The organism is Flammeovirga sp. SubArs3 (assembly GCF_947387565.1).
Taxonomy (GTDB): domain Bacteria; phylum Bacteroidota; class Bacteroidia; order Cytophagales; family Flammeovirgaceae; genus Flammeovirga; species Flammeovirga agarivorans.
In genome coordinates, this window is sequence record NZ_CANDOA010000007.1 from 1 (window position 1) to 115,343 (window position 115,343).

Consider the following 115,343-nt stretch of genomic DNA (forward strand, 5'->3'; position numbering starts at 1 on the left):
GACGATTCCGTAGCTCAGTTGGTAGAGCATCTCCCTTTTAAGGAGAGGGTCCTGGGTTCGAGCCCCAGCGGGATCACAAAGCCAATACAGCAATGTGTTGGCTTTTTTTGTTTGAAAACTGCGAGTTTTTTCAGATATTAAAGATCAACATCAAAGAAATCTGCCTATACAACACTTTTACGCTTTAATTACTATGAAATCACATGAAAGTTACTTTTTCAAAACACGTAACATCGTAAAATACTACATGTGGATATTTCTTTTTGGAATCTTCTCATTGCATCAAGCAAATGCAAGCAACTTAGATTTACCTCAAAAAAATATTTATGTAGAAGACAACCAACCTCTTTCTTTTGAAATTCTTCCCAACCCTGTTGTTTTAGAGAATAACAATATCGATGTGGATATGGAAATCAAAGGTATTGACAGAGGATATTCAGTTCAGATTCTATTATACAATACAATTGGAAATTTAGTTTATCGCATGGACTTATCTGTAGACTCACACCAAGTACACTTTAAGTTTAAGCCGAAAACAAATGTTTCTGAAGGGTTATATTTTATTTCAGTGTTGAATGGCACAAATAGAGTTACAAGAAGAATGGTTGTGAATTCACATTAAGATGAACTACACAACCATTTATATTTTCTAGTCATTTGACCCTCTCAATCTATCCAACAAATCGCTTAATTGCTCTGCTTCCCCTGCGGAGATATTTTTAAACGAACTCATCACCTCTTCTTCATGTGGATCAAGTTCTGCGAGCTTATCAAGGCCAGATTGCGTGATAATCACATCTACCTTCCTCCTATTGCTTCCACAAGTCTCTCTTTGAACAAAACCTTTCTCGATAAGACGATCGATCAATCTCGTCAAATCTGGGCTTTTATCAATCATCACATCCTTTATACTTCCAGGGTTCATACAACTTGGATGTGCTCCTCTTAGAATACGTAATACATTATATTGTTGGTGGGTAATACCTTGCTTCTTAAACCAAGTCTTTGACTGATTTAACAGCCAGTTGTTGGTAAACATCAGATTTATGTATGCCTTTTGAAAAGGATCTCTGAATGATTTTTGGTTGATATCTGTTTCGATCGACATAGCTGTTTGTACTATAGTATTTGTTTAAACAAAATATGTTAATCACGCAATAAGCTATAATTTCAATAATAAAACAAGTTTTCCGAATTTTGTTTGAACAAAACATCAAAAAAACTACCATTAGTACACAAAAAAGGTCATTCTAATTGCTTAGAATGACCTTTATATCTTTTATGATTTTCCAATCACTATACTTCTTCTTTTGGTGTATCTGGAGTTTCTTTTGAATCTTCTCCAGTAGAAGTTTCACTTTTCACCTCTGAAGTTTGTTCCGCTTTCACTTCAGTTGCTTCTACTTCTACAACTTTTGCTTCTTCAGTTCCTTCAGTAAACTCTTGGTATACTGTCTTCTTATCAAAAGGACGCTCACCAATTAACTTCACAAGATCAGATTGATATAATACCTCTTTCTCAAGAAGTTGTTGTGCTAAAGACTCTAAGGCATCTGAATGCTCTCTTAACAATGCCAATGTACGTTTATACATCGCATCAATAAGATTCTTCACTTCCTCATCAATCTTTTCAGCTAAGGCTTCTGAGTAAGGTCTAGAGCTAAATTCACTTCTATTTGGGTCATAGAAAGACAGGTGACCAATTTTATCGTTCATACCATAAATAGACACCATACTGTATGCCATTTTAGTGGTACGCTCTAAATCACTTAATGCACCTGTTGAGATACGACCAAAGATAATTTCTTCAGCTGCACGACCACCTAAAGTCATACAGATTTCATCCATCATCTCTTCAGTAGTATTTAAGTATTGCTCTTTTGGTAAGTACTGAGCATAACCTAACGCAGCAACACCACGAGGTACGATACTTACTTTCACTAATGGGTTGGCATGCTCTAGGAACCATCCTGTTACTGCATGACCTGCTTCGTGATAAGCTACAATACGCTTCTCTTCTTTAGAGATTATTTTATTTTTCTTCTCAAGACCACCAATTACTCTGTCGATGGCTGCCATAAAGTCATCCATCTCCACAGCTGGTTTGTTATTTCTTGCTGCAATTAATGCGGCTTCATTACAAACGTTGGCTAATTCTGCACCTGCAAAACCTGGAGTCTGTGTCGCTAATTCTTTTGCATTCACATCTTTGCTCACTTTAATAGGCTTAAGATGTACATTAAAGATTTGCTCACGACCATTAATATCTGGCTTATCTACTGAAATCTGACGATCAAAACGACCCGCTCTCATCAATGCACTATCCAATACATCCGGACGGTTAGTCGCAGCAAGGATAATTACACCTGAATCAGTTCCGAAACCATCCATTTCAACTAATAATGAGTTCAAGGTATTCTCTCTCTCATCATTAGAACCTGGCATAGATCCTTTACCTCTTGAACGACCAATTGCATCAATCTCATCGATAAAGATAATACAAGGGGCTTTTTCTTTAGCTTGTTTGAAAAGGTCTCTAACTCTTGCAGCACCTACACCAACAAACATTTCAACAAAGTCAGAACCTGACATAGAGAAGAAAGGAACACCTGCTTCACCTGCTACTGCTTTTGCTAATAACGTTTTACCGGTACCGGGAGGGCCTACAAGTAAAACACCTTTAGGAATCTTACCACCTAGGTCAGTATATTTTTTAGAATTTTTCAAGAAATCAACGATTTCCTCTACTTCTTCTTTTGCCTCATCAAGACCTGCAACATCTTTGAATGTTACTTTTACATGATTAGCATCGAACATTTGCGCTTTAGATTTTCCAATATTAAAAATCTGTCCGCCTGCTCCTCCGCCTGCCATACGTCTCATTAAGAACCAGAAACCAAAAAGTAGTACGAATAAGAAACCTGTACTCATAAACCAAGTACCAAAACTTTCTCTTGATTCTACTTTATAAGGCACTTTATCCTTTTCAGGGATATCGCTTTGAGTATCATCAAATTCTTTAAGAAAGTGGTCTGCTGAAGCGATTTGGAAACGATAGTTCGGCTCCTTAGTCACTACAGAAAACGGACTACGTTCCTGCTGGATTTTACTATATTTTGACTTTTGAAGGGCTTTGTTATTTAATACAACTTCTACCCATCTATTATTTACGATAGTGATTTCTTCTACATCACCATCTTTCAACATCGTCTTGAATTCATGAAGTGTTGTTGTCTCAGTAGTACTGCTCTTACTGAAGTATGCCAAACCCACAACTACAAGAATAAGTGCCACAAGCATCCATACTTGATAGTTATTTTTAGGCATTGGATTCTTAGGAATATTCCTTTTGTTCTGATCCATTCTAAAATACTGATATTAAAATGTTAATTATTCTTTTTATTCAGTTGGTAGTTTAAACACTTTCGCATCTCCCCAAAGCTCTTCTAGAGCATAAAATTCTCTTTTCTTAGGAAGGAAAACGTGAGCCACTACATTCACATAATCTAAAAGTGCCCAACCTTGAGAACCTGTACCTTCAGTAGCCCAAGGCTTTTCTCCGTTAGCATCTTTTACTTCTTTTTCAATGCTATCAACAATAGCATCTACTTGTGTATCCGATGAAGCTGTACAGATTACAAAGAAATCTGTCACTCCGTTCTTAACTTTTCTTAAATCTAATATTTCAATATTTTGTGCTTTCTTCTCCTGCATCCCTTTAGCAACGATATGTGCTAACTCCTCTACATTTATTGTTTTACTCATATTTTTATAATGGGCTACCCCCAATAAAATCTTTTCTGATAATGGTGGATTTGCCGATTTGTTATTTTAATTTCTAATCTTGTATTATTGCACTGCAAATTCAGTACTCAAATTTAATAAGGCTGAATTACATGTCATTTCTAAACAAAAGTAATAAATAGTTGTATAAAATTTCTGCCAATACGTCTATTATCGGTAAAAGTGTCATATATGTGCCGTCTTGTCATTCTACAAATGACTACCTCAACCAATTGATTTCTAATAAGGTCATAGAAGAAGGAACAACTGTCGTTACTTCTGATCAGACAAAAGGTAGAGGTCAAAGAGGCAATGCTTGGGAATGTCAAGCAGATAGTAATATTACTTTATCATGTTTTCTTCAGCCTCATTTCATTGAAGCCAAGGACCAATTTACTATGAATATAGCAGTTTCTCTTGGTGTTTATGACACTATAACATCTCTTTACTCAAGCAATGTCAAAATAAAATGGCCGAACGACATTTTAATTGACAATAAAAAGATATGTGGAATTTTGATAGAAAACTATTTGAGTGGTAGAAAAATTTCAAATTCTATCGTTGGAATAGGTTTAAATATAAATCAGACCTCTTTTAATGGAAACTTCCCTGCCACTTCATTGTTTATAGAAACTGGTAAAAAGATGAATCTGAACTATGCTTCACAGCTACTTTTGGAGAATCTGGACAAACGCTATCATCAATTAAAAAATGGAGAGATTGATAGGTTAAAAAGAGAGTATTACGATAATATGTTTTGGTTCCAAGAGGAAGGATTATTCGAAGAAGTTAATCCTGATGGAACTCGAGAAAGATTCAATGGAGTAATTCTTGGCGTGAATGATTATGGCTGTATTTCTATTGCAAAAGAAAACAAAGAAGTAAAACACTATGCTTTCAAAGAAGTAAAGCACATCTACTAGGCTATTTGAAAGGATCTTCTAACGTTAATGTATACTCTTTATAACTGCCTGATTTGTCTTCGATCTCTAAAGATAATTTTCTACCATCTTTACCTCTAAACAATGTTCTAACTTCATCCACAGACATTAATGATATCGCTTGTCCATTCACTTGCACCAATCGATCTCCTTTCTTTATTCCTGCTTTAAACGCCGGGGATAATTCTCTAATCTGAGAAACTTCAAAATAAGGTAATCCAGGATATGGATTATTAAATTCAAGCCCTAAATGATTGTAAGAAAACTCATCTCTAAAATCATTATTTTTCTTTAATAGGATTTCCTTGTTATGATAATCAAAAACTACAGTAAATCTTCTTAAGACCTCTGAACCAATACTTCCATGCCTGCTTTTATCGAACAGGTTCTGATTAAGGCTGTTAAATTCAGGGTATTTCACAATTGGGTTTTCAAGAAGGAAATCTCCTATTTTTAATTGATCCAATCGATTTACCTTACCATAAAGATCTCCATTAATCCCCACACCAAGGTGATCTCGAATTGCTTTTAAAGATGCTTTTAATGGAGTATTTTCCGATTCAAAAACTGACAAAGCATGACTTGCTCCAGTATCTACTAATAAATTTAGATTTTCAAACGAATTTGTTTCTGAAGAGAATATTGTCGTTGTCATATAACATCTATTCCTTTTTATCTCTACAGGAAAACACTCATATCGCTTTTTGTATTTTAGTCTTTTCTTGGATGCATAATAATCTTGTTTGTAAAGTGTTATTACCTTTTTTTGATAATCCACTTGTACAACGAAGTGATTAAAAATTGTAGCCCCAATCAATCCATGTACTTTTACACCCATGTTTTTAGAAAGCAACAACACATCCTTACTCGCATATATGATATCTTGATTAAGCCCTTCTACCCCTTTTATTTCTATCGTATTACCCCAAGTATGATATGCATGTACATCTTCACCAGTACCCCAACCTTTAATATCAACCTCTCTAATTTTTCGGGGTTCAAAATTTAATTCATCAATAATCGTAGGGTCACTAACGATAGGATAAGTAACTCCCGAATCAAAAATAAAATTAAGGGAATCTGAATGGTTAATACTTACTTGAATAACCATAAGATTATTAACCATAGTAAAAGGAATTTGCACATACTTTTTATTCTCATTCTGAAATACAAGATTTTTCAAATGAGGATGTGCTTGTTGGGCGAAAAGGTCGATTGGTGAGAAAATAGAGAATAGCAAATTCACCAACAGACACCTGATTAAAGAGTGATTTCTCATAGTAAATAGTAGTAGTTGGCTTGTTGATTTCCCTTTTAAGATAGTGATTTAAAAGCTCTTAAACAAAAAAGGAGACCATCAAATGGTCTCCTAGTTTCTTTTGTTTACGTTAGTGATAGTAATTACGTTATAAATCAAAAAATAATCTGTTAGCTAAAAAAATTATACACATTAGTAACATTGGCATTTTTGCCTTTCCTAGTTGTGGAAAAACAATTAAGGGTAAAGAACCTTCCTGCACTACAAAAGTACTGTTAACAGATTTTGACAACAATAACCATTTATAGGTATTTTCTATTTGAGGATTCAAACTTTTTTAACAATACACTATCGTCTAGTACATCCATCTTAATTAAGTTATATTTCAATCGCTAAAAATTGAATATTACTAAGATTTATCCTTTTAATTACTAATGAATATTTATAGAAAACACATAAACTGAAAATGAATGATTACTTTTGTCTCTTTATTATAAACATAAGGCTTTTAGAATCAGAAAATAGAATGGAAACTCCTTTTATCATTGGTATCACAGGCGGTAGCGGATCTGGCAAAACTACTTTTATCAATAATCTAGTGGACATGATTGGCGAAGAGAACATCTGTACAGTTTCTCAAGACAATTACTACATCGAAAAAGAAAAGCAGCCTGAAGATGCAAAAGGGATCAAAAATTTTGACACACCCTATTCTATTGATTTAGAGAAGTTCTACCAAGATTTACAGCGCTTAAAGAAAGGTGAAGAAGTTCATATCAAAGAATATACTTTCAACAACGCAGAGGCAGAACCTAAAATGCTTACTTTCATTCCTAAAAGAGTAATCATCTTGGAAGGTATTTTTGTATTCCATGATCCAAGAGTTTTAGAAATGATCGACCTAAAGCTTTTTATTGAAGCTAAAGCTCACCTAAAACTAAGTAGACGTATCAAAAGAGACAATGTGGAAAGAGGATACGATATCAATGATGTATTGTACCGTTATGAAAACCACGTAATGCCTGCTTATGAGAACTATATCAAACCTCATAAAGAAAATGTCGATTTAATTGTTAGAAATGACAGAAACTTCGATGTAGCCTTAGAAGTTGTTAAAACATTTTTGCTTGGTAAGATATAAGGTCATAATTTTCCGTTAGAATTCAGTTTTCAATAAGAAGGAAATATGGCAGACGGAAAATATGCAATCATTGGTTTAGGTCAGTTCGGCTCTTCAGTTGCTAGAAACTTAGCATCATTAGGAGCCGAAGTGATGGCCATTGATAGAGAAATTGAACTGGTTGATCTTATCAAAGACGATGTAGCTTATGCTGTTGCTTTAGACTCAACTGACGTAAAAGCGTTAAAATCTCAATCAATCACAGAAATGGATGCTGTTTTGGTAGCCATCGGTGAAAACGTTGAAGGTTTATTACTAACTACTGTACTTCTATTAGAATTAAAAGTAAAACGTATTATCGCAAGAGCTGTAAGTGATCAACAGAAGATTATTTTACAAAAGCTTGGGGTAACAGAAATTCTCCTCCCGGAGGACGAGGTCGGTAAAATGACCGCAGAAATGATTCTAAATCCAGAGATTCAATCTTTCATGAAATTACCCGATGACTATGAAGTTGTCGAAGTTATTGTACCAAAACGTACAATTGGTAAGTTTATTGATGATTTAGATTTAGAAGGCACTTATGGAGCTGATGTTATTGCCTTGAGAAGAACACATGAAGAGGTCAATGCATTAGGTTTTGTCGAATACAGAGATCACTTAATTCGTAATCCAAAAGAAGTTAACTCTACATTACAAAAAGGTGATAAACTAGTACTCTTGGCAACCAAAGATGCTATCAAGAAATTCATTGAAATAAATAGCTAAGCACATTAAGCTCATAATAATATACTAGAGGCTTCTTTAAGCTAAGAGTCTCACATTATCATCATTCATATGAGAAAATTTTTAATCACAGGTGGAGCTGGTTTTGTTCCAAGTTCACTAGCAGATAAACTCCTTGAAAACCCAGATAATTTTGTTGTCTGTGTTGACAACTTCCTTACTGGCGAGGCTTGGAAAGTACCAAAACATCCTAACTGCAAATTCATTAAATGTGATGTCAATCGTTACGAAGAAATTGCAGCGATTATGACTTCGTATAAATTTGATTACGTATTTCATTACGCTGCGGTAGTAGGCGTAAAACGTACTTTGGAAAACCCTGTACTTGTACTGGAAGATATCCAAGGCATCGAAAACGTATTAAGATTATGCAAGAATACAGGAGTGAAAAGGGTCTTCTATTCTTCTTCATCTGAGGTTTACGGCGAACCTGTTCATTTACCACAACATGAGCATACTACACCATTAAACTCAAGACTTCCTTATGCAATTGTTAAGAACTTAGGAGAAGCATATTGCAGATCTTTCAAGCAAGAGTTTGATTTAGATTATACTATTCTTCGTTTCTTCAATACTTATGGCCCCAAACAAAGTACTGACTTTGTAATGTCGAAGTTTATTGATGCAGCCCTTAAAAACGAACCAATTACAATTTATGGTGATGGTTCTCAAACGAGGACATTCTGCTTTATTGAAGACAACATCGAAGTGACCATACAACTTCTTGAGAATGGCATGTGTATAAATGATGTCATGAATGTGGGTAATGATCGAATTACCACAATTAAAGAACTAGCAGAAAAAATCATTCAAACTACAGGTTCTGCTTCTGAAATTGTATACCTAGATCCTTTAAAAGAAGGTGATATGTCTAGAAGACAACCAGATATCGAAAAGATGAAAGAAGTACTTCAACGTCCTCTTACATTACTAGAAGATGGTTTAGAAAAAGTTATTGAAGCTAGAACTGAAATGTCGAAAGCATAAGTTCACTTATATATAAACAAAAAGAGCTGAAACTTTGTCGTAACAAGATTTCAGCTCTTTTTTTATCTGATTAGACCGGTTATACGATCTCTTTTTCTTTTTTTGGTGCTGATAAACCTCCAAAAGCTTGTCCCATTTTCTCTGTTAATAATAACATCACTGGTACAATTACTAATGTAAGGAAAGTAGCAAACGTTAATCCATAGATTACTGTCCAAGCCATTGGTCCCCATGTATCTGCATTTGGACCACCGAAATAGATATCTGGGTCGAAGTGTGCAAACATACCAAAGAAGTCAATGTTCATACCTGTAGCTAAAGGAATAAGACCTAATACAGTCGTAATCGCAGTTAACAATACAGGACGCAAACGAGTGAAACCTGCTTGCTGAATACATTCTATATAATCTTTAATAGGTAAACGTTCATCCTCTAATAACCCAAGTTGATCCTTTTTCTTTTCTACCAATTGATCTGCACAGTCTATCAATACAATAGCATTGTTTACTACAATACCTGCTAATGAGATGATACCAATACCTGTCATGATAATCACAAATGGATCATTGAAAATAATTAATCCTAATAGTACACCAATCAAACTTAATACTACAGAAATAATGATAATAAAAGGCTTCACAAAAGAGTTAAATTGCGATACTAAGATTAAGAAGATAGCACAAACCGCAATCATCATTGCTCTTGATAAGAATGCCATTGATTCTGCTTGATCTTCCTGCTCTCCACCAAATTTGTAGCTGTATTGAGAAGGCATTTTATATTCTGCCAATAAACCTTTTACCTCACCTACAACTTTCTGTGCATTGTATCCTTCTGTAATATTAGAACTCAAAGTAACTACTCTATCTAAATCTTTACGTTTGATTTCTCCTACTGTTGTACTGTAATCCAATGATGCCACAGATGAAACAGGTACCTGATGGAATGCTCCCTTATTATCTCTGAAAGTAATTCTTTGATCATTTAAAGTTGATAAATCATATCTATATTCATCTTTTAAGCGAAGTTGAATAGGATAATCATCTTCACCATCTTTAAATTTAGAAACTTCCTGACCGTAGATAGCTGTACGCATGTTGTTTGCTAGCATACCTGTTGATACACCAAAACGACGAGCCTTATTTCTATCAATATTAACTAATAATTCAGGCTTACTCACACTGATATCTACAGATAATTTATCTACACCTTCAATGTCAGATTGCTCGATTAAAGATTTCATTTTATTTGCCTCTTCAATCAAGACAATGTAATCTTCTCCTTTCAGCTCAATACTAATTGGCTTACCTGTTGGAGGTCCATTCTGGTCTTTAGAAGTAACAATTTCTACACCTGGAATATCTTTAGCAATACGCTCACAAAGTGCTTTTACTTCTTTAGAGCTTACTCCACCTCTCTCTTCGTAAGGAACAAAACCTACAGCGATTCTAGCTCTGTTAGGTGTTACAGAATTACCAGCATTATCTTGTGGGTCATTCGTATTTTCACCTACATTACTTACAATAGATTCAATGATGTCTTTATACGGAAGTAATTCTTTGTATAGACGCTTTTCTAAATCTAAGGCAATCTTATTCGTTTCTTCTACATCTGTACCTTGAGGAGCCTCAACATACATGTAAACATAACGTGGGTCGGAATCAGGGAAAAACTCAATCGGTACATTACCTGAACCTAAACGGGCACCAAACCAAGCAATCGCAAAGAATAAGAAAAATGTATTACCAACAATCAAAGCATATGGAGTTTTACCTTTTAAGGCAAATTCTAATGTTGATAAATACACAGACTCCAATCTTGTTAAAATATTGTGTTGGAAGAAATGTGCAGCTCTTTTTAGTACAATACCATCTAATAATGCGATAAATGCACCCAACATTAGTAGGTTTCCTAAAGCATAAGTATCGCGAAGAATATAAGCAGGAATTGATAATCCTATTAGGATTAAACCAACTGTCACTTTCTTTTTGTTTACTGTTCTGTAAGCAGCTTCATCGTCCACTTTCATGTAACGATAAGCGATCACTGGGTTAATCACTAAACCTACGAATAATGACGAGGCCAATACAGTAATTAGAGTAATCGGTAAATATTTCATAAACTCACCCATAATACCTCCCCAGAATGCCAATGGAACGAAAGCTGCTAAAGTTGTTGCTGTAGATGAAATAATCGCTAATGCTACCTCACCAGTACCTTGTTTTGCTGCTTCTTTCTTAGAAAGTCCTTGTTCCCTCAAACGGTAGATATTCTCGATCACAACAATGGCATTATCCACCAACATACCGAGAGCTAGAATCAGTGCGAATAAAACTACCATGTTAATTGTCACTCCTAATACACTCAAGATTAAGAAAGACAAGAACATCGACATCGGAATAGCAATACCAACAAATAAGGCATTCCTTAATCCCATAAAGAATAATAATACAACTACCACTAGAATCATACCTGAGATAATTGAGTTCTCAAGGTTGTTTAGCGAAGTCTTCATTTCTTTAGATTGAGACTCAGTAATTACGATATCCAAGTTTGGCGGTAAATATGTAGCTCTTGCTTCATCAAGTAGAACATTGATCTTATCTGTTGCATCGATAAGGTTTTCTCCACCTCTTTTAACCACTTTTAATGATACTACTGGGTATGCACCTTTATCGTTAAAAGAGTTCGTTGCTAAACGGGCATATGACTTACGCTCTACATAGCTATCTTCTACATCAGCAAGGTCTTTGAGGTAAATTGTGTTTTGATCTTCAGACTTCACAATTACATTACGAATCTCTGACACTTCTTTAAATTCACCATCAACACGTAATGATCTACGGAAACCATTACCCATTTTTACATCACCACCAGACATTGTTACGTTCTCACGAGAAATTGCATCAGAAATATCTGAGAACGCAATTTGCATCGCATCCATTGTATATAAATCTGCATTAATCTGAATTTCTCTTTCTACAGAACCTGTAATATCAACTCTTGATACTTCTCTAAATTCTTCAAGATCATCTGCTAAATCTTCAGCATAATCTTTTAATTTTTGAATTTCGAAATCACCAGAAAGGTTAATTACCATAATTGGAATCTCAGAGAAATCCATTTCTTGAACGTCTGGATCTTGATCCAAATCTGTTGGTAATTCACTTTTGGCTTTATCTACAGCATCTTTTGTGTCTTGAAGTGCTTTAGAAGTCTCTATATCTTCATTAAACTCTACAGTAATAACTGAAAAGTCTTGAGCTGATGTAGAAATAATTTCTTTTACACCTTTTACCGATTTCAATTCTTTTTCAATCGGACGAGTAATTAGTGATTCGATATCCACAGGTGAGTTACCTGGGTGCATTGTGTTAATATACACCATCGGAATACGAATCTCAGGGAATTGCTCTTTCGGCATACCCACGTACGCCAAAATTCCAAACAGTGCAATGATGACTGTAAGAATAAAAATGGACGTACTATTATTGATCGAGAGGCTACTTAAACCAAATTCCTTGATTTTTTCCTCTTTCGTCTCGTTACTGTTTTTGTTAAAATTTGACTCCATATCTTTTGTCAAAATTAGATTTGATAATCTACAACTCGAACTTCTTCTCCAACAACTACCTCAGAGTAACCTTTATCAATTACTCTCATACCTGGTTCAATACCTGTAGTAATCATTGTTTTTCCTTTATAAGATTTACCTGTCTGAACAGTAATCTTTTTCACTACATCTTTCTTAGCTCCATCTTTTGCCAAGATATATGTAAATGTTTCTCCTTTCGTATTCTTTTGAACTAAATTAGAAGGGATAGCTACAGCATGATCTTTAGAGTAGTCATTAATAGTAACTACAGCCATTGTATTTGGTTTAAGATTCAAACCTCTTTCTGTTACCTTCATTCTAATTTTGAAAGTTCTGTTCACCTGGTTAATCGTCTGTCCGACCATACTCACTTTCATATCTTTTTCGATATCAAGCATAGGGAACTTCACAGATACATGGTCTCCTTTTTTAACATCACGGCTGTACTTTTCAGAAACTTCAGCTACAACTTCAATATTATTTAAATCAACTACTCTAGCGTAAGGCTGACCTGCTGGGGCCATTTCACCTTCTTTCATGTAGATTTCATCGATTTTACCTGCAATTGGAGCCAAGATATATCCTTTTCCTTCTTGCTCTTTTAAACTCGCTAATTTTGCCTCTAAGCTTTCTTTATTATTCTTCGCTTGTAAATATTGAACTTCAGACCCAATATTTTGCTCCCATAAAGAACTTTGCTTTTCATACATAATGTTAGCAAGCTCCAAAGAAGTTTCAACTTCTTCGATTTGTTTCTGTAAGATCTCTACATCTAGCTTGGCAATTCTTTGTCCTCGCTTAACATAGTTACCTTCCTCAACATATCTTTTTACTAATCGTCCAGTAGTCTCTGGAGCAACCACTACGTTTCTATTTGAGATAACATCACCTGGAACATCAACAAAGTGACTGAATGTCATTTCTTGAACATCAAAAATAGTAACCGGTTTTAATGAAACTTTTACTTCTTTTGGACCTTCAATAGTCTCTATTTCTTTCTCTAGGTTATCTATTTTAATTTCTAAGTCAGCTAACTCCGTTTGGTAGTCTTTTAACTCTTGCTTTTTTGATTCTAAATCATCGCCACCACAAGATGATAAAATGCTGGCCGCAGATAAAAGAGCAATAAATTTATATCTATGTTTCATGATTTTATTCTTCGATTATTTTTTTTCGTTATTCATTTTCAAAACTTCCTCGTCTTTGCTATGATCTTCTTCATCAACATAGCTCAACAAACGACCATTTGCTTTTTCAAAGGCTAATTTCGCTACTAATACATCATATAAAGAAGTATAGAAACTATTAGCAGCAGTCTGATAATCTTGAGACGAAGTTGTAATTTCTAATGACGATCCAACACCATTTTTAAACTTCACTTGAGTATTTGTGTATACCTTATCAGCAACATTCATATTCTTCTCCTGTAAGTTTAATGTAGACAAGTTTGTTTCGTAAGTGATTCTAGATTGTTCCTGTTCAATAGAAATCTGACGCTCTAAATCAGTTTTTGTGTTTTGTAACTGCTGTCCTTTCAGTTTCTTCTGCTCAATTCTTTTTGATCTATTAAAACCATCAAACAGTTTCCAAGAGAGCGACACACCTACTGATAAGAAATCTCCAGCTGTTCCATATAAGTCAGAAAACTGAGTACTCGCTGTGTTGACACCGTAGTTACCAAAAGCATACAATTTAGGCCAGTATTCCGCTTTTGTGGCTTTAATATCATAGTTATTCAATTTGATATTAGTCATCATGATTGAATACTCAATTCTTCTTGATGATTCAGCTAGATCTGTTGGAGTAACGATAAAATCTCTAAAATCCTCTAGTGATTGTGACAATTGCAACGGTTCATTTATATCCATTCCCATCTGGAATTTCAATAACTTCTTTGCAATAATTTGAATCTGTTCCAATTGAGTTTGTTGGATCAAGATACTGTTATAAGTTACCTCAATTCTGTTGAATTCAATCTCTTCGACCATACCAGCTTCGTAAGTGGCTTTAGTCTCGTTATATAAAGATTCAAGAATTTCCTTATTTCTATTAATCAACTCTAAGTACTCTTGTTGTACTAGAACATAATAATAGGCTTGTGTTACTGCTTCAACAACATCAATTTTCGATCTAATCAATTCTTTTGCTGATAACTCATTGTAAACTTTAGCGGCTTTCACACCAATAAAGAAAGTACCATCAAATAATAGCTGATTTGCTGATAATTGAACATTTGATAAAAACGGTGTACCGAATTCTAATCCAATGGTTTCATTAGGATCACCATCTGGATCAAACGTATTCCCCGGTACATACGATTTTTGGATTTTTGCATTGTTAATCAACTGACCTTCCATATCAATTTGAGGAAGACCCATTGAAATAATTTCACCTACTTTAGCTTGAGAGATACCCTGTTCGATTACTGCATTTTTGATGGTTCCTGTATTTGCAAAAGCATAATCGATACAGTCTTGCAAGTCCATCAAATCTCCATTCTGGTCAGGATTTGTTTGTGCAATTAATTGAGTTGTACTAAAGAGTAGACTTAGTACAGTGACCCATTTTAAGGCCGTTGTTTTCATATGTTTGTTGATTGAGTTTCTTTAATAAAACTTGATAGGTACTGATTTAGTAATTTGACACCTTCGACAGTAGCTATTCCTCTAATAAAATGCTTGAAGAATTCCATTTGTATTGTCGCTAAAGAATACTTGGAATGATCGTACAAGTTAGAATCAAAAGCAGATTCCAACTGCCAGACACGCATACTTACTAATAGTGGAATGTTCATGTCATCAAGGAATAGTTCTTCATCTACACCTTGTTCTATAATACTGATCATTGATTGATCGAAGCATCCTTTTTTATGACATTCGAATTTATTCCAGATTTCAGGGTAGAATTTTTTTAAGTCTAACAAAGTCATCGGATTAATCGACTTCATCCTCGTGTAGAAGTAAAAGAAGATTCTTGCCAACTTGTACACACCGTCTTTATCTTCTTTCCATACGGCATCAACAAAAGCAATATCTTCGTTGATATGATGTTCTAAAGTGAAATCGATGAGTTCTTTCTTGTCCTTAAATACATTATAGAGTGTTTTTTTAGACACTCCCAACTGTTGGGAAATGTCTGACATTGTAACTCTCTTAATACCTGAAGTTTGGAATTGTTTGCGTGCTTCTTCAATGATTCGGATACGTAATTGATCGTTCACCATTGTTTTAAATGAGTTAGATAATGATTATTAAAAATGAGATAATTTATTATTTCGTATCAGATAAAAAGAAAAAATGATAGCGAACCAACAGATTTGTAGATAAGTATAACTAGTTCTCTAAAAGGTATTTCTTTTTCTAATGCAAACATATGGAAACCACAAACAATAAAAAAGTTTCCAAGGTTTATTTTTCCGAAAATTTAAAAAATAAACCCTATTCCGTTAAATATGTTTCACAATCCAATCATTATTATTTTTAAGAGAGCAAAAGACTGTTGAATTACATATTTATACTTTTCAACATTGCTGATACTTCATCTTTAGGAATCTCTTCTACAGAAACCCACATTTTAACACTTTCAACTGGTCTTTTTTGTCTATTCACCTGTTTATTAGCTATTTGATCTATCACTTCAAAGCCTTCTACTACTTGACCAAACACAGTATATTTTCCATCTAAGAAGGGAGTTCCTCCCACTGTAGTATATGCTTTAATCTCATCTCTTTTTAATCGATCCAATAATACAACATCGTATTTCTTTTCAATCATTGGAATACATTTCTTCATCAGTCTTTTCTGTCCTTCTATATCACCATTGGCACCTAATGAAGAGTAAGATGATGCTATTTTAGAGTATTCAGGATCTTCAATCATACTATTAAAATATTTGTTCAATTTCGTATAATCTAGTCGAGCATCTATCAAATTTCTTTTCGAATAAGTTCTGCCATCAACAATATAAAACTGACAACCGCTAGATTCTAAGTCAGGGTTTACTTCCTCACCTTTCCTAGCCATGGCTAGTGCTCCTTTTCTATGGTAATGATTGTCTTTTATTTCAGCGGGTATGGTGTAACCAATTTCGCCTCTACCTAAACCTTGATTGGGAGAAGCAAATCTAGAATCAGGGTCACCACCTTGAATCATGAAGTTTTTGATCACTCTATGGAAAAGCAAGCTATCATAATAATGTTGTCTAGTTAGTTTGATAAAATTCTCTCTATGAAGAGGTGTATCATTGAATAAAACAGCCTTCATTTCACCATATTCCGTGTGTATCGTGACTAAGAAATCATGGTCGTTATTTGCTACCACAACAGGTACCTCTTTATCCTTTTCCCAAGTACCATCACCTTTTGGGCCGCAAGATGTTGATAAGATTGATAACCCACTAATAATCAACAAATAATAAATTACACTTTTATTTAATTTTTTTATGATACTCATATATTATTTTGGTATGTTTTTTCGTTATTAAAAGTAAGCGATTAGATTTTTTTAGGACCAATACTCAATTATATATGACGATGGCGTTAGCAAACGGCCTAGACAAGCCAGTTATACAAAGAGCAATTGTGGTTGATAATAATATTATTAACGCACATTATTTAAAGAAAATGCTCGCAGATGAAGGGATGGAAATTACTATTGTATCGGATACTATCCAACTTTATCAGTTTATTCAGGAGGAAGAAGTTAAAATGGTTTTCCTTGATAGTGAAACATTGGGGTCACATTTAGAGGATACTATTTTCCAGCTTAAACAAAGAATCTCCTATCCTGTGACTATAGTGGGTACGACACCTTATAGTTTAGCAGGTGCAAGAAAGAAACTTATAGGTATGGGCGTTGAATTTGCGCTAAGTACACCTATTTATAAAAAGCACCTACGCGAAATTATAAAATCTGCGACTATAGCATAAATCCTTTCCACTTACTAGCGAAAAGGATTTATACAAATATTACTTTCGATACTAATTCACCTTTTTATAAAGATGATACTGGCATCTTACGATCTACTTTTTTAACTAGTCCTGATAATACTTTTCCTGGACCACACTCAATAAATTCTGTAGCACCGTCAGCAATCATTGCTTGAACTGTCTGTGTCCAACGTACAGGTGCAGTTAATTGAGCAATTAAGTTCTCCTTAATTACTTCAGGATCTGTTTGCGGTTTAGCATTTACATTTTGATAAATTGGGCAAGTTGGTTGGCTTAATTGAGTTTCCTCGATCGCCTTTTGTAACTCTTCTCTTGCCGGCTCCATAAATGGAGAGTGGAATGCACCACCTACAGGTAGAGGTAAAGCACGTTTTGCTCCAGCTTCTTTAGCTACTTCACAAGCTTTCTCGATACCTTCCTTGCTACCTGAAATTACTAATTGACCTGGACAGTTATAGTTTGCAGCAACTACACCTTCTACGCCATCACATACTTTCTCTACATCTTCGTCAGAAAGACCTAAGATAGCAGCCATAGTCGATGGGTTCAATTCACATGCTTTTTGCATTGCATCAGCTCTTTTAGCTACTAAAGATAAAGCATCTTCAAAGTTTAAGGCTCCACAAGCTACTAAAGCAGAAAATTCACCTAATGAGTGACCTGCAACCATATCCGGAGTAAACTCATCTGCACATAATGCTGTAATTACTGAATGTAAAAATACTGCAGGCTGAGTTACGTTTGTTTGCTTAAGTTCTTCAGCAGTTCCTTCAAACATTACGTCAGTGATACGGAAACCTAAGATTTCGTTTGCCTTTTCGAAAAGCTCTTTTGCTTTTGGATTAGAATCGTATAGGTCCTTACCCATACCTGTAAACTGAGCTCCTTGCCCAGGAAATACATATGCTTTCATAAAAATATATATTCAAATATTGTTATTTCTTCAATTTTGCGGAGGCAAAGATAATGAATAAAGTAAGGAGTAAGAAGTAAGATGTAAGGAGTTTTCTGAGGATCTCTTTAGAATTGACTATTATCATTTAGCAAGGTTGATTTTTATTGATTTCAGCATATTATTAGCACCAATTGAAGATAAAAAGTGAATTTTTTATTGTATTAACGATCCTTATCGTACTTCTAAACAAGAACTTATTATTTATTCCTTCGTACTTCATTACCTTTGTGAATCACAAAAATTTTAATGAGTTTATGAAAATCAAAGAGGCCGTTTTTGTTGTAAGTAATAGTGATGCTTCTAAATGTCCAGCTCCTGATAGACCAGAGTATGCTTTTATTGGTAGATCCAATGTAGGGAAATCATCACTTATAAATGCATTGACAAAACAGAACAAACTTGCAAAAACATCTTCTACTCCAGGAAAAACACAGCTAATCAATCATTTTTTAATTAATGATGAATGGTACTTATGTGATTTACCAGGGTATGGATATGCTCAGGTGAGCAAAACAGAACGAGCTAAGTTTATGGGAATGGTAAAAAACTACATTTCCACAAGACAAAACTTATTAAATACTTTTGTTTTAGTAGATATCAGACATGAGCCTCTACAAAATGATTTATCGTTTATGCAATGGATGGGAGAAAATGGACTTCCTTTCTGTATTGTATTTACAAAAGCAGATAAATTAGGACAAGGAAAGGCTTCAAAGATGATTGCTCAATACAAAAGAGTATTAAAACAAACTTGGGAAGAATTCCCTCCTATGTTAATTACTTCTTCGGAAACCCGACAAGGCTGTAAAGATTTGCTTGATTATATTCAGCAGATTAATGAATTCTACTTTGAACAAGAAAAATAGCAGTTTTTTTTAGACTGATTTTCAATAACATTTAATTTAATTTGCAATTTATTTTTGAAATGATTTTGCAAATTAAATTTCTCACATTACTTTTGCATCGCTTTTAAGGAAAAACACTCCTAAAAAGTAGAGTTTGAAATATCTTCCTCTTTAGCTCAGTTGGTTAGAGCATCTGACTGTTAATCAGAGGGTCCTTGGTTCGAGTCCAAGAAGAGGAGCAAAAGCTTATTTTCAAATTCATTCTCCTTTAGCTCAGTTGGTTAGAGCATCTGACTGTTAATCAGAGGGTCCTTGGTTCGAGTCCAAGAAGGAGAGCAACAAATTATATATTTGGAAGAATATCTTCCTCTTTAGCTCAGTTGGTTAGAGCATCTGACTGTTAATCAGAGGGTCCTTGGTTCGAGTCCAAGAAGAGGAGCAAAAGCTTATTTTCAAATTCATTCTCCTTTAGCTCAGTTGGTTAGAGCATCTGACTGTTAATCAGAGGGTCCTTGGTTCGAGTCCAAGAAGGAGAGCAACAAATTATATATTTGGAAGAATATCTTCCTCTTTAGCTCAGTTGGTTAGAGCATCTGACTGTTAATCAGAGGGTCCTTGGTTCGAGTCCAAGAAGAGGAGCAATAAGCCTTAGCAGAAATGTTAAGGCTTTTTTGTGTTCTATTATTTGGATCACTAGAGCTTATTTCATTGAAATCATCCCTTAGCTCACCTTATGAATGTTCTTTATTCCACATCTCTTGTAATTATTTCCTAATTATCTCTACGAATTACTAGATCCTAATTTCTAATTACTAATTTTGCACTCAGCGTACGCCGCTCTGTCGCTTCAGCTTGACTGAAGAGGAAAGTCCGAGCATCAGAGAGCATCACACTTCCTAACGGGAAGGCATCCTTTTTTGGATGACAGAAAGTGCAACAGAAAGTATACCGCCTTCGGGTAAGGGTGAAATGGTGAGGTAAGAGCTCACCGCGTTTATGGTGACATAAATGGCATGGTAAACCTTGTGAGATGAAAGACCAAATAGGTCTTACTTTCCTTCGGGAGTGAAGTTGCTCGCTTTATAGTTTTTCGAAACAAGTAAGATGGGTAGGTCGATGGAACCTGTGAGTGATTGCAGGTCTAGATAAATGACAGGGATCACATCACTTTCTTTTTTAGATAGTGATGGAGATACAGAACTCGGCTTATAGGCGTACGCTTTTCTTTTATTTCCCTTATTGAATTATTCATTATCAAAACCAATATCGTGAAACGTTCCATTATCATTATCACATTATTATTTGGTGCATTTCAACTTCAAGCACAAAAATTAAATTTCAAATCCATTGAAGACCTATACCAATTCTTAGATTATAAGAAAAACCCGAAAGAATTGGTCAGTGCACACAGAGGTGGACCTTACCCTGGATATCCAGAAAACTGCATTCCTACATTTAAACATCTTGTTAAAAGTATTTACGCTCCTGTTATTGAATTAGATGTTGAGATGAGTAAAGACAGCGTAATGTTTTTAATGCATGACAACGAGCTAGGACGTACAACTACAGGAAGTGGCTCTGTAAGAGATTATACTTGGAAAGAGTTACAAGATATTCGTCTAAAAGATGATGATGGGAATCTGACAAAGTTCAAGTTTGATTCCTTCGAAAAAGTATTAAAATGGACTTCTAAAGGTTATGCCGTACTTACCGTTGATGTAAAAAAAGGTGTTCCTTTTGAAATGGTTGTTGAGGCTATTAAAAAGGCAAAAGTAGAAAAGTACGCGGCAGTAATTACTTACAATTGGGAAGATGCAAAACTTGTACATCAACTCGCTCCTGATTTAATGATTAGTGTAACTATTATGAACGATGAACATTGGGAGAAAGCAAAAGCATCAGGTATTCCTTTCAATAGAATGATTGCTTTTACAGGAACTCGCCTCAATGATAAAACACTATATGAAAAGTTACACAAGGAAGGCATATTCTGTATCAACGCGACTTTCCATACGACCGATAAAGAAAAAAATATCGAAAAAAGAACGTCAGAATACAGAGCTGCTTGGGATTTAGGTGTTGATATTATTGCTACCGACCTCCCTATTGAAGCTTGGAAAAGTAAAGAATAAAATAGAAGCATCACTGATAATAAATCGGTGATGCTTTTTTATAACAGTTATTCTAAAACTATTTTATTTCTAGAAATATTTCGACCTGACTTTACCACAACAAAATACATCCCTGTAGGTAAATGAGGTGGCAAGTCAAATGGTTGAAGAACTACTTCTGCATTAGTATTCTCTATCTGGTTTCTATCAATTAACAATCCTTGCTGATTAAATATTTCGATGGATATATTACTTCCTTTTAAGGCACCTACTATAGAGATCTGAGAAGATTCGTTACGTCTTATTTTATTAGGGAAAATTTTCGATTCTAACTTTGTAAAGGTTTGTGAGAATTGCATTTGAATAGGACCAAAAGATTCATTTTGACCATCAAAATCATATTGAACTAATCGATAATAAGCACTGGCTAGTGGCGAATCATCATAAAAGCTATAATCTATGGCATAATTACTATTGCCACCTTCGGCAGAAACAACACCTATTATTTCCCAATTTTGTTGATCGGTGGATCTATGAATTTCAAAATAATCATTATTAATTTCTTGGGCAGTTGTCCAATCTAAAACTACCTGACTACCGTCTTTCGATACTGAGAAATAAGAAAGTACAATAGGAAGGTCATCTGTATTATTTGTGATACTAATTTGATCAACACTTTCAATTGCCTTTACTCTACCATGACTAAATTTATTAGTATAACTGATGCCTTCTTTTGAATCTACAAATGATAATGTAATCGTCCTTTCAGCACTGAGGTAATTTAATAGTTTTAGTTTATCCTCATTTTCCATATGGTTTTTATTACCATTATCATGGTATCCATCTAAACCAAGTTTCGCATCAGAATCTATTACTTTCCATTTAATGGATTGTAAGATACTTTGAATATCCTCTAAAGAAGTTAATGCATTTGATTGATCACTCATCACAATTTCATTTTCCTGGAATCCTGTAGTCGTTACTTTTAAATATTTCCCATACCAACCCGAAGCTGAATTAACAGTAATAGACGGCAAAAGTGAAACTCTGATTAGGTCCGTATCACTTTCTCGACCATCCAATTGTGAATTGTCCCATAGATTTACAGAAACACCGATAGCATTACTTCCAGATGCTCCTAAATCTAAAGCTAAACTCCCAAAAGGACCATTATTTAAAGTGTTATTACTTTTAAGTTCTTCACCTCCATTTTTAATTTGCTCGTAGTTTTCTATATCATCCTTTAACGCAGTGTTTTTATCAATTTGATTCTGAAAAATAGTATTTAGTATAGGGATAAATCCTAAAAAAGAACTTTTTAGTCCTTGCCAAAAAGCAATCGCATTATCTATTTCTGTAGTTGTAATTTCTGATATACTCAAAGTGCCAGAAACATACATTTTATCATTTAAATCAACCGTTGAATAATTGAGGTTTGCATTGCCACTAATATGGATTTCACCATTGCCTTCAATAGTAATTTTGGAATCAACAGAATTTTCAGAGTCACTATCACCAATAGTTAGATCTCCTTTGACAATTAACATTCCTCCAGCTTCGACTTTTATTGTAGAATAGTTCGTCAGCATCAAATTTCCATTCACTGAAAAAATCGCCCCGTCTTTCACTACTAAGTTTGTCCCATACAATCTGATACCATTTTTGGTATCTCCCGTTAATGTCAAACTACCATTAACATCATACCTAAAATTGTTATTCAAAGTAAGAGTTCTATGGCTATCTTTAGCTTTAAAAGATCCACTTGAAGACACAACACTACAGTTATTACTAATAGTCATGTCAGAATTTAAATCTTGTGGCGAGATACACGTAGCAAACAGGTTTATACAATAAAATTGTAAAACGAATAAAAATGATAATCTAATCATGGTCCTTTAGTTAATCGCAAAAGCAGTCACGCTTAAAAAAATAATACAGTAACATAAAACCTATAAAAGATAGATATTTGGTTTTGGGTTAGGTCTAATTTCAATTACGGATACTTTTATGATAGGTTAAAAAGACAATATTTTAGGTAGTATAACAGGTAGTAAAGAATTAATATTTCCACTTAAGGATTATAATAATACCGTTAAACTTACTTGTATTAATCTTAGTTTTTAAAGAAAAATGTCCACATAGATCCGTTATCCAGTAATTTCTTATCAGAAACACCTATAAGCTTACATTCAGTTAAATTTTTCCAAGTGGGAACTTTTTTCAAAAAATAGACTTTTTCTAACAATTCATTGAACGAACTAACATAAATCACTCAATTTGAATTCTTTATTTATTTGAAGTTGTTAAAAAGTTTAACTTACTTTGGGCGACAATTAATACGACAACTGCAAGTACATTGCTATCCTATCAATTAAAAAAAGCGACAAAAACTAACATGCTTCGTACTTGCGATTAAATCTAAAATTGTTCTTCATTCAATCTAAATTAATTACTTGACTCAAATGAAAAACCTACTGTGGAGAATAAACTTTGTTTTTATTCTCATTGCTCTATCTATTACTTCTTGTCATAAACAAATTGATGAACCTGTAAACGAACAAGAAGCCTCTAACATCAGAATGCCTTTTAACCAACAACTCTATCTCCTTAACTCTACGAACAAAGGCTCTGTTATTTATGAGATTGATTATGATTTCCAAGGCCTAGAAGATGAAGCCTATCTAACGGAAATGAAGCTAACAAAAAATGGTCGTCCTTTTACCATCCCAAGAGGTGGCCACATGTGTATTAGTCCAAAAAACGACTATATCACAGTAGTTGTTAGTAGAAAAAAGAAAATCTACTTGGTAGAAATTGCTACTAAAAAAGTAAGAGAAATTCAGCTATTCACGTATGACCCTGAAGTGACAGTACAACAGATGAAAGCGAATATTTCGAAATACAGATTTAGAGGTAAGATTACTCAAGTCGATGTAGATCAAGACGGGTATTTATTTATCGCTGGAAAATCTGGATTCTACAAAGTAGTAGCTGATTGGGGATCTGCTAAAAATGGAGGTGCTGATATTTGGAATGACAAAGATCCATCTCTTGCAGGAACAAAATATGCTGGCCAAGTATGGGCACATGTTGTAAAGTTCCAATTCTCAGGAAATATTGCTGTAGAAGGCTCAGAAGACGAACAATTCTTTGAAGATGACACTTACTTCGAAGAAAATGAGATTCAGGCACTGAATAAAGTGAAATTCCAAGGGGGTGATATCTTATTCACACAAAACTCTTCTGAAACAGATGGTTTCGAAGAACAAAGACTGATCTCTTTCTCTCAATGGAAAGGCGGTACAGCTATTTACCTTAACAACATGGATTGGGATTGGGATGATCTAAAAGTAGAATTCAATGCCGGTTCTATCTTTGGAGGTTTAAATGCTAAAATCGCCGAAAAAATGGGAGGTAGAGTAACAGGAGCAGCCCTTACTGGTGATAATATGGTATTTACCTCACATCACTTTTCTGAGTATTTACAACTAAGAACTTTAAATGGTAAGGTGGTAAAAGATGATGTGAAAATGATCATCTTAAATGAAAGTGGTGAAGAGATCAATACGCTTTATCATAATTGGGGGGATATGGCCTCTACTCAAGCTTTTGATAAGAACTCTTTTAACACTACAGATCCTTCACAAAACTCTAGAGAAATTGATGGTGAATATTACGATCAATGGTTTAGAGGGGAATTGGATGGATATCAATATGCTGAAGTAAAGTTATACCGTCCTCATAACTTCAACTATGGAGTTAAAGATCTGTCTCATGACAACTATAATGTTTCTAAGGAGTCTCGTCAGAACTCAGCTAATGCCGATTTAGCTGACTTTAGAAAAAATGCAAGCAAATTTGTTTCACTTGGTGGAGAAGATGGCTATGTGTTAATGCAATTACCCAACAAGGTAACTGTTACGGATGAAACAACTTTACAAGTAGTAGAAACGTCATGGGGTAAAAAACCTTACTATGAAGATGTAATGGAAGCATGGGATGCCTATCAAGAAAAAGCGGCTGTTTATGTTCATGCATCATACAATGGTAGATATTATGAAGATGGTTTAGAAGACTCTGATGATTGGGTAAAAATTGGTGATGCTTATATCGCTAATAATGAATTCCATTTAGCAGGAGACCTTCCAGAAGGAATTGAAGTTTCTTGGATTAAAATCGTTGATAATGGATCTAATACAGGAGACGGCTTCGATGTAAACTTTGTCGCAACTTATGAGAAGCCTTTGGTTAAAGAAACTCTTACTGAAAGAGAAATCCTTATGAGATTCTATGAAGCTACGAACGGTGATAACTGGGTTTATAGTGAAAACTGGGGTAGTGATCTACCTGTCTCTGAATGGTTCGGTATTACAACTAATAGTGATGGTAAAGTCATAATTATTGATCTGATGGGATTAAATTTAAATGGAACTTTAATACCTGAACTAAGTCAGCTAGAAGAGTTAAATGTTCTTGCTGTTGGGTTAAACCTTATACAAGGAGAATTACCATTAACTTATCTCGAAAATAAAAATATTAGAGAGATTTATTTATTCGGTAACTTAGCTCCTATTGAAATACATCCTGACTTTTATGGTTCACATATTATGGTTTTCCAATAATACATTGAAGACAGCTAGTTAGATACTTCTAATAAAAAAGGTTCGATATCAGATGATATCGAACCTTTTTTATTAGAAGTATAATTGAAATTATTTAATTATCAATCTCTCTATAACTTTAGATTTACCATTGTTAATACTTAAAAAGTATATACCTGACCTTAATTTTGGTAAGTTTAATTGAGTTAGTGATGATACATTAGAAAATGAGTTCTTTTCCAAATTTACTAGTTTACCAGTACCATCATACATCACTAAATTCACATCAACTTCACTGTTCATACCATTAAAGTTTAGCATTATTTTACTATTTGAAGTTGTTATATTGGGGTGCAATGTAACTTTAAATGCATCTATTTTATCAAAGCTATTTAATTCAATTGGACCAAATATTTCCTGAGCTCCATCAAAATCAACTTGTAAAAGTCTGTAAAAGGCTTTAGGTAAAACATCTTGATCTATAGTCTCATAATAAATAGAAACATTTGAATTTCCATTTGCATCAACGGTCTCTATCGTTTCCCAGTTTTTCTTATCAACAGAACGTTGAACATCAAAATGAGATGCATTTTCTTCACTTGCTGTTTCCCATTCCAACAATACCACATCATCTTCAAGCATTGCGTTGAAATAAACTAGATCAACGGGTAAATTTAAATTCGTTAAATCATCACAGGCTAAATCTTGAATTTGATCACAATCAATATTCCAATGTAAATTATCTGAAATATTTGTTTCACTTATTGCATCAGCATCAAAATAACCAGAAACTGATATTGTTCCACTTCCGTTTAACTGAATATTTTCACCATCATCCCAAAAGTTATTCTCACTAAACCTTAAACCACCAATAAAAGTTGCTCTTGATACTGTTAGGTTTGTGACACTTAATAGACCATTTATCTCAATATTGGCAGCATAACCTGCTGTTTCGTCAAGAAACATTGTTCCTGTAACTGTCAATGAGCTAGTAGAAGGTATTATTAATTTTGCATATCCAATCCCAAGGTTACCAGTAATGGTTACATCTGTATTATCAGGTATTGAAATAGTTGGTACCACTGCAGGTAAAAATGAAGTAATACCGATATATGCATCAATAATACCGGCCCCATAATCTGAAAGTGTAAAACTACCTCCATCATCCAAATAATAAGTATTTGCAGCACTTGGTGAATCAGATGGAGTTGGAGATATCTGCCCAAAAACTTGTATAGAAAGAATGGAGAATAATAGTATAAGTTTAAATTTCATAGCAAATAAGTTAGCCGTTCAATTGGTTGTAAACAGTAGTTATATTAGTTAGAGAAATATTTATTTAATAATGTAGAGTACCAATATCTTTTCTAGCTTGTCGTATTTAGCAATTGAACAGGAAATGTGTAAGTTTTATGAAAATAAGAGAACAAAAAATTGATCCAACAGGTTAATATTTGGAAAAAATCTCGAATTTTCATCACGAAATAAAGAATTTAACACTAGAATTCCATGAAATATGTTGATTTTGTGTCATTTAAATGAATTATTTCTTCATTTTTATTGTTAGCGTCCGATTCGAAAGACATAAAAACAAATAACGTAAAGAGTATAATATGTTGAAGTAATTTCATAGCCTTGGGTGGTATAAGTAGTTGATTCTTATACAGTAAAGGGAGACACTTAAAGTTTGTACTCATATAAAAACAAAAAAGTCATTCTTTTTTTTGAAAGAATGACTTTTTTGTTTCGAATTGGAATCTTCTAGCGAACAATTAATCGTTTTCTTGCTATTGATTTCCCATTTCTAAAAACTACATAATATACACCTGGCTTCATCTCTGAAGGTAAATGGAGTGATGTAAATGTTGCAGATTGTTTTAATTCTATTTCTTCTGATTGTAACATTCGGCCTGTTCCATCATACATAGACGCTGACATCATAGATGCTGGTATTCCTCCTGAAAGTCGGAAATGAACCTCTTCTCCATTTACAATATTATTGGGCATTAATGTCACTTCAAATTCTTCTGACACAGATGTAGTTGTTACATACAATGGCCCGAAGAACTCATTCAATCCATCAAAATCAACTTGATGTAATCTATAATATGCTTTTGACAATGGAGCCTCATCTATAAATTCATATTCGACAGCTACATTTGAATTTCCTTGAGCATTTACCATCCCAATAGTTGTCCAATTTTGTTGATCAGCAGACCTTTGCACATCAAAATGAGATGCGTTTTGTTCTGAGGCAGTTTCCCATTCTAATGCAACTGTTTTATTTTCAATAAATGCATTGAAGTATGTAAGTTCTACTGGGAGATCAGGAAGTTCTACAGAAGGTTGACCGCCTGTTAATCCTTTTCTAAACTCTTCATTGCTTTCTCCATTAATCCCCGGGAAATTATCTCTTAAGGCAATATTGTAATATAAGGTAGCAATCCATTGCCAAAAACCATTTAATTCCTTAAACCAGTCCTGTTGATTTAAATAATTCTCAATTTGTTCTTCAGTTGTTACAGAAGTATTTAATTCATTTGAATCAACAGTATTACCTTCTATATATATTCGACTTATGAATTCACTTCCCGAAGTGAAACCACTTGTACCTGAAGTGAATCCAAAGTATCCATTCCCTTTAATATGTAGATTTAGATAATGCAATATACTATTATTATCAGGGTCACGTATAGCAGGAATATCATCTCCTAATATTTGATCATTACTGATATTAATAATTGGATATATTCCTCCATCAGTATTAAAATCTCCATCAATCACTAATTGACCTGTTGATGCTATATTAATAACTGATTTAAAATTAAGTTTCAAATTTCCTAGAATATATAAAATCGCACCATCTTCAATATTTAAAGTAATTCCATATTTATCAATTTCGGTTTGGTTTCCATTATCATCGGGAATTATATCTCTTTCAGAAGTTAGAAATACGTTATCCACATCCCAAACCACAATTGTATTGGCTTTGACGGTAATTGTTCTATTATCTCCTTTTGCAGTAATCTCAATATCCCCGCCTTCTAATTTACAATCAAAACTACCTTGTCTATTTCCATCAGTTTGAAAATCAGTTGCTGTATTTTGATCAATATCGCCAAAAACATCGGGGCATGTTTGTGCATACGACACTCCTTGAACTACCAAGATCAAGGCAAAGGATAAAATCTTGTAAATATCAAATCGCATAGAAGTTCTAATTATTAGTTAATAAATATCACTTATCAATGGAGTACAGAAAACTTGAATGTAATTGTTAACTATAATATGCCTGTAGAAGTAGTCAATTGATAAGTCATTGAATTGTCGTGAAGATCAGTTGATAGATTTTAGCAGTCATGTCAATCGTTTAGCTCTATTTCACTGATTCTCAATATTTAGTGTAAATATCATACCAATTGCATTATATGTATATATTTTAGGATAAAAAAAAGTCACAATAATTCATAATATTGTGACTTTCAATAGAATATATTTATTGTTAATTCAACTCACTCTAGGAACTGCTCTCATAATAGTGTACCTCATGATCAAGTAAGAAATAATAACTCCTGATCCTACGGCTTCCATGCATAAACCTAGAAAGATTAAACCTGGTGTTAGATAAGCTCCATTTAAGGCATATTCCTGTAAATAAGTAAGAAATTCAGGCTCTCCGACAGTTAAATATACCACCATAAATATAGCAAATGGTATAGCACCTATCAGTGTTACGCGCATTCCTTCTACAAATGCAGTGATATAACCATAATTGTCTTTTTGAGCTTTTTGATACTCTCTGAGGGCAAAATATACTCCTGCAGAATGAATTAGAAAGTTTAGTGCTCTTAATTCAATGATATGATAAAGGTGAAGAAACTTCATTACTAAGAATAGTAATAAGTATCCTAAAAACATAAGGCTTCCGTACTTCAGTGCGATCTTCATGATGGTAATAGAAATAGTTGTAAAAGAATTGTAATAGTATAACAGTGAATCGTTTAAGTTGTTTACATCATCCAAATGTTTCTTTATAAAAAAACCTCAACTGAAGTAGTTGAGGTTCAAATATTTTCTAATGATTTACACATTAAGCTGTCACAGAGGTTAACTGATTCAGCTTATTAATAAAGGCATCTATTTCTTCTTCTGCAGTATCGAATGAGCACATTAATCGTACTTCATTGGTTTGCTCATTCCAAACATAGAATGGTGATTGTTCTTGCATAGCAGGAATTACTGCTCGATCTAAAATGGCAAATACACCGTTAGCTTGAACTTCTTGTGTGATTGTCACTCCTTCCACTTTGCTTAATCCTTCGGCAAGTTTCTGTGCCATGTTATTTGCATGGATAGCATTACGTTCCCAAAGGTCAGTACCAAATAATGCTTCGAATTGAGCAGAAATAAATCTCATTTTCGATAACAGCTGCATACCTTGTTTACGGATATATTTATAATTTTCAGATAAAGACGTATTTAAAAAAATAACAGCTTCACCAAACATTAATCCATTTTTTGTACCTCCAAAAGAAACAAAATCAACTCCTGTATCCACTAACATCTCTTTGAACGTTGCTCCTAACGATACAGCTGCGTTACTGATTCTTGCACCATCAACATGTACCAATAAACCTTGGCTATGTGCATAGTCTACAATTTCCTTTATTTCTTCACAAGTATATACTGTACCGTATTCTGTAGCTTGGGTAATTGAAACTACTTTAGGTTGAGACCAATGCTGCTCGCCTAAATTAACCATAAAGGGTTTAATATCTTCAGGTGTCAGTTTACCATTATCTTTTTCTACCGTTAGTAATTTAAAACCTCCAAACTTTTCCGGCGCCCCACATTCATCTACATTAATATGCGCTGCTGATGAACAAATTACTGCACCATAAGAAGGACAAACAGAAGATAGTGCCGTAACATTTGCTCCTGTACCGTTCATTGTAAAATAGACATCTATATCTTCTTTCAATATACGTTGGAACATCTTGATCGCAGCTTCAGTACTTTCATCTGCACCGTACGAACCTTGATGCCCTGTATTTGCTTTTGCTAACGCCTCTATAATCTCAGGTGTAGTTCCTGAATAATTATCACTTGCCAGTGTCTTTTTCATTCCTCTTTGCTAAATAATTGATTTCGATGTACTACAATAATAACGCACAAAAAAGAAAATTAGAACATTCTTCACTCACAATAAATGTTTATTTTCAAAGAATATCATGACAAAACAACGAAACAAATTACTGACTTTGTGTCATTTAAAAATACGACATATATAAATACAGACAATTCAACAGTAATAAATTATTTATCCTTTCGATGGAGGCTACTTTTTAGTAACTTCCTATTACCTAAAAAACTTAAACTATAACCTATATGAAAATCGCGATCCTATCCGGAAGTGTAAGAGATGATAGACATACACACTCAGTTGCTTTACATTTAGCTCAAAGGTTTAATCAGCAATCAAATGTTGAAGCTACTGTGATTGATTTAAAAGAACAGAAACTACCACCTCTCACTAATACTTTACATGATGATTCACCTGAAAATGTTAAGAAAGTCGGTAAGATACTAGACGAAGCAGATGGTATCATTTTCACTTCTCCTGAATACAACGGCAGCTTTTCTTCAGCTTTAAAAAATGCAATTGATTTCTACCCAAAAGGAACCTATCAAAGGAAACCCATAGGTGTAGCTAGTGTATCTGCGGGAGCATTAGGAGGAATTCGGGCTGCTCAAGCTATGCAATTGCAAGTATTAGCCTTAATGGCTTATCCTATTTATAGGATGTTTACCGTTCCTAATGTTCAAGATAAATTTAGTAAAGATGGAACATTATTAGATGCCAAATTCGAAGGCTCTGTAGATGTTTTTATCGAAGAATATCTTTGGTTTGCAGAAGCAATAGTTACCAAGAAATAAAAAAGCCTGCATGATATTTATGAATCATGCAGGCTTTTTTACTTTCTAGCTATTTAGCATTACCAACATATTGTGTTCGGACTTTCCAAAGACAGGGAACATCATCAAATTCATATCGCTCCCTTTTACTACCACTTTGTCTTCCATTAACTTGGCATCTGTAATGGCTAACTTGATACTTTCTTTTTGTCTATCCGACAAGTAATCTGGTATATCTAATATCTTCACAACATTGGATTTCAACTGATCCATACTTGAATTTTTAGATTGAATCACTCCGTCTACGTTGACCAATATTGCCGGAAATGGAACTTGCTCCAACCATTTATCATCCTCTAGATTTATTTTATTCTGATTAAACAAGTCCTCCAAGATTTCAAACCCCTGAGAATGATCATTATTTTTCATTCTATACAAGGCATTTCTTGTACGCTGTCTTTCTAATTCCTCTGTTAATCCCTGTTCTCTTTCTATACGTTCTGTTACATCGAAAATGATAAAAATGAACTTAAGAGGTACCTCATCTTTAAATACCACCGATGCACTTGTACTACCCCAGAATGTTCCTTTTCTCGGTGTTCTAAATTCAATGGTTCTTGTTCTAACTCCTCTTACTGTTGGATCTGACATCAAAGTAGAAATTACCGTTTGATATGACGTCGTTACCATATCAGCCATTGGTTTTCCTATTAGATTTTCTACGGAAGTACCTGTCCATTGTTCAATGATGTCATTACCTAAGATCACCCTGCCATTAAGGTCCACTTCAACAACCATTGCTTGCTGGTCGATGATTTCTCTTCTTGTTTCTACCTCACTTCTTAATAATGACAATGAATGAGCCTCTGTAGATAACTCTTTTCTTACTAATTCTTCGTCTGTTTTATCAGTAATAAACAATGTGATTTTTTGAACTTCCCCACTTAAATTTTTAAGAGGGAAGAAATGTAAATCGCATGTCTTCGGATTACCTTCACTATCAACAAATACGAATTTTTGATTCGCATTCGCTCCAGACTTTACATCTCTGATTATTCTTTTGAAAATCCTGATCTCATTGGCATTTTCTAGAAACTCAACCAATGCAGCATTTCTATATTCTTTTCTCTTATATCCAAATAATTGAGTAAAGCCTGTATTGGCTGCTTTGATTTTCCCATCAAGGTCCAAGTCTAAGATTGGGAAGTGCAGACCAAATAAAGATAACCTTTCATTGTTCGTTAAATCTTTCGCTTTCTGTTCTGTTGTAAACTCGGCAAATTTGATGATTTTATAAGGTTTACCATCCAAACCAAAAATTGGATTGTAAGTACCGTTCATCCAAACATCCATTCCTTTTTTGCTTACTCTACAGTATTCACCAGAAATAAATGATCCGTTAGATAAACTATCCCATAGTAACTTATAACGCATAGAGTTTACCTCTTCAGAAGATACCAATACCCTTTCATGCTTTCCAAGTATCTCTTCTAATTTGAATCCCATTACAGATAGGTACATATCATTTGCAGCAATGATCTTTCCCGACATATCGAATTCAATAATCGCCATTGTTTTACCAATAGCATCTAAAATATTTTTATTTAAGTTCGACTCTTTCGATAATTCCGTCAGTTTAGTACTCAATTCATCCTGAACAGACTGCATCTCAGAAGTTTTCTCAAGCAATGTTTCCTCTTTATTTTTTAGGGTCTCATTGACTTGCATCGACTCTTTTAGAAGGCTTCTTGTATTTTCGTTCATCATGTAAACTGCAATTGCAGAAGCAAAACGTTCACAAGCAGCATTTGCATACTCTTGTTCATGTTGCGACATGGGATTGTATGACGCAATCTCTACAGCTCCATACACTTCATCACCAGCATGAACTACCGGAATAATTATAATTGATCGAGGAGCAGCTTCTCCTAAACCAGAAGAAATTGCTGTATAGTGTTCAGGTAAATCTTCAACATAAACATATTGTTTTTCAAGCATTACCTGACCAATCAACCCTTCATTTGCAGATAGCTTTCTTTGTGGAAACCTCTTTTTCCCATAAGCATAACTTGCAATCTGATTGACTACATCGCCTTGTTCGTGGTTCATCTTAAGAAATACTCCACCTTGTAAAGCACCTAGATGTCGAGTAACGAATCGGACAAACTCATATCCCATTTCTGCGATGGTATCATATTGTTTTCCGTTTAATGTTTCTGTTGTCTTCGCTAAGCCTTCTGTAATCCATTTACTTACAAACTCTTCATTAGCCAGCTGTTTCAATGTATTTCTGGCTCTATCATAAGAGTCTGCCAACCTTAAATTGAGGCCTTCTGTATTTACTTCAAAGTCTTTTTCTCCAAGGTGTTCAATCATTTCAGTAATCCGATTGAAATCATCTTCCAAGTCAAATACTTTACTTTCAATGATATTAATATCAGGTATTTCTGCACTTTCTTTTTCTCCAGTAAAATCTTCCAAGTTTTTTCGAAGAAGTTTAATTGGCGTTAATACCCTATTTCTGAAAAAGGCTCCTTGAGTAATCAATAAAAGAACCCCACTAAAAACAAGTAGCCCATTAAAGAATAAGCTTTTATTCTTAGTTCTAATAATATTCTCCTCTAAACGGAATCGTGTTTCTCTATTATGAAGTAATAATGATGAATTTCTTCTTTCAAGAAAATCAATCGCTTTACCTATCTTATCACTCCCTTCATCCTCTTCTAAAACTTGAGTTTTAGTTCTTCTTGATGTATTCTTCTTATTCGTTAATTGAAGTTCTACAGGTGTATTGGATTCAATACTTGCATCCCACATTAAATCAATTTTAGCATAGTAGTCTTCAAAACGCTTTCTATACAACTCTAACGCATGTGATAAATCATCATCATTAATAGAGGTAAGAATCAATAAATTTTGCTTCTCGGTAGAACTTGCCGAAGTTCCTTTCTCCATCGCTAAAATCTGGGAATAGATTTTGTCTGCTTCTTGTTTTAGCTGAAGTAAAGTTTTACGATCGTCCGTTCTATAGTATTCCTTAGCATGGTATGGAAAGTTGGCAATCTTATATTCTTGGTTTAATAGCACCTCAGATACATCTCTTTTCTCTGTTTGTGATGAACGGAGAAAAGACACAAAGCTCGTCAATAATAATAAACTGACGATCACAATGGTAGCTACACCTCTGAATTCTGCACTTGCTTTCATTGTCTATATTTTTAAATAGGATTATTTCCTAGATCAATTAAAACTTCAAAATAAAGTGATAGATTAACCCAACAAAAAACTGTCATATTCGAATAATATAGTTATTTGTTGATCTTGATCACTCATTTCTAAACTATTAAACACGATATTAATATAACTGATATTAACCATATTTTATGTCTAACCCTCTATTGCACATATTTCTAAGGATAGGTCATATCTTGCCTGAAGAGCTTGACAAATGGATTGTCCTTTTTACAGTTACTACCGTTATCATTGCATTACTTAAAGAGTGGGGAAAGCCCTCTACAATATTTTTTATGAGTGTAGTGACTTTACTACTCTTCGGTGTAATCTCCGCTGACAACTTATTAGAATCGATGAGTAACCCTTCAATAGCTACAATCATTGTGCTAGTTATTGTTACTACTCACCTCTATCATACATATAATACAGAAGATGCTTTAAATCGCTTTATTGGTAATACCAAAAGACCCAAAGTCTTTATGGCAAAGATCATTACGTTTGCCGCTATCTTATCTTCATTTACCAATAATACGCCTGTTGTTGCAGGACTAACACCTTATGTTTATAATTGGTGTAAAAAGATGGGTGCCCACCCTTCTAAGTTGCTTATCCCACTAAGTTTTAGTACCATTTTAGGAGGTATGATTACCCTTATTGGTACATCTACCAACTTAGTGTTGAACGGCTTTATAGAAACGAACAACTTACCTACTTTAGCCTATAACGACTTCCTTTATTTAGGACTTTTGGTCACTTTTTTCGGAATTATCTATCTTTTGACCTTTGGCTACAATCTTTTGCCTGTCAATAAAGAAGTTTTTGATGATGCCAAAGCGATTGCTCCTGAATATTTAATGGCACTGAGAGTAAGACATCAGTCCAAATTAATTGGAAAAAGAATATCAGAAACCAAGATCAAAAATTTTGAGGGGGCTTACTTAATTGAAGTACATAGAAATGGAGAAGTGATTACTCCCATACCTGATGATTTCACTTTTGCTGTGAGAGATATCTTGATGTTTATGGGACAAACAGAAAATATTATGGTGATTGTCAACTCGGATATGGGATTAACCGTGCCTAATCATCAATCTGATTCTGAAATTGTTGAGGCGGTAATCCCTGCCAACTCTGGATTAGCAGGAAAGAAACTTGGTAAGATCAATTTCAAAGACACCTATGGAGCTGAACTTATCGCGATTCATCGTAATGGAGAAAAACTGACTGGGGAACTTAGCAACGAAGCCCTACAATCTGGTGATATGCTCCTACTTTCTGCTAGTGAAACCTTCTTCTCTAATATAAAGCTTTACAAAGAGTTTTATGTCTTATCAACAATAGAAAGTAATAAACCCGTTGTAAAGGATAAAGCCAAGTGGATATATTCAATCGCTCTTCTTGGTCTTGTATTTCTAATTGCCACAGGTACGATAAAATTACTGACAGGAGCAATTTTTGCCTTTGCCGGATTATTGATTATCAATGCTACATCAATAAATAGCGTCAATAAAGAACTCGACTTAGACTTAATTGTATTACTGATGTGTGCACTGACTTTAGGGGATGCATTTATTAATACAGGTGCGAGTGAAATAGTCAGTAAAGTGTTTATTAAGATTTTTCTACCATTTGGAGTAGTAGGTGTGTTAATAGGTTTATTTTTAATAACCGTTTTACTTACCTCTTTTGTTACAAACGTAGCAGCCATCTCCATCACTTTCCCAATCGCTTATTCACTAAGTGAGATATTAGCTTTACCAAGCAAACCATTTTTTGTAGTTATTGCTTTTGCTGCCTCTGCTGCATTCTTAACACCGGTAAGTTACCAAACCAATTGGATTGTCTATGGTCCTGGCGGGTATAAACCAAAAGACTTTATGAAAGTAGGGTTACCACTTATGGGAATTTATTCCGTTGTCTGTATTGTATTTATTGTCTTTTACTATGGATTGATTTAGTCTTCAATTTCTGGTAAAATTTGTTGAAGTTGATGATTTTGAATATTTCTACCGATAAATGTTTCTATTCTACCATTCACTATCATAAAACGTAAAAAATGTTCTCTTTCCTCATCTTCGTATAGCACTTGGTAGACATTATTATCTTGTAATTTCCCTTCGATATAATATTCTCCATGATTTTGTTCACATTGATAATAGGTGATATCATTATAAACAAAACTTGTATGAATATTAGATAGATCACTCTCTAAATAATAAAAGTCTAAGTCATAGAGGTAAGATATGCTTTTCTCTAAAATAAATATTTGACTAGACAGCGATGCATGAAAATATAAATATTGCTCTTGATCTATCTTAAACCAATATGAATTCATACCATTTACCCAATCGATCTGAGCTGATCGTTCAATAAAAAAATCCTTTCCTTGAAGTTGAATTACACCTTTGTTTCTTATATCTTCTACATCTTGATCAAAAATCTTAAAGTATTGACGTTTACGTTTAGGTTCAGCTAAATCATTTCTCTCAAAATTAATCTCCCCTATTACCCCTGTAGGCTGAATTGAGAAATATTTATGCACTTTCTCGACAAGCTCAAAAGCTTCACTAATTCTTTCTTTTTCAAGAATTATCAATTCCTTTTCAAAACCGTCTTTACCTAATATCGATACCTTAATTTTATTGTTTTTGAGCGGGCTGATAAACAATTGCTCAATATCATCCATGTAGTGAACTACATCAATTGCCATACTTTTATTATTGATGATGTTCAACCTTAATTGATCTCCTATCAAATAAAATTGTAAGCTCACCGTTTTTCGGCTTACTTCATAAAAATACCAAACCCTTATAGCTACTCCCGCTAATAAAATTGCACTCAATCCAATATGAAGTACCAATAAGATGGCTGCAGCGGCTAAAGAAAACAATAGAATTGGAGTTATTTCTCTCCTCCGAATATCATTAAATGCCTCTTTTTTATATTCATTACTTAGCTCTGCTTCAATACTTAATGCAAGCCCCCCATTTCTCGTTTCTCTAATATTCATTATTTGTTAGTTATATGGTTAGTTCGCCAAAAGTCACATCAATACTACTATTATTATATTGACAAATTCTCAAATAGTTACTTCGATTTTCATTCATGTATAAACGTTGGATAACTCTTATCTCATTTCTTTCTGAATATCTATTGTAAAATTTCCCTTCATCCTCTTTATCTAATAAATATTCTTGGTTGTTATACATCAATGATTGAGTCCAACGCTTAAAATCAGTTATCTGATCTTTAAAATGTCTGGTATAATTTACTTTTGATTCAATAAAGCATTTATCGTTTAGTTGGTAAACTACAGCCTTTTCCTCTCCTGAATTACACCAATATGCATGATCTACTCTATTATTATTCCAATGAAACTCAAAGTGATTTTCTATCAAATAATCTTTAAAATTAATGGTCAGAATGTCATTGGTGAGTGTTTCTGAACTTAGTTTTTTCTTTTGTTGAACATGTTCCTCTTTTTGCTTTCCTTTAGCTTGATATTCACCTTCAACGTAGTAATCCTCAATACCTAAAAACTTCTCAACAGCTTCTTCTATTTGCTGTCCCTCAAAGGCATTAATTGGTCTTGGTAAACAGTCAATTATATTTCCATGCTTCGTTTTCATTTCTAAACGAACCATATTCTTCAATATATCTTTGGATAAAGCTTGTTCTTTCAACAAGTACAATTGAGCTATTTTTTTTGTTTCTATTTTTATTTTTCTTCTAAAAAAAGAATTAATCACTAAGTAATCTTTATCACAATGAATATTTGTCTTACCTAGATAAGAAAGGTACATCATCAAAAATCCAGAAGATAAAGCCAAAGGAAACAAACCGGACCAAATTAAAGAGAGTTCACCTGGTGAAGTGAATAAGTTGATAAAAATCCCACCAAAAAGCGTCATTGGATAAATAAAGAAATAATCTTTAATCGTTTTTTGGAAATAGAATTTACTCCAATAAATAGATATAGAGATCTCTTGTCTGTTAGTTTTTATATTCATATAGCTGCTTTGAGTGTCATGTATATATTTAAAAATAAAAAAAGTCTGTCATTTCACAAAACGACAGACTTTGAAGTAGTTATTCACTAACTTTTATATCATTTCTGCATTTAAAGCAGCCAACATTCCTTTTGCTTTTAAGATACATTCTTCATGTTCTGCTTCAGCTTCGGAATCTATAGTAATTGCTGAACCAATTTGGAATGAAATATATTCGGCAGCTGCATTATAGAAAGCACTACGAATGACCACATTGAAATCGAAGTCTCCTTCAGGAGTGATATAACCAATAGAACCCGAGTATAAACCTCTTTTTGTTCTTTCATAAGTCTCTATCAATGCCATAGCCATTACTTTAGGTGCTCCTGTCATACTTCCCATAGGAAATGCCTTTTTGATCACTTCAGAAAAAGGTAAGAAGTCTTTTATTTCACCTTCAATCGTTGAAATCATTTGATGAACAGTCTTAAAGCTATATACACCGAAGATTTCAGGTACCTTAATCGTTCCAGCTTTACAAGTTCTTGCCAAGTCATTTCTAACGAGATCAACAATCATCATATTTTCAGCCACCTCTTTTTCAGAATTTCGAAGATCAAGTTTTAATTGTTCATCTTCTTCTTGTGATGTACCTCGTCTTATAGTTCCTTTAATAGGTTGAGAAACTATTCTTTTCCCTTCTTTTTTCATAAAGCGTTCGGGAGAAGAAGAAACTACATATTTATCATTTACTCGATGGAATGCAGAAAATGGAGCCGGTGATAGTGCAGATAACCTTAGATATAAATCAAATGGGTCGATTTTAGCCTCTCTTGCTAAGAATTCCATACAGATATTTACTTCATAAACATCTCCTTCTAATATATGTTCTTGAATACGTTCTACCGTATCTACATATACTTTTTTCGAAATCTTAGGTAATACCTTTCCTCCCCATCCATCTGACATTTCAGGAACTTCGGTATTCAATACTTCAAAAAAGATAGCTTCTTCATCACCTTTTGTGATAATTTCTACATCTTTTTCTCCAAAAACGAATAGTGTTTTAGGAATGTAAAAAAATGCATTTGGCATTTCGATACCATCTGGGTGATCTGAACAGAGCAATTCTACTTCATTCTTAAGATCATACCCCCAATGACCAAACATCCATTCTTTATGTTCGCGTTGAAATCGCTCTACACTTTCAAAAGAATGCCCTTCCTCGATCGGGCAAATATTTTTTGCTCCGACAGCCAATAAATGTTTAAAGCCTCCTTCTGGGTAAGAAATGTTATGGTCGAATAAATATGTACAGTATTCTTCCTTTCTCCCCCAATACCACGCTTTTAAACGGAAAGACGATAAATCTTCTAATGGAAATTTCATCGATATTGTATCTAGTTCTTCTACTATCATCATTGCACTACAAAATTACACAATAGTTTATTAATGCATCCTATCAGATCGCACTTCTAAACTTTTAAGCAACTCTGCTTCTTTATTAAGAAACTCTTGCCAACGAGAATCCACGATTTCTCTATCCTTGTATTTCCTTGCCAGATCAATAAAAGTCACATAATGTCCTGCTTCAGAAACCATTAGTTCATAATAGAAAGCTTTCAATTCTTCATCATCTAAGCCTTTCCACAGTAGTTTAAAACGCTCACAAGAACGTGCTTCTATTAATGCACTTACAAGAAGTTTATCTACTAATTGATCAATCCTTGAACCTCCTTTTTTAGCAAATTTGATGATTCCATTTACGTAATCATCTTTTCGCATTCTACCTAAAGAAAGTCCTCGTTTGCGTAATTGTTTTACAACTCTTTCAAAATGTTCCCATTCTTCAGCTACAATTGGCATCAAAGTATCTACCAATTCATCCAATTCAGGGTAGTTGACTATTAATGACATACTTGCCGTTGCTGCTTTTTGTTCACAGTAAGCATGATCCACTAAAATCTCCTCAATATTTGAGTTTTCAACCATATCAACCCATCTTGGGTCAGTAGGTAATTTTAGGTGGAGCATATGTCCCTGCCCTTTGAATTCCTCTTCCATAAATTTTGATCAAGTTTATGGGGCAAAAGTAGTTATTAATTAAGAATTATAGAGTTAAGTGGTTAGAATATTTTTATTCTAAGCTTAAAATGAAATCAGCTGATATCGTAATTTTTAAAACTTATTTCCTAAATCTTAAATATTTCTCATTATCTTTGCTTCACATTTACTTTAGGGGTGTTCGTTAAATCGAACTGAGAAATACCCTTTGAACCTGATGCGGTTAGTACCGACGAAGGGAAAAGTCCATTTCTATCTATTACACTTTCTGTGTAATTTTTCTCCTAAGGTTTATTGGTTGTAATGATTGTCACATTTCTAATTTATTCGAAATGAATATCACTGTAAACAATAAGTCTGTAACACTCCCAAGTGCTTATTCTGTAGCACAACTTTTAGAATTCATGAATATTTCCGTTGCAAGAGGAACGGTCGCTGTTGCGATTAATGATGAAATCATTCCGCAAAGTCAATGGGAGGCTCATGCAGTATTAGAAAAAGACCATGTAACCGTTGTTGCCCCTGCTCAAGGTGGCTAATATCATTTAAATTATTATTCGAGGAAGACTTTCGTACTCACAATACTATGATTAAGTGATTTTTCAAAAGTAAAGAATGTTATCTCAACTGAGCTAATTTTCTCTTGACACTTTGATAGTTTACACCAACACTGAAATCTTCCCCACAAATCAACTTTTAATCATGAAAAAGCAAGACAAAATTCCAAGTCAGGAAGTCATTAGCCGTGAGCCATTCACTGGGTCGAAAAAGATCTATGTAGACGGTAAGATTCACAATATCAAAGTTGCGATGCGTGAAATCGAGCAGGCTGATACTAACCACAAGTTCTTAAATAAAGTAGAAAAGAACCCACCTATTACTGTTTATGATACATCTGGACCTTTCACTGATCCTGAAATTGAGATCGATGTTAGAAAAGGTTTGAATAAACTTCGTAAGGATTGGATTCTTGACAGAGGTGATGTAGAAGAGCTTCCTAAGTTATCATCTGAGTATGGTATCGAACGTTTAGAAAATTCTGAATTGGATCACTTGCGTTTCGAGCACATCAAAAAGCCTTTGAAAGCGAAAAAAGGTCAGAATGTTTCTCAGATGCACTATGCTCGTAAGGGTATCATCACTCCAGAAATGGAATACATTGCTATTCGTGAAAACCAAAGAATTGAAGAGCAAGAAGGTAAATTCGGTACACAACACCCAGGTAATAGCTTCGGTGCAAACACTCCTGTAGGTAAAATTACTCCTGAGTTTGTTCGTGATGAAGTAGCAGCGGGTCGTGCTGTAATTCCTAACAATATCAACCACCCTGAGTCTGAGCCAATGATTATTGGTCGTAACTTCTTGGTGAAAATCAACGCTAACATCGGTAACTCTGCAGTTACATCTTCAATCGAAGAAGAAGTAGAAAAAACAGTTTGGGCTTGCCGCTGGGGTGCTGATACAATCATGGACCTTTCTACAGGTAAAAATATCCACGAAACTCGTGAGTGGGTCATCCGTAACTCTCCAGTGCCAATCGGTACAGTGCCAATTTACCAAGCATTAGAAAAAGTAAATGGTAAAGCCGAGGACTTAACTTGGGAGATTTTCCGTGATACATTGATCGAACAAGCTGAGCAAGGTGTTGATTACTTCACAATCCACGCAGGTGTATTATTACGTTACGTTCCAATGACAGCAAAACGTGTGACTGGTATCGTATCTCGTGGTGGTTCAATCATGGCGAAATGGTGTTTAGCACATCACAAAGAAAACTTCTTGTACACTCACTTCGAAGAGATTTGTGAGATTATGAAAGCTTATGACGTAGCCTTCTCATTAGGTGATGGTCTTCGTCCAGGTTCAATTGCTGATGCAAACGATGAACCTCAACTTTCAGAATTGAAAACATTAGGTGAGTTGACTAAGATTGCTTGGAAACATGACGTACAGACGATCATCGAAGGTCCTGGTCACGTTCCAATGCACATGATCAAAGAAAACATGGATGCTCAGTTGCAAGATTGCTACGAAGCTCCTTTCTATACATTAGGTCCATTGACTACGGATATCGCTCCTGGTTATGACCACATTACTTCTGCAATTGGTGCTGCTCAAATCGGTTGGTACGGTACAGCAATGCTTTGCTACGTAACTCCAAAAGAGCACTTAGGTTTACCTAATAAAGCAGACGTAAAAGAAGGTGTAATCACTTATAAAATTGCAGCACACGCAGCTGACTTGGCAAAAGGTCACCCAGGTGCACAATACCGTGATAACGCTATGTCAAAAGCTCGTTTTGAATTCCGTTGGGAAGATCAATTCAACTTGTCTCTTGATCCAGATACTGCTCGTGAATATCATGACGAAACACTTCCTGCTGAAGGTGCAAAAGTTGCTCACTTCTGCTCGATGTGTGGACCAAACTTCTGCTCAATGAAGATTACTCAAGATGTTCGTGATTTTGCAGCGAAGCAAGAGCAAGAAGAAGGCTTGAAGCAGAAGTCTGAAGAGTTTAAAGAATTAGGTAGCGAGATTTATCACTAAAATTTGCTGTCCGTAGAACAGTAATAGTTCTATAAATAAGATTTCATTATGCTGATAGGAATTACGACACCTGACTTTTTTGAAGAAGAAATCCATCAGATTTTATTCTGGTTGGAAAATGGGATTGATATACTACATATCAGAAAACCTAATGCTTCAGAAAAAGAGGTTGAGGATTTAATTACGTCAATTCCTATCAGCTACCATAATAAGATTACTCTTCATCAATACCATCATTTAGTGGAAAGGTTTGATTTAGGTGGTGTCCATTTTAGAGAATCGGATAGAAGAAGTACAGATAAAGATGTTTTCAATTATTGGATTGAAAAAAAAGTTAGAATTAGCTCATCAGTTCATGATTTTGATGAACTTTCTTATCTTCCCAACAAGTTTGATTACCTCTTCTTGAGCCCTGTTTTTGATAGTATCTCAAAAGAAGGTTATCAGGCTAATTCTTCGATTCTAAAAAAGATGAAAGAGAACATAATTAGCTCGCAGAAAATAATTGCGTTAGGGGGTATTTCTCCTCAAACAATTTTATCATTAAAAGGATCTTCATTTAAAGGAGTTGCTTTATTAGGTTATTTATGGGCTACATCATCAGATCAATTAATTTCTAAAGCAGAACAATTACTATCATCATGGAAAACCATAGACCTTTTGCCTTAAGTTTAGCTGGATTTGACCCTTCAGCAGGAGCTGGTATTTTATCAGATATTAAAACCTTTGAAGCACATGATGTACAAGGGTTGGGTGTCTGTACTGCTCTGACTTACCAAACGGCAGATGATTTTATTGGTATGAACTGGATGAGTGCAGATGTAGTTACTGCTCAACTACTTCCACTAATCGAAAAGTATCCATTAAATGCATTAAAAATCGGAATTGTTGAGAATTTCCACTTGATGTCTAATTGGATTGGATTGGTGAAAGGTTTCTTTCCAACCTGTAAAGTCGTATTAGACCCTGTATTTAGAGCAAGTGCAGGCTATGATTTTCACAATGAGACTTCAATCAAATGGTTAGATAAGGTATTGCAAAGTGTTGATATCATTACTCCTAATTACAAGGAAATGGAAGTTCTTGCCAATGGAGGTGACCCTTTAAAAAAAGCAAAAGAAATTAGTCATTCCACTCATGTATTATTGAAAGGAGGACATAATCCTACCGAAAAGGGTAATGATATTCTTATCTATAAAGGAAAAGAAACATTAATTGAAGGAAAAGAAATTGATATTTTTGAAAAACATGGCTCAGGCTGTGTTTTATCATCATCAATTGCAAGTAATCTTGCCCATGGCCACTCCATCGAGAAATCTTGTCGCTTAAGCAAAGCGTATATCGAAGATTTTTTAATGAGTGATGAAAGTAAGCTTGGACAGCATACATTTATTAAGAATCATGATTAGTAAACTTCATTATATATCTACTGAAAAAAAAGACAAAAACCATCTTCAACATATCAAAGAAGCATGTGAAGCGGGATGTCGTTGGATTCAGTTGAGGGCAAAAGAAGTAAGTACTGAAGAATACATTGCACTTGGTAAGCAGGCAAAAGAAATCACAGATCAATACAATGCTATATTATTGATTAATGATAAGCCTGAAGTAGCCTTAGCAATAAATGCTCATGGTGTGCATGTTGGAAAAGAAGATTCTTCTCCAGCTTTAGCTCGTGAAATTTTAGGAAGTGATAAAATCATCGGAGGTACTGCCAACACTATAGAAGACATTCAAAGATTATTCGATTTTGGAGTGGATTATATTGGATTGGGACCTTTCAGATTTACACAGACAAAGAAAAAATTAAGTCCAATTCTTGGTTTAGAAGGATATCAATCTCTTTTAGATCAATGTAAAGAAAGAGGTATTGATACACCAATTATTGCTATTGGAGGTATCGAAACGACAGATGTAAAAGACATTCTCTCGACTGGAGTTTTTGGTGTAGCAGTTTCTGGTTTAATTGCCAATGCTGATCAGCCTTCTTCAACAGTATCCGCTTTAGAAGTAGAATTGGAGATGTAACCGACACAAAAATGGATCAATTAGTAATAGCAGATAAAACTTTTAATTCTAGATTATTTACCGGTACAGGTAAATTTAAGTCTAATGAATTAATGGAAAACGCTCTTGTAGCATCAGGATCAGAATTGGTTACTGTTGCCTTAAAAAGGGTTGATGTTGATAATCCAGAAGATGATGTATTAGCTCATCTTAAACACGATCAGTTTAACCTACTACCAAACACATCTGGTGCAAGAACAGCAAAAGAAGCCGTATTTGCAGCTCAATTAGCTAGAGAAGCCTTAGGAACAAACTGGGTAAAATTAGAGATTCATCCTGATCCTAAGTATTTAATGCCAGATCCAATTGAAACTTTACAAGCTGCAGAAGAAATGGTAAAACAAGGTTTTATTGTACTACCATATATTCATGCTGATCCTGTATTGTGTAAGAGATTGGAAGAAGTAGGTTGCGCTGCAGTAATGCCACTTGGTGCTCCTATTGGTAGTAATAAAGGCTTAAAGACTTTAGATTTCTTAGAAATCATTGTAGAGCAAAGTAATGTTCCTGTAGTTGTTGATGCAGGTATTGGGTCTCCTTCTCATGCAGCACATGCCATGGAGCTTGGAGCAGATGCAGTTCTTGTAAATACAGCTATTGCTGTTGCTGGCGATCCTGTTGCAATGGGCAAAGCCTTTGGTCAAGCTGTAGAAGCAGGGAGAGCAGCACACTTAGCTCAAATTGCTCAACCAAGAGTTACTGCAGAGGCCAGCTCTCCACTTACTGGATTTTTAAACCAACTTTAGTTGATATAAGGTTTAAGATGTTGATCATCTTAGAACTTAAATCTTAATTCATTAAAGATGTACCAGGATTTATTTTATCAGCAAAACTGGGATGAGGTTAAAGCAAGTATTTATGCTAAAACATCTCATGATGTAGAAAGAGCATTAGGAAAAGAACGAAGAAATCTTGAAGATTTTAAAGCGTTAATATCTCCTGCTGCTGCTCCTTACCTAGAACAAATGGCTCAATTGAGTCATCAGCTTACCAAAAAGAGATTTGGAAACACCATTCAGATGTATACTCCTATGTATCTATCGAATGAGTGTCAAAATATATGTACGTATTGTGGTTTTTCTTTAGACAATAAAGTTAGAAGAAGAACCCTTTCTGATGATGAAATTATCAGAGAAGCTGAAGCAATACGAAATATGGGCTTCGAACATATTCTATTGGTAACTGGCGAAGCCAATAGAACTGTAGGTGTTCAATACATCAAAAAAGCCATTCAATTAGTAAAACCTTATTTTTCTCATATTGCCATGGAGGTACAACCTATGGATTTAGAGGAATATGAAGAACTTATTGAAGCTGGTTTAAATACCGTTTTAGTTTACCAAGAAACTTACCATAAGGATGATTACAAGAAACATCATCCAAAAGGTAAAAAATCTAATTTTGATTATAGAGTGGATACTCCTGACCGTTTAGGTAAGGCAGGGATTCATAAAATTGGATTAGGTGTACTGATAGGTTTAGAAGATTGGAGAACCGATTCATTTTTCACGGCACTTCACCTTGACTATCTAGAAAGAACTTATTGGCAAACGAAATACTCTATTTCATTCCCGAGGTTACGTCCATTCTCTGGAGGTTTAGAACCAAAAGTAGAAATGACAGATAGAGAATTAGTTCAATTGATTTGTGCATATCGCCTATTTGATGAAGAGGTTGAATTGTCTCTTTCCACTAGAGAACATCCAATTTTTAGAGACAATATCATTAAATTGGGTATCACTTCGGCAAGTGCTGGCTCAAAAACAAACCCTGGTGGATATGTGGTTGAACCAGAATCATTGGAACAATTTGAAATTTCTGATGAGCGTTCTGCCGAAGAATTTGCAGAAATGATTAAAAATCAAGGTTATGAAGTGGTTTGGAAAGATTGGGATCTTGCACTTCAATAAACAATAAATGATTAGTAGATTTCTATCCTACTAAAAATAGTATAAAGTAATGTTGACGAAAGAGGAATATAAACGATACGACAGACATATCAGACTAAAAGAGATAGGTGTAGAAGGGCAAGAAAAGCTAAAAAATTCAACTGTACTTATCATTGGTGCTGGTGGATTAGGATGCCCTGTATCTCAATATTTAGCCGCAGCTGGTATTGGACACATCATTCTTGTTGATCATGATATGGTGTCTGTATCGAACCTCCAACGTCAGATTATGTTTACTACCAATGATATTGGTAAACCAAAAGCTGAAGTAATTAAAGAACGGTTATCGGCCATGAACCCACATTGTAAGGTAACTACCGTACTTCAGCAGTTCAATAAAGAAAATGCTTTAGAACTTATCAAAAAAGCAGATGTTATTGTAGATGGAACAGATAATTTCTCTTCCCGCTATCTAATCAACGATGCCTGTATCATTCAGAATAAACCTTTAGTCTCAGCCTCTATTCAAGGGTTTGATGGACAGTTATCTGTCTTTAATTACAACAATGGTCCAACATACCGTTGTATTTTCCCTAACCCTCCTTCTCAAGAAGAAGCTCCAAACTGTAACGAAATTGGTGTTGTGGGAGCTATGGTAGGTATTTTGGGTACTATGCAAGCTACAGAAGTGATTAAGTTAATAACTGGTGTTGGTAAGTTATTAAGTGGACAATTATTGTTGATAAGTGGTATGGATATGAGTTTTCAAACCTTGAAATTCAAGAAAAATCCAAAAGTTGCTAACATATCAACATTAGGTGATTATAATTTTGATTTCTGTGCGACACCTGATAACAATGTAGAAATTAGCATCCATCAAGTAGAGGAAATGTTAGCGGATACATCACAAACGTTGTTAGTAGATGTACGAGAAGAATATGAAAGGGATATTGATGATATAGGAGGAATACATATCCCGTTAGCTGAACTTGAAGAAAGAATTGATGAGCTTCCTGATCATGAAAATATCATTTTTTATTGTCAATCTGGTAAACGAAGTAGGGCTGCAATCGATGTATATCAGTCTGTTAAGCAAAATAATGCTAAAGTTTACAGTTTAAAAGGTGGTATGGAAGTGTTATAGTGAATAAAGTTTTACCTTTGTGGTATCTTGAAAATGTTCATTATGTCAACCGATGAGTAAAAAAGTAATTTTTGCTGACTTACTAAACTTCCGTCATACTCCAGTTAAATTATTTTACTTTATAAACAATGTTTGGAGTGGTATCATTGTGCCTCATTCATTGTTTAAATTTCGAAGAAAATCGTATATAAAGTTTGATGAGGAGAATACTGACTACGTATACCAAAGGGTAAATTATTACATGAAAAAAAATACTACTTTTCATGTTTCTAAGAATGCCTTTCAATTACAAAATTTAAAAAGAAGAGATCATTCCAGTGCCTACTTTTTTGATCTGATATCTAGTACAAAATACTTTCATCCTTCTTTAAATATTGATTTTATATTTGGTGATGTTATTCATATTCCAAATTATCCTGCAATCGTAAAGAGTCGACCGATCTCGGATACGAATGAAAACTCTATATTGCTGAAGCTAAATAAAATCAGACATTACAATTTCATCAATGATTGGAAGAAGTTTGAAGACAAAAAAAATATTGTGATTACTAGAGGAGATGTATTTAAACATCATAAAAATAGAATTGATTTTTTAGAAAAGTTTTTTCATCATCCTAAGTTTGATATTGGAAAGGTTAATCCTGCAAACCCTAAAGATAAAAACATCACAGATGATACTTACCTCAAAGAAAAAGTGACAATTGAAGATCAACTAAACTGTAAATTTATTTTTTGTTGGGAGGGTAATGATGTTGCGACAAGCTTAAAATGGGTAATGTCTTCAAATTCTATTGCTGTAATGCCTACACCAACAATGGAAACATGGTTTATGGAAGGTACCTTAATCCCTGATTATCATTACATACATGTCAAAGATGATTTATCTGATTTAGAAGAGAAGATTGAGTATTATTCTAATAATACAGAAGAAGCATTAAAGATCATAGCTAATGCTAATCAGTATGTTAAGCAATTCTTGGATACTGAAAGAGAGAAAAAAATTGAATTATTGGTAATGGAGAAGTATTTTAGCTTATCCTCCCAATAATTATTCTATGAAAGTAACAGGATTTAGCTTTATACGAAACGCAATAAAATACGACTATCCGATTACAGAAGCCATTACTTCTATTTTGCCAATCTGTGATGAATTTGTTGTAGCAGTTGGCAACTCAGATGATAGTACTCTTCAACTTATCAAAAGTATAAGTCCGAAAATCAAAATTGTTGAAACAGAATGGGATGACTCCTTAAGAGAAGGAGGAAGAGTCCTTGCTGAAGAAACAAATAAAGCTTTTCAAGCCATCTCAGAAGATACCGATTGGTGTTTTTATATTCAAGGTGATGAAGTCGTTCATGAAGATTATTTATACGTAGTTTATAATGCGATGTTAAATAACCTTGAAAATAAAAGTGTAGATGGGTTATTATTCAATTATCTACATTTTTATGGCTCTTACGATTATATCGGATCATCTACCAGATGGTACAGAAAAGAAATAAGAGTTATAAGAAACAATAAAAACATTTACTCTTACAGAGATGCACAAGGGTTTAGAAAAGATGATAATAAGAAACTAAATGTTCTTCCTGTAGATGCGTATATCTATCATTACGGGTGGGTTCGACCACCAGAAAAGATGTTTAACAAACAAAATAATTTTGCTTCACTTTACAATGGTGGTAACCAACCTTCCTATAATGTAGAAGAATTTGATTATTCCGAAATTGACTCCTTAGATATCTTCCAAGGTTCTCACCCTAAAGTAATGAAGAGGAGAATAGAAGATAAAAACTGGAAGTTTGAGAAAGATATTAGCATCAAAAAATATTCTCTAAAAGAAAAAGTAAAACAGATTGTTATGAAAATGACAGGGGGATACATCATTGGAGAATACAAAAATTATAAAATTCTTAAATAAACTTTTTCAATAAGCGAATCCTTTCAACTACTACTTAGATCTACAAACAAAACTTCTATCTTTGCACCGTGAAAGAAAATCTAGTAATAACACCGACCTATAACGAGATCGAAAATGTAGAGCTAATAATAAGAGCTGTAATGGATCTCGACACCCCTTTTGATATGCTCATCGTAGATGATGGGTCTCCTGATGGTACCGGAGCAAAAGTAAAAGAACTAATGGAGGAGTTTCCGAACCGATTATTTTTAGAAGAAAGAACTGAAAAAAATGGATTAGGAACTGCATACCTACATGGTTTTAGATGGGCTTTAGATAGGGACTATCAGTATATCTATGAAATGGATGCTGACTTCTCACACAATCCAAATGATCTTCCAAAACTATATCAGGCTTGTAAGGATAATGGCAATGATATGTCTGTTGGCTCAAGATACAAATCAGGCGTCAATGTGGTCAATTGGTCGATGAAGAGAGTACTCATGTCGTATTTTGCTAGTAAATATGTACAGTTTATTACCGGTATACCTATCAATGATACTACTGCTGGATTTAAATGTTATACTAACAAGGTTTTACAAACGATCTTAAATAAGGACAAGATTCACTTTGTTGGCTATGCTTTCCAAATTGAGATGAAATTCAAAACTTGGAAATACGGTTACAAAATTGAGGAAGTGCCTATCATCTTTACAGATAGAACAAGAGGTGAATCCAAAATGTCAACAAAGATCTTTAAAGAAGCTTTCTTTGGTGTAATTTCTTTAAAGATTAGAAGTATGTTTAAGAAATACATTAAGTAACTAACTAGTGCTTAATATTCTTTTCTCCTCAAGCTCAATTATATTTTCTAATTAACATTTCACCTTGATGAATAATTGTGTTATTACAATTCCTATATATAAGTCTTCACCAAATACTTATGAAAAGATATCTTTCACTCAAGGTGTAAAAGTTCTTTCAAAATGGCCAATTGCCATTGTTACTTATGAAGGATTAGATATCTCTTTTTATACTGAGATATTAGAGGAAAATAAAAACGATTATACCATTCATTATTTTGACCAACACTATTTTAATAGTGTACATACATATAATGAGTTAATGGTAAATATTGATTTTTATAAAACATTTCAACAATATTCTCATTTATTGATCTACCAGACGGACTGCTTTATTTTTAAAGATGATATTCAATACTGGATCGATCAATCATATTCTTATATTGGTGCTCCATGGGTTGTGAATAATGGAACATCACAGCACTTCCAATATGTTGGCAACGGAGGTTTCTCTCTGAGAAATATCAATGACCATATTAAGGTATTACAGAAGTCTAATAATGTCTTAAAGAGTTTATTCTCCACTAACCCACCATTACGACTAAAGACATTTTTTGCATATTTCAGAACATCAAGAAAGTCTACTCTATATCAAGACAGTTATAAAAATGAGGATATGTTTTTTGGAAAAAACTGTTCAAAGACATTTAAGTTTTTCACGATTCCAACTCCTGTGATAGCATCTACTTTTGGTATAGAATATCATGCTGATTATTGTCTTTCAGAAAATAATAATCACTATCCCATGGGAATACATGCTTGGGAGAAACCAGAAAATCTAATCTTTTGGAGAAAGCATATTGAAAAATTTGGTTATCAAATTGACTAATTAAAATTATGAAAGTAGCACTTATTGAACTTGGTGGATCTCATGCTGAATGTCTCTATTCTCAACTTTTATTTCTTAAAACAATTAAAGCGGAGGTTACATTAATTTATGATCCTCGATTAGAACTAACAGTAAGAGATTTTATTGATGAATTTGATAACACTATTCTTCTACCTGAACCAGAAGGTGCATTTTTCTATTACCTAAAGCTTAGAAAGATAATTATAAATAACCAATTCGATAAAGTCATTTTCAATACAGGGCAAGGAGATGTTTGCAAAAAAATATGTGCCTTACCTTTTCCTAAAACCATTGAATTTCTAGGCCTTCTCCACAATACAAAAAAACTATATGGTAGTTTTGGTCAAAAAATAATTTCAAGTAAAGTCAAAAAATACTTTGTGCTATCCGATTATTTACTTGAAAAAACAGCTCCATTTACCAATAAAAAGTTCTTACCATTTTATCCTATTTATTTTAAACCCTACCCTGTAAAAATAAATAAACCGGAAGGTGAAATTTGGATAACAATTCCTGGAGCTATTCTTTTAGAAAGAAGAGAATACGTCCGTCTATTAGAATGTCTAGAAAACATTGATTTCGATAAAAGAATTAAGTTTATTTTCTTAGGAGGCGGACCAAAAGAAGAAGTTGATATTGTGAAGGGATTAATAGAAAAAACTCTTCATCCTGATAACTTCCTTTATTGGAGTGAACATGTCATCAATGATGACTTCCATTCATATCTTCAATTATCAGATTATATCATGCCGTTAATTAATATTCTTGATGGCTATGACTTTAGAATCTCAGGTACATTTAACCTAGCATATGCTTATAATAAGACTATGCTCATTCATAAGTCACTAAATATGGATGAATTCCAAGAAAACTCAATAATATATGATTATGATGGAATTGAAGAACTTCTAAAAACGATTTTAACATTAAAAAAGATTGACTACAAAGCTCAAGATAAGTTCAATTTTGATTATCAAGCCCAACAATACACTGAATTTTTATTAATGAAATAGCTGTTTTTTATGATGATAAAACTTCATTGTATAATTGGTAATATGCCTCTGCATTTTTCTCCCAAGAGAAAGTAGATGCATACTCAAATATTTCATTTTCCTTTTCTTCTCTATTTTTAGAAAAGTCATCTAAACCTCTTTTTGTAATCTCAGCCATATATTTTGGATCAAAGTTATTCCAATAATAAGCATATTTCCCTCCTACTTCAGGTAAACTAGTTTTATCAGAAGAGAAAGTAGGTTTTTTCGATAACATGGCTTCAATAATTGGCAATCCAAAGCCTTCTAATAAGGATGGAAACAAAAAGCACTCACAGTTTTTATATAAATAAGATTTCTCTTCTTCAGTTACAGCACCCAATAACTTAACTCGATCTTGGAGTTTTTTCTCAGCGATTAAATCATTGATTTTATTCACATAAGTATACTTCTCCCATTGCCCAGCAATATAGAGTTTGTATTTAGGATCCATATATTCCATCATTTCTACCAACACATGGAAATTTTTCTTAGGCATGATTGTACCTATTGAGAAGAAAAATGGAGCATCATCTACTAATACATGTCTCTCTGATTTATCTAGAACTGGAGATTTTACTCCATTATAAATAACCTTAACTGGTGTAGATTCTGGTATTGTTAAATGCTCTCGAATTACTCCTTCAGTAAACTTAGAAATCACTGTTACAACATCTGCTCTATTTATAGCACTTTGAATTTTTCTCAATTGCTTCTTTGATTTCTCTTTAGATTTCTCCTTCAGAAAGTTCAAATCATGAATTGTATAAATATTCTTTTTTGCTTTTACCGCCTTATAACTAGTAATTTGATGTGTTAAATGGAATAAATCAATGTGATGATCAATTGGTTCGATACCATTTTTGGTCAAGACATTATGATATCTAAACTTAACGTCGGAGGGATTTTTAATATACTCTTTCCTATTTTTTCCAGATAGTAAAAATTCCCATTTCAAGTCTTTATGATCTAATTCAGTTAGAGCATTAGAGAAGTTGATACTTACTTGTCCTAACCCACAATTTGGGTATTTAAGTCGTTCAAGGTCAACTAAGATAGATAAAGGTACTCTTTTTTCTATCTTCTGACTTAAACCATTTTGGCATTGAATAAGATGGTTTTTTCTTGATTTTTTTAATATAAGATCATTAGCTTTCAATGATTTTTTTTCTTCCTCTTTATGATAAAGGTGAAAAGCAATTGCATTAAATTTTATATCTTTTCTTCTAATACCTGCGTTCAATAATCTAACAACAAATTCGCTATCTTCTCTACCCCAGCCAATAAAGTTTTCATCAAATCCATTCACATTTATAACATCATCTCTCCAAGCAGAAAAGTTACAGGTCCTAGTTCCTTTATCAGACTTCTTTTCTTTTTCGATGATTTTGGAGATGACATCAAAATGAAATGCATTAAAAATATTTATTATCCCCTTGGTATTATAGTTAAAATCTATATCAACTTCACGAATATGTTTTAACGTTGACTCTCTATTAACTCTAACTCTACCTCCTTGTAAAAACCAACCTTTCCTAGCTCTTTTCTGGTGATCCTCAATAAATTTATGATGTAAAACCATATCACCATCAATCATTACTAAATAATCTCCTTGAGCTTCTCTAATTGCATTATTTCGTGACTTGGCTGCTCTAAACCCCTTATCTTCTTGCCAAACATGATTTACTTTGATGTTATTATCCTCTGAAAACTTTTTGATTAGTTCGCTAGTTTTCGATGTCGAACCATCATCAGCAACAATAATATCATATGGTTGAACAGTTTGTTCTAGAATACTCAATAATACTAAATTTAGTGCATCTGGTCGATTGTAAGTCGTAATTATTAAACTTACAGTAGGCAGTGTCTTATTATCCATTAGAAAGAAATTTACTGAGTATACTCCTGCATTTCTTGCAGTTTCTTATACATACCTTCATCCATACCCATTAATTCGTTGTGGGTACCTTCTTCTACAACTTCACCTTCTTTTATTACTAAAATCTTATCTGCTTCCTGGATAGTAGAAAGACGGTGAGCAATTACTAATACTGTTCTACCTTGCATAAGATGTTGAATCGCGTCTTGTACTAATTTTTCAGACTCAGTATCTAATGCTGAAGTAGCTTCATCAAGAATCAGTATTTCTGGATTCTTTAATATAGCCCTAGCAATACTTAATCGTTGACGTTGTCCACCTGAAAGTTTTGAGCCTCTATCACCAATAACAGTTTCATATCCTTGATCTGCCTTCTCAATAAACTCATGAGCATTGGCAATTTTAGCTGCAGATTGTACTTCCTCTAATGTAGCTTTTGTACCAAAGGCAATGTTATTAAAGATAGTATCATTAAATAAAATAGACTCCTGAGTTACAATACCCATATGAGATCTCAATGACTCTAATGTATAGTCTCTGATATCATGGCCATCGACACTTACATTACCTTGTCTAGGATCATAAAATCTTGGGATTAAATCTGCTATAGTTGATTTCCCTCCACCTGAAGGTCCTACTAATGCTACCATTTGACCTTTTTTCATTTCGAAGTTAATACCCTTCAAAACATCTTTATCTTCATAACCAAAACGTACATTCTCAAAAGTGATTTTTTGATCAAAAGTTGTTAACTCTTTTGCGTTCTCTTTTGATTTAATAGTTGGCTCTGTATCCAATAATTCAAATATTCTTTCGGTAGCTGCAATACCTCTTTGTATGCTACTAATATTACCAGAAATAGCTTTCACAGGATTCAATACCTGAGTAAATAATACTAAGTAAGCTAAAAATTCTGAGGCTGAAAGCGAAGGAGAATCTGATAATACAATTGTACCACCAAGATAAAGTAACACACCTACGAAGAAGACACCCATTGCTTCTGAAAGCGGAGATGCCAATTCTCTTTTTGAAGCAAAGTCTCTAAATGCTGAAACATACCCTTGGTTACTTTTTTCGTAAGAAGAAGTTACATACTTATCTGCATTAAAGCCTTTTACCACACGCATACCAACAATAGTCTCATCCAAAACACCAAGAATATTTGCTGTAATATCTTGTAGATTGTGAGATACCGATTTCAATTTTTTAGAAATCAATCCAATAGAAATACCAGAAATTGGCAAGATCATGAAAACGAACATTGTCATTTTCGGTGAAAGGTAAATTAATGTAGAGAAAAAGATGACCAACATAATTGGGTCTTTTACAAAAGTTACTAATGCTCCAAAAGCATTTTCAGATTCCTGAACATCAGTGGTTGATCTTGAGATAATATCACTCTTCTTTGAATTTGTAAGATAACCAATATCTAAGGATAACACTCTTTGAAAAATAGCAGATCGTAATGTCGCAATTGAACTTCTTTTATAGCTTTCTGCTAATCTTCTTTCTGAATATCTAAATATATTTGATAAGAGAGATGCTGAAATTGTAAAACCACAAATCAGCATTAGAGCATATAATTTACCATGTAGGGCGATCAAGATACCAAACTCTTGATACATATATTCTTTAATAAAGGCCCCGCTGAATTCAAATTCTTCAAGTGTAATTGGGTTGGCTGGTACTTCAAATAAAGTATCACTATTGAAAAGTATATCCAATAATGGTATCATCATAGAGAAGTTCAACAAACTAAATAAACTCATTCCTAATGCTACTAATGTATAAGGAATTAGAAAACTCGTAAAATTTCCTGCTAACTGAATTAGACGTTTATATATTTTCATATGCTCTTTGAGCGTTTAATAATTTTCTATGTTTTGAAGTAGTTGCAAAGGTAAGCATTGAATTGAAAACCCTAACTACTTAGTAAATTTTATCAAATAATATTAACGGAAGATCAAATATGAACTTATTCCTATCCTAGACAACTGATAATAGCTACAATGACAAAGAGTTTTAAAAGTGTTTATTATTTTTGATGAAGTTAATCCTTAAACGAATGAAAAAAAGAACAGCTCTTATTATTGGTAGTACCGGTTTAATTGGTAATTCTCTAGTTCAGTTTCTAGTAGATAGTGATCATTATGAAAAAGTAATCTCTATTGGTCGAAGAAACACTGGTATTAATCACCCTAAATTATCTGAGGTAATCACTAACTTAGATGATTTACATGAATTAGTTTTAGAAGACACTATCGATGATGCCTTTTGCTGTTTAGGTACAACAATGAAAAAAGCTGGATCTAAAGATGCTTTTTATAAAGTGGACCATGAATATGTGATGAAGTTTGCTCAATTAGCCTCAAAACTTAAAGCAAAAACGTTCAATGTTGTTTCTGCCATGGGTGCGAATAAGGATTCTTTGGTATATTATAATAGAGTAAAAGGTCAAGTTGAAAACGAGTTAATACAACTCAATTTCAATACACTAAATATTTATCAGCCTTCGTTATTATTAGGAGATCGAAAAGAATCTCGTTTTGGTGAAGATTTTGGGAAAATCTTTAATTCAGTCTTTAATCCATTAATTCCAAAAAAGTATAAAGGTATTGAAGGAATAAAAGTTGCTAAAAGCATGATCACAACGGCTTTATCCTCCCAAAATCAGAAAATCAATTATATTACTTCTGACATTATGCAATCCTTAGGTGTGTAGTTTCTCTTTATTTTTTGCTCATTCTTCACTTTTTCTCAATTTATCTACAACATGACTTCAAAATTTTTTAACCTTAAACTACTATTCTATTTCTTTTCTTTTTTTTCTATTACTTCAGTATATAGTCAAATTACTCAAAAGGATAACATCGCTCCATCAACTGATAAGCATTGGGCTTTAACCGTATATGGTGGTTGGAGTAATTATTATGGTGACCTCACAAAAAGTCGCTCTCCTTTTACTACTAATTTTCAACTTATTGGTGGTAATATAGGTGGAGCCTTTGAGAAAAGATTATCGCATAGAATTGTTGTAAGAGGTGAATTCGGTTGGAGTCGAATTAGTGGAGATGACAATCAAACTGCAGAAGCAGGCTCTTTTGAATATGATAGAAATTTACATTTTCGAAATGATCTCTTTCAATTATCTGCCTTAGGACAAATTGATATTCTTCCTCATTTAGGACATTATTCCCAAAGAAGACTTGTCACTCCTTATATATTAACAGGTGTAACAGTACTTTTCAGTAACCCTCGAGGCAAAACAACAGAAAATAATGGTAGTACTTGGGTTGACCTACAACCCCTGGGTACAGAAGGACAAGGAACATCTACAACTAAACCAAAATACAATAAGACTGTCATGGCCCTTCCATTAGGTTTGGGCGTGAATTTTAAAGTTACTGATCGTCTAGATATTGGTGTTGAGTGGGTGACAAGGTTCACTGCCACTGATTATTTGGATGATATAAGTAAATCATATGTTGGCGATGCCTTTTTTGGAGGAAATCAACTGGCTGCAGCAATGGCCGACCGTTCACAAGAAAGTATTGCTGTCCTAACCGGAGAACAAAGGCAAGTACCAGAGTACAAATTTGGACCTGGTGATAAAAGAGGTTCTAATAATGTTAATGATGGCTACAATAATGTATCAGTTAGAGTAAGATATATTTTGTCCAAAAATAAAGCTCCAAAAGACCTATCTTGGTTACATAAAAGCAATGAGCATTATACTCCTATATCATTACATGCAAATAAAGTTCATCAATTTTCTACAAGAGAAAATTCAAGATTTGCGAAATATCAAGACCGTTATTCTATCCAAAACCTAGCGATCAACACAGAAGGATCTGAAAGGTCTCCCAATTTTTATTATGGGGGGTTAATCTACTCCACCGACCGCAACGACAGAAAGCATTTCAATAAAAAATCTCGTAAATCTTATTACAACTTCTACTTTGCTCCTTTACATGATTTGTATAGGAATGAACAGACCCGACCGATTGCAATAGATACAGTCGACTTAAAAGGGTTTCACCATCATTCTGCTTTCCAAATCAACGACCATCAAATTATTGCAACTATGTATTCTGCTGATTTACCAAACCAGGAAGTTGCTCAACATAAATTATACATGATGGACATTTTAGGGGAAAACATATGGAAGGAAGAGAAAGAACTACCCTTTAACAATGAACATTATTCCATATCCGAACCTACGTTTAGTCAAGATGGAAATACGATGTATTTTGTCTCTGATATGGAAGACAGCTATGGCGGTACTGATATTTATGTGAGCTATAAGTTCAAAGGTCAATGGACATATCCCATCAACTTAGGAGAAACTGTAAATACTCCTGGTGATGAAGTAAGTCCATTCTTACATCCTGATGGAACTTTATATTTCGCTTCTGATGGCCATGACGGAATGGGTGGATTAGATATCTATGAATCAATTTCTAAAGATGAAACAATTATAGCTGTAGCCAACTTAGGAAGTCCTATCAATTCAGAATATGACGATTACGGGCTTATACTCAATAATGTAAAGCGAGTGGGCTATTTTACTTCGAATAGAATTGGAGGCAAAGGAGGAAATGATATTTACCAACTTAATGTAAATGAAATCAATGTTTCTAGAATGCTCACTGATGAACATGAAAACTTGTTCTTAGTTGAAGAAATGAAACTAAAAGGTAAAGTAATCTCAAAAGATACAAGAGCTCCTCTACCTAGAATATTAGTGAGTTTAAAGAATAAAGAAACGAATGCTTTAATCACAAAAAGAACAGACAGTAATGGTCAGTTTGAATTCGATATATCTAACGAATCGAATTATGAGATTTTCCCTTCTGCCTTCGGGTATAAAAGGATGAAAGCTACTCAAATATCAACCGTAGGAATGTTTGGTATTGGAGAGCTAGAACAAACCTTACTTATCGAATCTTTAGCTAAGAAAGTGAAACTTTATGGTAAAGTAACTGATAAAAAAACTGGCGATATTCTAAAAAACATAGAACTTGTTTTTATTTCCCCAGATGAGAATGAAAACATCTATGTAAAGTCTGACAATGAAGGTAATTACTCAATGGAAATCGACAAGGATAAGAAATACTTCTTCTTTGTTGAAGAAGATGGATTCGTTCAGAAAAATTACGCCATACCTGACTTATCTAAGTTCAGAACAGTGAAAACCATGAAATATAATATTCGACTGGAACCTAAAGAATAACAAAAAAGCACTTATAAGTTCAATACTCATAAGTGCTTTTTTATCTCAAAATCTATTGATTAATCATATTGCAATTCAAAATTGTCAACTTTTAAAATACTTTCAACTGCTCCAGTATAATAATCACCTAAAGCACTAGATGAGAATACTATAATAATATGAGTTGGGAATTCTGATGGATCAGCATAACCTGATTCTTCTTCACCTTCCCATGTATTTAAACCTGCATAATCAGGTGCATCAGAAGGGAGTTCACCATAGGTGAAATCTATTTTAAGATTTGTCCATTCATCAATTTGGTCGCCACTACGGAACCAAGCAGTTCCTAGTCTAAGACGAGTTCCATCATCTTGCCTCACCTGAAGAATAACATAAATATCACATTCATCAGCTCCTGAAGCAGGTCTACTATTTTCTCTATAATCAGAACCCGGAGTATATTGATAATCTACAGAAAAACTTACAGGTTTACTTCCATATGGTCTACCGAAATCTATATTTTTTCTTGGCTCAGAAGGGTTTAATGCACCATCAGTAAATCTACCAGAATAAAGACTAGCAGCCGAGAGTTTATTGATACCAAATAATCCTACCAATTTAGTTTCAAGATGAGCATATACTCTATCCCCTTCTGTCATAGGGTCAACCAATGTTTTTTCAGCAATTTCTCCTGCTTTATTAGGTGTATCCCAAAACTGAGCTCCTGCTGTTTCATCACCTGGTCCAGGTTGTTGATATCCTCCAACAGCATACCACTCATCAAAACTTGTATTTGGAATAACATCTGCTTGTAAATCTGCATACACTTTCCACACAGAAGAATCACCATTTTCAGCAGTAACTGTATACAAAACAGTATCTCTAAAATCTTGGCTTTCCCCCACTCCAGGCATCACCGTAGAAAGACTCGAAGTTTTAATATTTGTTGGTGACAATGAAGAACGATCAGCTCTTTCATTTACAGGAACGGTAATAATTCTTTTTGTTGAATCAATAACAGTTGTTCCCGATTGCATTTCCAACTCGAATGTCTGAATATCATTCTGATTGGATAAACCAAAATAATCCCAATCTATACATGAAGTAAGTGACATTAATAAACCACTTACTATTAATAATCTCAATTTTTTCATTTGCTCAATAAGTTTAAAAATAGTAAGCTACAGCTAATCTAATTTGTAAAAGGTTTACTCTAAAGTTTAAATCAAAATCAGTTCTTTTAGATTCCTCTGTGTAGTTCGTTATAGATTTTTGATGATCCATTTCTAAACCTAACAACCCAACTGAAGCTTCAAATGCAAAACCATCCTTAATAAAAGCGGCAAGACCTGGTTGGATACCAATACCCATTGTCACTCTATCAGTCAATACCTTCGTTGTTTCTCCGTTTGCTTCCGTTTTCTGAAGAGATCTTCCCATTCCAATCTGCAAAGCAGTTTGATTGAATATACTAAACCTTCTAGATGCTGATAATGGAATATAATTTCTAATAAACGGTGCTATATAATGACCATGACTAATGGATTTTAATTGTGTCCTAACATCATTGGCTGTATATACCTCGTTTTTATTTTTACTATTATAGGAGTACTCTACACCGACCATAAAAAAGTCTTTGATAAAATATCCACCTTGAATTCCTATTTCAAATTCACCATTATCTTGGGTATGAATTTGACGTATAAATTGGTCTTCATTTTCGGCATTACTAGAGGATAATTGTAGAGTAAGAGAAGTATACCATTGACCTTTTAATTGGTTGTGATTGAAATCCAAGTCGCGTGGATCACTATCAACTTTAGTACTGTCTTGTGCCACAGAGCAAATACTGAACATGCACAACAGTAACGAAAAGAATAACTTTTTCATAAATTGAAGTCAGAGTAGAATAATATAAATTCTTAGATTGAAGATGAATTATGTTAATGAATATAATAAATATTATTGCTTTTTCTTAGCTCTTGGTTGAGTATATATTGGGAATAGAGGAATTCTGTACAATAATCTATACTGAAAATTTAGTCTTGAACGATCGTCTTTATTAAAATACCAACCAGGAATATCATTTTTAGTAATTGCAGTAGCTGGGAAGTCTCGTTTTATTGTGTAAGCAAAGCCAAAATCTGCTGTTAATCCTTTCCATAAAGCTAGTTTTAAGCTTACAGTAAATTCATACCAGCTTACATTCACATCTTTTTCTGTAAGTGATTTAAGAGTGGCTCCATCTCCCCAATAACCATTACCCGTACTGTAATAATCAGCATGTTGATCGAATGTTGAATTCGCATACTTTAATCCAAATGAAAGTCCACTATCTACAGATGATTTTCGCATTACATTATACTCAAAACCAAATCTATAGAAGCTACCCACAGATCTATAATTAAAAAAATCAGAATCTACACTTGTTCTTGTACGATCCATTTGGCCATATTCTGCCGTCAAAAACCATTGGTTACGGATCATTAAATCTCCATATAATGTCCAAGCACTCATTCCATCATCAATTGCTGATTGAACTAATGGACGTAAATCTGCTCCAAGGCGAATACCTGATAAAACGAAATACCCCGAACCTTTAGGCTCTCCATGTTTGTTAAGTGGCCATGGTTCACCTAATGCAGTTGTATCTTGAAGTACTCCTGTCGAATCAACCATTTGATCAGTAGAATCACTTTCTACAACTTGAGCAATACCAATAGAGGGTAATACCAGAAGAATACCTAGTAATGAATACCTATATAAATTAGTTATATAACTTAACATTTGGATAATTATCGTTCGTATTAATGGTTGTTCTTCCTAATTCCATTATCTGGAAAATAGAATCTTGAGGGAAAGTAAAATAGTCGCCTTGTACGCTATCACTCTCTAGAATCAAATCACCTGTACCTTCTAAGAAAATACAACCTGTTTCATCATCACTGATGACAGTAGTATTATTAAAATTAACTTGAAGTTCTTGCGTTAATGTATCAGTTAAATCAGCACTTACCAACATAAACTCGAAAGTGGTGGTAGTGGTACCTTCTACAGGTAAATAGATGGTACTAAACTTATCCGAAGAAGTATATATTGGATCAAAATCCTTTCCTTTTACATGAATTGAGGTGAACTGTAATTCTCTTGGGTTTCCTGTAACTTTATCATAGAAAGTTACTATCAAATTTCTACTCGGTGTTCTTGTTTCAGCATCACAGATATCCAATAAGAATTGAATATTTTCATTGGCTGTATCAGCGGTAACTACAGAATTAACAACCACTACAGAATCAAATAAAGATCCTTCATCACCTTTATACCCAGAAGTTCCTTCTTTCGTAGGATCAGGAGATACACCTAAATCTGTAAACTGCTCATAAGCCCCACAATCGGGTCCATTTACGGTTACTGAACTATAATAATCAATATAGGTAGTATCAGATAACCCGGAAGTGATAAATGAAAATCCTGTCTGACGCGTCGTTACTTTTAACGGTAATAAATACTTCCCATTAGACATCGGTGTAATCTCCGCTGCATTATCACCAATACCTTTCACTGAAGTAAAATTAATACTAACAGCGGTAGAAGTATTTTTATCATAAAATGCACCAACGGCATAGGATGATGGGTTAGAGTAAGGATCGCAATCGCGACAAGATGGTGTAACTAAAAAAATGACCAGAGGAATGAAAGACCACAAACCTCTTTTTAGATAGATCTTAAAGTTCATAAAACAAAGTTAAAACGCATTTCCCAATTTAAAAGGATTTTCTGATTGGGATTACATTCTTCATAAAAAGTTTGATAAAACTACAACTATTTATAGACAAAAAAAGCGACCCGAAGGTCGCTTTCCTGATTGCTTTTATCATATTTTAAAACCAAAAAGGCCTTATGAATTATTTTAATAACTCATAAATACCTGCAACACCTTGTCCTCCACCGACACAAGCTGTCACCATTCCATACTTTTGGTTACGTCTTCTCATTTCATTAAATAACTGGACTGAAAGTTTGGCACCTGTACAACCAAGAGGGTGACCTAAGGCAATTGCACCTCCATTTACATTGATAATGTTAGGATCAAAATCAATATTTTTGATCACTGCTAATGATTGTGCTGCAAAAGCTTCATTCAATTCTACTTGTTCAATATCCGAAGCTTTTAACCCTGCTTGTTGTAATGCTCTTGGAATTGCTTCTACAGGACCAATACCCATAATTCTAGGATCTACACCTGCAGATGCATAAGAAACCATTCTTGCAATTGGTTCCAATTTCAACTCCTTCACCATTCTTTCTGACATTACCATTACAAAAGCAGCTCCGTCAGAAGTTTGTGATGAGTTACCAGCAGTTACCTGACCACCTTGTTTAAAAGCTGGTTTTAATCGACCTAAACCAGAAACATCAGACTTACGAGGTCCTTCGTCAGTATCTACAACAAACTCTCTCGTTTTCTTACGGTCTCCTTCCAAATAAGTCTCTTTTACTGTAATTGGAACAATTTCATCTTTAAACTTGCCAGCTGAAATTGCTGCTAGGGCTTTTTCATGAGATTTTACAGCAAATTCGTCTGCTTCATCTCTATCAATGCCATAGTCCTTTGCCACTTCTTCAGCCGTCAATCCCATGTTCAAATAGTATTGAGGTGTTTCGGTGGCTATTTTATAATTTAAGCCTGTCTTATAGCCCATCATAGGTACCATAGACATCGACTCAGTACCTCCAGCAATAATACAATCTGCCATTCCTGCTCTAATCTTTGCAGTGGCCATTGAAATTGTTTCAACACCAGAACCACAATATCTATTAACTGTGACACCCGGTACTTTTAAATTATCTGGAGCAAATGCTAAAAGTGAAATCATTCTAGCCATTTGCATACCTTGTTCTGCTTCTGGAATTGCACAACCTACGATGAGGTCATCAATTCTTGTAGGGTCCAAAGCGGGTACACTTTGAACGAGATGTTGAATTACATCTGCCGCTAAATCGTCAGGGCGTGTGAATCGAAATCCTCCTTTTTTCGCCTTGCCAATAGCTGTTCTATATCCTGCTACAATATAAGCTTCCATTGTTTTCTAGTTATTATTGATCAAAGTTTGTGATTAAAAATTAGACTTCAGTCTATTTAGTTTCTTAGTGGTTTACCTTTGAAAAGAATACTTTGGATACGTTCCAATGTTTTCTTCTCACCTGTTAAACTCAAGAACGCTTCACGCTCTAAATCCAACAAGTATTGCTCTGACACTAATGCCGGAGCAGATAAATCACCACCATTGATCACATAATTCAATTTACGAGCAATTTTTGCGTCATGTTCTGATGCCCAATTCGCATATTCCATACCCGCAATTCCTGCTTCAAACAATGCCATACCTCCACGGCCTTGTACCTTGATATCTCTTCTTTGGTTCTTCTGTGCATATCCTAATGCCGACATCTCTAAAACTCTAGTCTTAGCATCAGCAATTACTCTTTTCCTGTTTAGAGTAATATTCGAATGTGCGTTCATGAAGCCCATATCTCTCATTTCCTCAGCAGAAGTAGCTACTTTTGCTGTTGCAATAGCCATAAATGCATCTTGCAAACGGTTATATTCTGGATCACCAGATTTAAATGAATCAGAAACTCTCAATGCCATCTCTTTTGTTCCGCCACCCGCAGGAATAAGACCGACACCTACTTCTACTAACCCCATGTATGTTTCAGCATGTGCTTGTATTGCATCACAATGCATAGAAAGTTCACAACCTCCACCTAATGCTAAACCAGATGTTGCTGCTACAACCGGAACCGAAGAGTACCTTGCCTTCATCATTGTTTTCTGGAATTGAGCAATCATTAAGTTGATTTCATCATATTCCTGATCACATGCGAACATAAAGAGCATGGCTAAATTGGCACCTGCAGAGAAATTTGCAGACTCATTACCAATGACTAACCCTTTCCAACCTTGTTCCTCTGCAATTGATATTGCAGTATTTACACCTTCAAGGTTTTCAGCGCCAAGTGCATTCATTTTAGTATGGAACTCTAAATTGAGTACTCCATCACCAATATCGAATAACGTAGCCCCTGCGTTACCCCAAACTACATTTTCACCTCGCAATGTTTCTAACATTACAAGTGATTCTGTACCTGGAACTACTTTATATGATTTTGTAGGGATATCGTAATATAAACGCTTACGGTCTTCGTTTTTGTAGAATGAAGTATGACCGGCTTCAAGCATTTCATATACCCAATCAGCAGGTTTTTCACCCGCCTCTTCCATTTTTGAGGCAGTTTCTTTTACTCCTAATAGATCCCAAGTTTCAAATGGTCCTAATTCCCATGCAAAACCAGCGGCAACTGCTTCATCAATTCTGAAAAGCTCATCCGCAATTTCAGGAATTCTATTTGAGCAATATCTAAATACATCATAGAAAGATTTACGATAGAACTCTCCTGCTTTATCTTCAAAGTTTAGAAGTACAGGAATTCTCTCTCTAACACTTTCCATATCTTTTACTGCCTCTAAAGCTTTAAATTTCGCTCTAGTTTTTGGCTGATACTCAAATGTATTAAGGTTTAACTCCAAGATGACTTTCTTTCCATTATCATCTTTTGTCTTTTTATAATATCCTTGTTTGGTTTTATCACCAAACCACTGACGATCATTTAATTCACTTACAATTTTCGGAAGTACAAATCGTTCTTTCGATTCATCATTTGGTAAACCCGCATGTAGGTTGTTTGATACCTTAACCATTGTATCCAAACCTACAACATCACTTGTACGGAATGTTGCTGATTTAGCTCTACCTATAATTGGTCCAGTAAGTTTATCTACCTCTCCAACTGATAGCCCCATTTCTTGGATGGTATGCATACCTGACATGATAGCATAAACACCAATTCTGTTCGCAATAAACGCAGGAGTATCTTTACAAAGTACGGTTTCCTTTCCTAATTGAACATCTCCATAATGCATAAGGAAATCTACCACATCTTGGTCTGTTCCAAGACCTGGAATAATTTCTAATAGTCTTAGGTAACGTGGAGGATTGAAGAAGTGAGTTCCGCAGAAATGCTTTACAAAGTCATCGCTTCTTCCTTCACACATAAACTTCATTGGAATACCTGAAGTATTCGAAGTAATAAGTGTGCCTGGTTTACGGTATTGTTCTACTTGTTCAAAAACTTTCTTTTTGATATCAAGGTTTTCAACAACTACCTCAATAGTCCAATCACATGATGATATTTTTGACATATCATCAGTGAAGTTACCTGTAGAAATAAGTTTTTCAACTCCTTTTCTAAATACAGGTGCAGGTTTTGACTTTAACGCTGATTTTAAAGCGTCATTGACAATGCGGTTACGAACAGCCTTACTTTCAAGAGTAAGTCCTTTCGCTGCTTCTTGCTCTGATAATTCTCTAGGCACGATGTCTAACAATAAGACCTCAACGCCAATGTTCGCAAAGTGACATGCAATTCTGGATCCCATTACGCCTGAACCCAAAACGGCCACTTTATTGATAGTTCTGTTTTTCATCGGTGTACCGATTTATTTGTGTTGTTTATTTATGTGTATTCTAAATTGAATCAAGACAATAGTTTGGGGAGGTCATGTTATTTTGACAGGTTCTCTTCTGTAATTCCAAAACCTTTAAGGTTTTCTCTAATTTCGTCGAACATCTGTCCTTTAGGGTCTTTTACTACTTCATTAATCATATCTATGACATGAAAAAATACTCCTAATTCATCTTCAGTGACTTTCTCCTCAACTCTTCTTAAGAAAACTTTTACTGTCTGCTTTGACATTTCTCTTTTGGTCTGACCAAACTCCGTTAACTTGATAATTACTTTTCGTTTATCCGTTTTATCAGGAATTCTTGTGATCAACCCTTTCTCTTCAAAGCTTTTAAGCATTCTAGTTAAGCTTCTTGCTTCCATACCCATCAAAGGGGCAATTTTTGTTGCCGGAGTACCGTCAACAGGATCGATATTCAATAATACAAAACCAATTGAGTGTGAGATATCATAATCTGCACCTAATAGGTTATACATTTTTGAAATACCTAGCCAAGTGGCCTTAATACTTAAATCAACAGACTGTTTCTTTTTTTCAGATTTACGCAATCCCCCCATGCTTTCATAATTTTACTTTTGTGCTTTGTGTGTGTGTGTTTAAGGTTTGAGGGTAAATACTGTCTATGACATCAATAAACAACGAGCATTTGTGCCAAAAAACTGTTATTTTACCTCCTTAGTCTCCAAATATATAAATAAATAGTATGCATGCATAACATTTTACAAATAAATATTAATTATGAATAAGATTTTAGTACAATACTTAAAAGATGTATTACTATAACTTCAATTAACGTCTACTTAAAAACAATTACTTACATTTGTGGATAGGTTATTTGTGACAACAAGTTTTCCTATTATCTATCAGCGACTTATCAAAAAAGCAGAATGAAGGAACTCGCTTTTCTTAATAAATATATTTACCGATACGGTTTCAGATTAACGTTGGGGATTATTTTTATGATTATCTCCAATATTTTTGCGATTGCACCCGCTCAAGTTGTACGTTATGCTCTTGATTTGGTGGTCGATACTTTAAAGACACAAACATTATTAGAAGGGGCTGAACTTCACAGTGTCTTTATTGATGACTTCTTTAAAACTGTATTGCTATACGGTGCTGTTATTGTTTCAATGGCACTTTTAAGAGGTATTTTCTTATTTCTTGTACGACAGACTATTATAGTTATGTCTCGATTAATAGAGTTTGACCTTAAGAATGATATTTTTGAGCATTATCAAAAACTCACTTTAAGTTTCTACAGAAGAAATAACACAGGTGATCTTATGGCAAGGATCTCTGAGGATGTGAGTAAAGTGCGTATGTATTTGGGCCCAGCTATCATGTACTCTATCAATATGGTAATTTCCTTTATCCTTACCATTGGTATCATGTTGAGCATTAATGTACACCTTACATTCTGGGCTTTATTTCCACTTCCATTATTGTCTATCAGTATTTACTTTGTTAATAACGTAATCAACAAGAAATCTGAATTAATTCAACAGCAATTGTCTTCTATGTCTACGTTTGTACAGGAAGCATTTTCTGGAATTCGAGTAATCAAGGCATTTGTTAGAGAAAAAGAATCATTATCTCAGTTCACAGATAATGCTACTGAATATCAAAACAGACAATTAGAATTAGCTAAGGTAAACTCTATGTTTTACCCATTAATGCTATTCCTGATTGGACTAAGTACCATTCTAACTGTTTATGTAGGTGGTATAGAAGTTGAAAAAGGTACAATTACACCTGGAGTTATTGCTGAGTTTATTATGTACGTGACCTTACTTACATGGCCGGTAACATCTTTAGGTTGGGTTACTTCTATTGTTCAACGAGCAGCTGCATCACAAAAAAGAATCAATGAGTTCTTAAATGAAACACCTGAAATAGTTTCTACTTCAGACGAAGTACAAGAAATTAAAGGTAATCTTAAGTTTGAAAACGTTTCTCTTGTATATCCTGACTCAGGAATAAAAGCATTAGATGATTTATCATTTGAAATTGAGTCTGGAAAAACTTTAGCCATTTTGGGAACAACTGGTTCTGGTAAAAGTACGGTTGCTAGTTTAATTTCAAGATTATATGATCCTACTTCGGGTAAAATCCTTGTTGATAATAAAGATCTAAAATCATATAATCTTCATGATATTCGCTCTCAGATTAACATGGCTCCACAAGATGTATTCTTGTTCTCGAATACTCTAAGAAACAATATCGCTTTTGCCAAAGAAAACGCATCTGAGGCTGAGATTGTTGAGGCAACAAAAAATGCTGGCTTATGGGAAAATATCCAGCATATGGAACATGGCCTAGATACAATTGTTGGTGAGAGAGGAATCACATTATCTGGTGGTCAAAAGCAACGTACCACTATTGCAAGAGCGATCTTAGGTAGTCCTAAAATATTGGTTTTAGATGACAGTTTATCTGCCGTTGATACTAAAACAGAAAATCAGATATTAAACAATTTACAGAATGTAATGCACAATAAAACTTCTGTAATCATTTCTCATAGGGTCTCTTCTGCTAAATTAGCTGATAAAATTATCGTACTTCATGAAGGAAAAATTATCGAACAAGGAACTCATGATGAGCTACTTAATTTAGAAGGACACTACAACACACTATACGAGCAACAGTCAAAGGGTAATAATTTGTAAATATTTACGAATATCTTTTGTACTTTTGTTTCATAAAGACAAGAATCATAGACCTAATTTTAAAAGAGTTGTCTTTAACTGCTATAACGTATTACATTAAATCACTGAGAACGATATACTCAAAAGTGCTAATTTGAACGTGACAACGAATACAAAAAAAAATAATGATCTGCCCATTTTAAGTGAAGCTAATTTCAAAGAGCTATTTGACCTGTATTTTGAAAACATAAAGAGTTTCATTTACTATAAGATTGGTGATATCGACGTAGCCGAAGATATCGCACAGGAATCCTACATCAAATTTTGGGAAGCTAGAGAGAAAATCATTCTTGAAACAGCGAAAACATACTTATATACCATCGCAAATAACCTTGCGTTAAACTATATCAAACACAACAAAGTAGTTTTACAATTCGAACAAAGACAGAATAAGAAGGACGGAGAATCTGAGACAAATCCTGAATTCAAAATGGAGCTGAATGAATTCCAAAACACTTTAGAAAAAACAATCAATCAATTACCTGATAAAAGCAGAGAGGTTTTCTTAATGAACCGTATGGATGGTCTCACCTATTCTGAGATCAGTAACAGACTTGATGTGAGTGTAAAAGCTATCGAAAAAAGAATGAGTAAAGCACTCAGTATTTTAAGAAAAAACCTAAATGTCTCTATTTAGAGAATTCAATATTTATTATCGTATTCTTTACCTTTTGGTAACATCTCATTAATTAAGATCTCGATATCATTAGTTTAAATCCTGTATTTTATTATTTTTGCGTTTTAAAAGAGGCAACTCATATGAGTTATTACACAAAATAAACTTTACAATATGATCAATCTTGTATTATTTGGCCCTCCAGGTGCCGGAAAAGGTACACAAAGTGATATGATTAAGGAAAAATATAGCCTTACTCACTTATCTACTGGAGACTTACTTCGTGGTGAAATTAAAGCTGGTACTCCTCTTGGAATCAAAGCAAAAGAATTAATGGACCAAGGTCAATTAGTTCCAGACGAAGTAGTAATCGGAATGATTGATTCTAAAATCAAAGAACATAAAAGCGGTAATGGTTTTATCTTTGATGGTTTTCCTCGTACAGTTGCTCAAGCAGAAGCTTTAGATAATTTAATGACAGAAAATGGTATTGCTATTTCTGGAATGGTTGCTTTAGAAGTGGATGAAGAAGAGTTGACAAAGCGTATCTTAAAGCGTGGTGAAACTTCTGGTCGTACTGATGACCAAAACGAAGATTTAATCCGTAACCGTGTACAAGAGTACAACAATAAAACTGCTCCTGTAGCAAGCTTCTACGAAGGTCAAGGAAAATTCAAATCAATTAATGGTGTAGGATCTATCGAAGAAATCTTCGGATCTGTATGTACTGCAATTGATTCATTATAGTCTTTTTTACGATTAGTAATAAGATCAAAAAGGTCTACTTCATACCAGGAGTAGACCTTTTTTGTTAAAGAAAATCATAGAACTATTTCATCAAAAACATTCATTATCACGAAACTGTGCTTTAAAACCGTATATTTGCCCGAAATTACTGTCTTATTCCAAGCAGTTGTTAATATAATGCACTGGTAAATAACAGTTTAACTACCTTTGCATTTCGGCTACACTGTGAGCGTCCATTTGTTTACATCACTTCGTAGCCTATTTTGTAGCATTTAAGCAGATAAAAATGGCATCATCAAATTTTATTGATTACGTAAAGATATTTACTCGTTCAGGAGCAGGTGGAGCAGGTGCGGTTTCCTTCCGTAGAGAAAAACACGTACCGAAAGGTGGCCCTGACGGTGGTGATGGCGGTAGAGGCGGTCATATCATCCTAAAAGCCGATAAGCAATTATGGACATTACTACACCTCAAATACCGTAAACACGTTCATGGTTTTAATGGTATTAGTGGATCTGGTACTGGTAAAAGTGGTGCTGATGGAGAAGATATCATTCTTCATGTACCTCTAGGAACTATTGCTAAAGATGCAGAAACTGGAGAGAAGATCTGTGAATTAACTCACGAGGGCCAAGAAGTCATCTTAATGAAAGGTGGTAGAGGTGGTTTAGGTAACCGTAATTTTAAAACGGCAACCAATCAAACTCCTCGATATGCACAGCCAGGTGAAGAATGCCAAGAAGCATGGGTAATTCTAGAGCTTAAAGTACTTGCTGATGTTGGATTAGTAGGTTTTCCAAATGCTGGTAAATCAACATTACTATCAGTCCTTTCTGCTGCAAAACCTGAAATTGCTGACTATCCGTTTACTACCATGGTTCCTAACCTAGGAGTAATCTCATATAGAGATAATAAGTCATTCATTATGGCAGATATTCCGGGTATCATCGAAGGTGCTTCAGAAGGTAAAGGTTTAGGTATTCGTTTCTTAAGACATATTGAACGTAACTCTGTACTATTATTTATGGTACCTGCAGACTCTGAAGATGTAGCTGCAGATTATGAAGTTTTAGTCAATGAATTAAAGTTATATAATCCTGAACTTCTAGATAAAAACCGTCTATTAGCTATCACAAAAAGTGATATGTTAGATGATGAGTTAGAAGAAATGATCTCAGAGACACTACCAGAAGGTGTTCCGTGTGTGTTTATTTCATCAATAGTACAAAAAGGTATTACTGAGTTAAAGGATATGCTATGGGATGCAATCAATGAAGGTATTGAAGAAGAAGTAGAAGAGTTTGTGGAACCTGACTATGATCCACTTCCTGACTACAACCCATATCAGGATCGTATTGATCAAGAAAATGATGAAGAGGAGAAATAATTATTTCACTTCTTAAGAAATAAAAAAACCTTTTAAAATGGTTGAGAGCCATTTTAAAAGGTTTTTTTATGGTAAACATTGACAAAGAAAAAGAGGTTGCTTCTAAAAAAAGCAACCTCTTTATTTGAATTACTAATCTAACTATTCGTGTCAATTCTTATGATTGAAATGAAATGAGTGAATTTTTACTACTAACAAAAATCTAAACAATGTCTTATTTTAACCAGGCAGCAAACATCCAAATTGTTTTCTCCTGTTCACTTATCAACTCTGATAATAAGGCTACTGTACCTTCATCACCAGCATCTGATGCTTTTTCGATAACTTCCCTTTCTAGGTTTAATAGCGTTGATAAGTTGTTTAAAACTAATTCTACTGATGCCGTATCTGTTTTTATATCTTTTCCTTCTTCAATAGTAGAAGCTTGTAAATAATCTGAGAATGTATGTAATGGCTGAACTCCTAACGTTAAAATTCTTTCAGCAATCTCATCTACTCTATCATTTGCTCCTGTGTATAATTCTTCAAATTTTGCATGAAGTTCGAAGAAGTTTTTCCCTTGAATATTCCAGTGTAAACCTCTTAAGTTTTGGTAGTATAATTGAAAATTAGCTAACAATTTATTCAAACCCACACCCAAATCTTCAGCTTTGTCTATATCTATTCCTATGATATTTAATGCTACAGTCTTCATAATTTTTTTTGTTTTTTTGATTGATAACATTACAAATATGAGGTTTTTGAACCATAGATGGAAATAATATATTTTTATATAGATATAATAAAAAACTATATGCAACTAATCAAAAAAAGTCAAACTGAACTAAATAGAACAATTTGACTTTTATATGATGTGATACTATCGATTTATCTATCTATCGCATGTAATTGATCTGGGGCAACCAATGCAAAAATTGTTGCATATTCGAAAGCAACTTCTTTAAAACGTTGGAATCGCCCTGAAGCACCACTATGTCCTGCCTCCATATTTGTTTTAAGCATAATGTAATTTTCACTAGTGCTTTCTTGGCGTAACTTAGCTACCCATTTTGTTGGCTCCCAATATTGAACTTGAGAATCATGTAAACCTGAAGTGACTAACATATGGGGATAAGCCTTTTTCTCTACTTGATCATATGGTGAATATGATAACATATAATCATAGTATTCTTTTTCATTAGGATTTCCCCACTCATCATACTCTCCTGTTGTTAATGGAATAGACTCATCAAGCATTGTAGTAACTACATCTACAAATGGCACATCAGAAATAACTAGTTTATACAAATCTGGTCTTTCATTGACTACAGCACCCATTAATAAACCTCCGGCTGAACCACCATTAATAACAAATTTATCTGCAGATGTATATTTTTGCTCGATTAAGAATTCTGAACATGCGATGAAATCTGAAAATGTATTTTTCTTCTTCAACATTTTTCCATCTTCATACCAAGCTCTACCTAAATCTTCTCCCCCTCTAATGTGAGCAATAGCAAAGGCAAAACCTCTTTCCATTAAACTAATTCTAGATGGAGAGAAAGCTACATCGTACGAAATACCATATGATCCATACCCTGTCATATACAATGGGTTCTGACCATTCAATTCAAAGCCTTTCTTATATACCACCGAAATAGGTACCTGAACACCATCTTTTGCCGTTGCAAATAAACGTTTCGCTTCGTAATCGTTTGAATCAAATTTACCGAGTACTTTTTGTTGTTTTAAAAGTACTTTAGAACGGTCTACCATATTGTAATCATATTCTGAATATGGTGTTGTCAATGAGTTGTATCCAAAACGTAAAATATCAGTATTAAAGTCTGGGTTTGCACCCGACCAAGCACTATATGTTTCTTCACCAAAATCAAGATAGTGCTCACTTCCATCTTCCCATTTAATAATACGTATATGGATCAAACCTGCTCTACGCTCCTCAATGACATAGAAGTTCTTAAAAATATCCAGACCTTCTAAAAGTGTATCATCACGATGAGCGATTACTTCGATCCAATTATTTTTATCTGTTGTGTCAGCATCTTCAGCAACTTTCATTAAGCGGAAGTTTTTTGCCTCCCAGTTTGTTACGATATAAAAGTGACCTTCAAAATGCGAGATACTATATTCATGTTCTCTTTCTCTTGATAAAAATGGCTTAAACTCACCTGTAGGATTATCAGCTTTAAGAATACGAGTCTCTGTAGTCAGGGTAGAACCTGACTCTATCGCTAAATACTTTCTTGATTTTGTTCTTCTGACACCAATCCAAAAAGTATCATCTTTCTCTTCATAAACAACTATATCTTCCGACTGAGGAGTTCCCAATGTATGTCTCCATACTTTATTAGGACGTAATGTTTCTTTATCTTGAGTTGTGTAGAATACTGTTTTTCCATCGGCTGCCCAAACAGCATCTCCCGAAGTTTCTTCTAAAGTATCTTCTAGTAACTCTCCTGTCTCAATATTTTTGAAACGTACGGTATAAATTCTTCGACCCACAATATCTTCAGCAAAAGCAAGCATATTTTGGTCCTCACCAACCGACATTCCACCAATTTTATAATAGTTTTTGTCTTTAGCTTCAATGTTAGCATTCAACATTACTTCTTCTGTTGCCTCCATTGAATCTTTCTTTCTACAATAAATTGGGTATTCACCACCTTCAACATATCGAACGTAGTAATAGTAATCTCTTGTTTTGTAAGGAACACTCTCGTCTTTTTCTTGAATACGACCTTTTAATTCTTGAAATAAATCTTCTTCGAATTGTTTATGATCGCTCATTACATCATCGATATATTTATTTTCAGCATTGAGGTAGTCTATTACTTCTTGGTTTTCACGATCACGCATCCAATAGTAATTATCGATACGCTTGTCGTTATGTTTTACTAATTCTTTTGCTTCCTTTCGGGCAATTGGTGGTTGTATATTTTTATTCATCTTCTTTTTTCGTCTCTGAATCACAAAAATACATTTCAATTTGAGATTACTCAGTAAAAGTTAGGATTATTTGAAACCTATTTTACTCAATATTTTTGAACTGTTCGTTTTGAAGCAATTAAGTGTTCAAGCTTTAAATTTGCTGTTCGAAAACGAACATGAATTTTCTTCAATTTTATTAAAAAATATATTTAAACAACTGTTTTAGTGATAGTTATCATTTTTTGGCACTTCTTTGGAATCTAGGTATAGTGTCAAATTAATTATTACAAAAAATATCAGATCTATCATGAAAAAGTTATTTATCTCTCTTACAGTTGCTTTATTATCAGTTACCGCTTCATTTGCCAATACTTCAGACTTAGAATTACCTACTGAAGAAAATAATGCAAAATTAGTGAAGATGATTAAAGAAGCAGATGCGAACGATTACATTACATATACTGATGCAGCTCGTTTAGCAGTTAACTGGAATGGAGACCTTGAATTAGCAAAAGAATGGGTTAATCATGCATTATCTATTCAAGAAAATAGTTTGTCTTTAGAAGTTCTTGGCGATTACTATGTACGCACAGGACAAGTAGAAAAGGCAGCAACTACATATCTTACTGCTATTGAAAAAGGTATTAAAAAGATAGATCAAGAAGATATGAATAGACTTCAGCGTAAAGCTTTAGTTTATGCAAGAAAATAGTTGAAATCAACCATTGATTACGTGTCGTTTTTGCCGAAACGATAGTTGTAAATGCTCGCGAATAATAACTCAAAGATGCCAAGTGACTTTGTCGCTTGGCTTTTTTTTGTTTGTAGATCAGAATTTCTTAACTAACTTCAATTAATTATTTACGATTCATTGCAAACTATACTACTCTCTCATGAAAGAAAACTTTCTTCACTTTATATGGAAGTACCAATACTTTCAGCAAAGTGAACTAATGACCACAAAAAGTGAAACGATTCAAATCAAACATCCCGGTTTCTACAATTACAATGCTGGCCCTGACTTTCTAGATGCTTGTATCCTTATCAATAACATAGAATGGCATGGACATGTTGAAATTCATATTAAGGCATCCGATTGGTATGCACATCAACATGAGACGAACAATCAATACGATAATGTTATACTACATGTTGTCTTACATCATGATCGAGAAGTAATACGTAATGACAATAGTTGTATTTCTTGCTTGGTACTAGAAGGTCTTATTGACCATCAAAAAATCAATAATTACGAGACACTGCTCACTGATTCTTCAAAAATAGCCTGTAGAACAGTTATTGAGGATATTCCTAGAATTACTAAGCTTCAAATGCTTGATAGAGTTTTACTAGAACGTATTGAAAGGAAATCCCTCTATATTTTAGAAAAACTTAAGGCGAATGATAGAAATTGGGAAGAAGTGACGTATCAGATTTTAGCAGAAGCCTTTGGGTTTAAAATCAATAATTCTGGTTTTCAAAGGTTAAGTTCTATTATTCCTGCTCGGCTATTGCGGCTTCATGCTTATCATCCCTTACAAAATGAAGCGCTATTGCTAGGTACATCAGGGCTTTTACCGGATCGTCATTCATCTAAAGACCCCTATGTACGTCAACTCCATCAAGAATATAACTTTCTAGCACATAAATATCAGGTAAAAGATAAAATGATGATGGGTTCAGAATGGAATTATCTAAGATTACGCCCTGCCAACTTTCCAACAATAAGAATAGCTCAATTAAGTTGTATCATGAGTCAGATACCACATCTATGCTCAGCCTTCTTACATATCCATTCCAAGGAAGCATTTTATCGATTGATGGATTGTACAGTTTCTGAATATTGGGAAAGTCACTATCAATTTGAAAAAGTTTCCCCTTCGAAAAATATTCAAAAACTAGGTAAAAGCTCTCTCAACTCCTTAATTATTAATGTGATTGTTCCATTACAGTTTGCTTATGGTATTGATAGAGGCTTAGATAAAAACAAAGAAAAAGCACTGGACTTATTAGAGAGTATTCCTCCTGAAAACAATAAAATCACTAGACTTTGGAAAGAATATAAACTTAAAAACTCCAATTCGTTAGACTCTCAATCACTCATTGAACTATTTAATAATTATTGTACTAAAAAAAGATGTTTAGAATGTAGCATTGGCCATCATCTAATCACAAAAGTAAAAACTTGTAAAACAGTAAGGTTAAATTCTATAGATACTTAAAAAGCACCCTAAACTGTCACTTTCTTGTTTTATCATATGAACATCTCATCATAAGTGCTTATATTTGTACATTAAAACTGATATACCTATTTAAATAAATGATGTATTATGTCGATGGAATACGATAAGGCTGAAAAGGCTGCTTTTATCCTAAAAACTATAGCACACCCAGTGCGATTAAGAATATTAGAATTATTGGATTGTAACAATAGGTTATCAGTAAGTGATATCTGTGAAAAGCTAAACTGTGAGCAATCACTCACTTCACACCATTTATCTAATATGAAATTAAAGGGTATTTTATCTTCACAAAGAGAAGGGAAGAATATCTATTACTCATTAAAGGAAAAGGCTGTCATGAACATTATGTCATGCATTGATGAGTGTAAATGTAATATGGGTTAAAGATCTACTGAATAGTAGAAATATAATCCTCCTCCACGACCATGTCGGTTAAAGGAATATTCAAATTTAAGTACTGAACTGTAGAAAGTGACAAAATCAACACCGAAACCATAACCTAAAAGTGGTGTATTTGTAAAATCTGCATTGGAAGGATCCACATCTTTAAAGTGTGCATAACCAGCATCTATATAACATTTAAATAGAATATCGATAGGTATTCTTTTCACATGCTTCGATTTGATCACATTCTGGAAGTTAAGAGAAGTAGATAATGCTCTTAAACGGAGTTCATTCTTTATTACTCCTGCATTCTGACCTTCAATAACATAATTATCGTAACCTCTTACAATCATACCTCCATACCCAATTGCTCTCATTTGGTTATAAGGTACTTTTTCTGGAAAGCCTAACTTTCCTAAGAATCCAAGAGAATAATACCATCTATTGGATTTTCTCATATTCCAGAACCTCCACAATGACCAATCTACATTTACTACATTTAGGTCATCAAATATACCCAAACCCGTCTTTTCAATTCCAGCCTGAATATAATATCCATTGAGTGGGTAGCTTGTAATATCTCTTTTATCTCTTGTATAAGTATATTTCAATGTGAAGTAACGAAGTTCAGTACGTCCTTCTAAAAAGAAGTCTGGATTAAGTTCTGCAATTGTATCATTAATTACATCATAAGTAAAACCAAAGTTTAAATTATGATGGTCATAGAAACCGTACCTTTTTCCAAAATTCACATTTCCTTTGTATGATCTTCTTTGAACCTCAGTATCATTTTCGTACTCCACAAATTTATTTTCCTCCGTTTTGTAAGCAACTGTAGTTTCTTCCTTAAATGTTGTATTAAAGGATAAGCTTGTTTTCTGCTGTTTATCAATATAGGGGAATGAATAACCTAATGTGAATTGCCTTGAGAAACCTAATTTCACCAATAGATGAAGTGTTTCATTTCGACCTCTCATATTTCTTTGCTTAAAATCTAAGCCATATTGTATTCTACTAAGATCATGGTTTCTGTTATTCCACCACTCATTGAAACTACGGTCTGCTAATTCTAAAAGGGGAACAGGCCAGGTATACCACCTTTCCACCATAATAAAATCGACGTTTAGTGTATCTTTTCCTTGCTCAGTCACTAAAACATCTACAGACTCAAATAACTGAGTATTAAAAACTTTATTTCGTTCGGAAGTGATGTAATCTTTAATTCCTTTTTTAGGTACTAAAGATCCATTATCAATATCCAACTCTCTGGTAATGATTTTTTCTTTTGTCTTTTTATTACCGATAAAGTTTACTGAATTGATACGAACATACCCTACTGTATCCTTAGCATATTGATCTAAACCTGTTAATAACAGGTCATTTTGAGCTTGTATATCGATAACGAAGAAGCTGAAAATAAGGATAAAGAACAGAAATATATCCTTTCGAAAATGGTAAGTTCTATATGTTTGAATCTGATGTCTTATCACTATGGCTTGTGATGAAAAAAATCAAGCGAGTTATTCATTATTAAGATTGTTGCTTTAAATATAGAAAAGCACAATTTGTCGATTATATTTGTCAAATGATTATAATATCATTTCAAGAATCGAACATGCAATATAGGGTCTTTTCTTAAGTAGATAAACTTAATCAAATAAAATTCATTTTATAAAAGCAAATAATTATCGATAAGACGGTCAAAATAAACGATATGTTCAATTACAAGAGCATTAAAAGAATCAGTACAATGGCATGCATTGTAAGCTGGCTTTTATTGCTAATGATTGGTGTAAGAGAACAGTATCTAACCGATTATAATATTCCTCATGCTCCATTCCCTTCTTTTGTAAAAGGTTTAATTCTGAACATCTGGATTATTAGCTCTTATTTTATTATTTGGCTTTTCTTTCAACCAAAAGAACGTGATTTCCAAGGGTTGCTCTGGCAGATATTCGTGGTCGCATTACTTTCCACATTGCTGTCTATGGGTGTAAACCTTTTACTCACATGGCTTAGGGATGAGATGAAATACAACCTCCCCTTCCTTTATGCCATATTCTTCCATGTAGAATTCACCTTATTGATGACACTGCTTATCAGTACTTTTGTCACCTGGAAGAAGCTTATTCTCTTTGAGCAAACTCGATTTACACACTATACATGGCTATTATTTGAGATCTTTTTAGGGATCACAATGCTAGCTCACTTCTTTAGAATTGGAACAATTGATGTTTACTTCAAAATTCCAATTTTCTTCTTAACAGTATGGATTTTAGTTATTTCTGTGAATGTAAGATGGGTACCTCACCTCAACTTTCAACAGAAGATTCAAGGTATTTTTAAGCTAGCATTTATCATGTTGGCTTTAAGCTATTTTGTGGCTAGTTTCCAATTTTACTTTTATGAGCAGTCTTTAATTTCGGACGATTTAATTAAAAATCTCTTCCCTCTTACATTATTGATTTTTGTTTTTGTCTACGCAGCATCTTCAACATTATTTATGCTGTTTAGTTTACCTACCTCTTCGGTATTTGAGAAAAAAGAACAAGAAATCAGTAGTTTTAGAGATTTAAGTTTAGCGGTTCGAGATGGTAAAAAAGATGCTGATGTATACAAAGTACTTCTCAATAGTTCTCTAAAAAGTATACAAGCAGATGCCGGCTGGATCATGGATAATGATTACAATGTGAAAGTTGTCACAGGAATTACAGAAGAAGACATCAAAATTGTATTACAAGACTTAAGAGATGCTAGTTATGAAGGTCAGGCACCTTCGAAACTAAATTTCCAGCCTTACTTTAAAAAAGAAAACGCCAATAGGAATTATAGATCTATACTTGCACTTCCTATCATTGTTGATCAAGAAGTAAAAGGGTCATTGATTCTTGTAAAACGACTTCATAATTCTATCGATTCAGTAATGCAAGCAACTGTTAGTACATACGTTGCTCAAGCTGGTATCGCTTTATTTAATTTAGACTTACTCTCTAAGGCCGTTAAAAATGAGGTATACAAAAACTCAATGCAGATTGCTAAGCAAACGCAAGAAGCCTTAATGCCAAAGAGTCTTGAAATCAATGAAAATATAGAAGTGTATGTCACTTGGGAACCTGCAATTGTTGTGGGTGGTGACTATTATGATATGCACCGTCTAAATGATAATGAAGTAAGTTTTATTATTGCTGACGTATCTGGAAAAGGCCCTAAAGCTGCTTTCAATATGGCTCAAATGAAAGGTATTTACCAATCTTTAGCAAGGGAGGAGAATATTTTACCAAGCGAATTCTTCACCAAAGCAAATGCAGCCTTAACAGGATGTATACAAAGAGATACCTTTATTACTGCCACATACCTTCATGTAAATACAGAAGAGAAGAAAGTAGATTTTGCTAGAGCAGGACACTGTCCTACATTATACTATAATGCAGAAAGTAGAGAAGCAACTTTCTTGGACAACAGAGGACTTGGACTTGGTATAGTTAGAAACAATTCTTACAAAAAGTTCATCCATAATCACGAAATAAAATACAACCATGGTGACTTGCTTGTTTTATATACTGATGGTATTACTGAAGCAAGAAGTAAAAATGGTGTAGATGAATATGGTTATGAGCACATGCAAACCATCATCGAAAATAACAACAACCTACCATTAAAAGAGATTGCTAATAAAATCTTGGAAGACATTTATGCTTTTATGGGTAAGAAAGCGATGGACGATGATTTCACACTCTTACTCATCAGACTATAGGAATAATTATCCTTAAATAATCCGTTATCTTTTACTTCTTGTCCTTTACTTCTTAGTTCTTACTCATTTTAATGCTATTTTTGTCGCATTAAAACACAGTTATGGAAGAACAAACAAACAAGATTCAGCCACTTAAATTTATTCGCCCAGACTTATTTCAAGTCGGTGCCGTTTTTGGTGCAATCGCAGCCATTGTCTGCTTTTTATATATCATCTTATTATACACTTTAGACGTCAATTCTTTTGGCCGTTGGAAGAATGTGTATTTTCCTATATACGGTTTATTTTTTGCTGGTGGAATGACCTATTTCCGTTTAAAGAGAAATAATGGAAGATTACTTGCCCCTCAAGGAATTCTAATTGGCGTTACTTTAAATATTGTAGCATCCACTCTATACGGTATTCTTCTACAATTGATATTAAGTACAAAAGGTATCGGTGCAACCATGCTTCAAAGACATTCAGCAGACTTAAAAAGACTTTTAATAGAAGGAAGAGAAATGATTGTTGAATCTATTGGAGAAGCTGAGTATCTTAAACAAATAGAAGGCGTTGAGCAACTTACCCCTGACGTTTTGGCAGTAGATCAAGCATTTGGTATGCTATTTTTAGGGTTCTTCTTAACGTTCTTATTTATGTTGATTATCAAAAAGAAATAATTTTATACATGTCATCCATTTCAGAAAATCTTAAAAAATTCAACCAAGAATTAGAAGGTACTCCTTGTAAACTTGTTGCAGTAAGTAAAACGAAACCTGTCGAAATGTTACAGGAAGCTTATGATGCAGGACAACGTATCTTTGGTGAAAATAAAGTACAAGAACTGGTTGACAAAAATGAAGTTCTACCAAAGGATATTCAATGGCATATGATTGGTCATTTACAGAGAAATAAGGTAAAATATATTGCCCCTTTTATCTCTTTGATTCATTCTATTGATAGCCCAAGGTTACTAAAAGAAGTTCAAAAAAGAGCAGAACAAAACGATCGTATTATCGATGTATTATTACAGATATACATTGCTAATGAGGAAACTAAATTTGGATTCGATAAGGAAGAAGTTAAAAATTTCTTATCTTCAGATGAGTTTCAATCTATGAAAAACGTACGAGTGGTTGGTGTTATGGGTATGGCAACTAACACATCAGATCAATCACAAGTGAAATCAGAGTTCGCATCTTTAAAATCTCTTTTTGATGATTTAAAAGCAACATTCAACCATTTAGATAATATTGATCTTCAAGAAATCTCAATGGGTATGAGCGGAGATTACAAAATTGCAGTAGAAGAAGGCAGTACAATGGTACGTGTTGGTAGTGCTATTTTCGGTGCTAGAAACTATGGCAAATTGTAACATTTAAAGATTTTATACGTTTAAATACATACAAAATATTATCGTTTATCAAAATGAGAGAGACAAACTATCAATCGTACGGTCGTTATCAACATTCTGAAAAAGATGTGATTAATGTACAAAACTCATTCATGACTAAAGTTTATGGTTGGATGAGTGGTGGCCTTGCAATTACTGCTGCAACATCTATGTTTATTGCCAATTCATATGATACTATGATGATGGTAGCCAACATGAGATGGATATTAATTATTGCCCAATTAGGTTTAGTATTCGCATTAAGTGGAGCCATTAATAGAATGTCTTCTGCTACAGCTACAATTCTATTCCTTGCTTATTCAGCATTAACAGGAGCAACATTATCTAGTATATTTTATGTTTATGACCTCAACGCAATCGTCAGTACTTTCTTTGTAACAGCAGGTACATTCGTTGCCATGAGCGTTTACGGTATGACCACTAAAAAAGACCTTTCATCAATGGGTAGTTTACTTATGATGGCTCTTTTAGGTTTAATTATTACTTCTATTGTAAACATATTTATTGCTAGTTCAACATTATACTGGCTAATTTCTGGTGTAGGTGTATTAATCTTCGTTGGGTTAATTGCATATGACACTCAAAAATTAAAAGAAATGAGCCATGCTATCTTAGATGGTGAATCGGCTAAGAAAATGGTTATTCTTGGTGCTTTAAGTTTATACTTAGACTTCATCAACCTTTTCTTATTCTTACTAAGATTTTTCGGTGGTTCTAGCAGAGACTAGAACATCTATTAATATTATTAATAAGAAAGTCACCTGCTTTTAAAGTAGGTGACTTTTTTATTATGATCAATTTCTACATCTCAGCATGAATTGATTTTATATTAGGCTGCAAAGCCGGATCAAATACCGCTCTCAGTTTTCTATCCTCAGTAATATACAAATGGAGATTATTTAATGATGTCTTGCCAGGTTCAACTAAAAATTCATATTCTGATGATTGGTGACCTATATCTTCAACTTTTTGCTCTTGAAGATTCCATGCAAAATCTATTACTTCTGTTTCTAAAACCAAACGAATAGATACTAAACTATCTGCCTGTCTTGTCAATGTGATATAGCTATCTCCATAAGTTGTTGTTGTAAGAGAATCTACATCGGCAACACCATCATATTGAAATCCGGTAATCAGATACTGTCCCACCACATTTTCAGAAACGTTTGAAGACACCTCAGCATCATCTGCTAATTGATCAAAACAACTTGTAAAAATAAATAAGGGAATAAATACTAATAAGTGGGTAATAGAATATTTTTTCATAGCAATAGAATCGTTCATGTATCTCGAAGACAACTTTTCTAACGAAATAATTCTTTTTTACACTGAATACTCAAAACACACACATGTAATGTAAATAAATGAAAACAAGTCAATTAGCTTACTCTAATTAGTAATATAACAGAATAGAATATTCACTTATCAGAATTCAACACGTAATAAAATGATATAAATAATTGATAGACAACTGTTTTTATATCATTTTTAATGGTTGATTACTAATACAGGAGTGCGTAACTTTCCTCCAAAAAACAAGAATTTTGAAGTTTATAGATTTAAATGCTGATTTAGGTGAGGGGTTTCCATATGACGAAGAACTACTTCAATTGGTCTCTTCTTGTAATATTGCTTGCGGAGGACATGCAGGAACTACTGCTTCAATGTCAACTACAATTGCTCTAGCCAAAAAGTATCATGTAACTATTGGTGCACATCCTTCTTATCCAGATAAAGAAAATTTTGGTAGAAAAGTGATTGACATTTCTACTAATGAATTAAAAAGTACCCTAACTCAGCAAATTCAACAGCTTATTGAACTCGCAAAGCTTCAGAATATAAATGTGGAGTATATTAAACCTCACGGTGCTTTATACAATAAAGCAATGGTTGATATACGCACTGCAGAAGTTATTGTTCAAGTAGTTTTAGCAATCAATCCAGAGCTTCCTATCTTGGGTATGCCCAATTCGGAATTAGAAGCTATATGTCTAAAGAATAACATTACTTTTATTAAAGAGGGATTTGCTGATAGAAAATATACAAATGCTGGTCAGTTAGTCGCTAGAAGTCAGAATGGAGCTGTTATTCATTCATCCACTGAAGTTTGGGAGCAAATTGACCAAATGATATCACTCCAACAGGTCAATACTATTGATCAACTGTCTATTGATATGAAAGTTGATAGCATTTGTTTCCATGGAGATACGCCTGAAGCTTTAGCACTTCTAAAATATGTACATCAACAATTAACTGAACACTCTTCAAGTATTCAATCATTTATACAGGATGGAAATTAAACCATATGGAGAAAGTGCTTTGATCATTCAGTTCGAAAACGAAGTGTCTTTAAAAATTCATCAGCAAGTAAAAAGTTGGTATAAGCACCTTCTATCGATTAATATAAAAGGTGTATTATCCATTATCCCTGCTTATACTTCTATTACCATACTTTTTGATTCTAAACACCAACAATTTTCTTCCCTAAAAGAGCTGTTAGTCTCTCTAGATATCCCTACGATACATCATTCCAAAAGTAAGATTGTAGAAATTCCTGTATGCTATGACGAGCAGCTCGGAATAGATATTAATGAAGTGAGGCAAAGATTAGGATTATCTATTGAAGAAATTATTCAACATCATACTTCAACTACCTATACGGTTTATATGTTGGGGTTCTCTCCTGGGTTTATGTATTTAGGAGGTTTAGCCCCTCAATTGTTTATTCCAAGAAAAAATGTTCCCCGATTAAAAATTCCAGCTGGAGCAGTCGGATTGGCCGATCAACAAACAGGTATTTACCCACAAGCAACACCAGGAGGTTGGCAGATAATAGGTCAGACACCTATCTCAATTTTTTCTGTGAATAAGTCTCCTTTAATTCAAATGGGTGATCAGGTAAAGTTCAAACCCATAGACTTATCAACATATCAACAATTAAAATCGGAATAAATGAGTTTTGAAGTGATAAAACCTGGCTTGATGACAACATTTCAGGATGGTGGTAGATTTGGTGTCCAAGATCAAGGTATTCCTGTTTCTGGTTTTATGGATGAGTCTTCTGCTCAAATTGCTAATTCAATCCTTGGTAATGCACCGAATGCACCAGTGTTAGAAATGTGTCAAATAGGATGCACAATTAAGGCACTAACCGAATTTTCAGTAGCCTTTTTTGGAGCACATATGGGTATTAATTTAAATAAATATGCGGTCCCTCAAGGTAAAGTTATTGTTTTAACAACAGGTGATATTTTAGAAATAGGCTTCTCAAAACAAGGCGTTTATGGTTATCTAGCCTTTAGCGGTATACCACAATTGGAGAAAGTTTATGAAAGCTATTCCACTTACCTTCCGGCCCAATTTGGTGGCTTTTATGGACGTACTTTACAAAAAGGAGACATTATTAGGCTCAGCAGACACGAAGTACTAAAGAATAGTTTTAGTGTAATTAAGCCTCAAAAATTTAATAAAGAAGCTTCTTTACAAGTTTACCAAGGACCTGAATGGAATATTCTTCCTGATTCGTCAAAACAAAAACTTATCAACACTTCATTCACAGTTTCTAAAGATATCAACAGAATTGGATATAGATTAGAGGGAGACGAAATTGAATTAGGACAACAAAAAGAAATAATTTCTTCTGGAATGGTAAAGGGTACTGTACAAATCACAAGCTCAGGCACGCCAATAATAATGATGTCTGATGCACCCACTTCTGGCGGATACATCAGAGCATTAAATTTATCTGCAAGAGCATGTGATCAATTAGCTCAAATGCCTGTAGGTTCAATTATAAAATTTCAATTATAAAAAAAGGAGTAGAATCGATAAAGACTCTACTCCTTTGAATAAATAACTAAAGGCTATTTCTAACTTTTAATTATTGTTTATTTAATTATCCCATAAATGGATACTTGTAATCTGTTGGAGGAACAAATGTTTCTTTTAATGTTCTTGGAGTTGTCCAGCGCATTAAGTTAATAGCAGAACCTGCTTTATCATTTGTACCTGATGCTCTAGAACCGCCAAAAGGTTGTTGACCAACAACAGCACCTGTAGGCTTGTCATTGATGTAGAAGTTACCTGCAGCATTCACTAATTTTCTAGTTGCATACTCAATCGCATAACGATCTTGTGAGAAAATAGCACCTGTAAGAGCATAAGTAGAAGTATTATCGACTAAGTAAATTGCCTCATCGAAATACTCCGCATCGTAAACATAGATTGTAACGATTGGCCCAAAGATTTCCTCTACCATAGACTCGTAGTTAGGGTCTTTAGTAACGATAATCGTTGGCTCTACGAAGAAACCTTTCGACTTGTCATATCCACCACCTGCGATAATTTCACACATGTCAGATTCTTTTGCTCTCTCGATATAACCTGCACACTTATCAAAAGATCTTTCGTTGATCACAGCTGTGAAGAAGTTTTTGAAATCGTGTGGAGTACCCATATGGTTTTTGATGATATCATTAGCATCATCAATGATATATCCTTTTACTTCATCCCAAATGTTATTAGGAACATATACACGAGATGCAGCAGAACATTTTTGACCTTGGAATTCAAATGCACCGCGAGTAATCGCTGTTGCCAAACCTTTTGGTGTAGCAGATTTGTGAGCCAAGATAAAGTCTTTACCACCTGTTTCACCTACGATACGCGGGTAAGTCTTGTACTTCTCAATGTTGTTACCGATAGTAGCCCAAAGATCTTGGAATACACCTGTAGAACCTGTAAAGTGAAGACCTGCAAAATCAGGGTGATTAAAGATTACGTCACCAGCGTCTGGGCCAGAAACATAAACTAAGTTGATAACACCGTCAGGTACACCTGCTTCTTTAAATACTTCCATCAATACATTTGCAGAGTAAATTTGATCGTGTGAAGGTTTCCAAACGATTGTATTACCCATCATTGCTGGAGCTGTTGGTAAGTTACCTGCAATGGCTGTAAAGTTGAAAGGAGTTAAAGCAAAGATAAATCCTTCTAAAGGACGGTATTCTGATCTATTCCACATGCCAGGAGCTGATTCAGGTTGATCCTGATAGATCTCTGTCATGAATTTTACATTGAATCTTAAGAAGTCGATCAATTCACATGCTGAATCAATCTCTGCTTGATGTGCAGTTTTAGATTGTCCGATTACTGTAGCAGCATTAATTTTTGCTCTGTAAGGACCCGCTAATAAATCAGCAGCCTTTAAGAAAATTGATGCACGGTGTTCCCAAGACATTTCAGCCCAAGCTTCTCTAGCGCCTAAAGCAGCGTTGATTGCCTGAGTCACATGGTCTTTATCACCTTTGTGATACTCACCTACTACATTTTGGTGATCGTGAGGAGATACACATGTACCTAAATTGTTAGTACGAACTTCCTCAGAGCCAATGTACATTGGAATGTCAATCTTTTGCGTTGACATCTCATTAATTGTAGCTTGTAGTGCTTCACGCTCAGGAGTACCCGGCGCATAGCTTTTGATAGGTTCGTTTACAGCCTTAGGTACGCTGAAAAATCCTTTTGCCATGATGTAATTTTTATGATATGTGAATATTCTTATTTAGTATGCGGTCGTATGTGATGGAACCGTTTACTTGAAAGTGATACAAATGTATGAATTTGAGCGTGATATTCATCATTTACTCAAAATATTAAGAAGTGTTTTATCATTTTTTATTGATACAAATTCGCTTGTGCCTATTTTTTATTTTATAATGAACCAGAATTAGTAATCGAAATCAATCACAACCATGCAGATTAAAACCTACCATCCATCTAATAAAGAAAGACTTATAGAAATTTTTCATTCTAACTGTCCAAAGTACTTTGACCCGAACGATGAAGAGTATTTAATTGACTTTCTTGACAATTACACTGATGAAAATTACTATGTAGTTGAAAATGAAAAAGGTAATATTATCGGGTGCGGCGGTTATTATACCAAAAAAGATCATCATGGTATTCCATGGGTTATGTTTGAAAGTAAAAGTATTGGAGCAGCACAACTACTTTCGGTTTCAGATACTTTTTATAAAGAGATTGAAAATAAAATACTGGCAGAAGGTAAAGGGCTAGATATTAACATCAATACTACCCAGCTTATGGAAAAGTTATTCAATAGATATGGCTTTAAAACCTACGAAATAATAAAAGATGGTTTTGGAGAAGGGTTGGATGAGTATAAAATGAAGAAACAATTCTCCTAATTCTCAAAAAAATTAAAGTAAAGCCTAGAATTGTTGATCAAACAAAACAATTTCTACTATTTTGAAGTAAGCTATTCTAAGAGCTTAATAAATTTGTAATTTCATCATCATACCTACCACCTTGAAGCAGCATTCAGAAGCTTACGTAGAAGAAGAAATCGCCATTTATGGTGCAAGAGAAAATAACCTGAAAAACTTTGATTTAAAGTTTCCAAGAAACAGCCTTGTTGTAATTACAGGAGTTTCTGGTAGTGGAAAATCATCCTTGGCCTTTGATACCATTTATGCCGAAGGACAAAGAAGGTACATGGAAAGTTTCTCTGCCTATGCCCGTTCTTTTATTGGAAATATGGAACGTCCTGATGTTGATAAAATTGAAGGTCTAAGTCCTGTTATTTCTATTGAACAGAAAACCACTTCTAGAAACCCTAGATCTACAGTAGGAACAACCACTGAGATCTACGATTTCTTACGTCTTCTCTATGCAAGAACAGCTGAAGCATTTTCTTATGTTACAGGGGAAAAGATGATCAAGCAAACTGAAGATCAAATCATTGAGTGGTTGATGAGTCATTTTGACAGCCATAAAATGGTGATCTTAGCTCCTGTTATCAAAGGTCGTAAAGGACATTATAGAGAGCTGTTTGTTCAACTTAGAAAACAAGGCTACAGCAAAGTAAGAATTGATGGCGAGATCCAGGATCTTGTACCAAAAATGCAAGTAGATCGCTATAAAACTCATGATATAGAAGTAGTTATTGACCGAGTTAAGGTAGATGAAAAGGACAAATTTAGAATTGCTCAATCGGTAAAAACAGCCATGAAAGAGGGTAAAGGAATCATCCTTTGCTATTTCCCTGATGCTCCTCAAAAAGAACAAGTAAAATACTTCTCAAAGTTCTTAATGGACCCTAAATCAGGTATCTCTTATGATGAACCTGCTCCAAACATGTTTTCTTTCAACTCTCCTTATGGAGCATGTAAAACATGTAATGGTCTTGGTGAAATTGAAGAAATCACAAAAGAAGCTGTCATTCCAGATGATACTAAAAGTATATCTGCAGGAGGTATTGTACCTCTAGGTGAATATCGTGATATCTATATCTTTAAGATGATTGAGCAGCACCTCAAACAAAGAGGTTTTTCACTTTCTACACCAATTAAAGATTTAAGTGATGAAGCTATTGAGGTCGTTCTACATGGTTCAGATGAAGAAATTGAAGTACTAAGTGCAAAAGATTCTAAGTACGATAAAGCATGGATTACGCAGTTTGAAGGTGTTATCCCCTTCTTAAAAAGACATGCAAAAAGTAGCTCAGAAAAAGTAAAGAACTGGGCTGAAGAATTTACTATCATCAAAAAATGCCCTTCTTGTAACGGTGCTCGTCTAAGAAAAGAGTCGCTACATTTCAAAATTGCAGATAAAAATATTGCAGAATTAGCCGAAATGGATATTAATTCATTTGGAGAATGGATCAGTAATGTAGACGATCAACTGACTGAAAGACAAAAAACGATTGGTAGTGAAATCCTAAAAGAATTACGCAAAAGAACTGGCTTCCTGATTGATGTAGGACTAGATTATCTCACATTAAATCGTTCGTTAAAGACGTTATCAGGAGGGGAAGCCCAACGTATCAGGTTAGCAACACAAATTGGCACTCAACTCGTGGGTGTTTTATATATTCTTGATGAACCTAGTATTGGATTACATCAAAGAGACAATGTAAAATTAATAAAAGCTCTTCAAGATTTAAGAGACTTAGGGAACTCTGTCATTGTTGTCGAACACGACAAAGACATGATGTTAGCATCTGATTATATTCTCGATATCGGACCAAGAGCCGGAATGTACGGAGGAAATGTAGTTGCGGCAGGTACACCAAAACAGTTTTTAAAACAAAAATCAACAACTGCCGATTTCCTAAGTGAGAAACTTAATATTGAAGTTCCAAAAGAAAGAAGAGCAGGAAATGGTAATACTATATCACTCAAAGGGGCCAATGGTAACAACCTTAAAAATGTTTCTGTAGACTTCCCATTGGGTAAGATGATAGTGGTAACAGGAGTTTCCGGATCTGGTAAATCAACCTTAATTCATGATACTTTATATCCAATTTTAAATCAGAAAATATATAAATCTAAAAAGGCTCCTAAAGAATATAAAGAGATTACCGGTTTAGAATTTGTCGATAAGGTGATTGAAGTAGATCAATCTCCAATTGGTAGAACACCTAGGTCCAACCCTGCCACATATACTGATATGTTTACAGAGATCAGAGCCTTATTTACCAACTTGCCTGAATCTAAGATAAGAGGCTATAAGCCTGGTAGGTTCTCCTTTAACGTTAAAGGTGGTCGTTGTGAAACTTGCCAAGGTGGTGGTAAGAAACTCATTGAGATGGATTTTCTTCCTGATGTATATGTAGATTGCGAAGACTGTAAAGGAAAACGCTACAATAGAGAAACACTAGAAATTAGATACAAAGGAAAGTCGATTTCTGATGTTCTCAACATGACGGTATCACAAGGCATAGAATTCTTTGCTGCTCACCCTAAAATTTTAAGAAAGCTCACTGCTCTAGAGCAGGTAGGTCTTGGATATATCACTTTAGGACAACATGCAACTACGTTATCTGGTGGTGAAGCACAAAGAGTAAAACTTGCTACTGAACTGTCTAAAAAGGACACAGGCAAAACTTTCTATATTCTTGATGAACCAACAACAGGTTTACATTTTGAAGATATACAACACCTATTGAATGTACTTCATAAGTTAGTAGATAAAGGCAATACTGTCCTTGTTATTGAACACAACTTAGATGTTATCAAAGTGGCAGATCATATCATCGATCTTGGACCTGAAGGTGGTAAAAGTGGTGGTACGATTGTAGTGGAAGGTACTCCAGAACAAGTAGTAAAAAGTAAGAAAAGTTATACTGCCAAATTTCTTAAAGATGAAATGAAAAATTCATAAGATAAATGAATGATTATTCGTTTTTTTTACTGAATTGGCAAATATACTATTGATTTATTGGATTTTGCTAGCATTTATTTGCATTATTAAAATATTTGCTCTACTTTTGAAATACCAACCAATTCAATTATCATTCCTACTAAAAGAAAAGGGTCTGTCAATATTAATAATTGACAGACCTTTTTTACTTTGTTATAATTTCACCCTATAACTTCATATCTGTTTGATCAAAAGGAATGTTATTTAACATCACTTCTTTATCATTTTTATTCAATCTTAAGTCAGATATAACGTTATGCACTGACGGATTACTCATTGCAAATAAAACCATAGATAGAATATAAACACCAAATAAAAGCGGCTCCAATGTCATTCTATATAATATTGCTACTACAATTGGTGAAATGGCTAATGGAATAAATTTATAAAACTGAGCTCTTAACAGTAGACTCAAACGATAAGGTAATGAAGGCTCTTTTCTAATTTCTTTTAGTTGCTTGTTATATTTTGAATAAACAGCTATTGCTACTAATAATATAACTGCAGTTACCCCGCCTATTACAGTATTACCAAAAGCTGGTAAAAAAGGGTCAATATTTCCTGCTTCTTTATTTTGTAGATACCAAACCAATGCAAAAGGCACAGAAATACTTGCCATACCGTAAAATACAATTCGAAGTTTGTTGATCATATCAAAAGGGTCCTTAAACCCTTCAAAGAAAGTCGCTTTTTTATCACTCATAAGTATAATTTTTAAAGAAAGTAATTGATTACCCTCTTATTGATGGCCCAAAGTTCGTGAAACAAAAAAAAATCCACAACACATCAATCGTATTGTGGACTTCTAATATCTTAATGAAGTAAAATTACTTCGAAGATCCTTTTTCTTCAGATGATTGAGAAGTTAACTCCTCCTCGTAGATTTTGTTCAAACCGTCGATTACATCTTGAGTGATGTCTTCAACATTTGGAGTTGACCAAATTACTGTTGACGTAACACCATCGCTATAACCAAGAACAATACTATAGTTTTTATCTGCAGAATATTGATCTAAAAATTCTTTTACTCTTTTTCTAACCTCTGCTTGAATAGCTTGCTCCTCAGCCGCTAAACCTTGTGCTTGTGATTGTTGAGCAATTTGAATCTCTTGTTGCTTGATCGCTAAAGATTCTTGCTTCTTACGAATGTCATTTTGTGACATTAAACCAGCTCTAGCTCTTTTTTCGAAGCTTTCAGCTTCTTTTTGCAATTTCATTGCTCTTGATTGCAATTGCTTTTGAGACTTTTCAACTTTAGCCTGGAATTCTTTGTAGCTATCCTCACCGAACTTATAGTAAACTGATAAAGTATCGTTGTTGATGTAAGCGATTTTAGTTGTTGAACCAGAAGCTGGAGCTGCTTGTTGTTGTGGTTGTTGGCAAGCAAACATAGTCGCAATTAAACCAACAGCTAATAATAATTTTTTCACTTTATTTATTACCGTTTATTTATATGAATCCATTTTTGATGAACTCGACAATTGAAGATATATCCATCAAAAAGTTCTCAAATATCTTCAAACATGAAATTTCACCGCTGCAAATATAATTAAATCATCGAAAGTGTAAAAAGTCCTATTCTTTCATTGTATCTTACTAGTATCTTTTTAATAAAATTGTTGAACTTAGATAGGTAAAAACGTAGCAACCTCTAGATTACTCTATGAACTTCGTCAACCCAGTGTTTTTATATGCACTACCACTTATTGCAGTGCCTCTGATAATACATCTTTTTAATTTCCAAAGGTCCTCTGAGATTAAGTTTACAAATGTAGCCTTTCTACATACTGTAAAGGAAATGTCCAATGCACAAGATCGTTTAAAAAAGATCTTAGTGATGTTAGCTCGTATGTTATTTATACTTTTAGCTATCATCGCATTTGCCCGTCCATACCTACCTAAAGAAAATGGTAATACTTTATTAAAAAATGATTCCGGTAAAGCCAGTATCTACATCGACAATTCTTACAGTATGCAAAGTGAGAGAAACGGAAAAACTCTATTTGATGCTGCAAAAGATATCGGACGGAAAATACCTACAGTTTTTCCTGTCGGCTATTCATACCAAGTACTTGATAATCGGTTTACTGGTAGTTCTAGGTACTTTATGAACCAAGAACGATCTGAAGAAGAAATCATAGGATTATCTTATTCCAACTTCACCAGAAGTCTAAGTGATGTAGACCAAATAGAGCAGGATGCCTTTATCAGAGAAAAAATGATTGTTGGGAAACAAGTATTTTGGATCTCAGATTTTCAAAAATCTACAGTAGGAACTTTAGAAAACATCAACTTTGATTCTTCTACAACTTACCATCTTATACCATTGATGGCTGATAAAGTAGAGAATTTAAGAATTGATTCTGTATGGTTAGACAAACCTTTTATTAAAGAGAAAGAGAACAATAAACTCTTTGTACAAATATCTAATTTAGGACTCGAAGATGTAAAAGACCGAGAAGTAACTCTATTTGTAGAGGATGTTCAGTCTTCTAATACTACCATCAATTTAAAAAGAGGCGATACTCAGATTGTTGAAATGGCCTTTGCTATTAGTGATGCTGGAACAAAAAGGTGTAGGGTAAATATTTCCGATTACCCTGTCGATTTTGACAATGAACATCATTTTGTACTTAATGTATCACCGAATATCAATATTGCAATCATCTCGGACAATCCTAGAAATTATCTTTCTACCGTATTTAAAAGCGAATCGTTTTTAAATGCGACTACATTTAAATCAAACTCCATTGACTATTCAGCTACAAATGGAGCAGATTTATTAGTGTTAGATGATGTCCAAGTGATTCATGAGTCATTACAAGAAGTAATTATGAATGCAATACGAAATGGTACTAACATAGCCGTCTTCCCATCTTTAAATATGGACATAGATAGCTATACTAAAGCATTTGGTACGCTAATCAATAAAAGTAAATTAAAAGAAGGGCCCCAGTTTATAGGCACAGTTACACCTCCGGAAAAAGACCCATTCTTTTCAAATGTATTCGAAAAAAGAGTACGAAATATGAGCATGCCTGAAGGCGTCCCTATATTTCAATGGAAAGGAAGAGGAGTGAGAACACTATTATCCTATAAAAACAGTCAAAGTTTTCTTTCAATTCAGGAAAGTGCCCTACAAAGCAATTATTTTGCTTCGACACCTCTAGATCCAACATATAGTAACTTTGGCCGTCATGCACTATTCGTACCGGTAATGTATAGAATGGCTATCCTCAGTAAGACTCAGTCTGATCAGTTATCTTATAATTTTGGAGAGAAGAGCTTACGTATCCGATTTGATAACCTTCAGAAAGGGAGTATTTACAAGTTAAAGAAGGGAGACTTAGAAATAATACCTACTCAAAAGGTAAATGCCGATGTACTTACTTTAAAACTTCCGAATGATGATATGGAAGCTGGGTGCTACGAGGTAGTCTCAGCAGATAACAGTTCATTTGTTGGATATATCGCTTTCAATTATTCATCACAAGAATCTCAATTAGCTTCTTATTCTGATTCAGAATTGAAAGATAAATTAGGACAATTCAAGAATATCAAAATTTACAATAATATAAAAGCGGATAGCTTTAAGCAGATTTTTACTGAAGATAATATTGCACAACCATTATGGAGATACTTCCTTCTTGCTGCTTTATTATTTTTGATGATTGAAATGGCACTACTAAGATTCTGGAAAACTTAAAATAGACCATCAACAAAACAAAAAGAGCATAGAATCATGATTCTATGCTCTTTTTGTTTATGTATAATAAGAAAATTAGCTCTCTATATCTTCATTTCTTTCCACTTGAGATTTATAGTATAAGATCTGTTCATCTTTCATAGCAATCTCTTTCTGAAGTGCTTTTCTAACTTCCTCCAACTCCATTTGTCTACGTTCCATCTCTTCTTGAGTAGCTTGTAATTCTTCAGTATTTTGAAGCATCTCCTCCTCTCTAACCCTTAATTCTTGAGTTAACTTCTGTGCGTCAGATAACAGCTTCGAAGTTCTTGTATTATGTTTTGCTGAAGTAATAGCAGAAGCTATACTTTCTGATACTCTTTCTACAAACTCAATCATATAAGGTTCAAAAGTATTGAATGATGCCAGTTCAATAACTCCTAAAGCCTTTTCATTAAACTTCAGTGGAACCAATAGTAAACTTTTTGGAGAAGCTAACCCTAAGCCTGTAACTACTTTAGAGTACCCTGGAGGTATATCATCTATATATAATGATTCGTTTTCTTGCCAACATCTTCCCGCTAAGCCTTCACCATAATTGACTTTCTTATCCATAAATTTCTTTCTATCGTATGCATAGCAAGCCTTAAGCTCAAGAACCTGGTTTGAAAGATTATCCTCTTCAACCAAGAACATCATTCCCTGGTTGGCACTTAAATAATCTACCAATTCTCGTAGTACTACTTCGTAAAGGTCATCGACATTGTCTAAATATTTACGCGTAATTTCTGCAAATTTCGAAATACCTTCTGTTACCCACTGTCTTCTATGATCTTCGATTGAGACCTCTTTTAAACGGTCTCTCATCTTAATTAATGAGTTACCGAGAACATCTCGATTACCATAGGTATCAAAATCAACTTCAAAGTTGCCCTTACCGACATTTTTGGCAAAGTCAGAAGTTTGTTTGGTACGATCAATAAGGTTGTTCATATGGAAAATAGTAGCTCCAATTTCATCACCTGACGTAACAGGGATAGATGAAGAAACATCACCTTTTGCTAGCTTAGAAATCGCTTCCTGTAATTTAAAAATAGGTCTTGTGAAACTTGCTGAATAAGCATTAGAGACAATAAAGCCAATAATAAATATCACAATCGTTGCCAAAGCAACATTAAGTTTTAGTCTTTCAATCGACTCGAATGCTTCTCCTTCTTGAATCTCTGCAATAATAATCCAAGGAAGCTCTCTAATTTTTAATGTAGAATAAGAACTTAAAGCCTCTTTTCCTAGATAGTTTTTCCCCATTAAGTTACCTGAGTGTCCTTTTAAGGCGTCCATCACAGGTGCTGTATTTACAGTTTTTGAAAGTACAGTAGTTCTTAACGATTTAATCTGATTGATTTCATCAGAAGGAATATTTAAGTCTAAAAGTTCTTGATTGAATTTATCTGACTCTTCAACAAATAAACGAGCATCACTTCTCATTAACTGGTCCTTACCAACTAAATAGGTTTCACCAGTACTACCTAAACCTTCTTCTACCCAATCGCCGTCATCAGTCATAATTTTATTAATCTCTGACAATGGCATAGTACCAATTAGAACGGCTACTTTTTCTAAACTATTATCCACATTATCATATACTGGTGCTGCAAAGAATAATTGCAAACCACCATATGAACCTTCATAAGAGACAAAATCAGATAAGATCACCATATTTTGTCTTATTGAGTTCCTAGCAAGAGTAAAGGCTTGCCCTAAAGCAGACTGTCTAAATACACCATCCATTAGGTTTGTACCGAAATCTGTATTTTTTGCCACAGAATAGATCACATCACCTGATTGTGCATTCACTAAAATTAGATCTGAAAATCCATCTGCTAAAAGATACCTTCTAAAAGAAGCGTGGTATCTTTCATGAATGTCAGAATATGCTGTTTTATCATTAGCTCTATTTAATAGATCCTTTTTACCAATTGGATTTTTATTGTTGGACAGATAAAGGTTCTGAAGAATAACCATCTTATCCGAATTCTCATCAACAGAAGTGATCAACTGTCTTGAGAAAGATTCATGATCACTTAGCTTTCTATCAACAGTAGTTCTATAAAACTCCTTTAACTCTCTCCTCATTTTTACAATCTTACCAGGAGAGTAATAGTAATCCATGATTTGATATGCAGAAGAAAACTCTAAAACGGCATCAGAAACCATTCTACTTTGTGCCAATACACTAATATGTTCTTTTGCATTCTCTATATAATTTTCAAGAGTTCTCCTCTTTACTTCTCTTACAGATGTCAATTGTGCAAAAACAGCCTCTTCTAAGGATTTCTTTGCTGAATAATAACCCAACATACCTACTGCAATACTTGATAAAGCAGCGATCAATAAGAGATTTAGCAATACTTTAATACGTATACTTAAATCTTTTATCCTAAGGCCTGAGTTTTCTATATTATTTGAAGTCTTTTCTGTCATTATAATCTGAGGCAAGAAAGCTTAAATTATACACTATTGTGACTAATGAATATCTAGTGCAATTCAAGTACCATGTTCTAAAAAAGAACGTAGAAAATCGTAAAGTATTTTAATGACAAGGAAGGATAATTGATCAAAGTGGGAAGTTTGCGATGTAACAAGCCTGTATATTAAAAAAAGAGCATAAAAAAAAGGTTGATATTTCTATCAACCTTTCTTGGTGCGGGTGGAGGGACTCGAACCCCCACGCCGTGAAGCACTAGATCCTAAGTCTAGCGTGTCTACCAATTTCACCACACCCGCTTTTTGATGTGCCTTATTGTTTTAAAGCGATGCAAAGATGTAGGATTTTTTGATACCACGCAAGTATATTTCTAAAAAACTTATCAAACAAAAGTAAATGAAATCATTCTTCACACTATTAAAAATCCAACAAACTGTAATTCAGAAGTGTTAAGTCATTGATTATAAAATATGTGCACAACATCAAAAAGTTCTACGTATCTTTGAAAAAAAATTCAGAAAAATCTGAAAAAAATTTATTTGTTATTGTGAAAAGGGACCTTAACTCCCTGTAAGCAGAAAAAGTTATGGCAAAAAGAGTAGTAGTGGGTCTCTCTGGTGGAGTAGACTCAAGCGTAGCTGCACATCTTTTAAAAGAGCAAGGCTACGATGTCATTGGTTTATTTATGATCAACTGGCATGATGGTAGTGTTACGATTCAAGGCGAATGTCCATGGATAGACGATAGTAACGATGCACTACTGGTAGCAAACAAACTAAACATCCCTTTCCAAAGTGTAGACCTTAGTGAACAATACAAGGAGCGTATTGTAGACTATATGTTTTCTGAATATGAAGCAGGTCGTACACCCAATCCAGATGTACTTTGTAATAGAGAAGTAAAATTTGATGTGTTTATGGATATAGCTATGAGCTTAGGAGCTGATTACGTAGCTATGGGGCATTACTGTAGAAAAGATTCTTTCATTGATGAAAATGGTAAAGAAGTTTACCGTCTTCTTGCTGGAGTCGATGGAAATAAAGACCAAAGTTATTTCCTTTCTCAGTTAAGTCAAGAACAACTGTCAAAAGCTTTATTCCCTATTGGTGAACTAACAAAGCCTCAAGTAAGAGAAATTGCTGCAGAACAAGATTTAATCACTGCAAACAAAAAAGACTCCCAAGGGCTTTGCTTTATTGGTAAAGTAAAACTACCGGATTTCTTAAAACAGCAATTACTTCCTAAAAAAGGAAATATTGTAGAGGTTTCTGTAGATCATTCGATTTATCAAGATCGAGAAAATGCGATTGAAAATGCATCTACTGAACTTGAGAAATTACAGTTACTAACAGCCCCTTATTCTTATAAACCAACATATGGGAAGAAAGTAGGAGAGCATCAAGGAGCACATTATTATACAATTGGTCAACGTAAAGGTTTAGGTGTAGGTGGTACTCCACTACCATTGTTTGTGATTGCAACAGATACTGAAACAAATACTATCTATACTGGACAAGGTGATCAACATCCTGGATTAAACCGTCAAGGGTTAAAAGTCAGTCCAAACGAAATCCATTGGGTTCGTGAAGACCTTAAAATGGAGATTGGTGAACAAAGAGAATACATGGCTAGAATAAGATATCGTCAACCTTTAGAAAAGGTCACTCTTTATATGAAGGAAGATGGTTTATACTGTGTATTTGAAAATAAACAATCAGGTATTTCTGCTGGACAGTTTATCACTTGGTATACAGATGACGAGCTAATTGGTTCGGGTGTAATCAATAGTTAGTAGTATTTCCTGTAAAAGACAAGAGGTCTTTAGCATATTTCATTAATGCTAAAGACCTCTTTTTTATATCCTTCTTCTTGAAAATCCACTATAAAATAAATACTGAATTGCTAAGATGACTAGAATAGTAGCCATACCACTCAAAACACCTCTTAACAGAGCTTTGGGAATAAATGCCCATGCTCCTGCTTCAATACAAAACAATAATAGGTGATGAGCCAATACCTGTGGAGCAATAAACACTACAAATGTTCCAAACCCCATTTGACCTATCAGTGGAGTCTCCGACAATTCGTAACCGCCAGAAGGAGCTGTGAGTTTCATTATCTGATATCTTACAAACCCCAGAAAAACACATGCAGAAGTATGAATTCCTATCGAATCATAAAAGATATCAACAATAAAACCCATCACAAAAGCAATCGTTAATAATGTGATATTATTTGCACCAAAAGGCAGAAGAATTAAAAAGGTAACATATGGAAACATCATTACGCTTCCATCAAAAAAAGTTAGGTTCCTAAAAAATAACACCTGTGCCATCAAATAGATAAAAAAGATACCTATCTGTTTAAACCATATTTCTCTTCCCATAATCCGATTATTCTTCCGCTATCGTTTCTAATGAATCTTTTTCTGTTCTGAATAGAGATTTTGTCACATATACATGATGAATCTTAGAGAAATCTACAGAAACATCAATAGTGACCAACCAAAATCGTTCTGAAGGCGTTTTTTGTGCCTCTGAAACTATACCAATCATCACCCCTTCAGGATAAACAGTATTAAATCCTGATGTTGTTATTGTATCTCCGACATTGATATCTAAATGAAGAGGTAAATAATTTGCCGTGGCTGATGTAGGATCTTGAGTATCCCATTTAACAGTACACAAAGCTCCATTTTTCTTTAATTCAGAAGAAACTGCCATATCTCTATGAAGTAATGAATAACAAGTTGCAAAATGATCTGACACGGCTTTTACTTGACCTACAATACCATCTTGAGTCATTATTCCCATTCCTTCTTCAATTCCGTCTTCTCTACCTTTATTTAAAGTAATGTAGTTTCCTGATCTATAAATTGAGTTGTTGATCACTCGAGCAGGAATAAATTCATACGCTACAGTATCAGACATTCCATAAAACAAATTAGTAATATCTTCCTTGTCTCTATTCATTATAGTGGCTGAATCTACACCTTGAACTTGAATCAATTCTAATTGCTTACGAAGTTCTGCATTTTCATGTAATAAGTCTTCGTTTACATCTGTCAAATAAAAGTACTGTTCTATATTCGATGATGCATTATAAATACCTCCAACAACAGTATTAGACGACGATAAAACTACCGACCTCTGATAGCTATTATTGTTGACTATTAGAGCTGTAGCGATTATTTCCAACAGTAAGAATACTAGGAAAACTCGATACCTAAATATTAAAGCAAATAGTTGACTCATAGAGTTACTTTAAAGATCAATTGATCAAGAAAATGGATTTTAAACTTGAGTTAAATCGTATACCACTATAATTAGTAGAAGCGACTGACAAATTTAATGATTTAAAGATAAGAAGTAAGTGGATAAACTAAGAAGTAGTGCACAATCCAAAAAAATATTCTTTTCTGTTTCATCTTAAATGAAAAAACGCCTCTCTGATACTTCGAGAAGCGTTTTTTCTATTTATGTAATCAAAATAGCTTTATATCTATTTAAATCTTTCAGCACATGTCCAGTACCTAGTACTACTGCTCTTAATGGATCATCCGGCACATGAACAGGTAACTTTGTCTTCAGTGAAATCCTTTTATCTAAACCTCTTAAAAGAGCACCACCTCCTGTAAGATGAATACCTCGGTCATAAATATCTGCAGATAACTCTGGAGGAGCTGTTTCCAATGCTCTTAAAATTGCTTCTTCAATTTTTGAAATTGATTTATCCAAAGCAAAAGCTACTTCGGCATAAGAAACATTAATTACTTTAGGTATACCTGTTAATAAGTCTCTACCTCTAATTTCGTAATCTTCTGGAGCATCATCCAGCTCTGCTAAAGCTGCTCCAACTTCGAACTTGATTTTTTCTGCAGATCGTTCGCCAATCAATAGATTATGTTGACGACGCATATAGTCTAGAATATCTCTATTGAATACATCACCTGCAGTTCTTACAGATTGATCACAGACAATACCTGACATCGCGATTACTGCAATCTCAGTTGTACCACCTCCGATATCTACTACCATGCTACCCATAGGTTCTTCGATATTTATACCGATTCCAATCGCTGCTGCTATGGGTTCTGGAACCATATACACTTCTTTTGCTCCAGCATGCTCTGCTGAATCTCGAACAGCTCTTTTCTCCACTTCTGTAATACCAGAAGGAATACAAATTACCATTCGGTGTGATGGCATGAAAAACCTACGCTTGTTATCAGACATCTTTATCAGTCCTCTGATCATCTGTTCGGCTGCATGGAAATCTGCTATTACCCCATCTTTTAATGGACGAATAGTTTTAATATTTTCATGTGTTTTCTCATGCATTTGCATCGCTTTAGCACCTAAAGCAATGACTTTTCCTGTTTGACGATCCAAAGCGATAATCGATGGTTCTTCAACGGCAATCTTTCCTTTTGTAAGGATTAGTGTATTAGCAGTACCCAGGTCTATAGCTAGGTCGGTAGTAAAAAAATCAAAGAAGCCCATTAATACTTTACTCTTTTTTCATTCGAAAAATTATTGGTTCAAACTGCAGTCAAAATATTTCAAGAGTTATTAATTGCTTTTCAACTTTCTAAAAAAAGGAATAAAAATAATTTACTCTATTCATTTATTTTATTGAAACGCACACTTGACATCAAGTCGTAAAAGAATATGTGGAGTCACTCTTAATTAATACAGTTACTGAATTCTATTTCATAAGAAATATACTAATTCAATTACTAGAACGACTACCTTTTCTATATTAATATATTGCAACTATTATTTCTTTGATGCTTTATATCAATATTTTGCTAGTTGGTAGAATAAACCTATTTATTCTACCGCAAATTATGTTCCTTATTCCATTAATAGATTGAGTCAAGAGAAATTAGTTTGCTTATAGAAAAAATTACTCTTTCTTCTTAAAGTCTCCTCTTTTAATTGACTTGATCAAATCACCCCATGCAAATGGATTTAGTAATGGATTAGCTGTCTCCATAAAATATTGTGTAGCAATTTGATCTGCCCTATAATTCATATAATATTTATAGTTGCCTGTCGCTCCCATAGGAAGTGCATTAGACATCATAGTTAACTTATCTTGGCTTAAGTTTTTCTCCATATTCTCGATTCTTTGATCTTTTTGCTCACCTAGAGCTAAGAATGCCTCTTCGAAAATTTCCTTTGTAGGATATGGGAAGACCTCAAGTAATGGAAGTTCTGTTACTTCCTCTCTCATCTCAATTAATACCGTAAAACCTAAATCATCTCTTTGAGGAATTACAACTTCTTGTTTTGCAAAACCCAAAGCAGAAACTACAATTGTATCACCCACCTGTGTAGGCATTGTAAAGAAACCAGCATGATTTGTCACTGTACCTTTACCAGCTTGTTTAATGTAAACGTGGGCACCTGGCACACCGAAAGAACTATCTCCCTCTACAACAATACCCGAAAATTGAATCGAGTTTTGCTCTCCCTGTGCTTTTGATTCTGTAGAAACCATGAATGAGATCATGAATACGATGAAAAGCAAGCACTTCAAATATCTCTTTGTCTTATAAAGTTCAGTCATTCTGTGTTAATAAAAATTTTTGGTACATAATTCTTAATCAATCATAAAGTAAAATCATGAAAATGATAGTCGAATTATTCAGCGTTTAAGTGATTTACTCCAAATATAATGAAAGCCTCAATATCAAAAAGGTTGTATTGAGGCTTTTCTTATATAATTTTAATTTTTTATTAATATAAAAGAATTAATTACTCTCGTTGGTTGAAGCGACTGAAGCTAACATAGAATGTTTGATTTTTTCAAATTCTACTTTCTTCAACTTTTTTAATTCCATATTGTGTTCGTACACCCACTTTTCTGGAGAGTATTTTCCATTTGGATAAATATCCCAATAGCTTTCATAGGATAAACCTAAAGCTTCATATTCAATGGCGAACTCATCTTCAATTAAAACAAAGTTCTCTCTTAAATTTCTTGAAAGTCGAGTAATTGCTGGGGGTACCATGACCATTCTTTGTTCCATTTCAACAAAGTGTGCCTTTAAAGCTTCTTGCTCTTTAACCGTTTCTTGTTGAGTAACGTCTGATTGCAGAGCCTCTCCTTCCCAGAATTCATCTGTTTCTGAGAATACTTGCTCATCAATTTCTTTTTGAAGTTCTGGAGTTAATGCTACATGCACTCCTGTTGAAGGGGTTGAATTCGATGTTCCTGTTTTAAGCGTTCCTCTCCACTTTTCGATATTCTCTTTTTCGTGGATTGTCATACAGATCCAGGACTTGCCTAAATATGCCGCCCATAATGCATTATCGTTTGGTGATTCTTGGAGCATTTTCCACACCTTAGGCTTTTTCATAGGGTCGTTTCCTGCTGACACAAAGGATGCATAGCATAGGAAAAGGCATATCGTGATTAATTTGTATTTCATTCTTTACACAGTAGGTTGAAAGTCAAACTATTATTAAGAAGACAAATATTCTTTTATCCTTTAACGTGTTGACGAGGTTAGTTGTATAAGTTCTATAAAAAACCATGCCTAAAAGCATGTATGAAAAAACTCTTATTGTCACATCCTCAATAAAAATTTCTCTTAAAGTAATAAAACTTACCCATGATTCTAAATTAAAAAAATAAAAATTAACCTTAGTTAATGACTATAATCCTTATTTACTGAATAATTTTTCATAAAAAAACACAGGATTTCAACCGATATAAGGTAAAAATTGTAATTAAAACACAAATTCAACGCTTAATTTGTCAATTATCTTTGGAAACAAATATTAGAATTTTAGTTTTGCATTGAAAATAGTCTTTGGAGTTCTATAACTTCGGAGCAGCTATGTCTGAATTCATTGATATAATAATATAATTCCAAGATGTCAAATATCGGTAAGGTTACCTCAGTCATTGGACCAGTAGTTGACGTCAGCTTCGAAGCAGAAGGATCTACGCTACCAGCGATTTATAATGCTTTGAAGGTGAAGAAATCCAACGGTCAAGAGATCGTATTGGAAGTTCAACAACACCTTGGCGAAGAGCGCGTTCGTACAGTAGCGATGGACGGTACAGAGGGTCTTCAGCGTGGCGCTGATGTACTCGACACAGGGGCTGCAATTGCAATGCCTACAGGTGAAGAAGTGAGAGGTCGTCTTTTCAACGTAGTTGGAGAAGCGATCGACGGTATGGAGCAGCCATCTGGCAAAACTTCATTACCTATTCACCGTTCAGCACCTCCTTTTGATCAATTAGCAACTTCAACAGAAGTTCTTTACACAGGTATTAAAGTAATTGACCTTTTAGAGCCTTATACTAAAGGTGGTAAAATTGGTCTTTTCGGTGGTGCCGGTGTAGGTAAAACTGTATTGATCATGGAGCTGATCAACAACATTGCGAAAGTATACTCAGGTATCTCAGTATTCGCAGGAGTTGGTGAGCGTACTCGTGAGGGTAACGACCTTCTTCGTGAAATGATCGAATCTGGCGTAATCAAATACGGTAAGGAATTCGAAGAGGACATGGAGAAAGGTGGTTGGGATCTTTCAAAAGTAAACAAAGATGAGTTAGCTACTTCACAAGCTACATTGGTATTCGGTCAGATGAACGAACCTCCAGGTGCTCGTGCTCGTGTAGCTTTATCAGGTCTTACAATTGCTGAGTACTTCCGTGATGGTGAAGGACAAGGTGAAGGACGTGATATCTTATTCTTCGTTGACAACATCTTCCGTTTCACTCAAGCAGGTTCAGAGGTATCAGCCCTATTAGGTCGTATGCCTTCAGCCGTAGGTTACCAACCAACGCTTGCTACAGAAATGGGTGCAATGCAAGAGCGTATTACATCGACTAAGAGAGGATCAATTACATCGGTACAAGCAGTATATGTACCTGCCGATGACCTTACTGACCCTGCTCCAGCGACAACATTCGCCCACTTGGATGCACAAACAGTACTTTCTCGTAAGATTACTTCATTAGGTATCTTCCCTGGTGTAGATCCATTAGAGTCATCTTCACGTATCCTAAGTCCAGATATCTTAGGAGATGAGCACTACAACACAGCTCAACGTGTGAAAGAAACAATCCAACGTTACAAGGAACTCCAAGATATTATCGCGATCCTTGGTATGGATGAACTTTCTGAAGAGGATAAGCAGGTAGTAGCTCGTGCACGTCGTGTACAACGTTACTTATCTCAACCTTTCCACGTAGCAGAGCAATTCTCTGGTATCCCAGGTCTTATTGTAGACATTAAAGATACTATCAGAGGTTTTAACGAAATCTTAGATGGTAAGTGGGATCACCTTCCTGAAGCAGCCTTCATGTTCGTAGGTACTGTTGAGGAAGCAGCAGAAAGAGGTGAAAAAATGCTTGCTGAAGCTGCTAAAAACGCTTAGTAGTTACTTCAAGATAACAATATTAAAAGAAGGCGAGAGTCTTGGGCAACGCTCGGGTTCTCGCTTCTTTTTTACATAAGGAGTAAGGAGTCAGACGCAAAAATAATTTGCCGACAATACTACTTCTCCAAATACAAATAATTCAAATGGATATGTAATACCGGTTATTGAAATCTATAATTAACTGTTACATATCACAAATTAATTAAGTCATGTTTGTTGAATTACTTACTCCAGATAAAAAATATTTTGAAGGTGAGGCAACAGGCGTAAAAGTTCCTGGTATCAACGGTGAATTTGAAATGCTTGATCGTCACGCCAACATCATCTCAAGCCTTGCTAAAGGTGATGTACGTATCGCTAAAGGTAATGAAGTAACTTCTTTCACTATCGATGGTGGTACTGTTGAAATGCTTGACAACAAATTGGTTATTTTAGCTGAGGCAGTTGTTGGGTAGATCCAAACATTCTTACTTTGAAAAGTCAAAAAATAGTTATTCACTTCTATTTTTTGACTTTTTTATTTTATATGGGTAATAAAACTAAATATTCATGACAAAAGTAGATTCATATTTGTCATAAATCTGCAATAAAGTAATACTTTTGTATTTCTATAACTAAACGATTGTTCCATGCAGAGAAAGACTACCAAGAATTTTAGATCTATTTTATTTAGAGGATTAGATACAATACTGATAAACTTTAGTTTTCTAATTGCATATTTATTAAAGTTTGAGACCTTATTTAGTCTCGATAAGGAGATTTATAACAATATTTTCATTGTATTTAACCTTGCTTGGTTCTTACTAATATCTATTTACTCTAAACCTTATAATTCCAATCGATTATCAAGGTCGTTTATTAGAACATTCTTACAAGGATGTACTCTAGTGATACTACACGCTGCTATCTTGGCAACTCTCCTATTAATTTTCAAAATACAAAATCAATCGAGGGAACAGTTATTTTTGAGTTATGTCATATTTTGTGGTCTTAGTATCACCATTAAGTCTTTTGTTCTTTTTATTATTAGATGGTTAAGAGAACGTAAAGGTGTAGATTTAAAAACTTATGCTATAATAGGCCAAGGGAAACTTTCTGATGAAATCAATAATTTTTATGATAACCATAAAGAGTTTGGATACAATTTTAATGGCTATTTAAATACATCTTCACATAATTCAAAAGAATTCAAAGAATATATTCTTAATAATAATATTGATGTAATATACATTTGTCTTCCATATATTTTACATTCCGATGTTGATAAATTAGTCGATATTGCTTACGAATTAAATGTAGATGTTAAGTTAGTAATGGATTTTAGAGGTTTCATTACTAGGGGCCTACATTTACAATACCATGATTATATTCCGGTTTTAGATGTTGATGTTAAACCATTATCAAACATTGGAGAAGTCATTATCAAAAGAAGTTTTGATATCGCATTCTCCTTATGTGTAATTATCTTTGGTGCTCCTGTTTATATATTTACTGCTTTAGCGACAAAGTTTTCATCTAATGGACCTATTTTATATAAGCAAGAGAGAGTTGGTAAGTGGGGAGAACCATTTCACATCTATAAATTCAGAAGCATGTATACAGATGCAGAAAAGTTAGGACCTGCATTATCAAAAGGAGACAAAGATCCAAGAATAACTCCTTGGGGAAGGTTTATGCGTAAAACTAGATTAGATGAAATACCACAATTTTTTAATGTTCTTAAAGGGGATATGGCCATTGTTGGACCACGTCCTGAAAGGCAGTTTTTTATAGATCAAATAGTTGAGAGGTCACCTCAATATAATAAACTAAAAGCTGTTAAACCTGGAATTACATCTATCGGCCAAGTTTTATATGGATATGCGGAAAATGTTGATGAAATGATTCAAAGATTAAGGTATGATCTTCTGTATCTTGATAATGCTAGTTTATCAACAGATATCTGGTTAATTTTCAAAACCGTAGAAGTTATGGTTTTGGGTAAAGGCAAATAAGTAGCAATATTCTATAATTATATAAATGAAAGTTATATAAATTTATCACTCTGTTTAAACATTTTAAAGAAAAGAATATGCTAAAAAAAATAATCACTTTTTTTCTTTGTATTAGTGGCATTTTCTTTAATTCTACATTAACTAATTTATCAAATTTTGGAATACCTTTAACATGGAATATTTCATTCATAATTGTTATTATTTTCTTTTATATAAAGAAAATACCTATTAAAAAACAATTATTATATTTTACTTTTTCTATTCTAATTACATACCTATTAGTACTCTTTCTTCATATATTATTTAATATAGGCGAACCAATTAAAGAAATTAAACAGACAACAATAAGGTCATCAAATGTAGTCTATTTCTTTATAACTGTTGCGTTTGTTAATTTATTTAAGACCAATAAAGATTTCATAAAATATGTTTATTATATTCTTAATTTTGCAATCTTCTATGGTATTTATGAAATAATTGCGAAGAACTTTAATTTACCCCAACCTTTATTTTATATAACTAATAATCAATCTTACTCTATTGTTGACAATGTTCAAGGTTGGTCTAGGTCATATAGATTAAGAAGTATTTGGGCTGAACCCTCATTTTCCGCTCTACCAATATTATTATTGCTTTTCTTAAAACATTATTATTTTAAACCAAAATATCTTATTTCATATATTCCAATTGTAATATATTCTTTTTTTACGTTTTCAAGAGTTGTATGGCTAACTCTTTTCTTATTTATTTTTTGGGAAATTTTCACAAGCATTATTACAAGACGTTTATTTTACAGAATTCAAAATATATTAAAAACTGTCTTAATCTGGAGTATACCTACAATTATGATTTTATCAATTCTTACTTTATACTCTAGTATCTATTTTATTGATGACTTATCAGCTGCTGAACGAGGCTCATCTGTATACATTTCAATGATGCTTTGGTTGGAAAAGCCAATTTTGGGTTTTGGATATAATATGTTTGAAGACCTAAGTAAAGAGTTTGTTAAAAAGTCTCATTTATCTTTATACCCATCGAAATATATTTTAAGCCTTTTACCTAACCTAGTTTTTCAAATGGGAACACTAGGAATTATTTATATAACAATAGTATTCAAATCAATACTTAACTTAACAGGTATTAATTTTTATAACCGTATTGGAATATTAATTATCTTTACGGTCATTACTTCAATTGGTGGAGAATTAACATATTTCCCATTCTTTTGGTTAATGTTAGCTACTTATCATATAATCAATTATTCTGATAATTATCTAGATGATTCAAGTAAATACTAGAAATCTCCTTTCTCATAAAACTGGAGTACAAAGATACACCGAAGAAATCATAAAAAACTTTCCAAAAGATCAATACGATATCATTTTTCCAAGTAGGAATAATGCACATGGTATTCGTGGACATATTTGGGAACAATTATATCTTCCTTTTTTATTGAAAAATGACATCCTTTGGAGTCCTAGTAATTCAGGGCCAATACAAACAAAGGGACCGCATATAGTAACTATTCATGATGTTGTGCCTATGGATCATCCTGAATGGTTAAATTATAAGTTTGCTCGTTGGTATCAATTCATGTTACCTAAATTAGCAAAAAGTGTAGATCATATCATTACAATTTCTAACTTCTCGAAAGAACGTATCATACAAACTTTAAAAGTACCAGACAAAAAAATAAGTGTGATACCCAATGGAGTGGATCATTCACTCTTTAATACTAATAGTATACATCAAGAAAATGTTATTCCATTTAAAAGATATATTATTACCTTAGGATCCTTAGAACCAAGAAAAAATTTATTGCGATTATTTAAAGCTTGGAAAGATATTAAAAATTCAATAGATGATGATATTCATCTGGTAGTTGTTGGTAAAAAAGGTTTATCAAGAGTATTTTCCTCGGAAAATTATGATTTTGAAAATTTACAACAAGAAAGAATTTATTTTACTGGACATTTAACTGATTCAGATTTAGTTTCAGCACTTAGAAACGCAATAGCATTTACATACCTGTCTGAATATGAAGGGTTTGGACTTCCTCCTTTAGAAGCTATGGCATGTGGTGTCCCTGTAATTACTTCTAACACAACAGCTTTCCCTGAAGTTGTTAAAGATTCTGCAATTACAATTTCACCTTACGACATTAATGATATTTCTAAAAGTATTAAAACTATTATTGAAAATGATAAACTAAGAAAAAAGTTAAGTATAAAAGGAATATCACAAGCAGGACATTTCAATTGGAAAAAAACTAGTGCTGAAACAATCAAAATTCTAAAATCATATTTATAATGAATCCCAAAGTAACACTAATTGTTCCAACTTATAATGCTGGAAATTTATGGGAAAGTTGGATAAAAAATTTAGAAGAACAAGAATTCATTCTGGATAAAATTTTAATAGTAGATTCTTCTTCTAAAGATAAAACCATTGAAAAAGCTAAGAATTCAAAATTAAAGAATTTAGAAATAAAAGTAATTTCGCCTTTAGAATTTGATCATGGTGGTACAAGAAACTCAGCAGCTAGAGATAATAAAGATTCTGATATAATCATATTTATTACTCAGGATGCTATATTATCTTCAAAAGACAGTTTAGAAAAAATAGTAAGAAACTTTAAGGATGAAAATGTATCTGGAGTATATGGTCGTCAATTGCCCCATATTGACGCTACCCCTATTGCTAAGCATGCAAGGCTATTTAATTATCCAGATTTAAGAGTCACAAAAGATAAAACTTTAATTGACAAAATAGGATTTAAAGTATGCTTCATGTCAAATTCATATTCAGCATTTAGAACTAGAGATTTTATTGAATTTGGAGGCTTCCCTGAAAAAAATATTCTTTCTGAAGAAACTTTGCTTGCTTCTAAATTGATACTAGGTGGAAAAAAAATTATTTACGAAAATGAGGCAAAAGTAAATCATTCACACAATTATTCATTCTCAGAAGAGTTCAAAAGGTATTTTGATACTGGTGTTTTCCATGCAAAGAATCAATGGATAATTAATTCCTTCGGTAGTCCGAACGGAGAGGGTTTTAAATTTATTGTATCAGAATTAAAATTTTTACTTAAGAATAAAAATTATAAATGGATTATTAAATCATTTATCTACACAATAATGAAGTTATTCGGTTTCAAACTTGGACAAAAATATAAACTCTTACCTAAACGAATGGTTGTTTTATGTTCAATGCATAAAAATTATTGGAATGAATAATATACTACCTAAAATTAAAACGTTTTTACTTCATAAAAATGATTTTTACTTTATCCTATTATTTATATCTCTATTTATAAAAGAGCATCATATAAGAAGTATTTTTCTTATTATAATTTCTGCTATTAAGATCTATACATATAATTACAAAAATAGAATACATCTACGTATTGATAAGCATTTTTATATATTTTCTTTATTTTTCCTCTATAGTATTATCAGTATTTTATGGAGTCAATATAAAGAATCAGGGATTACAGATATTTTTGAAAGGATAATATTCATACCAGTAATAATTTACATTTTTTCTGAAACAAAAAGTATCAATATATTTAAGGTAATCACAATACTTATCAATATTTGGTGTTTGATTGGGTTGACTTCATTGATAAACTTGGATTTATCCAATAGCACATCTGATTTTCAAACCAACCAAATACTTAGAGATTTATTATCAAATGAATTAGGGGAACATCCAATATATATAGGTATACTTATTACATTTGGTATTATCATTTCATTTTTTCTTGCATTAAAAGATAGTAAACTATGGGGTATCTCTATTATATTACCTATCGTTACTCTTATCATTGATGCTCCAAAAACGAGTTTTATTATATTATTTACAATTACTCCAATTTTATTTTTATACAAATATTCAGTCAAAAAAATATTTCTTCTTTCTTTATCATTATTCATTGTTCTAGCGAGTATAATATATTTTGTTCCAACATTGAATGAAAGATTTATTAGGGAAGCTAATAGAAAAGAAAGTTGGCAACTACCAAAAGGTAAATTTTATAATTCAACAAATGTAAGATTAGCTTTATGGAAATGTGCTATTGATGTTTCTACATCAAACAATATTGATTTTCTAATCGGAACAGGTAGTGGCAGTGAAATACCTATTCTGAGGAGCTGTTATTTAGAATATGACACATCTGCTTTTAATAGTAAATCTACATTTTATTGTCACAATCAATATTTAAGTATTCTTTTAATTAATGGAATAATTGGAGTTTCATTTTTCATTATTTGGTTATCATCATTATTATATAAATTTATTAAAGATAAAAATCATTTAGGAATATCTATTTTTATTTTAATTGTATTTTCAATGTTTACTGAAAGTCTATTTAGCCATCAAACGGGTTGTATTTATATAGGTATATTTCTTGCTTCAATAATAAACTTCAAAAATGATTGATGAAATTAATATAAATGAAAAATTCAAGAACCTTTTAGGTGTATCAATATTTACAATTCTCATAATTCATGCTAAAAACATAAAATATGTAGAAAATATATCTCAAGAAATAGTTTTTACAGAACGTTTATTTAGTGATGGATTATCAAGATTTAGTGTCCCATTATATTTCATAATTTCAGGATATTATTTTTTTTATAATTGGAAGTATACTGAAAGTAATTCTAGTCAATTAAAAATAAAATTGATTAAAAAAGTAAAAACACTAATTATTCCATATGTAATATGGTGCTTAGTTGGTTTCTTGATTTTTTTTATATTACAAAACATACCTTCTCTTAAAAGTAACTTTAATAATAAACTAATATATTCCTATTCAAATATTGATTTAATAATTAAAATATTTCTAGATCCTTTCTCACATCAGTTATGGTTCTTAAGAGATTTAATTATTATTAATTTTCTATTATCTCCAATAATGGTAAATAGTTTTTTTTATAAAAAAATTACTATTTCTATTATCACAGTACTATTAAGCTTTTTATGGGTTAATGATTTTGAATTTAGATTTTTAAAGATCGAGAGTATACTATTTTTCTTTATAGGGTATATTTTTTCTAAAAACAGAAAGCTTCTTGAATTCGAGATACCCTTTTCTAGTAAGTGTACATTAGTAATAATTTGGTTAGCAATAAATATCTACAGGTTTTATCTACCTGGCAATTCAATTATTTATAAAATATCTATAGTATTAGGTATACTTGTTGCATGGTATGTATTTTCCAAAATAAAATTAACATACTTTATACAATTAAGTTTCTTCATCTACCTTT

The 115,343-nt window shown here is 33.7% G+C and carries 94 protein-coding genes, 7 tRNA genes, 1 other RNA gene and 1 riboswitch (1 of these 103 running past the window's edge); of the genes, 59 read left to right on the forward strand and 43 right to left on the reverse strand.

Translation table 11 applies throughout. The features are described from left to right. The first annotated feature begins 3 nt into the window (after positions 1-3). Both QL232_RS18750 and QL232_RS18755 read left to right on the forward strand, forming a co-directional pair. Positions 4-76, forward strand: a tRNA-Lys gene (locus QL232_RS18750). Positions 77-193: 117 nt separating this feature from the next. Then, a complete protein-coding gene (locus tag QL232_RS18755) occupies positions 194-622 on the forward strand; it encodes a hypothetical protein (RefSeq protein WP_168883886.1) in 429 nt (142 codons plus the stop codon). Between the two features lie 27 nt (positions 623-649). Here QL232_RS18755 and QL232_RS18760 read toward each other — a convergent pair whose 3' ends face one another. The 3 genes from QL232_RS18760 to rsfS all read right to left on the reverse strand — a co-directional run bounded on the left by QL232_RS18760 (position 650) and on the right by rsfS (position 3,765). Continuing rightward, positions 650-1,108, reverse strand: a complete 459-nt coding sequence (locus QL232_RS18760; protein ID WP_168883885.1) for a MarR family transcriptional regulator — start codon at positions 1,106-1,108, stop codon at positions 650-652. 188 nt (positions 1,109-1,296) lie between these two features. Next, entirely contained in the window at positions 1,297-3,363 is a 2,067-nt protein-coding gene (gene ftsH, locus QL232_RS18765; RefSeq protein WP_281615349.1) for an ATP-dependent zinc metalloprotease FtsH, read from the reverse strand. Between the two features lie 36 nt (positions 3,364-3,399). After that, entirely contained in the window at positions 3,400-3,765 is a 366-nt protein-coding gene (rsfS, locus tag QL232_RS18770; protein ID WP_211093327.1) for a ribosome silencing factor, read from the reverse strand. 161 nt (positions 3,766-3,926) lie between these two features. Between rsfS and QL232_RS18775 the strand changes: the two genes are divergently transcribed. Then, positions 3,927-4,706, forward strand: coding sequence for a biotin--[acetyl-CoA-carboxylase] ligase (locus QL232_RS18775; RefSeq protein ID WP_168883883.1), 780 nt, complete (start codon positions 3,927-3,929; stop codon positions 4,704-4,706). Position 4,707: 1 nt separating this feature from the next. On the opposite strand, the gene QL232_RS18780 is transcribed toward QL232_RS18775, so the two are convergent. Continuing rightward, a complete protein-coding gene (locus QL232_RS18780) occupies positions 4,708-6,003 on the reverse strand; it encodes a PDZ domain-containing protein (RefSeq protein WP_281615350.1) in 1,296 nt (431 codons plus the stop codon). 505 nt (positions 6,004-6,508) lie between these two features. Here QL232_RS18780 and udk point away from each other — a divergent pair. From udk to QL232_RS18795, 3 genes are all read left to right on the forward strand, one after another. After that, positions 6,509-7,123, forward strand: a complete 615-nt coding sequence (udk, locus tag QL232_RS18785) for a uridine kinase (RefSeq protein WP_168883881.1) — start codon at positions 6,509-6,511, stop codon at positions 7,121-7,123. A gap of 45 nt (positions 7,124-7,168) precedes the next feature. Beyond that, positions 7,169-7,870, forward strand: coding sequence for a TrkA family potassium uptake protein (locus tag QL232_RS18790; RefSeq protein ID WP_168883880.1), 702 nt, complete (start codon positions 7,169-7,171; stop codon positions 7,868-7,870). A 69-nt stretch (positions 7,871-7,939) separates the two neighbouring features. Further along, the gene (locus QL232_RS18795) at positions 7,940-8,875 is read left to right on the forward strand and encodes an NAD-dependent epimerase/dehydratase family protein (RefSeq protein WP_281615351.1); all 936 of its coding nucleotides are present in this window, start codon (positions 7,940-7,942) and stop codon (positions 8,873-8,875) included. Between the two features lie 79 nt (positions 8,876-8,954). On the opposite strand, the gene QL232_RS18800 is transcribed toward QL232_RS18795, so the two are convergent. The 5 genes from QL232_RS18800 to QL232_RS18820 all read right to left on the reverse strand — a co-directional run bounded on the left by QL232_RS18800 (position 8,955) and on the right by QL232_RS18820 (position 16,921). Further along, positions 8,955-12,449: an efflux RND transporter permease subunit gene (locus QL232_RS18800; RefSeq protein ID WP_281615352.1), complete on the reverse strand. Its 3,495-nt coding sequence runs from the start codon at positions 12,447-12,449 to the stop codon at positions 8,955-8,957. A gap of 14 nt (positions 12,450-12,463) precedes the next feature. Continuing rightward, a complete protein-coding gene (locus QL232_RS18805; RefSeq protein WP_281615353.1) occupies positions 12,464-13,618 on the reverse strand; it encodes an efflux RND transporter periplasmic adaptor subunit in 1,155 nt (384 codons plus the stop codon). A 15-nt stretch (positions 13,619-13,633) separates the two neighbouring features. After that, positions 13,634-15,055 carry a TolC family protein gene (locus QL232_RS18810; protein WP_168883876.1) on the reverse strand — a complete coding sequence of 474 codons (1,422 nt, stop codon included), beginning with the start codon at positions 15,053-15,055 and terminating at the stop codon, positions 13,634-13,636. Further along, a complete protein-coding gene (locus QL232_RS18815) occupies positions 15,052-15,693 on the reverse strand; it encodes a TetR/AcrR family transcriptional regulator (RefSeq protein ID WP_281615354.1) in 642 nt (213 codons plus the stop codon). Before QL232_RS18815 ends, QL232_RS18810 begins: the two co-directional genes overlap by 4 nt. Before the next feature lie 280 nt (positions 15,694-15,973). Next, positions 15,974-16,921 carry a peptidylprolyl isomerase gene (locus QL232_RS18820; RefSeq protein WP_281615355.1) on the reverse strand — a complete coding sequence of 316 codons (948 nt, stop codon included), beginning with the start codon at positions 16,919-16,921 and terminating at the stop codon, positions 15,974-15,976. A gap of 80 nt (positions 16,922-17,001) precedes the next feature. Between QL232_RS18820 and QL232_RS18825 the strand changes: the two genes are divergently transcribed. Further along, positions 17,002-17,397, forward strand: a complete 396-nt coding sequence (locus tag QL232_RS18825; RefSeq protein WP_168883873.1) for a response regulator — start codon at positions 17,002-17,004, stop codon at positions 17,395-17,397. 64 nt (positions 17,398-17,461) lie between these two features. Here the strand turns inward: QL232_RS18825 and fabD are convergent, their stop codons facing one another. Next, positions 17,462-18,331, reverse strand: coding sequence for an ACP S-malonyltransferase (gene fabD, locus QL232_RS18830; protein ID WP_168883872.1), 870 nt, complete (start codon positions 18,329-18,331; stop codon positions 17,462-17,464). A 296-nt stretch (positions 18,332-18,627) separates the two neighbouring features. Here fabD and yihA point away from each other — a divergent pair, with 296 nt between their 5' ends. The 8 genes from yihA (at position 18,628) to QL232_RS18870 (ending at position 21,350) form a co-directional block, all read left to right on the forward strand. After that, entirely contained in the window at positions 18,628-19,239 is a 612-nt protein-coding gene (gene yihA / locus QL232_RS18835; RefSeq protein WP_168883871.1) for a ribosome biogenesis GTP-binding protein YihA/YsxC, read from the forward strand. A gap of 144 nt (positions 19,240-19,383) precedes the next feature. Continuing rightward, positions 19,384-19,457 (forward strand) — tRNA-Asn (locus tag QL232_RS18840). 23 nt (positions 19,458-19,480) lie between these two features. After that, positions 19,481-19,554, forward strand: a tRNA-Asn gene (locus QL232_RS18845). Between the two features lie 29 nt (positions 19,555-19,583). Further along, positions 19,584-19,657: transfer RNA gene (locus QL232_RS18850), tRNA-Asn, on the forward strand. 23 nt (positions 19,658-19,680) lie between these two features. Then, a tRNA-Asn gene (locus tag QL232_RS18855) sits at positions 19,681-19,754 on the forward strand. Positions 19,755-19,783: 29 nt separating this feature from the next. Next, positions 19,784-19,857: transfer RNA gene (locus QL232_RS18860), tRNA-Asn, on the forward strand. Positions 19,858-20,044: 187 nt separating this feature from the next. Continuing rightward, an RNA gene (gene rnpB, locus QL232_RS18865) (RNase P RNA component class A) lies at positions 20,045-20,443 on the forward strand. A 43-nt stretch (positions 20,444-20,486) separates the two neighbouring features. Next, positions 20,487-21,350 (forward strand): glycerophosphodiester phosphodiesterase family protein, encoded by an 864-nt coding sequence (locus tag QL232_RS18870; RefSeq protein WP_168883870.1) that lies wholly within the window; start codon positions 20,487-20,489, stop codon positions 21,348-21,350. Between the two features lie 47 nt (positions 21,351-21,397). Here the strand turns inward: QL232_RS18870 and QL232_RS18875 are convergent, their stop codons facing one another. Continuing rightward, positions 21,398-23,128: a T9SS type A sorting domain-containing protein gene (locus tag QL232_RS18875; RefSeq protein ID WP_281615356.1), complete on the reverse strand. Its 1,731-nt coding sequence runs from the start codon at positions 23,126-23,128 to the stop codon at positions 21,398-21,400. A gap of 663 nt (positions 23,129-23,791) precedes the next feature. On the opposite strand from QL232_RS18875, the gene QL232_RS18880 reads away from it, so the two are divergent. Further along, positions 23,792-25,951 (forward strand): hypothetical protein, encoded by a 2,160-nt coding sequence (locus tag QL232_RS18880; RefSeq protein ID WP_281615357.1) that lies wholly within the window; start codon positions 23,792-23,794, stop codon positions 25,949-25,951. Positions 25,952-26,041: 90 nt separating this feature from the next. Here QL232_RS18880 and QL232_RS18885 read toward each other — a convergent pair whose 3' ends face one another. The 4 genes from QL232_RS18885 to QL232_RS18900 form a co-directional block, all read right to left on the reverse strand. Continuing rightward, positions 26,042-27,205: a T9SS type A sorting domain-containing protein gene (locus tag QL232_RS18885; RefSeq protein WP_281615358.1), complete on the reverse strand. Its 1,164-nt coding sequence runs from the start codon at positions 27,203-27,205 to the stop codon at positions 26,042-26,044. 486 nt (positions 27,206-27,691) lie between these two features. Then, positions 27,692-29,140 (reverse strand): T9SS type A sorting domain-containing protein, encoded by a 1,449-nt coding sequence (locus QL232_RS18890; protein ID WP_281615359.1) that lies wholly within the window; start codon positions 29,138-29,140, stop codon positions 27,692-27,694. Positions 29,141-29,437: 297 nt separating this feature from the next. Beyond that, a complete protein-coding gene (locus QL232_RS18895) occupies positions 29,438-29,878 on the reverse strand; it encodes a DUF4199 domain-containing protein (protein WP_281615360.1) in 441 nt (146 codons plus the stop codon). Between the two features lie 142 nt (positions 29,879-30,020). Then, on the reverse strand, positions 30,021-31,055 hold the full coding sequence (locus QL232_RS18900) for a low specificity L-threonine aldolase (RefSeq protein WP_281615361.1): 1,035 nt from the start codon (positions 31,053-31,055) through the stop codon (positions 30,021-30,023). A 263-nt stretch (positions 31,056-31,318) separates the two neighbouring features. On the opposite strand from QL232_RS18900, the gene QL232_RS18905 reads away from it, so the two are divergent. Continuing rightward, entirely contained in the window at positions 31,319-31,867 is a 549-nt protein-coding gene (locus QL232_RS18905; RefSeq protein WP_281615362.1) for an NAD(P)H-dependent oxidoreductase, read from the forward strand. A gap of 45 nt (positions 31,868-31,912) precedes the next feature. On the opposite strand, the gene QL232_RS18910 is transcribed toward QL232_RS18905, so the two are convergent. Next, positions 31,913-35,053 (reverse strand): PAS domain S-box protein, encoded by a 3,141-nt coding sequence (locus tag QL232_RS18910; RefSeq protein ID WP_281615363.1) that lies wholly within the window; start codon positions 35,051-35,053, stop codon positions 31,913-31,915. A 176-nt stretch (positions 35,054-35,229) separates the two neighbouring features. On the opposite strand from QL232_RS18910, the gene QL232_RS18915 reads away from it, so the two are divergent. Continuing rightward, positions 35,230-37,038 (forward strand): SLC13 family permease, encoded by a 1,809-nt coding sequence (locus tag QL232_RS18915; RefSeq protein WP_281615364.1) that lies wholly within the window; start codon positions 35,230-35,232, stop codon positions 37,036-37,038. Here the strand turns inward: QL232_RS18915 and QL232_RS18920 are convergent. From QL232_RS18920 to QL232_RS18935, 4 genes are all read right to left on the reverse strand, one after another. Next, positions 37,035-38,090, reverse strand: coding sequence for a hypothetical protein (locus tag QL232_RS18920; RefSeq protein WP_281615365.1), 1,056 nt, complete (start codon positions 38,088-38,090; stop codon positions 37,035-37,037). The two genes, QL232_RS18915 and QL232_RS18920, sit on opposite strands and share 4 nt — an antisense overlap. A 10-nt stretch (positions 38,091-38,100) precedes the next feature. Continuing rightward, positions 38,101-39,090, reverse strand: a complete 990-nt coding sequence (locus QL232_RS18925) for a hypothetical protein (protein ID WP_281615366.1) — start codon at positions 39,088-39,090, stop codon at positions 38,101-38,103. Positions 39,091-39,183: 93 nt separating this feature from the next. Next, entirely contained in the window at positions 39,184-40,458 is a 1,275-nt protein-coding gene (locus QL232_RS18930; protein ID WP_281615367.1) for an anthranilate synthase component I family protein, read from the reverse strand. A 60-nt stretch (positions 40,459-40,518) separates the two neighbouring features. Further along, on the reverse strand, positions 40,519-41,133 hold the full coding sequence (locus QL232_RS18935) for a tRNA-(ms[2]io[6]A)-hydroxylase (RefSeq protein ID WP_281615368.1): 615 nt from the start codon (positions 41,131-41,133) through the stop codon (positions 40,519-40,521). Positions 41,134-41,296: 163 nt separating this feature from the next. After that, positions 41,297-41,391: riboswitch (TPP riboswitch) on the forward strand. A 74-nt stretch (positions 41,392-41,465) separates the two neighbouring features. Between QL232_RS18935 and thiS the strand changes: the two genes are divergently transcribed. The 13 genes from thiS to QL232_RS19000 all read left to right on the forward strand — a co-directional run bounded on the left by thiS (position 41,466) and on the right by QL232_RS19000 (position 53,407). After that, positions 41,466-41,672 (forward strand): sulfur carrier protein ThiS, encoded by a 207-nt coding sequence (gene thiS / locus QL232_RS18940; RefSeq protein ID WP_168883857.1) that lies wholly within the window; start codon positions 41,466-41,468, stop codon positions 41,670-41,672. A gap of 163 nt (positions 41,673-41,835) precedes the next feature. After that, complete coding sequence (gene thiC / locus QL232_RS18945) at positions 41,836-43,680, forward strand: phosphomethylpyrimidine synthase ThiC (protein ID WP_281615369.1); 1,845 nt, start codon at positions 41,836-41,838, stop codon at positions 43,678-43,680. Positions 43,681-43,728: 48 nt separating this feature from the next. Then, entirely contained in the window at positions 43,729-44,349 is a 621-nt protein-coding gene (locus tag QL232_RS18950) for a thiamine phosphate synthase (RefSeq protein WP_281615370.1), read from the forward strand. After that, positions 44,322-45,089 (forward strand): hydroxymethylpyrimidine/phosphomethylpyrimidine kinase, encoded by a 768-nt coding sequence (locus QL232_RS18955; protein ID WP_281615371.1) that lies wholly within the window; start codon positions 44,322-44,324, stop codon positions 45,087-45,089. Before QL232_RS18950 ends, QL232_RS18955 begins: the two co-directional genes overlap by 28 nt. Then, complete coding sequence (locus QL232_RS18960) at positions 45,082-45,708, forward strand: thiamine phosphate synthase (RefSeq protein WP_168883853.1); 627 nt, start codon at positions 45,082-45,084, stop codon at positions 45,706-45,708. The genes QL232_RS18955 and QL232_RS18960 overlap by 8 nt, the downstream gene beginning before the upstream one ends. Positions 45,709-45,719: 11 nt before the next feature. After that, the gene (locus tag QL232_RS18965) at positions 45,720-46,493 is read left to right on the forward strand and encodes a thiazole synthase (protein WP_281615372.1); all 774 of its coding nucleotides are present in this window, start codon (positions 45,720-45,722) and stop codon (positions 46,491-46,493) included. 57 nt (positions 46,494-46,550) lie between these two features. After that, positions 46,551-47,657 carry a 2-iminoacetate synthase ThiH gene (gene thiH, locus QL232_RS18970; RefSeq protein WP_168883851.1) on the forward strand — a complete coding sequence of 369 codons (1,107 nt, stop codon included), beginning with the start codon at positions 46,551-46,553 and terminating at the stop codon, positions 47,655-47,657. Positions 47,658-47,706: 49 nt separating this feature from the next. Next, the gene (locus tag QL232_RS18975; protein WP_281615373.1) at positions 47,707-48,780 is read left to right on the forward strand and encodes a HesA/MoeB/ThiF family protein; all 1,074 of its coding nucleotides are present in this window, start codon (positions 47,707-47,709) and stop codon (positions 48,778-48,780) included. Positions 48,781-48,832: 52 nt separating this feature from the next. Beyond that, positions 48,833-49,828 carry a glycosyl transferase family 90 gene (locus tag QL232_RS18980; RefSeq protein ID WP_281615374.1) on the forward strand — a complete coding sequence of 332 codons (996 nt, stop codon included), beginning with the start codon at positions 48,833-48,835 and terminating at the stop codon, positions 49,826-49,828. 7 nt (positions 49,829-49,835) lie between these two features. Beyond that, a complete protein-coding gene (locus tag QL232_RS18985) occupies positions 49,836-50,702 on the forward strand; it encodes a glycosyltransferase family 2 protein (RefSeq protein ID WP_281615375.1) in 867 nt (288 codons plus the stop codon). Between the two features lie 68 nt (positions 50,703-50,770). Then, positions 50,771-51,505: a polyprenol monophosphomannose synthase gene (locus QL232_RS18990; protein ID WP_281615376.1), complete on the forward strand. Its 735-nt coding sequence runs from the start codon at positions 50,771-50,773 to the stop codon at positions 51,503-51,505. 67 nt (positions 51,506-51,572) lie between these two features. Continuing rightward, on the forward strand, positions 51,573-52,373 hold the full coding sequence (locus QL232_RS18995) for a DUF5672 family protein (RefSeq protein WP_281615377.1): 801 nt from the start codon (positions 51,573-51,575) through the stop codon (positions 52,371-52,373). 8 nt (positions 52,374-52,381) lie between these two features. Beyond that, positions 52,382-53,407: a hypothetical protein gene (locus tag QL232_RS19000; RefSeq protein ID WP_281615378.1), complete on the forward strand. Its 1,026-nt coding sequence runs from the start codon at positions 52,382-52,384 to the stop codon at positions 53,405-53,407. A gap of 7 nt (positions 53,408-53,414) precedes the next feature. Here QL232_RS19000 and QL232_RS19005 read toward each other — a convergent pair whose 3' ends face one another. Together QL232_RS19005 and QL232_RS19010 are read right to left on the reverse strand one after the other, a co-directional pair. Beyond that, complete coding sequence (locus QL232_RS19005; protein ID WP_281615379.1) at positions 53,415-55,304, reverse strand: glycosyltransferase; 1,890 nt, start codon at positions 55,302-55,304, stop codon at positions 53,415-53,417. Positions 55,305-55,315: 11 nt separating this feature from the next. After that, positions 55,316-57,154, reverse strand: a complete 1,839-nt coding sequence (locus QL232_RS19010) for an ABC transporter ATP-binding protein (protein ID WP_168883843.1) — start codon at positions 57,152-57,154, stop codon at positions 55,316-55,318. A 215-nt stretch (positions 57,155-57,369) separates the two neighbouring features. On the opposite strand from QL232_RS19010, the gene QL232_RS19015 reads away from it, so the two are divergent. Continuing rightward, complete coding sequence (locus QL232_RS19015; protein ID WP_281615380.1) at positions 57,370-58,026, forward strand: NAD-dependent epimerase/dehydratase family protein; 657 nt, start codon at positions 57,370-57,372, stop codon at positions 58,024-58,026. Positions 58,027-58,077: 51 nt separating this feature from the next. Next, positions 58,078-60,537: a carboxypeptidase regulatory-like domain-containing protein gene (locus QL232_RS19020; RefSeq protein WP_281615381.1), complete on the forward strand. Its 2,460-nt coding sequence runs from the start codon at positions 58,078-58,080 to the stop codon at positions 60,535-60,537. A gap of 59 nt (positions 60,538-60,596) precedes the next feature. Here QL232_RS19020 and QL232_RS19025 read toward each other — a convergent pair whose 3' ends face one another. The 7 genes from QL232_RS19025 to QL232_RS19055 form a co-directional block, all read right to left on the reverse strand. Beyond that, positions 60,597-61,670, reverse strand: coding sequence for a PCMD domain-containing protein (locus QL232_RS19025; RefSeq protein ID WP_281615382.1), 1,074 nt, complete (start codon positions 61,668-61,670; stop codon positions 60,597-60,599). 13 nt (positions 61,671-61,683) lie between these two features. Further along, positions 61,684-62,406 (reverse strand): outer membrane beta-barrel protein, encoded by a 723-nt coding sequence (locus QL232_RS19030; protein ID WP_281615383.1) that lies wholly within the window; start codon positions 62,404-62,406, stop codon positions 61,684-61,686. Positions 62,407-62,478: 72 nt separating this feature from the next. Further along, a complete protein-coding gene (locus tag QL232_RS19035) occupies positions 62,479-63,303 on the reverse strand; it encodes a DUF6048 family protein (protein WP_281615384.1) in 825 nt (274 codons plus the stop codon). Then, positions 63,284-64,252 (reverse strand): hypothetical protein, encoded by a 969-nt coding sequence (locus tag QL232_RS19040; RefSeq protein WP_168883837.1) that lies wholly within the window; start codon positions 64,250-64,252, stop codon positions 63,284-63,286. The genes QL232_RS19035 and QL232_RS19040 overlap by 20 nt, the downstream gene beginning before the upstream one ends. Positions 64,253-64,421: 169 nt before the next feature. Further along, a complete protein-coding gene (locus QL232_RS19045) occupies positions 64,422-65,600 on the reverse strand; it encodes an acetyl-CoA C-acyltransferase (RefSeq protein ID WP_168883836.1) in 1,179 nt (392 codons plus the stop codon). A 56-nt stretch (positions 65,601-65,656) separates the two neighbouring features. Then, positions 65,657-68,065 carry a 3-hydroxyacyl-CoA dehydrogenase/enoyl-CoA hydratase family protein gene (locus tag QL232_RS19050; RefSeq protein WP_281615385.1) on the reverse strand — a complete coding sequence of 803 codons (2,409 nt, stop codon included), beginning with the start codon at positions 68,063-68,065 and terminating at the stop codon, positions 65,657-65,659. A 77-nt stretch (positions 68,066-68,142) separates the two neighbouring features. Beyond that, positions 68,143-68,661 (reverse strand): MarR family transcriptional regulator, encoded by a 519-nt coding sequence (locus QL232_RS19055; RefSeq protein WP_168883834.1) that lies wholly within the window; start codon positions 68,659-68,661, stop codon positions 68,143-68,145. Positions 68,662-68,991: 330 nt separating this feature from the next. Between QL232_RS19055 and QL232_RS19060 the strand changes: the two genes are divergently transcribed. The 4 genes from QL232_RS19060 to obgE all read left to right on the forward strand — a co-directional run bounded on the left by QL232_RS19060 (position 68,992) and on the right by obgE (position 73,562). Beyond that, complete coding sequence (locus tag QL232_RS19060; protein WP_281615386.1) at positions 68,992-70,773, forward strand: ABC transporter ATP-binding protein; 1,782 nt, start codon at positions 68,992-68,994, stop codon at positions 70,771-70,773. A gap of 139 nt (positions 70,774-70,912) precedes the next feature. Then, entirely contained in the window at positions 70,913-71,449 is a 537-nt protein-coding gene (locus tag QL232_RS19065) for an RNA polymerase sigma-70 factor (protein WP_281615387.1), read from the forward strand. A 153-nt stretch (positions 71,450-71,602) separates the two neighbouring features. Beyond that, positions 71,603-72,175: an adenylate kinase gene (locus tag QL232_RS19070; RefSeq protein WP_168883832.1), complete on the forward strand. Its 573-nt coding sequence runs from the start codon at positions 71,603-71,605 to the stop codon at positions 72,173-72,175. A gap of 286 nt (positions 72,176-72,461) precedes the next feature. Further along, the gene (obgE, locus tag QL232_RS19075; RefSeq protein WP_281615388.1) at positions 72,462-73,562 is read left to right on the forward strand and encodes a GTPase ObgE; all 1,101 of its coding nucleotides are present in this window, start codon (positions 72,462-72,464) and stop codon (positions 73,560-73,562) included. 214 nt (positions 73,563-73,776) lie between these two features. On the opposite strand, the gene QL232_RS19080 is transcribed toward obgE, so the two are convergent. Then, a complete protein-coding gene (locus tag QL232_RS19080) occupies positions 73,777-74,256 on the reverse strand; it encodes a DNA starvation/stationary phase protection protein (protein WP_281615389.1) in 480 nt (159 codons plus the stop codon). A 173-nt stretch (positions 74,257-74,429) separates the two neighbouring features. Continuing rightward, positions 74,430-76,508, reverse strand: coding sequence for a S9 family peptidase (locus tag QL232_RS19085; RefSeq protein ID WP_281615390.1), 2,079 nt, complete (start codon positions 76,506-76,508; stop codon positions 74,430-74,432). A gap of 289 nt (positions 76,509-76,797) precedes the next feature. Between QL232_RS19085 and QL232_RS19090 the strand changes: the two genes are divergently transcribed. The 3 genes from QL232_RS19090 (at position 76,798) to QL232_RS19100 (ending at position 79,117) form a co-directional block, all read left to right on the forward strand. Beyond that, complete coding sequence (locus tag QL232_RS19090; protein WP_281615391.1) at positions 76,798-77,202, forward strand: hypothetical protein; 405 nt, start codon at positions 76,798-76,800, stop codon at positions 77,200-77,202. 181 nt (positions 77,203-77,383) lie between these two features. Then, complete coding sequence (locus QL232_RS19095; protein ID WP_281615392.1) at positions 77,384-78,712, forward strand: DUF2851 family protein; 1,329 nt, start codon at positions 77,384-77,386, stop codon at positions 78,710-78,712. A 114-nt stretch (positions 78,713-78,826) separates the two neighbouring features. Continuing rightward, positions 78,827-79,117, forward strand: a complete 291-nt coding sequence (locus tag QL232_RS19100) for a metalloregulator ArsR/SmtB family transcription factor (protein ID WP_317169950.1) — start codon at positions 78,827-78,829, stop codon at positions 79,115-79,117. Here the strand turns inward: QL232_RS19100 and QL232_RS19105 are convergent. Then, positions 79,114-80,607 carry a BamA/TamA family outer membrane protein gene (locus tag QL232_RS19105; RefSeq protein WP_281615393.1) on the reverse strand — a complete coding sequence of 498 codons (1,494 nt, stop codon included), beginning with the start codon at positions 80,605-80,607 and terminating at the stop codon, positions 79,114-79,116. The genes QL232_RS19100 and QL232_RS19105 overlap by 4 nt on opposite strands. 260 nt (positions 80,608-80,867) lie before the next feature. Between QL232_RS19105 and QL232_RS19110 the strand changes: the two genes are divergently transcribed. The 4 genes from QL232_RS19110 (at position 80,868) to QL232_RS19125 (ending at position 84,992) form a co-directional block, all read left to right on the forward strand. After that, the gene (locus QL232_RS19110; protein WP_281615394.1) at positions 80,868-82,871 is read left to right on the forward strand and encodes a PP2C family protein-serine/threonine phosphatase; all 2,004 of its coding nucleotides are present in this window, start codon (positions 80,868-80,870) and stop codon (positions 82,869-82,871) included. A gap of 101 nt (positions 82,872-82,972) precedes the next feature. After that, positions 82,973-83,530, forward strand: coding sequence for a DUF4199 family protein (locus QL232_RS19115; protein ID WP_281615395.1), 558 nt, complete (start codon positions 82,973-82,975; stop codon positions 83,528-83,530). An 8-nt stretch (positions 83,531-83,538) separates the two neighbouring features. Continuing rightward, the gene (locus tag QL232_RS19120; protein ID WP_168883821.1) at positions 83,539-84,225 is read left to right on the forward strand and encodes a YggS family pyridoxal phosphate-dependent enzyme; all 687 of its coding nucleotides are present in this window, start codon (positions 83,539-83,541) and stop codon (positions 84,223-84,225) included. A 53-nt stretch (positions 84,226-84,278) separates the two neighbouring features. Then, positions 84,279-84,992, forward strand: a complete 714-nt coding sequence (locus tag QL232_RS19125; protein ID WP_168883820.1) for a Bax inhibitor-1/YccA family protein — start codon at positions 84,279-84,281, stop codon at positions 84,990-84,992. Positions 84,993-85,065: 73 nt separating this feature from the next. On the opposite strand, the gene QL232_RS19130 is transcribed toward QL232_RS19125, so the two are convergent. Further along, entirely contained in the window at positions 85,066-85,530 is a 465-nt protein-coding gene (locus QL232_RS19130) for a hypothetical protein (RefSeq protein ID WP_168883819.1), read from the reverse strand. A 278-nt stretch (positions 85,531-85,808) separates the two neighbouring features. Between QL232_RS19130 and pxpA the strand changes: the two genes are divergently transcribed. Genes pxpA through QL232_RS19145 form a run of 3 tightly spaced genes read left to right on the forward strand, consistent with a single transcriptional unit; the run spans position 85,809 to position 88,074 of the window. Further along, positions 85,809-86,564: a 5-oxoprolinase subunit PxpA gene (gene pxpA, locus QL232_RS19135; RefSeq protein ID WP_281615396.1), complete on the forward strand. Its 756-nt coding sequence runs from the start codon at positions 85,809-85,811 to the stop codon at positions 86,562-86,564. Next, on the forward strand, positions 86,554-87,216 hold the full coding sequence (gene pxpB / locus QL232_RS19140) for a 5-oxoprolinase subunit PxpB (RefSeq protein ID WP_281615397.1): 663 nt from the start codon (positions 86,554-86,556) through the stop codon (positions 87,214-87,216). The genes pxpA and pxpB overlap by 11 nt, the downstream gene beginning before the upstream one ends. Continuing rightward, on the forward strand, positions 87,217-88,074 hold the full coding sequence (locus tag QL232_RS19145) for a biotin-dependent carboxyltransferase family protein (protein WP_281615398.1): 858 nt from the start codon (positions 87,217-87,219) through the stop codon (positions 88,072-88,074). It abuts the gene before it with no gap. Between the two features lie 85 nt (positions 88,075-88,159). On the opposite strand, the gene pruA is transcribed toward QL232_RS19145, so the two are convergent. Continuing rightward, positions 88,160-89,794 (reverse strand): L-glutamate gamma-semialdehyde dehydrogenase, encoded by a 1,635-nt coding sequence (gene pruA, locus QL232_RS19150; protein WP_168883815.1) that lies wholly within the window; start codon positions 89,792-89,794, stop codon positions 88,160-88,162. Between the two features lie 223 nt (positions 89,795-90,017). Between pruA and QL232_RS19155 the strand changes: the two genes are divergently transcribed. Further along, positions 90,018-90,473, forward strand: a complete 456-nt coding sequence (locus tag QL232_RS19155) for an N-acetyltransferase (protein ID WP_281615399.1) — start codon at positions 90,018-90,020, stop codon at positions 90,471-90,473. A gap of 121 nt (positions 90,474-90,594) precedes the next feature. Then, positions 90,595-93,450: an excinuclease ABC subunit UvrA gene (uvrA, locus tag QL232_RS19160; protein ID WP_281615400.1), complete on the forward strand. Its 2,856-nt coding sequence runs from the start codon at positions 90,595-90,597 to the stop codon at positions 93,448-93,450. A gap of 205 nt (positions 93,451-93,655) precedes the next feature. On the opposite strand, the gene QL232_RS19165 is transcribed toward uvrA, so the two are convergent. Both QL232_RS19165 and QL232_RS19170 read right to left on the reverse strand, forming a co-directional pair. Further along, positions 93,656-94,192: a hypothetical protein gene (locus QL232_RS19165; RefSeq protein ID WP_281615401.1), complete on the reverse strand. Its 537-nt coding sequence runs from the start codon at positions 94,190-94,192 to the stop codon at positions 93,656-93,658. A 124-nt stretch (positions 94,193-94,316) separates the two neighbouring features. After that, positions 94,317-94,919: an OmpH family outer membrane protein gene (locus QL232_RS19170; RefSeq protein WP_168883811.1), complete on the reverse strand. Its 603-nt coding sequence runs from the start codon at positions 94,917-94,919 to the stop codon at positions 94,317-94,319. A gap of 233 nt (positions 94,920-95,152) precedes the next feature. On the opposite strand from QL232_RS19170, the gene QL232_RS19175 reads away from it, so the two are divergent. Then, positions 95,153-97,195, forward strand: coding sequence for a BatA domain-containing protein (locus QL232_RS19175; protein ID WP_281615402.1), 2,043 nt, complete (start codon positions 95,153-95,155; stop codon positions 97,193-97,195). 75 nt (positions 97,196-97,270) lie between these two features. On the opposite strand, the gene QL232_RS19180 is transcribed toward QL232_RS19175, so the two are convergent. Then, positions 97,271-99,658 (reverse strand): GAF domain-containing protein, encoded by a 2,388-nt coding sequence (locus QL232_RS19180; protein WP_168883809.1) that lies wholly within the window; start codon positions 99,656-99,658, stop codon positions 97,271-97,273. 218 nt (positions 99,659-99,876) lie between these two features. Further along, positions 99,877-99,961 (reverse strand) — tRNA-Leu (locus tag QL232_RS19185). 287 nt (positions 99,962-100,248) lie between these two features. Between QL232_RS19185 and mnmA the strand changes: the two genes are divergently transcribed. Continuing rightward, entirely contained in the window at positions 100,249-101,454 is a 1,206-nt protein-coding gene (gene mnmA, locus QL232_RS19190) for a tRNA 2-thiouridine(34) synthase MnmA (protein ID WP_281615403.1), read from the forward strand. A 63-nt stretch (positions 101,455-101,517) separates the two neighbouring features. On the opposite strand, the gene QL232_RS19195 is transcribed toward mnmA, so the two are convergent. From QL232_RS19195 to QL232_RS19215, 5 genes are all read right to left on the reverse strand, one after another. After that, positions 101,518-102,048 carry a Rod shape-determining protein MreD gene (locus tag QL232_RS19195; protein WP_281615404.1) on the reverse strand — a complete coding sequence of 177 codons (531 nt, stop codon included), beginning with the start codon at positions 102,046-102,048 and terminating at the stop codon, positions 101,518-101,520. 7 nt (positions 102,049-102,055) lie between these two features. Further along, positions 102,056-102,916, reverse strand: a complete 861-nt coding sequence (mreC, locus tag QL232_RS19200; protein ID WP_281615405.1) for a rod shape-determining protein MreC — start codon at positions 102,914-102,916, stop codon at positions 102,056-102,058. A gap of 222 nt (positions 102,917-103,138) precedes the next feature. Continuing rightward, a complete protein-coding gene (locus QL232_RS19205; protein WP_168883805.1) occupies positions 103,139-104,164 on the reverse strand; it encodes a rod shape-determining protein in 1,026 nt (341 codons plus the stop codon). Positions 104,165-104,570: 406 nt separating this feature from the next. Continuing rightward, the gene (locus QL232_RS19210; protein ID WP_281615406.1) at positions 104,571-105,179 is read right to left on the reverse strand and encodes a carboxypeptidase-like regulatory domain-containing protein; all 609 of its coding nucleotides are present in this window, start codon (positions 105,177-105,179) and stop codon (positions 104,571-104,573) included. 241 nt (positions 105,180-105,420) lie between these two features. Continuing rightward, positions 105,421-106,101, reverse strand: coding sequence for a hypothetical protein (locus QL232_RS19215; RefSeq protein ID WP_281615407.1), 681 nt, complete (start codon positions 106,099-106,101; stop codon positions 105,421-105,423). 448 nt (positions 106,102-106,549) lie between these two features. Here QL232_RS19215 and atpD point away from each other — a divergent pair, with 448 nt between their 5' ends. The 8 genes from atpD to QL232_RS19255 form a co-directional block, all read left to right on the forward strand. After that, on the forward strand, positions 106,550-108,064 hold the full coding sequence (atpD, locus tag QL232_RS19220; RefSeq protein ID WP_168883803.1) for a F0F1 ATP synthase subunit beta: 1,515 nt from the start codon (positions 106,550-106,552) through the stop codon (positions 108,062-108,064). Between the two features lie 212 nt (positions 108,065-108,276). Next, positions 108,277-108,522: a F0F1 ATP synthase subunit epsilon gene (locus tag QL232_RS19225; protein WP_168883802.1), complete on the forward strand. Its 246-nt coding sequence runs from the start codon at positions 108,277-108,279 to the stop codon at positions 108,520-108,522. Between the two features lie 174 nt (positions 108,523-108,696). Further along, on the forward strand, positions 108,697-110,061 hold the full coding sequence (locus QL232_RS19230; protein WP_281615408.1) for a sugar transferase: 1,365 nt from the start codon (positions 108,697-108,699) through the stop codon (positions 110,059-110,061). A gap of 845 nt (positions 110,062-110,906) precedes the next feature. Further along, positions 110,907-111,362 carry a hypothetical protein gene (locus QL232_RS19235; RefSeq protein WP_281615409.1) on the forward strand — a complete coding sequence of 152 codons (456 nt, stop codon included), beginning with the start codon at positions 110,907-110,909 and terminating at the stop codon, positions 111,360-111,362. Beyond that, entirely contained in the window at positions 111,343-112,374 is a 1,032-nt protein-coding gene (locus QL232_RS19240) for a glycosyltransferase family 1 protein (protein WP_281615410.1), read from the forward strand. The genes QL232_RS19235 and QL232_RS19240 overlap by 20 nt, the downstream gene beginning before the upstream one ends. Further along, the gene (locus tag QL232_RS19245; protein ID WP_281615411.1) at positions 112,374-113,303 is read left to right on the forward strand and encodes a glycosyltransferase family 2 protein; all 930 of its coding nucleotides are present in this window, start codon (positions 112,374-112,376) and stop codon (positions 113,301-113,303) included. The genes QL232_RS19240 and QL232_RS19245 overlap by 1 nt, the downstream gene beginning before the upstream one ends. Beyond that, positions 113,296-114,510 (forward strand): O-antigen ligase family protein, encoded by a 1,215-nt coding sequence (locus tag QL232_RS19250; protein ID WP_281615412.1) that lies wholly within the window; start codon positions 113,296-113,298, stop codon positions 114,508-114,510. The genes QL232_RS19245 and QL232_RS19250 overlap by 8 nt, the downstream gene beginning before the upstream one ends. After that, a protein-coding gene (locus tag QL232_RS19255) for an acyltransferase family protein (protein ID WP_281615413.1) crosses the window boundary here: on the forward strand, positions 114,503-115,343 show its 5' portion. 185 nt of this gene lie beyond the right edge of the window; only the first 841 of its 1,026 coding nucleotides appear in the window; it begins with the start codon at positions 114,503-114,505; its stop codon lies beyond the right edge, outside the window. The genes QL232_RS19250 and QL232_RS19255 overlap by 8 nt, the downstream gene beginning before the upstream one ends.

What these genes read in the sequence shown, in the direction of transcription:
- QL232_RS18755 (WP_168883886.1), top strand. Translation starts at nt 194, where the DNA reads ATGAAATCACATGAAAGTTACTTTTTCAAAACACGTAACATCGTAAAA.
- QL232_RS18760 (WP_168883885.1), bottom strand. Translation starts at nt 1,108, where the DNA reads ATGTCGATCGAAACAGATATCAACCAAAAATCATTCAGAGATCCTTTT.
- ftsH (WP_281615349.1), bottom strand. Translation starts at nt 3,363, where the DNA reads ATGGATCAGAACAAAAGGAATATTCCTAAGAATCCAATGCCTAAAAAT.
- rsfS (WP_211093327.1), bottom strand. Translation starts at nt 3,765, where the DNA reads ATGAGTAAAACAATAAATGTAGAGGAGTTAGCACATATCGTTGCTAAA.
- QL232_RS18780 (WP_281615350.1), bottom strand. Translation starts at nt 6,003, where the DNA reads ATGAGAAATCACTCTTTAATCAGGTGTCTGTTGGTGAATTTGCTATTC.
- udk (WP_168883881.1), top strand. Translation starts at nt 6,509, where the DNA reads ATGGAAACTCCTTTTATCATTGGTATCACAGGCGGTAGCGGATCTGGC.
- QL232_RS18790 (WP_168883880.1), top strand. Translation starts at nt 7,169, where the DNA reads ATGGCAGACGGAAAATATGCAATCATTGGTTTAGGTCAGTTCGGCTCT.
- QL232_RS18795 (WP_281615351.1), top strand. Translation starts at nt 7,940, where the DNA reads ATGAGAAAATTTTTAATCACAGGTGGAGCTGGTTTTGTTCCAAGTTCA.
- QL232_RS18800 (WP_281615352.1), bottom strand. Translation starts at nt 12,449, where the DNA reads ATGGAGTCAAATTTTAACAAAAACAGTAACGAGACGAAAGAGGAAAAA.
- QL232_RS18805 (WP_281615353.1), bottom strand. Translation starts at nt 13,618, where the DNA reads ATGAAACATAGATATAAATTTATTGCTCTTTTATCTGCGGCCAGCATT.
- QL232_RS18810 (WP_168883876.1), bottom strand. Translation starts at nt 15,055, where the DNA reads ATGAAAACAACGGCCTTAAAATGGGTCACTGTACTAAGTCTACTCTTT.
- QL232_RS18815 (WP_281615354.1), bottom strand. Translation starts at nt 15,693, where the DNA reads ATGGTGAACGATCAATTACGTATCCGAATCATTGAAGAAGCACGCAAA.
- QL232_RS18820 (WP_281615355.1), bottom strand. Translation starts at nt 16,921, where the DNA reads ATGAGTATCATAAAAAAATTAAATAAAAGTGTAATTTATTATTTGTTG.
- QL232_RS18825 (WP_168883873.1), top strand. Translation starts at nt 17,002, where the DNA reads ATGGCGTTAGCAAACGGCCTAGACAAGCCAGTTATACAAAGAGCAATT.
- fabD (WP_168883872.1), bottom strand. Translation starts at nt 18,331, where the DNA reads ATGAAAGCATATGTATTTCCTGGGCAAGGAGCTCAGTTTACAGGTATG.
- yihA (WP_168883871.1), top strand. Translation starts at nt 18,628, where the DNA reads ATGAAAATCAAAGAGGCCGTTTTTGTTGTAAGTAATAGTGATGCTTCT.
- QL232_RS18875 (WP_281615356.1), bottom strand. Translation starts at nt 23,128, where the DNA reads ATGACTATTAGTAATAACTGTAGTGTTGTGTCTTCAAGTGGATCTTTT.
- QL232_RS18880 (WP_281615357.1), top strand. Translation starts at nt 23,792, where the DNA reads ATGAAAAACCTACTGTGGAGAATAAACTTTGTTTTTATTCTCATTGCT.
- QL232_RS18885 (WP_281615358.1), bottom strand. Translation starts at nt 27,205, where the DNA reads ATGAAATTTAAACTTATACTATTATTCTCCATTCTTTCTATACAAGTT.
- QL232_RS18890 (WP_281615359.1), bottom strand. Translation starts at nt 29,140, where the DNA reads ATGCGATTTGATATTTACAAGATTTTATCCTTTGCCTTGATCTTGGTA.
- QL232_RS18895 (WP_281615360.1), bottom strand. Translation starts at nt 29,878, where the DNA reads ATGAAGATCGCACTGAAGTACGGAAGCCTTATGTTTTTAGGATACTTA.
- QL232_RS18900 (WP_281615361.1), bottom strand. Translation starts at nt 31,055, where the DNA reads ATGAAAAAGACACTGGCAAGTGATAATTATTCAGGAACTACACCTGAG.
- QL232_RS18905 (WP_281615362.1), top strand. Translation starts at nt 31,319, where the DNA reads ATGAAAATCGCGATCCTATCCGGAAGTGTAAGAGATGATAGACATACA.
- QL232_RS18910 (WP_281615363.1), bottom strand. Translation starts at nt 35,053, where the DNA reads ATGAAAGCAAGTGCAGAATTCAGAGGTGTAGCTACCATTGTGATCGTC.
- QL232_RS18915 (WP_281615364.1), top strand. Translation starts at nt 35,230, where the DNA reads ATGTCTAACCCTCTATTGCACATATTTCTAAGGATAGGTCATATCTTG.
- QL232_RS18920 (WP_281615365.1), bottom strand. Translation starts at nt 38,090, where the DNA reads ATGAATATTAGAGAAACGAGAAATGGGGGGCTTGCATTAAGTATTGAA.
- QL232_RS18925 (WP_281615366.1), bottom strand. Translation starts at nt 39,090, where the DNA reads ATGAATATAAAAACTAACAGACAAGAGATCTCTATATCTATTTATTGG.
- QL232_RS18930 (WP_281615367.1), bottom strand. Translation starts at nt 40,458, where the DNA reads ATGAAATTTCCATTAGAAGATTTATCGTCTTTCCGTTTAAAAGCGTGG.
- QL232_RS18935 (WP_281615368.1), bottom strand. Translation starts at nt 41,133, where the DNA reads ATGGAAGAGGAATTCAAAGGGCAGGGACATATGCTCCACCTAAAATTA.
- thiS (WP_168883857.1), top strand. Translation starts at nt 41,466, where the DNA reads ATGAATATCACTGTAAACAATAAGTCTGTAACACTCCCAAGTGCTTAT.
- thiC (WP_281615369.1), top strand. Translation starts at nt 41,836, where the DNA reads ATGAAAAAGCAAGACAAAATTCCAAGTCAGGAAGTCATTAGCCGTGAG.
- QL232_RS18950 (WP_281615370.1), top strand. Translation starts at nt 43,729, where the DNA reads ATGCTGATAGGAATTACGACACCTGACTTTTTTGAAGAAGAAATCCAT.
- QL232_RS18955 (WP_281615371.1), top strand. Translation starts at nt 44,322, where the DNA reads ATGGAAAACCATAGACCTTTTGCCTTAAGTTTAGCTGGATTTGACCCT.
- QL232_RS18960 (WP_168883853.1), top strand. Translation starts at nt 45,082, where the DNA reads ATGATTAGTAAACTTCATTATATATCTACTGAAAAAAAAGACAAAAAC.
- QL232_RS18965 (WP_281615372.1), top strand. Translation starts at nt 45,720, where the DNA reads ATGGATCAATTAGTAATAGCAGATAAAACTTTTAATTCTAGATTATTT.
- thiH (WP_168883851.1), top strand. Translation starts at nt 46,551, where the DNA reads ATGTACCAGGATTTATTTTATCAGCAAAACTGGGATGAGGTTAAAGCA.
- QL232_RS18975 (WP_281615373.1), top strand. Translation starts at nt 47,707, where the DNA reads ATGTTGACGAAAGAGGAATATAAACGATACGACAGACATATCAGACTA.
- QL232_RS18980 (WP_281615374.1), top strand. Translation starts at nt 48,833, where the DNA reads ATGAGTAAAAAAGTAATTTTTGCTGACTTACTAAACTTCCGTCATACT.
- QL232_RS18985 (WP_281615375.1), top strand. Translation starts at nt 49,836, where the DNA reads ATGAAAGTAACAGGATTTAGCTTTATACGAAACGCAATAAAATACGAC.
- QL232_RS18995 (WP_281615377.1), top strand. Translation starts at nt 51,573, where the DNA reads ATGAATAATTGTGTTATTACAATTCCTATATATAAGTCTTCACCAAAT.
- QL232_RS19000 (WP_281615378.1), top strand. Translation starts at nt 52,382, where the DNA reads ATGAAAGTAGCACTTATTGAACTTGGTGGATCTCATGCTGAATGTCTC.
- QL232_RS19005 (WP_281615379.1), bottom strand. Translation starts at nt 55,304, where the DNA reads ATGGATAATAAGACACTGCCTACTGTAAGTTTAATAATTACGACTTAC.
- QL232_RS19010 (WP_168883843.1), bottom strand. Translation starts at nt 57,154, where the DNA reads ATGAAAATATATAAACGTCTAATTCAGTTAGCAGGAAATTTTACGAGT.
- QL232_RS19015 (WP_281615380.1), top strand. Translation starts at nt 57,370, where the DNA reads ATGAAAAAAAGAACAGCTCTTATTATTGGTAGTACCGGTTTAATTGGT.
- QL232_RS19020 (WP_281615381.1), top strand. Translation starts at nt 58,078, where the DNA reads ATGACTTCAAAATTTTTTAACCTTAAACTACTATTCTATTTCTTTTCT.
- QL232_RS19025 (WP_281615382.1), bottom strand. Translation starts at nt 61,670, where the DNA reads ATGAAAAAATTGAGATTATTAATAGTAAGTGGTTTATTAATGTCACTT.
- QL232_RS19030 (WP_281615383.1), bottom strand. Translation starts at nt 62,406, where the DNA reads ATGAAAAAGTTATTCTTTTCGTTACTGTTGTGCATGTTCAGTATTTGC.
- QL232_RS19035 (WP_281615384.1), bottom strand. Translation starts at nt 63,303, where the DNA reads ATGTTAAGTTATATAACTAATTTATATAGGTATTCATTACTAGGTATT.
- QL232_RS19040 (WP_168883837.1), bottom strand. Translation starts at nt 64,252, where the DNA reads ATGAACTTTAAGATCTATCTAAAAAGAGGTTTGTGGTCTTTCATTCCT.
- QL232_RS19045 (WP_168883836.1), bottom strand. Translation starts at nt 65,600, where the DNA reads ATGGAAGCTTATATTGTAGCAGGATATAGAACAGCTATTGGCAAGGCG.
- QL232_RS19050 (WP_281615385.1), bottom strand. Translation starts at nt 68,065, where the DNA reads ATGAAAAACAGAACTATCAATAAAGTGGCCGTTTTGGGTTCAGGCGTA.
- QL232_RS19055 (WP_168883834.1), bottom strand. Translation starts at nt 68,661, where the DNA reads ATGGGGGGATTGCGTAAATCTGAAAAAAAGAAACAGTCTGTTGATTTA.
- QL232_RS19060 (WP_281615386.1), top strand. Translation starts at nt 68,992, where the DNA reads ATGAAGGAACTCGCTTTTCTTAATAAATATATTTACCGATACGGTTTC.
- QL232_RS19070 (WP_168883832.1), top strand. Translation starts at nt 71,603, where the DNA reads ATGATCAATCTTGTATTATTTGGCCCTCCAGGTGCCGGAAAAGGTACA.
- obgE (WP_281615388.1), top strand. Translation starts at nt 72,462, where the DNA reads ATGGCATCATCAAATTTTATTGATTACGTAAAGATATTTACTCGTTCA.
- QL232_RS19080 (WP_281615389.1), bottom strand. Translation starts at nt 74,256, where the DNA reads ATGAAGACTGTAGCATTAAATATCATAGGAATAGATATAGACAAAGCT.
- QL232_RS19085 (WP_281615390.1), bottom strand. Translation starts at nt 76,508, where the DNA reads ATGAATAAAAATATACAACCACCAATTGCCCGAAAGGAAGCAAAAGAA.
- QL232_RS19090 (WP_281615391.1), top strand. Translation starts at nt 76,798, where the DNA reads ATGAAAAAGTTATTTATCTCTCTTACAGTTGCTTTATTATCAGTTACC.
- QL232_RS19095 (WP_281615392.1), top strand. Translation starts at nt 77,384, where the DNA reads ATGAAAGAAAACTTTCTTCACTTTATATGGAAGTACCAATACTTTCAG.
- QL232_RS19100 (WP_317169950.1), top strand. Translation starts at nt 78,827, where the DNA reads ATGGAATACGATAAGGCTGAAAAGGCTGCTTTTATCCTAAAAACTATA.
- QL232_RS19110 (WP_281615394.1), top strand. Translation starts at nt 80,868, where the DNA reads ATGGCATGCATTGTAAGCTGGCTTTTATTGCTAATGATTGGTGTAAGA.
- QL232_RS19115 (WP_281615395.1), top strand. Translation starts at nt 82,973, where the DNA reads ATGGAAGAACAAACAAACAAGATTCAGCCACTTAAATTTATTCGCCCA.
- QL232_RS19120 (WP_168883821.1), top strand. Translation starts at nt 83,539, where the DNA reads ATGTCATCCATTTCAGAAAATCTTAAAAAATTCAACCAAGAATTAGAA.
- QL232_RS19125 (WP_168883820.1), top strand. Translation starts at nt 84,279, where the DNA reads ATGAGAGAGACAAACTATCAATCGTACGGTCGTTATCAACATTCTGAA.
- QL232_RS19130 (WP_168883819.1), bottom strand. Translation starts at nt 85,530, where the DNA reads ATGAAAAAATATTCTATTACCCACTTATTAGTATTTATTCCCTTATTT.
- pxpB (WP_281615397.1), top strand. Translation starts at nt 86,554, where the DNA reads ATGGAAATTAAACCATATGGAGAAAGTGCTTTGATCATTCAGTTCGAA.
- QL232_RS19145 (WP_281615398.1), top strand. Translation starts at nt 87,217, where the DNA reads ATGAGTTTTGAAGTGATAAAACCTGGCTTGATGACAACATTTCAGGAT.
- pruA (WP_168883815.1), bottom strand. Translation starts at nt 89,794, where the DNA reads ATGGCAAAAGGATTTTTCAGCGTACCTAAGGCTGTAAACGAACCTATC.
- QL232_RS19155 (WP_281615399.1), top strand. Translation starts at nt 90,018, where the DNA reads ATGCAGATTAAAACCTACCATCCATCTAATAAAGAAAGACTTATAGAA.
- QL232_RS19165 (WP_281615401.1), bottom strand. Translation starts at nt 94,192, where the DNA reads ATGAGTGATAAAAAAGCGACTTTCTTTGAAGGGTTTAAGGACCCTTTT.
- QL232_RS19175 (WP_281615402.1), top strand. Translation starts at nt 95,153, where the DNA reads ATGAACTTCGTCAACCCAGTGTTTTTATATGCACTACCACTTATTGCA.
- QL232_RS19180 (WP_168883809.1), bottom strand. Translation starts at nt 99,658, where the DNA reads ATGACAGAAAAGACTTCAAATAATATAGAAAACTCAGGCCTTAGGATA.
- mnmA (WP_281615403.1), top strand. Translation starts at nt 100,249, where the DNA reads ATGGCAAAAAGAGTAGTAGTGGGTCTCTCTGGTGGAGTAGACTCAAGC.
- QL232_RS19195 (WP_281615404.1), bottom strand. Translation starts at nt 102,048, where the DNA reads ATGGGAAGAGAAATATGGTTTAAACAGATAGGTATCTTTTTTATCTAT.
- mreC (WP_281615405.1), bottom strand. Translation starts at nt 102,916, where the DNA reads ATGAGTCAACTATTTGCTTTAATATTTAGGTATCGAGTTTTCCTAGTA.
- QL232_RS19205 (WP_168883805.1), bottom strand. Translation starts at nt 104,164, where the DNA reads ATGGGCTTCTTTGATTTTTTTACTACCGACCTAGCTATAGACCTGGGT.
- QL232_RS19210 (WP_281615406.1), bottom strand. Translation starts at nt 105,179, where the DNA reads ATGATCTCATTCATGGTTTCTACAGAATCAAAAGCACAGGGAGAGCAA.
- QL232_RS19215 (WP_281615407.1), bottom strand. Translation starts at nt 106,101, where the DNA reads ATGAAATACAAATTAATCACGATATGCCTTTTCCTATGCTATGCATCC.
- atpD (WP_168883803.1), top strand. Translation starts at nt 106,550, where the DNA reads ATGTCAAATATCGGTAAGGTTACCTCAGTCATTGGACCAGTAGTTGAC.
- QL232_RS19225 (WP_168883802.1), top strand. Translation starts at nt 108,277, where the DNA reads ATGTTTGTTGAATTACTTACTCCAGATAAAAAATATTTTGAAGGTGAG.
- QL232_RS19230 (WP_281615408.1), top strand. Translation starts at nt 108,697, where the DNA reads ATGCAGAGAAAGACTACCAAGAATTTTAGATCTATTTTATTTAGAGGA.
- QL232_RS19235 (WP_281615409.1), top strand. Translation starts at nt 110,907, where the DNA reads ATGATTTTATCAATTCTTACTTTATACTCTAGTATCTATTTTATTGAT.
- QL232_RS19240 (WP_281615410.1), top strand. Translation starts at nt 111,343, where the DNA reads ATGATTCAAGTAAATACTAGAAATCTCCTTTCTCATAAAACTGGAGTA.
- QL232_RS19245 (WP_281615411.1), top strand. Translation starts at nt 112,374, where the DNA reads ATGAATCCCAAAGTAACACTAATTGTTCCAACTTATAATGCTGGAAAT.
- QL232_RS19250 (WP_281615412.1), top strand. Translation starts at nt 113,296, where the DNA reads ATGAATAATATACTACCTAAAATTAAAACGTTTTTACTTCATAAAAAT.